The organism is Enterococcus sp. VV15, assembly GCF_005236045.1.
Classification (GTDB): domain Bacteria; phylum Bacillota; class Bacilli; order Lactobacillales; family Enterococcaceae; genus Enterococcus_B; species Enterococcus_B durans.
The window spans coordinates 1-115,343 of the sequence record NZ_QPTY01000005.1 but is presented as its reverse complement, the minus strand read 5'-3'; the positions used below and the strand labels follow the sequence as shown (position 1 = coordinate 115,343).

102 protein-coding genes, 4 pseudogenes, 1 riboswitch and 1 other annotated feature are annotated in these 115,343 nt (G+C 38.6%); of the genes and pseudogenes, 90 read left to right on the top strand and 16 right to left on the bottom strand.

What is annotated here, in order from left to right:
- Positions 1-464: 464 nt before the first annotated feature.
- Positions 465-677: a hypothetical protein gene (locus tag DVW83_RS03680; protein WP_137239042.1), complete on the bottom strand. Its 213-nt coding sequence runs from the start codon at positions 675-677 to the stop codon at positions 465-467.
- Positions 678-805: 128 nt separating this feature from the next.
- On the opposite strand from DVW83_RS03680, the gene DVW83_RS03675 reads away from it, so the two are divergent.
- From DVW83_RS03675 to DVW83_RS03605, 15 genes and pseudogenes are all read left to right on the top strand, one after another.
- A complete protein-coding gene (locus tag DVW83_RS03675; protein ID WP_104662063.1) occupies positions 806-1,396 on the top strand; it encodes an ATP-binding cassette domain-containing protein in 591 nt (196 codons plus the stop codon).
- An 896-nt stretch (positions 1,397-2,292) separates the two neighbouring features.
- Complete coding sequence (locus DVW83_RS03670; RefSeq protein WP_224784417.1) at positions 2,293-2,649, top strand: EsaB/YukD family protein; 357 nt, start codon at positions 2,293-2,295, stop codon at positions 2,647-2,649.
- Positions 2,650-2,681: 32 nt separating this feature from the next.
- Positions 2,682-3,107: a hypothetical protein gene (locus tag DVW83_RS16065; protein ID WP_104662062.1), complete on the top strand. Its 426-nt coding sequence runs from the start codon at positions 2,682-2,684 to the stop codon at positions 3,105-3,107.
- A pseudogene (essC, locus tag DVW83_RS03660) lies at positions 3,107-7,622 on the top strand (type VII secretion protein EssC). The gene DVW83_RS16065 and the pseudogene essC overlap by 1 nt, the downstream one beginning before the upstream one ends.
- Before the next feature lie 822 nt (positions 7,623-8,444).
- Positions 8,445-8,699, top strand: coding sequence for a hypothetical protein (locus DVW83_RS03655; RefSeq protein WP_104662061.1), 255 nt, complete (start codon positions 8,445-8,447; stop codon positions 8,697-8,699).
- Positions 8,700-8,859: 160 nt separating this feature from the next.
- Positions 8,860-9,051 (top strand): hypothetical protein, encoded by a 192-nt coding sequence (locus DVW83_RS03650; RefSeq protein WP_104662060.1) that lies wholly within the window; start codon positions 8,860-8,862, stop codon positions 9,049-9,051.
- A gap of 481 nt (positions 9,052-9,532) precedes the next feature.
- Complete coding sequence (locus DVW83_RS03645; protein ID WP_104662059.1) at positions 9,533-9,913, top strand: hypothetical protein; 381 nt, start codon at positions 9,533-9,535, stop codon at positions 9,911-9,913.
- A gap of 10 nt (positions 9,914-9,923) precedes the next feature.
- Positions 9,924-11,453: a cutinase family protein gene (locus DVW83_RS03640; protein WP_104662058.1), complete on the top strand. Its 1,530-nt coding sequence runs from the start codon at positions 9,924-9,926 to the stop codon at positions 11,451-11,453.
- Positions 11,454-11,474: 21 nt separating this feature from the next.
- A complete protein-coding gene (locus DVW83_RS03635; protein ID WP_104662057.1) occupies positions 11,475-11,768 on the top strand; it encodes a hypothetical protein in 294 nt (97 codons plus the stop codon).
- Between the two features lie 7 nt (positions 11,769-11,775).
- A complete protein-coding gene (locus DVW83_RS03630) occupies positions 11,776-12,087 on the top strand; it encodes a hypothetical protein (RefSeq protein WP_104662056.1) in 312 nt (103 codons plus the stop codon).
- A 256-nt stretch (positions 12,088-12,343) separates the two neighbouring features.
- Positions 12,344-12,514 (top strand): annotated as a pseudogene (locus tag DVW83_RS15375) (MutS-related protein); the annotation flags it as partial.
- 478 nt (positions 12,515-12,992) lie between these two features.
- Entirely contained in the window at positions 12,993-13,928 is a 936-nt protein-coding gene (locus tag DVW83_RS03620; RefSeq protein WP_104662157.1) for an ABC transporter ATP-binding protein, read from the top strand.
- Complete coding sequence (locus tag DVW83_RS03615; RefSeq protein ID WP_104662158.1) at positions 13,921-14,691, top strand: ABC transporter permease; 771 nt, start codon at positions 13,921-13,923, stop codon at positions 14,689-14,691. The genes DVW83_RS03620 and DVW83_RS03615 overlap by 8 nt, the downstream gene beginning before the upstream one ends.
- A gap of 381 nt (positions 14,692-15,072) precedes the next feature.
- Positions 15,073-15,594 (top strand): GNAT family N-acetyltransferase, encoded by a 522-nt coding sequence (locus DVW83_RS03610; protein WP_104660444.1) that lies wholly within the window; start codon positions 15,073-15,075, stop codon positions 15,592-15,594.
- A gap of 107 nt (positions 15,595-15,701) precedes the next feature.
- A complete protein-coding gene (locus tag DVW83_RS03605) occupies positions 15,702-16,670 on the top strand; it encodes a tRNA dihydrouridine synthase (RefSeq protein WP_104660443.1) in 969 nt (322 codons plus the stop codon).
- Between the two features lie 291 nt (positions 16,671-16,961).
- On the opposite strand, the gene DVW83_RS15025 is transcribed toward DVW83_RS03605, so the two are convergent.
- Positions 16,962-17,261, bottom strand: a complete 300-nt coding sequence (locus tag DVW83_RS15025) for a helix-turn-helix domain-containing protein (RefSeq protein WP_161569448.1) — start codon at positions 17,259-17,261, stop codon at positions 16,962-16,964.
- The gene (locus DVW83_RS15020; RefSeq protein ID WP_161569447.1) at positions 17,258-17,824 is read right to left on the bottom strand and encodes an AraC family ligand binding domain-containing protein; all 567 of its coding nucleotides are present in this window, start codon (positions 17,822-17,824) and stop codon (positions 17,258-17,260) included. The genes DVW83_RS15025 and DVW83_RS15020 overlap by 4 nt, the downstream gene beginning before the upstream one ends.
- A gap of 230 nt (positions 17,825-18,054) precedes the next feature.
- Here DVW83_RS15020 and DVW83_RS15810 point away from each other — a divergent pair, with 230 nt between their 5' ends.
- From DVW83_RS15810 to DVW83_RS03560, 10 genes and pseudogenes are all read left to right on the top strand, one after another.
- Entirely contained in the window at positions 18,055-18,690 is a 636-nt protein-coding gene (locus DVW83_RS15810) for an MFS transporter (protein ID WP_258078938.1), read from the top strand.
- Positions 18,617-18,973 carry a hypothetical protein gene (locus DVW83_RS15805; protein WP_258078939.1) on the top strand — a complete coding sequence of 119 codons (357 nt, stop codon included), beginning with the start codon at positions 18,617-18,619 and terminating at the stop codon, positions 18,971-18,973. The genes DVW83_RS15810 and DVW83_RS15805 overlap by 74 nt, the downstream gene beginning before the upstream one ends.
- Positions 18,961-19,362 (top strand): MFS transporter, encoded by a 402-nt coding sequence (locus DVW83_RS15800; RefSeq protein ID WP_258078937.1) that lies wholly within the window; start codon positions 18,961-18,963, stop codon positions 19,360-19,362. The genes DVW83_RS15805 and DVW83_RS15800 overlap by 13 nt, the downstream gene beginning before the upstream one ends.
- Positions 19,359-20,816, top strand: a complete 1,458-nt coding sequence (gene rhaB / locus DVW83_RS03590; RefSeq protein WP_104660442.1) for a rhamnulokinase — start codon at positions 19,359-19,361, stop codon at positions 20,814-20,816. Before DVW83_RS15800 ends, rhaB begins: the two co-directional genes overlap by 4 nt.
- A gap of 57 nt (positions 20,817-20,873) precedes the next feature.
- Positions 20,874-22,136: an L-rhamnose isomerase gene (gene rhaA, locus DVW83_RS03585; protein WP_104660441.1), complete on the top strand. Its 1,263-nt coding sequence runs from the start codon at positions 20,874-20,876 to the stop codon at positions 22,134-22,136.
- Positions 22,137-22,238: 102 nt separating this feature from the next.
- A pseudogene (rhaD, locus tag DVW83_RS03580) lies at positions 22,239-23,026 on the top strand (rhamnulose-1-phosphate aldolase).
- Positions 23,023-23,334: an L-rhamnose mutarotase gene (gene rhaM, locus DVW83_RS03575; RefSeq protein WP_104660440.1), complete on the top strand. Its 312-nt coding sequence runs from the start codon at positions 23,023-23,025 to the stop codon at positions 23,332-23,334. The pseudogene rhaD and the gene rhaM overlap by 4 nt, the downstream one beginning before the upstream one ends.
- Before the next feature lie 225 nt (positions 23,335-23,559).
- Positions 23,560-24,714 carry a lactaldehyde reductase gene (fucO, locus tag DVW83_RS03570; protein WP_104660439.1) on the top strand — a complete coding sequence of 385 codons (1,155 nt, stop codon included), beginning with the start codon at positions 23,560-23,562 and terminating at the stop codon, positions 24,712-24,714.
- Positions 24,715-25,344: 630 nt separating this feature from the next.
- Positions 25,345-26,832 carry a phytoene desaturase family protein gene (locus DVW83_RS03565; protein WP_104660437.1) on the top strand — a complete coding sequence of 496 codons (1,488 nt, stop codon included), beginning with the start codon at positions 25,345-25,347 and terminating at the stop codon, positions 26,830-26,832.
- Positions 26,822-27,712 (top strand): phytoene/squalene synthase family protein, encoded by an 891-nt coding sequence (locus tag DVW83_RS03560; RefSeq protein WP_104660436.1) that lies wholly within the window; start codon positions 26,822-26,824, stop codon positions 27,710-27,712. The genes DVW83_RS03565 and DVW83_RS03560 overlap by 11 nt, the downstream gene beginning before the upstream one ends.
- Positions 27,713-28,086: 374 nt before the next feature.
- Here DVW83_RS03560 and DVW83_RS03555 read toward each other — a convergent pair whose 3' ends face one another.
- From DVW83_RS03555 to DVW83_RS03545, 3 genes are all read right to left on the bottom strand, one after another.
- A complete protein-coding gene (locus DVW83_RS03555) occupies positions 28,087-29,289 on the bottom strand; it encodes an ROK family transcriptional regulator (RefSeq protein ID WP_104662101.1) in 1,203 nt (400 codons plus the stop codon).
- Between the two features lie 223 nt (positions 29,290-29,512).
- Positions 29,513-31,105: a hypothetical protein gene (locus DVW83_RS03550; protein ID WP_104662100.1), complete on the bottom strand. Its 1,593-nt coding sequence runs from the start codon at positions 31,103-31,105 to the stop codon at positions 29,513-29,515.
- Positions 31,106-31,232: 127 nt separating this feature from the next.
- Positions 31,233-31,700: an Rrf2 family transcriptional regulator gene (locus DVW83_RS03545; RefSeq protein ID WP_104662099.1), complete on the bottom strand. Its 468-nt coding sequence runs from the start codon at positions 31,698-31,700 to the stop codon at positions 31,233-31,235.
- Positions 31,701-31,825: 125 nt separating this feature from the next.
- On the opposite strand from DVW83_RS03545, the gene DVW83_RS03540 reads away from it, so the two are divergent.
- The 3 genes from DVW83_RS03540 to DVW83_RS03530 all read left to right on the top strand — a co-directional run bounded on the left by DVW83_RS03540 (position 31,826) and on the right by DVW83_RS03530 (position 35,003).
- Complete coding sequence (locus DVW83_RS03540; protein WP_104662098.1) at positions 31,826-32,671, top strand: SDR family oxidoreductase; 846 nt, start codon at positions 31,826-31,828, stop codon at positions 32,669-32,671.
- 442 nt (positions 32,672-33,113) lie between these two features.
- Positions 33,114-34,373 carry a glycoside hydrolase family 73 protein gene (locus tag DVW83_RS03535; protein WP_104662097.1) on the top strand — a complete coding sequence of 420 codons (1,260 nt, stop codon included), beginning with the start codon at positions 33,114-33,116 and terminating at the stop codon, positions 34,371-34,373.
- A 189-nt stretch (positions 34,374-34,562) separates the two neighbouring features.
- Complete coding sequence (locus tag DVW83_RS03530) at positions 34,563-35,003, top strand: DUF2798 domain-containing protein (RefSeq protein ID WP_104662096.1); 441 nt, start codon at positions 34,563-34,565, stop codon at positions 35,001-35,003.
- A gap of 115 nt (positions 35,004-35,118) precedes the next feature.
- Here the strand turns inward: DVW83_RS03530 and DVW83_RS03525 are convergent, their stop codons facing one another.
- On the bottom strand, positions 35,119-35,634 hold the full coding sequence (locus tag DVW83_RS03525; protein ID WP_081135285.1) for a PadR family transcriptional regulator: 516 nt from the start codon (positions 35,632-35,634) through the stop codon (positions 35,119-35,121).
- 114 nt (positions 35,635-35,748) lie between these two features.
- Between DVW83_RS03525 and DVW83_RS03520 the strand changes: the two genes are divergently transcribed.
- Together DVW83_RS03520 and DVW83_RS03515 are read left to right on the top strand one after the other, a co-directional pair.
- Positions 35,749-36,942: an MFS transporter gene (locus tag DVW83_RS03520; RefSeq protein ID WP_137239040.1), complete on the top strand. Its 1,194-nt coding sequence runs from the start codon at positions 35,749-35,751 to the stop codon at positions 36,940-36,942.
- A gap of 119 nt (positions 36,943-37,061) precedes the next feature.
- Positions 37,062-37,373, top strand: a complete 312-nt coding sequence (locus tag DVW83_RS03515) for a hypothetical protein (RefSeq protein ID WP_104662094.1) — start codon at positions 37,062-37,064, stop codon at positions 37,371-37,373.
- Positions 37,374-37,713: 340 nt separating this feature from the next.
- On the opposite strand, the gene DVW83_RS03505 is transcribed toward DVW83_RS03515, so the two are convergent.
- From DVW83_RS03505 to proB, 3 genes are all read right to left on the bottom strand, one after another.
- Complete coding sequence (locus DVW83_RS03505) at positions 37,714-38,058, bottom strand: hypothetical protein (RefSeq protein ID WP_104661872.1); 345 nt, start codon at positions 38,056-38,058, stop codon at positions 37,714-37,716.
- Between the two features lie 97 nt (positions 38,059-38,155).
- Positions 38,156-39,400 (bottom strand): glutamate-5-semialdehyde dehydrogenase, encoded by a 1,245-nt coding sequence (locus tag DVW83_RS03500; RefSeq protein ID WP_104661873.1) that lies wholly within the window; start codon positions 39,398-39,400, stop codon positions 38,156-38,158.
- The gene (proB, locus tag DVW83_RS03495) at positions 39,397-40,203 is read right to left on the bottom strand and encodes a glutamate 5-kinase (RefSeq protein WP_104661874.1); all 807 of its coding nucleotides are present in this window, start codon (positions 40,201-40,203) and stop codon (positions 39,397-39,399) included. The genes DVW83_RS03500 and proB overlap by 4 nt, the downstream gene beginning before the upstream one ends.
- A gap of 208 nt (positions 40,204-40,411) precedes the next feature.
- Between proB and DVW83_RS03490 the strand changes: the two genes are divergently transcribed.
- From DVW83_RS03490 to DVW83_RS03435, 12 genes and pseudogenes are all read left to right on the top strand, one after another.
- Complete coding sequence (locus DVW83_RS03490; protein ID WP_104661875.1) at positions 40,412-40,945, top strand: dUTP diphosphatase; 534 nt, start codon at positions 40,412-40,414, stop codon at positions 40,943-40,945.
- 47 nt (positions 40,946-40,992) lie between these two features.
- Positions 40,993-42,363 (top strand): DNA repair protein RadA, encoded by a 1,371-nt coding sequence (gene radA, locus DVW83_RS03485; protein ID WP_137239036.1) that lies wholly within the window; start codon positions 40,993-40,995, stop codon positions 42,361-42,363.
- A 36-nt stretch (positions 42,364-42,399) separates the two neighbouring features.
- A complete protein-coding gene (locus DVW83_RS03480; RefSeq protein ID WP_104661877.1) occupies positions 42,400-43,554 on the top strand; it encodes a PIN/TRAM domain-containing protein in 1,155 nt (384 codons plus the stop codon).
- Positions 43,555-43,790: 236 nt separating this feature from the next.
- Positions 43,791-45,251: a glutamate--tRNA ligase gene (gltX, locus tag DVW83_RS03475; protein ID WP_005876899.1), complete on the top strand. Its 1,461-nt coding sequence runs from the start codon at positions 43,791-43,793 to the stop codon at positions 45,249-45,251.
- Positions 45,248-45,490 (top strand) — a binding site (T-box leader). Its footprint overlaps the gene before it by 4 nt.
- Positions 45,491-45,572: 82 nt before the next feature.
- Entirely contained in the window at positions 45,573-46,109 is a 537-nt protein-coding gene (gene epsC, locus DVW83_RS03470; RefSeq protein WP_081135691.1) for a serine O-acetyltransferase EpsC, read from the top strand.
- Positions 46,106-47,518: a cysteine--tRNA ligase gene (gene cysS / locus DVW83_RS03465; protein ID WP_104661878.1), complete on the top strand. Its 1,413-nt coding sequence runs from the start codon at positions 46,106-46,108 to the stop codon at positions 47,516-47,518. Before epsC ends, cysS begins: the two co-directional genes overlap by 4 nt.
- A complete protein-coding gene (locus tag DVW83_RS03460) occupies positions 47,515-47,910 on the top strand; it encodes a Mini-ribonuclease 3 (RefSeq protein ID WP_104661879.1) in 396 nt (131 codons plus the stop codon). The genes cysS and DVW83_RS03460 overlap by 4 nt, the downstream gene beginning before the upstream one ends.
- Positions 47,911-48,022: 112 nt before the next feature.
- Positions 48,023-48,766: pseudogene (rlmB, locus tag DVW83_RS03455) on the top strand (23S rRNA (guanosine(2251)-2'-O)-methyltransferase RlmB); the annotation flags it as partial.
- Positions 48,767-48,769: 3 nt separating this feature from the next.
- Positions 48,770-49,300 carry an NYN domain-containing protein gene (locus tag DVW83_RS03450; RefSeq protein WP_104661881.1) on the top strand — a complete coding sequence of 177 codons (531 nt, stop codon included), beginning with the start codon at positions 48,770-48,772 and terminating at the stop codon, positions 49,298-49,300.
- A 76-nt stretch (positions 49,301-49,376) separates the two neighbouring features.
- A complete protein-coding gene (locus tag DVW83_RS03445) occupies positions 49,377-49,955 on the top strand; it encodes an RNA polymerase sigma factor (RefSeq protein WP_104661882.1) in 579 nt (192 codons plus the stop codon).
- Between the two features lie 113 nt (positions 49,956-50,068).
- Positions 50,069-50,314: a Veg family protein gene (locus tag DVW83_RS03440; protein WP_005875105.1), complete on the top strand. Its 246-nt coding sequence runs from the start codon at positions 50,069-50,071 to the stop codon at positions 50,312-50,314.
- 93 nt (positions 50,315-50,407) lie between these two features.
- Entirely contained in the window at positions 50,408-50,842 is a 435-nt protein-coding gene (locus tag DVW83_RS03435) for a GNAT family N-acetyltransferase (RefSeq protein WP_104661883.1), read from the top strand.
- 123 nt (positions 50,843-50,965) lie between these two features.
- Here DVW83_RS03435 and mscL read toward each other — a convergent pair whose 3' ends face one another.
- Complete coding sequence (gene mscL, locus DVW83_RS03430) at positions 50,966-51,439, bottom strand: large conductance mechanosensitive channel protein MscL (protein ID WP_104661884.1); 474 nt, start codon at positions 51,437-51,439, stop codon at positions 50,966-50,968.
- A gap of 218 nt (positions 51,440-51,657) precedes the next feature.
- Between mscL and yfmF the strand changes: the two genes are divergently transcribed.
- The 7 genes from yfmF to rny all read left to right on the top strand — a co-directional run bounded on the left by yfmF (position 51,658) and on the right by rny (position 61,096).
- Positions 51,658-52,926, top strand: coding sequence for an EF-P 5-aminopentanol modification-associated protein YfmF (gene yfmF, locus DVW83_RS03425; RefSeq protein ID WP_104661885.1), 1,269 nt, complete (start codon positions 51,658-51,660; stop codon positions 52,924-52,926).
- Complete coding sequence (gene yfmH / locus DVW83_RS03420; protein WP_104661886.1) at positions 52,919-54,211, top strand: EF-P 5-aminopentanol modification-associated protein YfmH; 1,293 nt, start codon at positions 52,919-52,921, stop codon at positions 54,209-54,211. Before yfmF ends, yfmH begins: the two co-directional genes overlap by 8 nt.
- A 232-nt stretch (positions 54,212-54,443) precedes the next feature.
- Complete coding sequence (locus tag DVW83_RS03415; protein ID WP_104661887.1) at positions 54,444-55,331, top strand: RodZ domain-containing protein; 888 nt, start codon at positions 54,444-54,446, stop codon at positions 55,329-55,331.
- 545 nt (positions 55,332-55,876) lie between these two features.
- Entirely contained in the window at positions 55,877-56,455 is a 579-nt protein-coding gene (gene pgsA / locus DVW83_RS03410) for a CDP-diacylglycerol--glycerol-3-phosphate 3-phosphatidyltransferase (RefSeq protein ID WP_005875113.1), read from the top strand.
- A 324-nt stretch (positions 56,456-56,779) separates the two neighbouring features.
- Positions 56,780-58,027: a competence/damage-inducible protein A gene (locus DVW83_RS03405; protein ID WP_104661731.1), complete on the top strand. Its 1,248-nt coding sequence runs from the start codon at positions 56,780-56,782 to the stop codon at positions 58,025-58,027.
- A gap of 104 nt (positions 58,028-58,131) precedes the next feature.
- A complete protein-coding gene (gene recA / locus DVW83_RS03400) occupies positions 58,132-59,172 on the top strand; it encodes a recombinase RecA (RefSeq protein ID WP_104661732.1) in 1,041 nt (346 codons plus the stop codon).
- 367 nt (positions 59,173-59,539) lie between these two features.
- Positions 59,540-61,096, top strand: coding sequence for a ribonuclease Y (gene rny / locus DVW83_RS03395; RefSeq protein ID WP_005875117.1), 1,557 nt, complete (start codon positions 59,540-59,542; stop codon positions 61,094-61,096).
- Positions 61,097-61,130: 34 nt separating this feature from the next.
- Here the strand turns inward: rny and proC are convergent, their stop codons facing one another.
- Positions 61,131-61,934, bottom strand: a complete 804-nt coding sequence (proC, locus tag DVW83_RS03390; protein ID WP_104661733.1) for a pyrroline-5-carboxylate reductase — start codon at positions 61,932-61,934, stop codon at positions 61,131-61,133.
- A gap of 176 nt (positions 61,935-62,110) precedes the next feature.
- On the opposite strand from proC, the gene mprF reads away from it, so the two are divergent.
- From mprF to thiT, 9 genes are all read left to right on the top strand, one after another.
- Complete coding sequence (mprF, locus tag DVW83_RS03385) at positions 62,111-64,684, top strand: bifunctional lysylphosphatidylglycerol flippase/synthetase MprF (protein WP_104661734.1); 2,574 nt, start codon at positions 62,111-62,113, stop codon at positions 64,682-64,684.
- Between the two features lie 169 nt (positions 64,685-64,853).
- Positions 64,854-65,702, top strand: a complete 849-nt coding sequence (ispE, locus tag DVW83_RS03380) for a 4-(cytidine 5'-diphospho)-2-C-methyl-D-erythritol kinase (protein ID WP_104661735.1) — start codon at positions 64,854-64,856, stop codon at positions 65,700-65,702.
- A gap of 430 nt (positions 65,703-66,132) precedes the next feature.
- Positions 66,133-67,071 (top strand): metal ABC transporter substrate-binding protein, encoded by a 939-nt coding sequence (locus DVW83_RS03375; RefSeq protein ID WP_104661736.1) that lies wholly within the window; start codon positions 66,133-66,135, stop codon positions 67,069-67,071.
- A gap of 17 nt (positions 67,072-67,088) precedes the next feature.
- Complete coding sequence (locus DVW83_RS03370) at positions 67,089-67,769, top strand: metal ABC transporter ATP-binding protein (RefSeq protein ID WP_104661737.1); 681 nt, start codon at positions 67,089-67,091, stop codon at positions 67,767-67,769.
- Positions 67,742-68,566, top strand: coding sequence for a metal ABC transporter permease (locus DVW83_RS03365; protein WP_104661738.1), 825 nt, complete (start codon positions 67,742-67,744; stop codon positions 68,564-68,566). Before DVW83_RS03370 ends, DVW83_RS03365 begins: the two co-directional genes overlap by 28 nt.
- 166 nt (positions 68,567-68,732) lie before the next feature.
- Positions 68,733-69,551: a pur operon repressor gene (gene purR / locus DVW83_RS03360; protein WP_005875132.1), complete on the top strand. Its 819-nt coding sequence runs from the start codon at positions 68,733-68,735 to the stop codon at positions 69,549-69,551.
- Positions 69,552-69,894: 343 nt separating this feature from the next.
- Positions 69,895-71,268, top strand: coding sequence for a bifunctional UDP-N-acetylglucosamine diphosphorylase/glucosamine-1-phosphate N-acetyltransferase GlmU (gene glmU, locus DVW83_RS03350; RefSeq protein WP_104661739.1), 1,374 nt, complete (start codon positions 69,895-69,897; stop codon positions 71,266-71,268).
- Between the two features lie 93 nt (positions 71,269-71,361).
- Complete coding sequence (locus DVW83_RS03345) at positions 71,362-72,330, top strand: ribose-phosphate diphosphokinase (protein ID WP_005875136.1); 969 nt, start codon at positions 71,362-71,364, stop codon at positions 72,328-72,330.
- Positions 72,331-72,350: 20 nt separating this feature from the next.
- Positions 72,351-72,454, top strand: a riboswitch (TPP riboswitch).
- An 87-nt stretch (positions 72,455-72,541) separates the two neighbouring features.
- Positions 72,542-73,123, top strand: a complete 582-nt coding sequence (gene thiT / locus DVW83_RS03340) for an energy-coupled thiamine transporter ThiT (RefSeq protein WP_104661740.1) — start codon at positions 72,542-72,544, stop codon at positions 73,121-73,123.
- Between the two features lie 209 nt (positions 73,124-73,332).
- Here the strand turns inward: thiT and DVW83_RS03335 are convergent, their stop codons facing one another.
- On the bottom strand, positions 73,333-74,109 hold the full coding sequence (locus DVW83_RS03335) for a hypothetical protein (RefSeq protein ID WP_104660511.1): 777 nt from the start codon (positions 74,107-74,109) through the stop codon (positions 73,333-73,335).
- Positions 74,110-74,395: 286 nt separating this feature from the next.
- Between DVW83_RS03335 and DVW83_RS03330 the strand changes: the two genes are divergently transcribed.
- The 18 genes from DVW83_RS03330 to DVW83_RS03245 all read left to right on the top strand — a co-directional run bounded on the left by DVW83_RS03330 (position 74,396) and on the right by DVW83_RS03245 (position 92,811).
- Positions 74,396-76,108 (top strand): patatin-like phospholipase family protein, encoded by a 1,713-nt coding sequence (locus DVW83_RS03330; protein ID WP_104660510.1) that lies wholly within the window; start codon positions 74,396-74,398, stop codon positions 76,106-76,108.
- Positions 76,078-76,296 carry a YdbC family protein gene (locus DVW83_RS03325; protein WP_016177758.1) on the top strand — a complete coding sequence of 73 codons (219 nt, stop codon included), beginning with the start codon at positions 76,078-76,080 and terminating at the stop codon, positions 76,294-76,296. Before DVW83_RS03330 ends, DVW83_RS03325 begins: the two co-directional genes overlap by 31 nt.
- An 18-nt stretch (positions 76,297-76,314) precedes the next feature.
- Positions 76,315-77,205: a YicC/YloC family endoribonuclease gene (locus DVW83_RS03320; protein WP_104660509.1), complete on the top strand. Its 891-nt coding sequence runs from the start codon at positions 76,315-76,317 to the stop codon at positions 77,203-77,205.
- Between the two features lie 17 nt (positions 77,206-77,222).
- The gene (locus DVW83_RS03315) at positions 77,223-77,507 is read left to right on the top strand and encodes a hypothetical protein (RefSeq protein ID WP_005875141.1); all 285 of its coding nucleotides are present in this window, start codon (positions 77,223-77,225) and stop codon (positions 77,505-77,507) included.
- A 303-nt stretch (positions 77,508-77,810) separates the two neighbouring features.
- Entirely contained in the window at positions 77,811-78,425 is a 615-nt protein-coding gene (gene gmk / locus DVW83_RS03310) for a guanylate kinase (protein WP_104660508.1), read from the top strand.
- Positions 78,426-78,429: 4 nt separating this feature from the next.
- Positions 78,430-78,735, top strand: coding sequence for a DNA-directed RNA polymerase subunit omega (gene rpoZ / locus DVW83_RS03305; RefSeq protein ID WP_005875143.1), 306 nt, complete (start codon positions 78,430-78,432; stop codon positions 78,733-78,735).
- A 308-nt stretch (positions 78,736-79,043) separates the two neighbouring features.
- A complete protein-coding gene (gene priA / locus DVW83_RS03300) occupies positions 79,044-81,452 on the top strand; it encodes a primosomal protein N' (RefSeq protein WP_104660507.1) in 2,409 nt (802 codons plus the stop codon).
- A 13-nt stretch (positions 81,453-81,465) separates the two neighbouring features.
- Complete coding sequence (gene def, locus DVW83_RS03295; protein ID WP_005875145.1) at positions 81,466-81,957, top strand: peptide deformylase; 492 nt, start codon at positions 81,466-81,468, stop codon at positions 81,955-81,957.
- Positions 81,950-82,891 carry a methionyl-tRNA formyltransferase gene (gene fmt, locus DVW83_RS03290; RefSeq protein WP_104660506.1) on the top strand — a complete coding sequence of 314 codons (942 nt, stop codon included), beginning with the start codon at positions 81,950-81,952 and terminating at the stop codon, positions 82,889-82,891. The genes def and fmt overlap by 8 nt, the downstream gene beginning before the upstream one ends.
- Positions 82,891-84,249, top strand: coding sequence for a 16S rRNA (cytosine(967)-C(5))-methyltransferase RsmB (rsmB, locus tag DVW83_RS03285; protein ID WP_104660505.1), 1,359 nt, complete (start codon positions 82,891-82,893; stop codon positions 84,247-84,249). Before fmt ends, rsmB begins: the two co-directional genes overlap by 1 nt.
- A 12-nt stretch (positions 84,250-84,261) precedes the next feature.
- The gene (locus DVW83_RS03280) at positions 84,262-85,002 is read left to right on the top strand and encodes a Stp1/IreP family PP2C-type Ser/Thr phosphatase (RefSeq protein WP_005875151.1); all 741 of its coding nucleotides are present in this window, start codon (positions 84,262-84,264) and stop codon (positions 85,000-85,002) included.
- Positions 84,999-87,050: a Stk1 family PASTA domain-containing Ser/Thr kinase gene (pknB, locus tag DVW83_RS03275; protein ID WP_104660504.1), complete on the top strand. Its 2,052-nt coding sequence runs from the start codon at positions 84,999-85,001 to the stop codon at positions 87,048-87,050. The genes DVW83_RS03280 and pknB overlap by 4 nt, the downstream gene beginning before the upstream one ends.
- A gap of 320 nt (positions 87,051-87,370) precedes the next feature.
- Positions 87,371-88,261, top strand: a complete 891-nt coding sequence (rsgA, locus tag DVW83_RS03270) for a ribosome small subunit-dependent GTPase A (RefSeq protein ID WP_104660503.1) — start codon at positions 87,371-87,373, stop codon at positions 88,259-88,261.
- A gap of 12 nt (positions 88,262-88,273) precedes the next feature.
- Positions 88,274-88,924, top strand: coding sequence for a ribulose-phosphate 3-epimerase (gene rpe / locus DVW83_RS03265; RefSeq protein WP_104660502.1), 651 nt, complete (start codon positions 88,274-88,276; stop codon positions 88,922-88,924).
- 1 nt (position 88,925) lies between these two features.
- Positions 88,926-89,561 (top strand): thiamine diphosphokinase, encoded by a 636-nt coding sequence (locus DVW83_RS03260; RefSeq protein WP_104660501.1) that lies wholly within the window; start codon positions 88,926-88,928, stop codon positions 89,559-89,561.
- A gap of 144 nt (positions 89,562-89,705) precedes the next feature.
- Positions 89,706-90,560: a rod shape-determining protein MreC gene (gene mreC / locus DVW83_RS03255; RefSeq protein ID WP_104660500.1), complete on the top strand. Its 855-nt coding sequence runs from the start codon at positions 89,706-89,708 to the stop codon at positions 90,558-90,560.
- Positions 90,561-90,563: 3 nt separating this feature from the next.
- On the top strand, positions 90,564-91,073 hold the full coding sequence (gene mreD, locus DVW83_RS03250) for a rod shape-determining protein MreD (protein ID WP_123862854.1): 510 nt from the start codon (positions 90,564-90,566) through the stop codon (positions 91,071-91,073).
- A 217-nt stretch (positions 91,074-91,290) separates the two neighbouring features.
- On the top strand, positions 91,291-92,811 hold the full coding sequence (locus tag DVW83_RS03245) for a C40 family peptidase (RefSeq protein ID WP_137239034.1): 1,521 nt from the start codon (positions 91,291-91,293) through the stop codon (positions 92,809-92,811).
- Between the two features lie 244 nt (positions 92,812-93,055).
- Here DVW83_RS03245 and DVW83_RS03240 read toward each other — a convergent pair whose 3' ends face one another.
- On the bottom strand, positions 93,056-94,858 hold the full coding sequence (locus DVW83_RS03240) for a M3 family oligoendopeptidase (protein WP_104660497.1): 1,803 nt from the start codon (positions 94,856-94,858) through the stop codon (positions 93,056-93,058).
- 121 nt (positions 94,859-94,979) lie between these two features.
- Between DVW83_RS03240 and DVW83_RS03235 the strand changes: the two genes are divergently transcribed.
- The gene (locus DVW83_RS03235) at positions 94,980-95,483 is read left to right on the top strand and encodes a VanZ family protein (RefSeq protein ID WP_104660496.1); all 504 of its coding nucleotides are present in this window, start codon (positions 94,980-94,982) and stop codon (positions 95,481-95,483) included.
- A gap of 83 nt (positions 95,484-95,566) precedes the next feature.
- Positions 95,567-96,292 (top strand): YebC/PmpR family DNA-binding transcriptional regulator, encoded by a 726-nt coding sequence (locus tag DVW83_RS03230; protein ID WP_104660495.1) that lies wholly within the window; start codon positions 95,567-95,569, stop codon positions 96,290-96,292.
- 342 nt (positions 96,293-96,634) lie between these two features.
- On the opposite strand, the gene DVW83_RS03225 is transcribed toward DVW83_RS03230, so the two are convergent.
- A complete protein-coding gene (locus DVW83_RS03225; protein ID WP_104660494.1) occupies positions 96,635-98,035 on the bottom strand; it encodes a L,D-transpeptidase family protein in 1,401 nt (466 codons plus the stop codon).
- Positions 98,036-98,207: 172 nt separating this feature from the next.
- Positions 98,208-99,182, bottom strand: a complete 975-nt coding sequence (locus DVW83_RS03220; protein WP_005875171.1) for an L-lactate dehydrogenase — start codon at positions 99,180-99,182, stop codon at positions 98,208-98,210.
- A gap of 350 nt (positions 99,183-99,532) precedes the next feature.
- Between DVW83_RS03220 and pth the strand changes: the two genes are divergently transcribed.
- From pth to lysS, 12 genes are all read left to right on the top strand, one after another.
- On the top strand, positions 99,533-100,093 hold the full coding sequence (gene pth, locus DVW83_RS03215; RefSeq protein ID WP_104660493.1) for an aminoacyl-tRNA hydrolase: 561 nt from the start codon (positions 99,533-99,535) through the stop codon (positions 100,091-100,093).
- Between the two features lie 16 nt (positions 100,094-100,109).
- A complete protein-coding gene (mfd, locus tag DVW83_RS03210) occupies positions 100,110-103,631 on the top strand; it encodes a transcription-repair coupling factor (RefSeq protein WP_137239032.1) in 3,522 nt (1,173 codons plus the stop codon).
- A gap of 15 nt (positions 103,632-103,646) precedes the next feature.
- Complete coding sequence (locus DVW83_RS03205) at positions 103,647-105,242, top strand: putative polysaccharide biosynthesis protein (protein WP_104660491.1); 1,596 nt, start codon at positions 103,647-103,649, stop codon at positions 105,240-105,242.
- Positions 105,243-105,251: 9 nt separating this feature from the next.
- On the top strand, positions 105,252-105,527 hold the full coding sequence (locus tag DVW83_RS03200; RefSeq protein ID WP_081135067.1) for an RNA-binding S4 domain-containing protein: 276 nt from the start codon (positions 105,252-105,254) through the stop codon (positions 105,525-105,527).
- A gap of 62 nt (positions 105,528-105,589) precedes the next feature.
- Complete coding sequence (locus DVW83_RS03195; RefSeq protein WP_104660490.1) at positions 105,590-106,015, top strand: FtsB family cell division protein; 426 nt, start codon at positions 105,590-105,592, stop codon at positions 106,013-106,015.
- Positions 106,016-106,058: 43 nt separating this feature from the next.
- The gene (locus DVW83_RS03190; RefSeq protein ID WP_104660489.1) at positions 106,059-106,547 is read left to right on the top strand and encodes a S1 domain-containing RNA-binding protein; all 489 of its coding nucleotides are present in this window, start codon (positions 106,059-106,061) and stop codon (positions 106,545-106,547) included.
- Positions 106,548-106,646: 99 nt separating this feature from the next.
- Complete coding sequence (tilS, locus tag DVW83_RS03185) at positions 106,647-108,098, top strand: tRNA lysidine(34) synthetase TilS (protein ID WP_137239030.1); 1,452 nt, start codon at positions 106,647-106,649, stop codon at positions 108,096-108,098.
- Positions 108,098-108,643 (top strand): hypoxanthine phosphoribosyltransferase, encoded by a 546-nt coding sequence (gene hpt / locus DVW83_RS03180; protein ID WP_104660487.1) that lies wholly within the window; start codon positions 108,098-108,100, stop codon positions 108,641-108,643. Before tilS ends, hpt begins: the two co-directional genes overlap by 1 nt.
- 90 nt (positions 108,644-108,733) lie before the next feature.
- Complete coding sequence (gene ftsH, locus DVW83_RS03175) at positions 108,734-110,833, top strand: ATP-dependent zinc metalloprotease FtsH (RefSeq protein ID WP_104660486.1); 2,100 nt, start codon at positions 108,734-108,736, stop codon at positions 110,831-110,833.
- 283 nt (positions 110,834-111,116) lie between these two features.
- A complete protein-coding gene (hslO, locus tag DVW83_RS03170) occupies positions 111,117-112,004 on the top strand; it encodes an Hsp33 family molecular chaperone HslO (RefSeq protein ID WP_104660485.1) in 888 nt (295 codons plus the stop codon).
- Positions 112,005-113,000 carry a tRNA dihydrouridine synthase DusB gene (dusB, locus tag DVW83_RS03165; RefSeq protein ID WP_104660484.1) on the top strand — a complete coding sequence of 332 codons (996 nt, stop codon included), beginning with the start codon at positions 112,005-112,007 and terminating at the stop codon, positions 112,998-113,000.
- Positions 113,001-113,118: 118 nt separating this feature from the next.
- Complete coding sequence (gene lysS, locus DVW83_RS03160; RefSeq protein ID WP_005875194.1) at positions 113,119-114,615, top strand: lysine--tRNA ligase; 1,497 nt, start codon at positions 113,119-113,121, stop codon at positions 114,613-114,615.
- The last annotated feature ends 728 nt before the right edge of the window (positions 114,616-115,343 follow it).

The window sequence follows — 115,343 nt, the reverse complement described above, 5'->3', positions numbered from 1 at the left end:
ATTTGTGACAATGCTATTTGAAGGTGATTTGTGCTACACATAGTAAGTAAAGTAGAGTACTAAAACGAATGCGAATGTTTGTGAAGCTTTTTTGTTGTAGAAATTATCATAGTGGATACTTTTTGTTAGTGCTATAGAACCCCAATAGAAAAGGTCTTGATCAGACAACACGAAAACGAGCAAACTACACTCATCTAAATTTTTTCTCCGCCAAATGAGATAAAATAGCGGAGAAAAAGGATGAATGACGGTGAAAGAATATGATTATCAGTAGTTGAAAAATTGTTCTTTTTTTGCATTACGTACGGGAAATTCTAGTAGAATCATTTTTGTAGACTGTATTCAGGCGAAATTTCTATTATTTAACATTGTTGTTCCACCAAACTGTATTGCCAGTAAGTGTAGAGTTTACTTGAGAAAATGCCTGCACTCCAGCAGCTCGAATGTCTCGTTTTCCAGCACCGTTACCATTTTTGGCGGTAGCTGAATGTTTTTTTTGTTAGATGCTGGTAAGCAGAGGAATGTTTGGTGCCGTTAAAACCATAGATCCAAGTGCCGCCCCCGACTTGTTCAGTGATTCTTAATTTCGGGTTATAGTTGTCTATATTGACCATTCCCTCAGTAGGTTCTGTATTCCCAAATTCATCTGTATGGAAATTAAAGATGGAATCGGGCATTTTGTTACTCGGTATCATTGTTTTAGGGTTTGTTGCAATTGTTTTTTGGGACAAAAAGTATGCAACACGCTATTTTGAAAAATTCACAAGAGGAGGTTCCTTATGATAAAGATAGAGAATGTCCATAAATCTTACAAAGTAAAAAAGTAATTGAAAATTTTTCGACTACAATCTCAAAAGGGGAATTTATATGTATATTGGGGGAGAATGGCTCTGGAAAATCTACTTTATTGGGTTTGATGTCTTTGATGATCAAACCGGATGCTGGTAGTATTATTTATAAAGAAAAAAGTAGTCGATCGTCAAGTGAAATTCAAAAAATCAGGAGGAATACTATTGCCTATTTGTTTCAAAATTTTGCACTCTTAGATGATAAATCTGCTAAGTATAATATAGATTTGGGTGCTAAATTAAATCCGTCCTTTGAAAAGGAAGACTTGAGGGGAATGATAGAAAAAGTTGGTTTGACGGAATCGATACTTACTAAAAAAGTTTATGAATTAAGCGGGGGAGAGCAACAAAGGATTGCTTTAGCTAGAGCATTAGCGAAAAAATTCGATGTTCTTTTTGTGGATGAGCCAACTGGAAATTTAGATCATAAAAATACAAGACATGTTTTAAAAATTTTCAAAGACCTATGTAAGAGTGGTAAATCTGTTGTTGTGGTTACACACGATATTGAGATAGCCATATTCGCAGATAAATTGATCTATCTATAAGAGCAACAATAAGAATCATGGTTGGATTTTAAAATCTCGACAGATGTTCAGTCGGGATTTTTTTGATAATTAGTCGAATAGCATTTTTATTATTCGATACTTGAGCACTGACCTGTTTTCCTCAGTATGAGGTTAACGGATCAGTGTTCTTTTTGCATTACCCTCATTCTTCCCCTGATTCACAGGAAACCTAACCCGCTATCTGAAATCAATTTTAGTATGAACGAGTTACTTGTATGGAATGACTTTGACTGTGAAAGTAGTGATTTCGCTTAGCATTCGAATCAGTGAGTGACAGTCGAAAAAGGCTAGATGATCGAGTAATATTTATATTTCTGTAAGTGTATCGGTGGAAGGATTTTGAATGTAGATGGAGAGTTGCTTCCAAAATTTCAAGAGAATTTTTTCGTAAATATCTTCCTCACCGACTTCAATTTTTTCTAGTTCTTTGATCGCAATCAACGCTAATTTGAAATTTTTCATTTCTAATAGGTGGATAGCAATTTTTGTGTCAGCATGCTTCCTATTGATTTTTTGATATCATTTTAGCACTGGCAAAGCTTAGGTAAGATTTCCATGACTATCTTTGTGCAAAGGAAAGCATCGAACAACAGATTCAAGCAATCAATAGTATGGATAATACGATTGCGCAAGATGCTAAATCCTTTGGGTTTAACTAAATACGGAAAGTCAGTACGAAGCTGCTGGCGTTTTTTTATATAGGTTGAAGAAATCAGGAAGGAGAGAACAGGTGAAAACAATCAGTCAGACAAAACAGATGCCCAAAATGTTGTAAATAACCAACAGAAATCCGATTTAAAAGCGTATAAAAATTTGTATGAAGATTTCATTTTACCACTATCATGGAAAATCGACCAAGAGAGGATCATTCATCTATGACGATGCCTAACTGGTTATGGGGTGTATTGATGAGCATAGCAGGTATTGTTGCTATAGGTGCAGGGGTGCTTTTAGGCAAAAAATATGCTGGTTTAGGGGAGGAAACGGTGAAAACAACCATCAATATCAGTCTGCATATCGAAAATCATGAATTGGATTTGCGGATCCCAAATCAAGTTACACTGGCGCGATTAAAAGCATTGTTAGAGCCAATTTTACGAGAAAAACGACTTTTACAGTATGAGGACTTTGAATTAGTCATTGAGAATAAAAAGATAGTAGTAAATGACCAGCAACCATTAGCAGATTATCCATTAAGCGATGGCGATTGTTTTAGAGTGTCATTTCGCTGATCTAATCAGGAAAGAGCGGAGGAAGGTTATTCATGGAGAAGATATCCAATGGAAGTAGTGAAATTGAATGGGAACAAGTAAAAGATCAGTTATCTATTACGTTAGCACCGAATCAATTTGGTCTTATACAAATGAAAACGAGTGAAGCATTATTTGTCCAACAGGGGGTACTTCTAGCAGGGAAAATCCAAGTTTTGGAAGAGGAAAAAGTGGTCATTACCTATGAAATTCCTGCTACGGCAGTTCGTTTAAGCCAACTCACTGATCTTGGTGAAGTGAAACGATTAGAGATTGCTCAAAACATTGGGGATGACCAGTTGATCTTACATGTGTATACAAAATTATATGATGCAACGAAAAATAGTACGATGTCTGGAGCGAAGAAGCAGAAACAGTTGGAAGAATACCAAAAAGCAATTGATACTTACACGGCAAAAGTGGGCGGTGAAAAGAAATGATGTCGACGAATGAAACCACACACTCTTACCCTACAACACCTAATTTTGATGACCAAGTTATCTCAAAAGAAGCCGTTCTCTATGATGTGTTTGTTTTTGGGGATACCTTTCACCATTTTGAAATGGGACCTACGAATGCTGTTTTGCAGTTTGAAGGGATAATGATTGAATTAACGCACGAGAATTTATTTTTCAATCAACAGAAATGGGAAACGCCAATGATTCGGTACAATGGAGAGCGATTTTTTGCGGTTCCTCATGAATCCTTGAATGTGTTCACTACCAATCTTCCTTACGATAAACTGATCATATCTGAAAATAAAGACAGTGATATTGCTTTTCCGACTACAGCTTTTGCGATTATCGGGCCGAAAATGAAAAACAGTCCATCGAAGGAAGAAGATTTTTATCTTTCTTTGTCTGTAGAGCAAGAATGCGTTTATTTGAATGAACAGCCTGTATTCAATGGAACATATACGTTGAAAGTTGGGGATCGCTTAATTATCGGTGGTATAGCGATGGAGTATCGACCAAAGCAATTGAAATTAACTGAAATTTATCAACAAGTGATATTGAATCCTTGGAAGTTACTGCCACAATCCTTTGAGCCAGAAGTACCAATAAATTTTCCTGATTTTCGACGCAGTCCAAGAATCTTGTTACAACAACCAACAGAAAAAATAGTCATTCAACTGCCAGAAAGTTTAATGGATACAGGAAAAAGCGATATCATCCGCACGATTTTACCTCCTTTAGGTATGTTGGTGATCAGTGGTGCGACTAGTTTATTAAGCGGTGGCAATCCTTTGATGATGGTTGGGATGGGCAGTGCGAGTTTATTGACAGCAGCTTTATCTGTTGCTTCTTACTTTACCAATAAGAAAGATTTTGCCCATAAGAAAGTAGAACGAGAAGAGGATTATCAAAGCTATCTATTAGAAAAGACAGCAGAATTAGAACGGCTAGCCCAAAAGCAACAACAAACATTCGACTATCACTTTCCTGATCTAGAAAAACTTTCACAGTTAGTCACTAACTATAGTCCCAGAATTTATGAGAAGACCGTGAATAATGCAGATTACTTGGAATTTTCATTGGGAACAGGGGATTTGACTTCTTCTTATGAAGTCGCTTTTGATGATGAACAAGCAAAAGATCCCTTAGTGTTATTTGCCAAAGAACATATCATTGAACCTTATTCTGTCGCCAAGCAAGCTCCAATCAGCACTAATCTTCAAAAACAAACATTGGGCTTGGTAGGCACTTACCCTGTTTTACGAACAGCGGTTTCCAGTATCTTATTTCAACTTGCAAGTTTTCATTCCTATCATGATTTGGAATTTATTGCCTTACTTTCCGAAGAACTGTACGACAAAGACTGGAAAAAATGGCGGTGGTTGCCACACTTTCAAATCCATAGTTTGAATCTTAGAGGGCTGATCCATAACGCGCAAAGTCGGGATATGGTTTTGAATAGTTTTTATCAGCTGATGAATAAACGGAAACAGGCGCTGAGAGAAGCTGGGAGTAATAATAAGATCCAGTTTTCACCGCATTTTGTTTTTATCATTTTAGATGATAGTTGGTTAGCAGGCCACGGATTGAATGGATTTTTAGCAGAAGATGTGAGTGACTACGGCGTAACAGTTATCTGGGGCAAAAAAGCAGAAGCCATGTTGCCGGAAACTGTTACGACATTTGTGAAGTATACCTCTAACGAAAGTGGTCAATTGGTAAATGAAAAAAATGTCTATCTTGTCAAAGACTTTAAACCTTATCGTTTATCAGAAAAATATCCATTAGATCAAGCTATTCGTCGTTTGGCGAATTTACATCATGTAGAAGTCGAAAAAAATGCAATTCCTGAATCTGTCGGTTTTTTGGAAATGTATCAAGTGAAAGAAGTGGAAGAACTTCAAGCCTCCACCCGATGGCAGTCAGCTAATACCGCAAAATCCTTGGCAGTGCCACTAGGATATCGCGGAAAAGATGATTTAGTGTCACTTAATTTACACGAGCGTGCCCATGGTCCACATGGATTAGTGGCAGGAACGACTGGATCAGGAAAATCGGAAATCGTACAAAGTTATGTATTAAGTCTTGCCATTAATTTTGCGCCAGAGGATGTAGGATTCTTGCCGATTGACTTTAAAGGTGGTGGGATGGCGAACCTATTTGTTAATTTACCCCATTTACTTGGTTCTATTACCAACTTAGACGGTGCCGGCTCTGCTCGGGCCCTAGCAAGTATTCGGGCAGAATTACAAAAACGCCAACGTTATTTTGGAAAATATGGGGTCAATCATATCAATGGCTATACGAAACTCTATAAAGCAGGAAAAGAAATTTATGATTCAGAAGAGAAAAAGAAATACCCTAGTGAATCATTGCCACACTTGTTCTTGATATCAGATGAATTTGCCGAATTAAAAGTAAACGAACCAGAATTTATGGCCGAACTGGTTTCAACTGCTCGGATTGGTCGTTCCTTAGGCGTTCATTTGATTTTAGCTACACAAAAACCAAGTGGCGTAGTAGACGATCAGATTTGGTCGAATTCACGGTTCAAATTAGCATTAAAAGTTCAAGATGCTAGTGATTCCAATGAAATTTTAAAAAACCCGGATGCTGCCAATATTACTTTGCCAGGACGTGCTTATTTACAAGTCGGGAACAATGAAATCTATGAACTTTTTCAATCCGCTTGGAGTGGTGCAACGTATGATCCTGAATCGGTAAATGAAGAAAAAGTAGATGAACGTATCTGGAAAATCAACGATTTGGGACAATATGAATTATTGACGACTGATTTGTCTGAGGATGAAGAAGTTGGTGTTGCGCAAGATGAAGAACAACAGACGGAACTAGAAGCGATTGTAGATTATTTAGCAACAGTGGCAAAAAAAAACACAGGCAACTTTACCAGAAAAACTATGGTTACCACCTTTAGAAACTGAAATTTGTACGCCACCGATTTCCCGAGAAAAAGAGTGGCAAGGGACTCGGGAACTGACTGTACCTTTTGCTTTTATGGATATTCCTTCACGACAAGCACAAGAAACGTTCACTTTTGATTTTAACGAATTTAGCCATACTGCTATTTATGGCAGTGCTGGTTTTGGAAAATCTGTCGCCCTCCAAACGTTTGTGATGAATCTCGTGCGAAAGAACACACCAGAACAGCTTCATGTTTATCTGTTCGACTTTGGGACTAATGGGTTATTGCCGTTAAAAGATCTGCCTCATGTAGCAGACCTTGTTCATCTGGAAGAAAACGAGAAATTAGTGAAATGTGTCAAAAAGATTCGGCAAGAACTGACAAAACGAAAAGATGAATTTTTTTTATATGGTGTTTCTAGTCTTTCTCAATACGAATCAAAATCTGGCAACTCTTTACCAGTTGAAATCATTGTATTAGACAGCTACGACCCACTACGGGAAAGTCCTTTAGAAGAAACGGTAGAAAGTGCGCTGAACCAATTGTTACGAGAAGGTGCAAGCTTGGGCATGTATCTGGTAGCAACCGCTTTAAGAGCAGATTCTTTCAAAATCAGCATGACTAGCAATATTCCAACACGACTTGCCTTGTACCTAGTTGAAGATAATGCTGTAAAAGATATTATCGGTCGTGATGCCTTGATCCCACAAGAAATCACCGGTCGCATTCAAGTGAAGCTAGATGAACCAATCGTGATGCAAGTCTATTTGCCAACAGAAGGAAGCAACGATATTGAACGTCTGACCAACTTAGAAGCTGAAATCAGGGAAATGGACCAAGTATGGTCAGGTGATAGACCGGCGAAGATCCCGATGGCACCCAAACGATTGACGGCTAAAGAGTTTTATTCCTACCTTGAAGTTGAAAAGCACTTGTCAGAAGGAAATCTACCATTTGGTATGAGTTTAGAAACAACTGAAATTGTCGCCTTTTCTCCAGTGGAGGATGGCTATTGTGTCATTGCTAATGATACGCCATCACAGACAGAATTTTTGAATCGAACCATCATAGAAGGATTCAAAGTACTCCAACAACAGTACTATCGTCTTGTCTTTGATTATGGAAATCAGTATGAGACTACTACTGCTTTTGATCAGATCGTTTCTGACAATGAATACAATCAAACAGCCCTTGAGTTATCAGGAGAAATCGACAATCGACTGGAAAATAACGCAGCACCCAGAGAAAAAATGCTGGTGTATATCCCAGAAGTAGTGCCATTTTCCGAGAAGAGTCTGTTGTTTGAAGACCAAGTGAAAAAAATGTTGAAAAATGGTCCTAAAGTGGGTATTTATTTTATTTTCCAATCACCAAAAAGCAAGTTAGATATTGCATTTGATGACGTTAGTAAAATGTTACGAAATAATCCACCGACAGGCCTAGTGGGCTCACGTTTAACGGATCAAGAATATATCAAAGTAAAGTCTAATTTTAGTGAACCAGAACTAGAGTATGACCAGCATAATTTTTATGCCCGACGTAAGGCAGAACGAATCAAATTAATCAGTGAGTGGTGAGACAAATTTCTATATGTGAATAGATTAAATACTAAAATAATCGTAAGGGCGAAATCGACTGCTTTTTTGAATGCTGTAGATCATTTTTGCTTTCTGGTAGCAGATAAATGAATTCTTCAAATTGTACATTTAAGTTTTCAAGCAGGTTTAAAAACTTTGTTAGATCAATCTCCGATTCTTGTATGACAAAGCGATAATATTGGGATTCAGACACCTCATTGTTTCGAACATATTCTTTACTGAACTCTTTTTTTCATCTCTAATTTTGCTAAAAGTTACTCTTAGATTTTCATACATAAAAAACACCCCCATATTTGCGAGTTAATCGTACAGGAAATCATGAAAACTTTAGAATCATTCCTCAAAGGGGATAATTTATATGGTAGGGGTTATTTCAGTTACACCTGGGCAGTTAAAACAACAAGCACAAGTCTATCTTCGCGCAAAAGAAGGCATCGAACAATAGATTCAAGCGGTCAATAGTATGAATAATGCGATTGCGCAAGAATGGAAAGGTCATCTTTTCGATCCTACTTGGAACAATACAATCAATTAAGCTGACCGGTGAAAAAATTTGAAGAGTTACTGGTCTTTATCTTTTAACTGATGCAATTGATCAACTATAAAGGACTCAAAGACTTCTTGCTCATGAATTTAATGGAAAGCATGCTGATGTGTTTGACAGATATTAGGAAGAGAAAGCAAATATCGACTACTAACTTATCCAGAGATTGGTGAAAAAATAGATAGTTAGAGGTTTAATAAAAACGATTTAAAAGCTGAGAGTATTGCCCGAATTAGGTAGAAAAGTAAAAAACAACTATGTATAGAATTTTGGAGGAGGAACATTATGAAAAAAGTGATCACAGCGGGATTACAGAACCTTTGATTGATAAGAGTCACAATGCTGAGGTAACGATGTTGTATGATCAAGCTCAAATGGACTGGGTTATACAGACCCTAGATTTTGAAACATACGTCCAAGATCCTTCGAAGTGGACCAAGCAGCAGAAAATAAAGTTGGAACAGGTAAATGAGGGAACTTGGGATAGTGAGAATCCCACGGGAATCACCTGATAGTGTAGCTAGAAAAGCGACACAAAAAATCTAAACAAGAATGTCAGTGACAAAAGCCATAAATATCGACACTCCTATCAGCTGTGGTTAGTGCAAAAAATTGCGGGATTTTCTAATTCTGGTGAATATCTATTGAATAAATGTAAAAAGGAGATATAAAATGAGTGAAAAGAAGATCCAACGAAAATGGGCATTATTTTTAGCAATTTTAGTAACTATATTATCTATTAGTCAATTGATGAAAGACAAACTAGATATATCAGACCCTTATGATCAAGGGCAGCTCTCAGCACTAATCGCAATTCCTGGATTATTCTATTACCTTGCTTTTAAAAAGAAAAAAGGAAAATGATATGAGGGTGTAAATGTCCATCCTGATTGAATCAATTTTATAGCTACTAGTTAGCTAAGTGTAAGATTTTTGTCAAGATGTCGGAAATCTTGCGCTTTTTTTAATTTTGAAGAGCTCACACGGTGTGTATAAGCTGTAAATACATATCTATCGTGATTTAGAAAAGGAACAGTGTTTATATGGGCAATAGATCATTAACAGATAGTTTAATCTCAAAAAATTCAAGGAGCGTATGAAAAATAGCTTGAATAATTGTCCGAATCTATTTCCAAGCTATCAAAATATGAAAATAGAAAAAGAGTTTGATTTCTTCAAGGGTAAAAAATTAAAGGTAAGTTAATAAGCACTATCTATTTCCAACCAGTGCCTACCGTAAAAATAACCAAAGAAAAAAATTTTTGGTAGATAAAAAATAAAACGCGACTTAAAAACATATATTAAAGTGTATAGCAATGCTTTTATCTATAAAGAGGTGAAAAAAGTGAAAAATAAAAAACAAACAAAGATCGTCATCTTAGTTGTAGTGATAGTAGTAGCCGTACTCGGAACGATAGGAGTGAAAAAAATGAACGAACCAACAGAAAAAGAAAAACAGATTGCTTTTTTGAAGGCACATGAAGAAGAAATGACAGAGTATGTAAAATCTCAGAATTCAAAAATTGTTACTGTTCAATATGATTGGGATAGTGTTGATGAAGTAATTGTTGGAAATGGACTTCCAAAAGGAGCAGGAAGAAAAATACAAATTCTTGGTTTCGTAAACAATCATTCAAATTTAGATTTTCGAATGGATGTATCCGTAGATAAAAATAGCATACCTATTATGTCAACATTACATTTTGGACAATCAATAAATTTATAAGGAGAACATCGTGGCTGATTTAGAAAATCAGTATAATATATATGCAGATATAGCTCAAGGTTCATATAAAGGTAGAGATGATAACTTTCCTTATGAGGAATTAAGCCCTAGTAAAAGAAACAGATTAGATAAAGGTGAATCGGTTAAATTCAATTTTCCCCACGCAAAAGACGCTTATGGAAATGATGCAAGCACCATCTATCTCCAACCCGATCCTATCGTAAAAACAATCAAAGGAAAAAACTTTTTGGGCAGAGAAAAAGAATATCAAAAAGGACTTTTAACAGACGAAAAAGCAGGATATAACTCTTATTTTGTGACAGATACACCTACTTTAAATGAAAAGACGAAGCATACGTATTTTGCAACCCGAGGAAGCGATGCAATTTCTTTGCATACTTTAAATGATTGGGTAGAAAATAATGGTTCGTTTACCTTATTCAATTCGTATATTCCACAAGCAAAACTTGCTACAAAAGCGATGCACCAAAAAATAACAGAAATGACTACTAAAGCACCTAACGCCACCGTGGCTGTTACTGGACATTCTTTAGGAACGATGGTGTCCATTCAAGCAGTTGCGAACCTTCCAGAAAAGGATATTGCCAAAATCGATAAGGTTGTTTTATTCCAAGGTCCTGATGCACGCAAAAGCGTGAATAGAATGTCTGAACAAGCACAAAAGAATATCCAACAATTAGAAGAACAAGGGAAAATCGACTACTATGTGAACGCCTTTGATATTGTTTCAGTGTTGAACCGAAACAAAAAAGGAGTAGATGAAATCGGAAATGTGCATTATTTATTACCAAAATCATTTACTACAATATTTGATACAGAGGATAAGAATGGTTCAAGTCACGATTTTGGACAATATCAGTTAAATCCTGATGGTGTGCCCAAAGAAGCAAATGTAAACGAACATGCGTATATTTTTGCAGCAGGTATCAAGGTCTCTAAACTTATTGATAAATATTTGGTATTGATCGTAAGGAATACAAAGGTGAATATTACTTCAGGTAATTTATTAGCCACACTGATGGGTGGTGGTGTACTTTATTTAAAATTTCAAAAAGAGTATGAAGCGATTATTAGTGAAGCTAAGATTGCTAGCCAATGGCAAGAAAGAGTGACAAGTATACAAAAAAGTTTATCCACTGCATCAGGCAATAAGAAGATTGAACTACGTGCGGATCTTGCACGTGCAGTAGCTCAAAAGGCAAAGAATATTGGTGAAGAATATGAGAATCTAACAAAAAATGTCTTACAAGAAACTGAAGAAGAAATCGATGCTCTAGCTAGGGAAATAAAGGAAAGCGCAATGTCTATTCGTCAATACTTATCCTATGCAGAAGTACAAGAAATGATCGCACCTTATGAAAAAAGCCGCTTATGGGACAACGGACAAGTAGCAAGTGATCATAATCAAGTAAAAAAATATAAAGAGAAAATGATTGATTTTAGTGAAAAACTAATAACAGTGGCTAAAAATATACAGGACTATGATGGACAAGCTGGAAATGTATCGTTCAAAAAATAAGAATGAAAGGTTGTTTTTCTAATGGAAGATAAAGCGGCTAAAGCATTTCAAGAAGAATTAGAACGAGAACAAAAAGCACGAGAAAGGGTGGCCATTCAAGCAGTCATTACAGCTAAAAAAATGCGAATTGGCACAATGAAACAGAGCTCGATGAGAAGAGTTGAAGAAATTTCAGAAGCAATGTTTCAACAAACCAATAGTGTCCTACCTAATGCATTAAAAGGGGTGTTACAGGGGAAAAGTGCAGAATCAGCAGATAAATATTTAAAAGAATATAAGAAACCAGCTTTAAAAACGCCAGTGAAAGAAGGTTGATTTATTGATGGAGAAAAAACAACACAGACAGCAAGAGTTAGAAGAACAATATGATGAAGAAGTACAAAGAATTAGGCAACAGCAAAAAAAGTTAAATGAACAATTCATCCATTTTAGAAGAGAGACAGGTCGATTAGTGGAGAAAGTCATGCATTTCACCAAAAATGATTCATGGAACAACCGACGATTTTATCAAGTCATGGAACAAAACAATCGTGTGATTCGCCAAGCGAAAAATCATTATATGCAACAATTGGAAGAGAAAGCACGAGAATTGACCAAACACCACCAAGAAGAATTAGAAAAATTTCAAGAATAGAAAAAGCGCACTCTTACATAGAAATAGTTGAAATAAAGAAGCATTGTATCGTAAGGATAATAATCAAAAAGGTCTTGATAACCACGCACGGCTCAAGTTGCCAATAGCTCTAATAAACGTCCATTGAGTCAAAGATCATATCCAGCCTTGTTTCTCCGCAAAGTTAATGGCTTCGATTCGCGAACTGGTTGCTGTTTTAAAATCTTAGATAAAAATATAGGAAAAAACAAAAAATATTTTTTGTTATTTTAAACCAGAAAAAGGGATTAGTTTTGATTTCCAATTAAAAGCAGGACCAGCGATAACCAGAAATGCGATCGCGTTATTGAAAGTGTTGGATTACCCTGATAAATTAGTCAAAAATGCGAAAGAAGAAGCTACTTTCTTTGATCATAATCGCACGTGGCGTGTATTGGAGAAAAAATGAGATAAAAAGGAACAACGGGATGACTTCATCTTTTATATCTAAATAAGTAGCGGGAATAGAAATAGCTCCTCTGAAATAAGTTGAAATGAGGTCGAGACAAAAGTCGTTTAGGTTTGAGAATTTGGAGAGAAAAGAGGCTGGGATAGAAGTAAGAAACGCTTCTGTCTCATACTTTAAAAACGAATAAACGGTGGGAGTAGAAGCAACTCCTTCTTAAATAAGCCGAAATTCACAAAAATTTGAACAGCAATTTTCGTGAATTTCTTCTTATTTCTCGGAGTTAAACGCTTCTCTCCCAGCCTCTTTTTTGAAATTTCCGAAAAACCTGACTTTTGGACTTTCGTTTATTCGAGAGTCTGTAGTAAAATTGATTTTTAGATTTATTCCACATTCTCTTTTTTTGGTCTTTTCCACGGATGAAAAAGGAGATTCCGTGGTACAATAGAGAATCAGTTGAACAAAGGAGATCATTAGAAAAATGGCAAATGCTCTTGAAATAAATGGATTAAAAAAAATATATGCAACAGGGGTCGAGGCGTTACGTGGGATCGACTTGACTGTTGAGGCGGGTGATTTTTATGCGTTGTTAGGCCCAAATGGTGCAGGAAAATCAACGACGATCGGTATCATTACGTCTCTAGTCAATAAAACTTCGGGTAAGGTAAAAGTATTTGGGTACGATCTGGATACTGATTTGGTTCGAGCGAAGCAACAGATTGGCTTAGTTCCACAAGAATTCAATTTCAATCCTTTTGAGACGGTACAACAAATCGTAGTGAACCAAGCAGGTTATTATGGGGTTTCACGCCAAGAAGCGCTAAAACGCAGTGAAAAGTACCTAAAACAATCAAATTTGTGGGAAAAGCGAAATGTGCGGGCACGGATGCTTTCTGGCGGGATGAAGCGCCGGTTGATGATTGCTAGGGCACTGATGCACGAACCTAGATTGCTGATTTTAGATGAACCTACTGCGGGTGTAGATATAGAATTGAGACGGGAAATGTGGGAGTTTTTACGTGAATTGAATGAAAGTGGCACAACGATCATTTTGACGACCCATTATTTAGAAGAAGCAGAAATGCTGTGTCGAAACATTGGGATCATCCAATCAGGTGAGTTGATTGAAAATACAAATATGAAATCCTTACTCTCCAAGTTACAGTTTGAAACGTTTATCTTTGATTTGGCACCATATGAGCAAATACCGACGCTTACAGGCTATAATTACTCGTTTGAAGATGAACGGACAATTGCGGTGGAAGTCGAACGTGATCAAGGCGTCAATGGCATCTTCGATCAGTTCAGTCAACAAGGTGTCAAAGTTCTTTCGATGCGGAATAAGTCGAATCGTTTGGAAGAATTATTCTTGAAAATCACGGAAGAAAATGGTCATGTGGAGGAAAAAAATGTTTAGTCTTTATTTTACAGCTTTAAAAAGTTTAGCTATAAAAGAAACCAATCGTTATTTACGTATTTGGGTCCAAACTTTAGTCCCACCTGTTATTACTACGTCCCTTTATTTTGTTATTTTTGGTAAAATGATCGGCGGGCGTATCGGGGATATGGGAGGATTTTCTTATATGCAGTTTATCGTACCTGGACTGATAATGATGTCAGCAATCACTAGCTCTTATGCGAATGTTTCATCGTCCTTCTTCTCGCAGAAGTTCCAAAAAAATATTGAAGAGATCTTGGTTGCTCCAGTGCCTACACATGTGATTATCTGGGGCTTCGTCATTGGTGGATTAGGACGTAGTGTACTGGTAGGATCGTTGGTAACGGTAGTGTCGCTCTTTTTTGTTCCACTACATGTCCATTCGTGGGTGATCATCATCGTGACCTTGTTGATGACGGCGATTTTATTTTCTCTTGCTGGGTTGATCAATGGGATCTTTGCCCAATCCTATGATGATGTATCGATTGTACCGACATTTGTTTTACAACCTTTGACATATTTAGGTGGAGTATTTTATTCGATTTCAATGTTGCCACCTGTTTGGCAAGCTATTTCAAAAGTCAATCCAATCGTGTACATGATATCTGGATTCCGTTATGGTTTTCTTGGGACAAAGGATGTACCGATCGGCGTTTCTCTTACGATTTTAGTCTTGTTTATTATCATCCTATATTCAGCTTGCTGGTATTTGATCAATAAAGGACGCGGGTTGAGAAGCTAATCATTGCTAGAAAGAGGCAGAAGTGCTTAACTTCAAGATATACGAAGAAAGTTACAGAAATTATTTTTGAATTTTTGTGAATATTGACTTATTTTTTGAAGAAGTTGTTTTTGCTTTCACCATTGAGGTGAGAGGTCGAGACAAAAGTCGTTTAGGTTTGAGAAATTGGAGAGAAAAAACGAACAATACTTTTTTGTATTGCTCGTTTTTTTTTTTTTGAAATTTCCGAAAAACCTGACTTTTGGACGCCGTTTATTCGAGGGTCTGTAGCAAAACTGATTTTTAGATTTGTCCTGCACTCTTTTTGTCAAATGTTAAGTTAGAGTTGCTCAAGGATCATTGTTTGTATTAAAATAGAAAATTAAAAAGGAGTGGATGGGAATGAGCCTTGTATTTCGGGAAACAACAGTAGAAGATTTGCCAGCTGTGATGAAAATCATTAATGATGCGAAGGCGTTGTTAGCGGCTGCCGGCAGTCCACAGTGGCAAAATGGCTACCCTAATGAAGAAACGATCAAAAATGATATTGAAGAGGGGATTTCTTATATTCTTCTAGTCGATGGAGTGGTGGCTGGAACACTGGCATTGCAACGGACACCAGACAAAAACTACCAAGAAATCTTTGAAGGAACATGGGAAAATGAAGCAGATCCATATACAACGATCCACCGTATTGCCCTGTCGGAAGAATTTCGTGGGCAAAAATTGGCGTATCGCTTGATTGAATTTGCAGAAGCCGAAACGAAAAAACAAGGAATCCATCAAATTAGAGTGGATACACACAAAAAGAATAAAGGGATGCAGCGTATCATGGAGCATAGTGGGTTTGAGTTGCGAGGCATCGTTTATGTGAGTGACTATACAGATAATGAACGATTGGCTTATCAAAAGCTTGTTTGTTAAAGAAGTGAAGCGCTGATTTTGCTTCTTTTACATATAACTAGTATAATGACCATGTTTTTTAAAGATGAAGATTAATAAAGAGCCAGTAACGAAATGGAGTGTATGATGTGAAAGAAAATTTTTGGGCAGCGTTACCTAAGCCCTTTTTTATATTAGCCCCGATGGAAGATGTCACAGATGTGGTTTTTAGGCATGTTGTGAAAGAAGCAGGCGCACCTGATGTATTTTTTACTGAGTTTACGAATTCAGATAGTTTTTGTCATCCTGATGGTAAAGAAAGTGTTCGAGGCCGATTGACTTTTACAGAGGATGAACAGCCTATGGTAGCCCATATCTGGGGGGATAAGCCAAAATTCTTCAAAGAAATGAGTATCCAACTGGCTGAAATGGGATTTAAAGGAATCGACTTGAATATGGGGTGTCCTGTACCAAATGTCGCTGAACGAGGCAAAGGCAGTGGGTTGATCCTTCGTCCAGAAGTAGCGGCGGAATTGATCCAAGCTGCAAAGGCAGGGGGTCTACCAGTTAGTGTGAAAACACGGATTGGGTTTACGCAACAATCAGAATTAGATGATTGGATCAGCCATCTCTTGAAACAAGATATCGCAAATCTTTCTATCCACTTAAGAACAAGAAAAGAAATGAGTAAAGTAGTTGCCCATTGGGAGTTGATTCCAAGGGTTGTAGAGCTGAGGGATGCACTTGCACCGCAAACATTGATCACTATCAATGGGGATATTCAAGACCGACAAATGGGCTTGGAATTGGCAGAAAAATATGGAGTAGACGGCATTATGATCGGCCGTGGGATTTTCAAAAACCCATTTGCTTTTGAAAAAGAAGCGAGAGAACATTCGTCAGAAGAACTGATTGCACTACTCCGCCTACAATTAGATCTGCAAGATCAATATGCGCAGATCATTCCACGTTCGATCACAGGATTACACCGTTTCTTCAAAATCTATGTCAAAGGTTTTCCTGGTGCAAACGATCTGCGTGTTCAACTAATGGATACCAAAACAACAGATGAAGTGAGAGCAATACTGGACACATTTCAAGCGAACAAAAACAGATAAGGCTGAGATGAAATAATCAAGGCCAAAAATATAAGCCGAAATTCACGGAAATTGCTTTTTTAATTTCTGAGAATTTTGGCTTTTTGAAGAGGTTGTGCCAGTATAAAAAAGAGAATCGAAAAATGGTTGTAATACTAATCAAGTAGGCTAGGATACTCGTTCTTGTGGATGAATGAAACATGCCAAAAAACGCCTAAGAGATCAATCTAAATGAAAAATGAAGAAGCCACGAGAAATTCAGTTGGATTTCTTATGGCTTCTTTATTCTAAGGGGAGTCATTTCAAGTGATGTTATGGTTCCTCAGTCATTTTTCTGAATGCACTCGGTGTTTTGCTATAAATTGCTTCAAATTTTTTGTAAAAATTGGTACGGTTCTTTAGGCCTACCAATTCAATGATTGAACCAATTGAAAGAGTGGAGCTTTCAATCAAAAACTTAGCCTGCTTCATTCGTTGTTCTGTTAACAGGGTTGAAAAATTTTTATTTGTCTTTTGTTTGATGATATTGCTCAAGTAGTTTTTATTATAGCCAAGTTGTTTAGCTGCTTTTTCCAATGAGAGGGTGGCATAATCTTTTTCAATCAGTTTCAAGGTATCGATGACGACTTGATGGTTGGTCTTGTCTTTTTTTCTTCGTAGAAATCATAGGTACAGTTGCCAATCAATTCGGTAAACAGAATTGGGATGTACAAAGAAATGATTTCATTTGCGAAGACGGGTTCAGTAAAATATTTATTGATCATTTGATCTAGAATTATTTGGACATGCTCATTTTCGGAGCAACGAAAAATCAAATATTCTTTTCGTGAACGAGTTGCCATCGTCTGAGCTAAAAAATTAAAGAGTACACTATTTTTAACGTTTAAATTAGACAACCAATCAATATTGACTTTGTCATTTGGAAAAATAATATCGATGAGAATATCTTGTTCCCCATGTACTTCTAAGGAATGGGAAGAACCGCTATCAAGCAATAAAATCTCGCCTTGATTGATCACCTCACGTTTATTGTTGATATACTGAATTGATTTTCCTGAATAAACATAATTCAGTTCTAAAAAGTGATGACTGTGTTTTGGATAAGGCGCAAAACGTGGATGTTTACTTATATAGATATAATTATTTTTCAAGAAGTAATCTTTTAATAAAACCATGTCTTCTTTTGCGGTTTGAAAAGATGTTGAAGGAATATCCATTACGAATTTTTTTTATTTAATTGAGCTTCTTCCACTTACGTATGATGATATAAATAGTCTTCTACGATTTTATTCATATTAATACATCCCTGTAATTTTGATACATTTATTCTATACACACGATATTGAAAACGCAACCATTAATTCCGATAATAAGAATGTAAATAAATTTAAGGAGCGAGTGAACTATGAGTGGTCAAAGCGGTGGAGGAATAAAAGAGACCATTGCGGTTTCTTTAACGAACTATTTGGATTCTGGTTGTATCGTAGCAGGTGCAAGCGGATTGACCTTATGGACGGAGCATTTTGGTTTAAGTAGTTTTTCTGTTGGATTGTTGGGAGCCTTGAGTGCGAACGCTTTTGGTGCGGCGATTGGTGCATTGATTGGTGGACGGTTATCTGATAAGTATGGACGTAAATTCATCTACACCTACAACTTATTGGTTTATATAGTTGGCGCCCTATTTATTATCTTTGCGATGAATTTTCCAATGCTGTTGGCAGGATTTTTGATTATGGGGTTGTCTGTTGGTGCAGGAGTTCCGGCATCGTGGTCATATATTGCTGAAATGGCACACCCTGAATCTCGAGCACATAATATTGGAATTTCTCAACTAGCATGGTCATTAGGACCAGTAATTATTTTCACATTAGGAGTAATTTTAGCACCTTTGGGATTATTTGGTAGTCGTTTTATTGTTTGTTTCATTAGTTGTTGTTGCCATAATTGCTTGGGTTTTACAACGACAATTGGAAGAATCAAAAGATTGGGAAGAAGAAGATACACGCCAAGCAGCGACGGCGGAAAAGGCGCATCCATATAAAGAGCTTTTTTCAAATGTTGTGAACAGAAAATCACTCATGTTTTTAGTAGGTGTGTACCTATTTTGGAACTTAGTAGCAGGAGCGATGGGATTTTTCATGCCGTTTGTATATGAAACAGTTGGTGGTTTGACGAATTCACAAGCAAATATGCTACAGGCAGTACTTTGGATATTGACATCGCTTGCTTCTTATTTTGGCTTTGCGAAACTGGGAGACAAAGTAAATCAATGTAAGTTTTATTTTGTAGGCGCTTTAATGGCGGTGCTTTTATGGTCATTTTGACATTCGTCGGGATGTCTTGGGCAGGATTAGGCGCATTTGTTGTCCTCTGGGGTATCTCTGCAGGGATCGGTGCACAAGCATTCTATGCTTTGTGGGCATCAGAGTTATTTCCTACTAAATTCCGCGGTGGCGCACAAGGAATCATGTTTTTCTTAGTTCGCGGAAGTTGTGGTGTTTGGTCAATCATTTTCCCAATGATCTTAGCAAGTTTAGGTTTCACCATTGCTGGAACAGCTATGATCGGCTTACTGATCGTATCGCTAGTGATTGGAACGGTTTGGACACCGAAAACACAAGGTAAAACATTAGAACAAATTACGGAAGAACGATATGGCGACAGCGTTGAAGCAACAACACATCTGCCCCATGGACAAGAGGTAACGAAATGACAGACACATATATAGCAGTAGATATTGGTGCATCAAGTGGACGTTTGATGCTCTCAGAAAAAAATCCATTCAACAAAATTTCATTAGAAGAGATTCATCGTTTCAAAAATGGGTTTGCTGATAGTAATGGTACAGATTATTGGGATGCAGAACACTTGATTGAAGAGATTTTGATTGGTTTAGAAAAAGTGAAGAAGCGCGGTGTTGAAAAATGCTATGTGGGTATTGATACTTGGGGCGTTGATTACTGCTTGCTTGATGAGCAAGGAGAGGCAATAAGTCAACCTGTTAGTTATCGTGACAACCGAACAGAACAGGATATAGCAGAATTTGATGAATATTTTTCACTACAAATGCTGTATCAAGAGACAGGTATTCAACTACAACCATTCAATACAGTTTTCCAATTATTCAAAGAAAATCGTGAAAAATTAGCGCATGCCAAACAGTTAGTGTTGATGCCTGATTATTTAGGCTATGTCTTGACTGGACAGGCAGTATTGGAAAAAACGAACGCCTCCACGATGCAACTGATGAATTTACAAACACGACAACTTGATGAAGATGTATTGAACGCAATCGATGTCTCCAAAGAATTATTTCCGAATTTAGTGGAACCAGGAACCATTTTAGGGAAGATACGAAAAGAAAAATTTCCGACTTATGATCTTCCAGATGCTACATTCATTACAATTGCCTCTCACGATACAGCTTCAGCAGTTGTAGGCACACCGGGAAAGGGAGAAAATTGGGCATACATCAGTTCAGGTACATGGTCATTAATGGGCGTGGAAATCAACGAAGGTATCGCAACTTCGGAAGCATTTGAGGCAAACTTTACCAATGAGTGGGGAGTTCAAGGAACTATCCGTTTCTTGAAAAATATTATGGGAATGTGGCTGATTCAAGAAGTATCTAGAATGCTGGATTATCAGTATTCGTACCCTGAGTTAGCAGAGCTGGCAAGCCAGAAAGAAGCATTTGTTACATTGATCGATGTCAACGATCCGCGTTTTATGAATCCTAAAAATATGATTACGGAGATCCAAGGTTACTGTCGGGAAATGAATCAAAAGATACCCGAAACGCCTGGGGAACTGGCACGATGTATTTATGATAGTTTGGCACTGTGTTATGCGGTAGAACTTGAAAAATTGGAGAAAATCACGGGGCGCACGATCACACAACTACACATTGTGGGTGGAGGATCAAACAATGATTTCTTGAATCAATTAACTGCAGATGCTTGTGGAATCCCTGTTTTAGCAGGACCTGGAGAAGCAACAGCAATCGGTAATATCATCGTTCAAATGGTTGCGACAAAAGGTTTTGGAACGTTGGCGGAAGGTCGCGAAGGAATAAAAAAATCTTTCCCATTAAAACAATTCCAACCGCATATAGCAAATCAAATTGCCATTGAGAAATACCACGCACTAACAAAATTATTTGTATAAAAACGAAGAATCCGCGTTTTATTGAATAAATTTAAAAGACAAGGGAGCAGAAATAAAATGACAAAAACAGTAGAAGAACGTTATCAAGATGCAAAAGCTCATTATGCAGAAATTGGTGTTGACACAGAAGCTGCACTGAAAAAATTGCAAGATTTAAAAATCTCGATGCATTGCTGGCAAGGAGATGATGTCAAAGGATTCTTGAATCCTGATGGTGAATTAACTGGTGGGATCATGTCGACAGGAAATTATCCTGGTGCTGCCCATACGCCAGATCAATTACGACAAGATGTTGAAAAGGCTTTTTCATTGATTCCAGGAAGCCATAAATTAAACTTACATGCCATTTATTTAGATACAGATGAACCAGTAGACTTAGATGAAATCGAACCAAAACATTTTGCAAAATGGGCTAGTTGGGCGAATGAACAAGGTGTTGGTTTAGACTTCAACCCAACCTTTTTCTCTCACCCAATGATGAAAGATGGAATGACTTTGGCACATCCAGATAAAGAAGTCCGCGACTTTTGGATCGAACATGGTAAACGCAGCCGTAAAGTAGCTGAATATCTAGGAAAAGAAACTGGCCAAACATGTATCAATAATTTCTGGATGCCAGATGGTATGAAAGATAATCCAATCGATCGTTACACTCCACGTAAACGTATGATGGAATCACTAGATGAAATCTTTACAGAGGATTTGAATGAAGAATATACCCAAGAAGCTGTTGAAAGCAAACTATTTGGACTAGGTACAGAAGCTTATACTGTTGGTTCTCATGAATTCTACATGGGTTATGGGCTAACACGTAACAAATTGATCTGTTTAGATGCTGGTCATTTCCATCCAACTGAAGTGATCTCAAACAAATTGAGTTCATTGGCACTATTCTCTAAAGGAATCATGTTGCATGTCTCTCGTCCAGTTCGTTGGGACTCTGACCATGTTGTGATCATGGATGATGAATTGCAAGAAATCGGAAAAGAACTCGTTCGTAATGATCTTTTAGGAAAAACAAACATTGGCTTAGATTTCTTTGATGCAACTATCAACAGGATCGCTGCTTGGGTCGTGGGTACACGTAATACTCAAAAAGCCTTATTAAAAGCAATGTTAGAACCAACTGAAGACTTAAAAGCGATTGAATTGGATTTTGATTATACAAAACGAATAGTCTTGACAGAAGAATTAAAAGACTTTCCGTATGCAGATGTATGGAACTACTTCTGTGCATTAAACAATGTCCCTGTTGGTATGGATTGGTATGAAGAAGTCAAGAATTATGAAAAAGATGTCTTAGCACTACGTAACAAATAATGACAAGCATGAATTGGCGGGGAGTTTGTCCCCGCCTTGATAGATAAACATTTGGGGGAATTAACCGTGAAAAATATTTTAGAAGCACCTTTTGTCAAAGAAATGGTCGATGTTACCAGCAATCTCTACCGTCTGGGTTGGGATGAAAGAAATGGCGGCAATATATCCTATTTATTGGATGAAGCAGATGTTAGCGAGTACTTGGATACTAAAAAGGTAATACGAAATATTCCAATGGATTTTGATGGATCAGCCCTTAAAGGTGATTACTTTATCGTAACTGGTTCAGGTAAATATTTTAAAAATGTAGCACAAGATCCAGCGAATAATCTAGGGGTCTTACGAGTAGCTGACGACGGTCAAAGTGTGGATCTACTTTGGGGCTATACAGACGGTGGCGTACCTACAAGTGAATTACCTGCTCATTTGATGAGCCATATTGCTCGTCTAGAAGTTGATCCAGAAAACCGTATCGTCATGCAAGTCACTTATTAGCAATGACCTTCAGTCATGAGTTGACTTCTAAAGCAATTACACGAACACTTTGGGAAATGTGTACAGAGTGTATGGTTGTTTTCCCTGAAGGCGTTCAAGTATTGCCATGGTTGATTCCAGGTTCTAATGAAATTGGGGAAGCAACGGCAGAAAAAATGAAACAAGCACGTTTAGTCTTATGGTCATTCCATGGTGTTTACGGAGCTGGTCGTACGATGGATGAAACAATTGGTTTGATCGAAACTGCTGAAAAAGCAGCGCAAGTCCATACCTATGTGCAAGCACAAGGTGGTGTTCGTCAAACGATTAGTGATGAAAACTTTATTGCTTTAGCTAACCAATTTGGCATTACACCAAATCCAGAATTTTTTGAAGCTGGAGTGAAGAATGCATGATAAAAAAAGCGGTTCGAATGAAACTTTATCCTGGATTGAAAGAAGAGTATGTGAAGCGTCACAATGATTTATGGCCTGAGATGCGGGAAATGCTAAAAGAACATGGCGCGATAAGCTATTCTATTTTTTTGGATCCTGAAACTGATTTTCTTTTTGGTTATTTGGAAATTGAAGATGAGGAAAAATGGGCACAGACAGCGGACGCAGAAATTAATCGAAAATGGTGGGATTATATGGAAGATGTCATGGATACAAATCCAGATAATTCACCAGTAGCGGTTGATCTGGAACAAGTATTTGAATTATAAAAGAGACTGGCAACAGTTTCTTTTACCTCTTTATGTGAAAAAAAGTACAATCATTGAAAGAGAATGCGACACAAGGAGATAGTAAAAATTCAGGTTTAAAAAGTCAAACAGTGTTGAGTGGTAAACAAAGTATTAGTTTAGGGTAAGAATTACAAACAGAAGTCGTGGCAGCCATTCTAATATAGGAATTATTTGTGAAATGGCATACGAAAAGGAGAGAATATTATGACAGTCAATCGGATGATTCTGAACGAAACATCTTATTTTGGTAAAGGTGCGATCAAAAAATTCGCAAATGAAGCGAAAAAAAGGGGATTCAAAAAAGCTTTAGTGGTCACAGATAAAGACCTATTGAAATTTGAAGTGGCAACGAAGGTTACAGCAATTTTAGATGAGGCAGGATTAAGTTACGACATTTTTGATGGTATCGTACCAAATCCTTCGATTGAAGATGTTAAAGCTGGAGTCAAAGCCTGCCAAACAGCTGGAGCAGATTATATCGTAGTAATTGGGGGCGGTTCGCCTATTGATACAGCAAAAGCAATCGGAATCATTACAACCAATCCTGAGTTTTCAGATGTGATCAGTCTGGAAGGAGTAGCAGATACTAAAAATCCAGCATTACCGATTTTAGCAGTACCGACGACTTCAGGAACTGCTGCCGAAGTAACGATCAATTACGTGATCACAGATAAAGCTAATCAACGTAAATTTGTTTGTGTTGATCCACGTGATATTCCTGTAGCTGCGTTTGTAGATAGCGATATGATGATGGGTATGCCAAAAGGTTTGTGCGCTTCGACAGGTATGGATGCTTTAACCCATGCAATTGAAGGCTACATTACAAAAGATGCTTGGGAAATGACGGATATGCTCCATATCAAAGCAATCGAAATTATCAGCCATACTTTACGCGATTCTGTTGCAGGGAATCAAGCAGCACGAGAAAAAATGGCATTGGGACAATACATTGCCGATATGGGCTTTTCCAATGTTGGGCTAGGCTTGGTTCATGGAATGGCTCATCCATTATCCGCTTGGTACAATACGCCTCATGGAGTGGCTTGTGCAACGCTCTTGCCATTGATCATGGACTTCAATAAAGAATATACTGGTGAAAAATATCGCGATATTGCTGTTGCCATGGGCGTAGAAGGTGCGTATGATATGTCATTGTCAGAAGTTCGTGATGCAGCAGTCCAAGCAGTGAAACAACTTGGTATTGATGTAGGGATCCCACAAAAACTGACTGAGATTGGCATGAAAGAAGCCGATGTATCAAAGGTTTCTGAAGATGCTTTACGCGATGTATGTACACCAGGAAATCCGCGAGATGCTACAGTGGACGAAATCAGTGCATTATATAAATCGATACTGTAAGCAATGAGCGAATTCTCTCATAATAAAACGCAACGGTCGTGCCCAAAAAAAATGATGGAGTAAACTATTCAAGTATGGCGTAAAATTACTAATGAAGACAGAAAATTTCCACTGAATGTGGGACAAATCTAAAAATCAGGTTTGCTACAGACCATAGTTCCGAATAAACGACGTCCAAAAGTCAGGTTTTTCGGAAATTTCAAAAAAACGAGCAATACAAAAAGCGTATTGCTCGTTTTTCTCCAATTTCTCAAACCTAAACGACTTTTGTCTCGACCTCTATCAATGATTGTATCAGCTGGAACTTTTTCCGTTAGGACAAACAATAAAAAACGTGTAAACAAACTCAGCTGCCGATGGCTGTCTCGAGTTTGTTTACACATTTTTTTGTTATTGAGTTGATTTTGAGGGAATGTTCTTTCTCCTCAAAAGTTGCTTCAATTTCATCTATATGTTTTTATGAATATGCCGATATCCTAAAAAAATACGTAGATCTTTCTATAATTCTTGGATCGCTGAAAAATGTTTATTCAATAAAATAGATTTTTGAGCGTATTAGTTTATCGCTTGATAAATTTAATGATATCCTAAAATTGATCGAGTGATAAAGAAAGAGATGTAGGTGATCCCATGAAAAAGATTCTCGTAATAGGCGCAGGAGTCGCCGGTCTAAGTGCCGCAGTTCGGTTACAAAAATTAGGTTATGCAGTAACACTGTACGAAAAGGAAAGTCAACCTGGTGGGAAAATGAACCAAATCAAAAAAGATGGCTTTACTTTTGATTTGGGGCCAACTATCGTGATGATGCCCGAAATCTATAATGAAGTTTTTGAATTTTGTGGAAAAGACCCTGATGACTATATCCCAATGAAAAAAGTTGATCCGATGCTCAAATTATATTTCAACAAGGAGCGTCCTCTTGAATTTTCCAATGATTTAATTGAGTTAATGCGAACGTTAGAAGACATATCATCAGAAGATGCTCAAGGATATATGGCTTTTTTAGCCGATATCTACAAACGTTATACTCTTGCTAAAGAAGCTTTTATAACCAAATCTTTTCGTGGATTTTGGGATTTTTATAATCCTAAATCATTGTGGGCAGGGATTCGCTTGCGCACATTCAGTGACGCATATTCGTCTATTTCAAAATTCGTGAAAGATGAACGATTAAGAAAATCACTGGCATTTCAAACATTATATATTGGTGTTTCTCCTTACCAAGGGCCATCATTATATACGATCATTCCGATGATCGAGTTATTTTATGGTGTTTATTTTATTGAAGGTGGCATGTACACGTTAGCGACTTCTTTGGCTAAGTTATTTGTAGAATTAGGCGGGAAAATAGAATATGGAACGCCTGTCGATGAACTAATCATCGAAAACAAAGTAGCTAAAGGAGTTCGTATTGGAAACGAACAAGTTACAGCTGATGCGATTGTTTGCGGTGCTGATTTCCCTTATGCGATGCAAGAACTGATTCCAGATGAACGTAAAAGAGGAAAATATACGAATAAAAAAATCGAGAACATGGAGTATTCTTGTTCCTGCTTTTTGATGTACTTAGGGTTAGATAAACGCTACCCGGAAGAGCAACTGCATAGTATTTATTTTGCCGATGATTTTAAGCAAAATGTGGAAGATCTATTTGAGATCGGTAAGTTACCGGTGGACCCATCCTTTTATTTATATCGGCCATCATTGATGGATCAAACACTTGCCCCTGAAGGACAGGAAGGGCTATATGTATTGGTCCCTGTTCCGGAGTTATCGATGTACGAGGATTGGTCAGATGAGATCGTTCAGGAGTATCGGCAAAAGGTCTTGACGTTAATCAAAGAGAAGACACTCTTCAAAGATATCGAAGCACACATTGTCTCGGAAACATATATGACACCAAAGGATTTTGAAAAACAGTTCAATGCATACAATGGTGCAACTTTTGGATTGAAGCCGACATTGAAACAAAGCAACTACTACCGTCCGCATAACAAGTTTTCTGCGGCAAAAAATTTATATTTCTGTGGAAGCAGTACCCATCCAGGAGCAGGTGTACCGATCGTGATGCAAAGTGCAAAGCTAGCAGTAGAGGAGGTGTTGAAAGATGACAGGTGACAATGAACGATTGTTTGAGGTCTATCAAGCGGATTTTACTTACTGTGAAGCAGTCATCAAACAACACTCCAAATCATTCTATACCGCTTTTTCTCAACTGCCAAAAAGAAAGGCACAAAGTGTTTATGCTATCTATGCTTTTTGCCGCCAAGCAGATGATCTCATTGACTTGGAAGGAAATGTTGAAGGGTTGGATCAGTTAGAACAGCAGTTAACCGATTTTGAAGCAGGAAAAGTACCCAATGTTCCTATCTGGCGTGCGTTAGCTGTGGTGTTTGCAAATTTTCCGATGGATTTAGCACCCTTTTACGACATGCTCAATGGTCAACGGAAAGATATATCATTTACGCAACCGAAGGATATGAAGGCGCTTGAGGAATATTGTTATTATGTAGCTGGAAGCGTCGGACTAATGTTGCTGCCATTGTTGACGGACCAAGCAACTAAAATAGCTGAACCAGCAAAAAAATTAGGTGAGGCGATGCAACTGACCAATATTTTGCGTGATGTAGGGGAAGATTACCAAATGGGCAGAGTATATTTACCAAAAGAAGAGATGGAAAAATTTCAAGTAACAGAAGAAACGTTGGAAAATAAAGCAGCTACACCAGCTTTTATTGCTTTATGGGAATCTCTGGCTGCGCAAGCAGAAGAACGGTATAAGCAATCTTTTGAAATGCTACCATCGATCCACAAAGATTGTCAGCTAGCACTAACAGCTGCAGCGTTTATTTATCGGGAGCAACTAGAGGCTATTAGAAAAAATCACTATCAAGTATTTACTAGAAAAAATAAAATCAGTCATTTCCGTAAACTTCAATTGCTACGTGAAGTGACAAATTATTTGGAAAAAATCAATCGGACTTCTTCTTTTATCTGAAAAAACGATAAAGGATTCACTCAGAACAATCTGTGAAAAAGGAAGAACAAAAAAGTTATTTGTTTGGATCTAGGCTTATTTTCAAAGAAATTGTCTTTACGCTGTATATTTGAAAAAAGAGGTCGAGATAAAAGTCGTTTAGGTCTGAGAAATTGAAAAAAAACGAGGTTGGGACAGAAGTGTTTAACTCCGAGAAATAAGAAGAAATTCACGAAAATTGCTTTTCAAATTTTTGTGAATTCGGCTTATTTAAGAAGGAGTTGCTTCTGCTCCCACCGTTTATTCGTTTTTAAAGTATGAGACAAAAGTGTTTCTTACTTTTGTCCCACGCTCGTTTTTTTCAATTTCCGGAAAACCTGACTTTTGGACGCTGTTTATTTGGAATTAGAGTCTGTCGCAACCCTGATTTTTAGATTTGTCCCACATTCTTTAAATTTTAATTTGCGGATGTTCAAGAAGTGTTGAGCAATGACAGCTACGCCACCGAAGAGAATTGCTTTTTTCCCCAGAAGTGTATTTCGAACAATGATTTCTTTTGTAAAGCGACTGCTTAGGGCGTTATTGATATAGTCGATCATTATCGGCAATTTACGGTAGAGGGGACTATTGACTACGATGATATCAGGATCATAAATCATACTGATATTATTGATACCAATACTTAACAATTCCGCATTTTTTTTTATTAAATGAAGTGCATCAGGATCTGCTTGATTCACATAAGTCGCAATGATGTCTGAATTCGCATATTCAAGGTTTTTTTTGTGCGCAAATTCTTCATAGATGGCTTTGTTTGAAGCATATTGTTCTAAACAACCATGATTGCCACAGGGACAAGGGAGGCCGTTGGGATACAAAATCGTGTGGCCGATCTCTCCAGACTTGCCATGTTTACCGATTTTTAAAATCCCGTCTTCCACAATGCCACAACCGATGCCACTATGGCTACTGATACTAATCAAATTTTGTAAGGGAGAAGAAAAAGTATATTCACCTAAAGTAGCTAAATTCGCTTCGTTATGGATAAAAACCGGGAATGAGTAGTGATCCATCAATTGCTGTTTCAAATCAATCGTGTCTAAATCATAATAAGGGGTAAAAATTGCTTGTTCATCCAAGATGACTCCGTGGATGCCGATCGTCATACCTACGATATCATACGGCGTGGATGGGTTATGTGTCATCAAGTCAGCAATCGCTGTTTGCAAAAGTGCAACTACGTTTGTTGAATCAACAGAGATTCTCTCTTTTTCGACCGTAGCAATCGGCGTGCCATCAATATAAGACAACATCCCCTCTAGATAGTCATAGCCGACATCAAAAGAAAGAGCAGTAGCAACTTTTCGATTGAATGTCAACATGATAGGCTTTCTGCCACCAGAGATTGATGCATTCCCAATACGAGTTTGGATGATTAATTGATCATCTAACAATTTCTTTGTGATGTCTGAAACAGAAGCTTTGTTCAAACCAGTGGTAGCAGCTAACTCAGCTCTAAAGACTTCTTGTTTGTCGATGATGGCTTTAAGAATGTTCGCTTGGTTACTTTCACGAATGGTATATTTGCTTGAAATCATAAAAATTCCTTTCCTTATCCAGGAGATATAGGTAATATAACAGGATTATCTATAATTATATAGTGAAATAAAAAGTTTAACAAATGAATTTTTTTAAATGGTATCCCTATAAAAACGATCGTTATAAAAAAGATGCTGAAGATGACCTGTCACCTTAAAAGTAAGTAGTACTAAAAAGGGGACAAGCCACCGCTAGATGATATAAGTAGGTAGTCATTCCTCGTTATAGTTTCTTTTCAACTAATTTTAATTCTTCAAGCAGGGCTTTTCGTCGAGGATACTTTTCCTTTAATTCTTTGATCAAGAGTTGAGCGGAAACGATACTATTTGGTAAGCTAGCCATTTCTGTGATTAATCGAGCAATTTTATGATAATGTGGTCGAGTACCGGTTGGCTGGGCCATCTTTCGTAGTTCATATTCATATTTCTGTAAAAGGGCATCTGGCGCATGCTTTTTCAAATAAATGAAATAATGGCTCGCTTCTTCTAGTCCAGGTGCTTTGAGTACATAATCCAGCAGTAAATCATAGCGCTTTTCTTGTGAATAGAATAAGCCCACACCGACATGGTTTCGTAATTTTTCGAATAAGTCAGCACTACGTTTTTCCCATTCTTCGGGTGTACAAACTTTTTTCAATTGATGGATCAAATTCATATCTACTACACTATTTTCAATCAATAAGCGATAGATTTGATTTGCGTATTCCTGTATGTTGCCTAATTTTTGGTAAAGTCGTTTTAGGGAATAACGATGTAGTAAAACCAAATCTGGAGAATGATTATCCATTTCGATGCTTGCTTTCAATACAGTTACAGCTTCAGCATACGCCTTCTTTTTTTTGAGATAGTCCACATATTGCGAACGTGCAGCAGGAGAAGACCAGTTTTCTTTGACCGCATAGTGGATCTGATTGGCCGAATAATTCAGCATTTCCATCTGTTTCACTGAAAGAAACCGTTTTGGGGTTGCTGGATTCTTTTTTTTCTGGGTATTACTAGCGTAACCCGCATCTTCTGAATGACTGCCTATTTTCTCATGCAAGAGTTTATGTATGTATAAATTAGAATCGATTCGTTGCGGATCGCCTACTTGAGCGGTAAGTCTATGGATCAACTCTTCTTCTTCTCTTGCTGTAGCATAACGGAACAGTATTTTTAAAGAGGTATAACAATGGTTCAGCAAGCGATCAATTGCTTGAGCAGAATAACAAATTTCTGAAAAGTCGATTATTTTAATGACTGCATTGACTACTTCAAAACCATGTAAAACTTTCTTCTGTTTAATTGAACGTTTTACTTGTAACTCTGTAAAGAGGATCATCTCTGTTATGAATACGTCAACTCTTTCAGAAGGGGCATCGCCATCAATGTTATTTTTATGAGTCGTGCCAATTGTGTCGGAATGAGCAGGAGCTGCTGAGTCATCTAGTGAAATATGTCGGCAAAAGCGTTGCGCCAACCGCGGATTCTCTTGTAAAACAATAGTCAAAAAACTTTGGATCTGCGTGTCATCTGCATGAGTGATCGATTGTGCTATCTCTCGCTCACATTCTTTGGGGAAATGCGTTTCATATTCGAATAAGAGCGCAACTAAGTGGGGGCATTGTTTTACAGATGGGCACAGGCAATCACAGGTTGTGTGTAAGATCTGATGTGTATCATCTAAAACAATCATGGCATTTTTTTCTGTATCATCCGTGATTTTAGCGGTCATTTGTTGTTTTTCAATCGTAAACTCAAGGACACGCTTTTCTAAAAAATAAGAATAACCTAAGTCTAACGTCTTTTCTAAAAAATAACTTTGCCAATCTTTCAAAGTAAATTCCTCCTTAAAACTTTTTACTTAATAAGTTTAACGGATAATAGAAAGTAAAACAGTATTTTTTTAATAATACTATTGTTATTTAATAGGAAATAAATAAGAACTTTGTCAAGAATTTAACCTACAAAAATTTTTCAATGATTTCTTGATTTTCTGGGCGATGCTCATTTTCTAGTACAGCAATTTTATGGATCAACTCTGCTAAAGTCATTTGTTCCATTTCTCGTTCCACTTTTTCTTGTAATCGAGAATAGCTTTCTGTCAAAGCTTCTTGGATATTGGCGCCCACCACACAATTTGGGTTGGTTTTTGGGTCGACTTGGATCAAGTTTGTATTGCCTTCAATGCTTTGATAAACATCAAGTAGCGTAATTTTTTCTGGTTTTCTTGCTAAAGAAGGAGCTGCTTTGCCATTTTGAGTAATAATCAGTCCAGATTTTTTTAGTTTGCTCATGATTTTTCGGACATTTGCTGCGCTAGTTTCGATACTTTTGGCAATCATTTCACTTGATAATAGATTGCTATTTTGGAAGATTTCAATGTAGGCTAAAATATGAATTGCATCACTGAATTGTAAAGAATATTTCATAGGAATACCTCCTGGTAGTTTTTCTCTTGACTTATCTTAGCATACTCTTTAAGATAATGGTGTAACTTATAAATGTACAGGTTAGAAATTTAAGAAATAGTTAGATAATCAAAGGAGTGGTCAATATGACTTATTTAGTAACAGGAGCAACTGGTGGTTTTGGGAAATACGCTGTAAATTATTTGAAAGAGCTTGTTCCAAATGAAGAAATCTATGTGCTTGCTCGGAGTGAAGAAAAAGGAGCAGGGTTAAAAAATGAAGGGATGAATGTTCGAATTGGTGATTATTCTGATCTTTCATCGATGAAGAAGGCATTGACAGGAATCGATCGTTTGCTTTTTGTTTCTGGTGCACCGGGGAATCGTCAAGAGGAACATGAGAATGTAGTGAAGGCTGCGAAAGAAAGTGGTGTCTCTTATATTGCGTATACTAGCTTTGCAGATGCAGATCATTCAACTAGTATCTTAGCTCCCGACCATCAATTTACAGAGAAAGTAATCAAAGATTCTGGTATTCCCCATACTTTTTTGCGGAATAACTGGTATTTAGAAAATGAATGGCCAATTATCGAGCTTGCTTTAAAGACAGGTCGTTTTGTTTATGCTGCAGGGGACGGAAAAACAGGATGGGCGCTCAAACGCGAATACGCAGAAGTGGCAGCTAAAGCAGTAGCAGGTTCTGCATTTCCAGAAGTACTAGAATTATCAGGAAAACCAGTCACTTATGAAGAACTAGGTCAAACGTTGAAACAAGTGTTAGATCAACCGATTGAAATCATTCAAACTGACAATCAGGGATTTATGAAACACTTGGAAGAAGCAGGCTATCCTGAAGCAGCGGCACAAATGTTTGCAGCTATCCAAGAGGATATCAAAAATGGCCAACTAAATGTTGTGTCTGATGATTTTGACAAAGCATTAGAAAAACCGTTGATTTCTTTAGAAGAAGGCTTAAGAGAATTAGTGAAGTAACACAATAAGAAAAGTGTTCCAGATGGCATAGGAGGCCGAGACAAAAGTATTTTTTACTTCTGTCCCAGCCTCTTTTTTTGAAATTCCCGAAAAAACTGACTTTGGGACGCCGTTTATTCGAGAGTCTGTCGAAAAACTGATTTAGAGAGCATAGAGCATCGATTGGGATGCTTTTTTTAGATTTTTTTTTTATGTTCGAGAAATTTTTCTGCTACTAGTGATACGGTTGATGTTTGTTCACAGATCAAAGAAGAAAGTGAGGTTTTTCCTCTTTCTTCTTTTTTTGAAGTAAACGAAACCATTTTTTCTTTATTTCATGTATACTGACTAATGTATAGGATTTATGAGAATTTTTTTAGAATAGTTACTATTTTAACCATAAAATTCAACATTTAGACTATACAACATTCAGATAATAAGAAGAATCAATAAGGAGAGTGTCATGAAATTTAGAAGTTTTCTACTAAGTACGATTATTTTAGGGAGCCTAGTTGTCACCAATGCAACCGTTCTAGCAGAAGAAATCGGATCATCAAACTCTGAGACTACTGAAGTCAATCAAATGAATGAAGTACAAACAACTGAAACAAGTGCTAGTGTTCTAACACAAACAACGGAGGCTGTAAGTACAACAGATACAGTAACGGATACTTCCGCTACAAATGAAACGTCAACAAATGAAACACCAACAAACGAAAATCCAGAAACAGCAGAAGAAATCACGAATCAATTGACGGATGGACAAACGATCACACATACGCACCAAGCAGATTTATCTGAATTTACAAATGGTGTGATGGCGCGCTCAGCTCGAGTTGCCAACACTTCGCAGCAAGCATTTATCGATAGCATTGCTTCTTCCGCTCAAAGTCTAGCGAATGAAAATGATTTATATGCATCAGTTATGATTGCCCAAGCAATTGTAGAAAGTGGTTGGGGGAAAAGCACACTGTCCGCAGCTCCAAACTATAACTTATTTGGGATCAAAGGGAATTACCAAGGGCAATCTGTCACGATGCCAACTTCTGAATATGTAAATGGACAGTGGATCACTGTCAATGCAGCATTTAGAAAATATCCTTCCTATAAAGAGTCATTACAAGACAATGCCAAAGTATTAAAAACGACTTCTTTCCAATCTGGTGTATATTACTACTCTGGTGCTTGGAAAAGTAATACCAAGTCATACAAAGATGCAACAGCTTGGTTGACTGGTCGCTATGCGACTGCGCCAAATTATGGGGCCACATTGAATAGTGTCATCGAAACCTATAATTTGACCCAATATGATACAGCGAAGGTGTCAACTTCCCCAATGTATCGCCTCTACAATAAACATACAGGTGAACATTTGTATACATTGAATGCTGGAGAAAAAGATTATTTGCCAAAAGTGGGTTGGAAATATGAAGGGATTGCTTGGCAAGCACCGAATAGTGGCCAACCGGTTTATCGGATGTATAACCCTTATAGCGGAGACCATCACTATACAATGGCGCAATCAGAAATCAACTTTCTAAAACCATTGGGCTGGCGTTATGAAGGATTGAGCTTCTATTCTGGGGGTTCCAAACCTATTTATCGCCTGTTTAATCCAAATGAAAAAACTGGAACACATCACTATACTCTAAGCGCTTCTGAAAGAGATTTCCTTACTCCATTAGGTTGGAAATATGAAGGAGTAGGTTTTTACGGGTATTAGTCCACTTTTACTAACTAAATAAAAAGAAGACCCTTTTCGATTGATTTCTTTATTACCAGGTCAGTAGACTGACAGGTAGATGAAGCATAAGTCGTAAAAGGGCTTTTTTTTATTTGAAAAAAAATACTTACACAAAAGTTTTAAATGTGCTACGATAACCTTCGTGACAAAATTAAAGGAGTGGTATAGTTGCCTACAAACAAAAAAGAAGGAATAATTTTTACAACAATGATGTGTTTCTTGATGGTCTTAGGAATGAGTGTGTACAATCTATGGCTTCATGGGGATTTGCAGTTTTCTAGTCTTCTAATCGGTCTAGTACCTGGATTCGTTGTTGCCTTCATTTTAGATGTGTTTATCATTGGAGTTATTGCAAAAAAAATAGCTTTCAAGCTACCTGTTAATCCAGAAAGCAAGTTTCAGATGATCGTGACGATTTCTTGTCTAATGGTCTTAGGAATGGTTACTTGCATGTCTTTATTTGGTATCATCCTTGAACAAGGTATTCCAGATCAATTACTTTCTTCATATTTAAATGCTTGGAAAATGAATGTGATTGCTGCATTGCCGTTGCAATTACTGATCGTTGGTCCAATTTCTAGAAGTATATTAAGTAAAATCCAAAATTAACAAAAGGTATGTAATGATTCAATAGATGTAAAAAAAGCCGACTCTTCATTGGAGCGACTCTCTAAGTTGGACTTCTAACTTACGGGGGCGTTTCAATAGTGAGGGGCTTTTTTATTTAATCGAAAAAGGTTTGCATCATTTCTCGTACTTGTTGGCACCAATCAAGCTCTTGTTGGCAAAGTAAGATTCGACGCTGGATTACGACATAACGACCAAATTCTTCTCGTTTATCAATCGAAAGATCGACCAATTTTGCTTGGTTTTTTTGCATGATTTTGTTCAATTGCTGTTCTCGTGTAAAAAGCAATCCAGTTGCTGTTGTTTTATCTAAGGTTGAGAAGGCGTAGATTTTGGCTAGAAATTCGTCTTTTTGCGTAGGAGCAGGGGTTTCTTCTTTGATCCATTCTTCTACTAAAGAACGTCCTTCATCGGTTAACGTATAAATCTTTTTTTGGGAATGTTCTTCAATTTCTAGAACAGTGATATACCCTTTCTGATCTAACTTTGCCAAGGTAGTATAGATCTGGCTGTGGTGAGCTTCCCAAAAAATCGTAATAAGTTGTTTCAATTCATAACCTGATCGAGGTTTAGACAAAAGAACGCACAATAGGATATAGGCTAAAGTATTCATACGATACCTCCTGACTGATTTCTTTTTATTATAGCACATTCTTTATTCTTAAGCTCACATGTGCATATTGACATGTAAAATAAATCATGTATGATGCTATATAGAAAGAAAGGAATGGAAAACTTGGAGAATCAATTAGAAATAAGTGAACAAACAAAAGGAAAAAATTCAGCACTTGTCGTAGCTACTACATGTATGATTTCATTTATGGGAGTCGGTCTGGTCGATCCAATCTTGAAGACAATAGCTGCGCAATTAGATGCAACACCTGCTCAAACGACGTTATTATTTACTAGTTATATGCTTGTTACTGGAGTAGTTATGCTATTTACGGGCTTTTTATCAAGTCGCATCGGTTTGAAAAAAACGTTGATGGCGGGATTATTTATCATTGTTATATTTGCTGGACTTGGTGGATTATCTAATAATATCAATACGTTGATTGGCTTGCGTGCCGGTTGGGGTGTCGGAAATGCATTATTTGTTTCAACGGCACTAGCATCGATTGTTAGTATGTTAGTGGGGAATACAGAAAAAGCGATCATGATGTATGAAGCTGCTTTGGGTTGCGGAATGGCAGTCGGTCCCTTAGTTGGTGGTATTTTAGGAAGTGGTTCATGGCGTTATCCATTTTATGGAGTAGCAACTTTGATGTTTTTAGGATTTATTGCACTAGCATTTCTTTTACCAGAAGCTGAAAAGCCAAAAACAAAAGTTGGCTTTTGGGAAGGGGTGAAAGCATTAAGCAACCATAAGTTACGCTCCGTTGGTTTGATTGCTTTATTGTACAATTTTGGATTTTTTACGTTATTGGCTTATGCACCTTTCTTATTGGTAGGTTATAGCGAATTAGAAGTCGGTTTTGTTTTCTTTGGCTGGGGTGTGTTATTAGCGATTGCTTCCATTTTCGTTGCACCAGTACTAGAAAAGAAATTCACGACTTACCGCACGATTTTAGTTGCTTTTATTTTCTTCATCATTTGTTTGGAATTATTGGGAGCAGGCGCATCGTTCCAAGTACTTGTACCAATCAGTATTGTTCTTTCTGGTTTTTTCCAAGGGATCATCAATACATTGCTAACAACGATTGCAATGGAAATACCTGGGTTGCAACGAAACGTTGCTTCTTCAAGTTATAGCTTTGTTCGTTTCTTTGGTGGGGCACTGGCTCCGTTTATTGCCGGTGAGATTGGTGAAAAAATGGGAGAAAGCTATGCGTTTTATTTTGCGGCAATCATTGTGGTGATCAGCGTAGTCTGTATCATTTATCATCACAACTATTTTGTCACAAGTGAAGGGGAAGAATAAGTTTGATAGGATCTTGCTTTTTGCGTAACTACGCAAAAAAGGCAAGGTCTTTTTTTTTACTTTACTGGAAAGTCGAGCAGTTATGAGATACAATCCAAGGGAGAAAGGGAGGGGAAAACATGTTAGAAGAGTATTTTAAAGAAGTTGGCCTAACGTATATTGAGCTTCCTATTGAATTGGTAGATGGCCGTCCTGTGTATCAAGGCTATCTAAAAGAACTACCGACACTTAACGCAACTGGCGAGTCGAGAAAAGTGATGCAACATAAATTGGCGAAATTATACCAAGCCTATCGTGAACAATTGCTTGCTGAAGTGGAAGAAGAAAAAGAAAAAACGATGAATTTGTCGATGGATGAACTTTTGCGCTATTACGATGGGGAAACATTTGATGGTTTTGCTATTTTGGATCATGAAGGTGAAAGTTATTAGTAAGAGATTGTAAAAAAATGCTAAGAATATTGGGTAAAGAATATTTCTGAGAAGACTGTAAGAGAAGCTAGAACTAGAACAGAAGTGTTTTGTTTCAAGGGGAAATCTCAAAAAAAAAAAAAAACGAGGCTGGGACAGAAGTGTTTAATTCCGAGAAATAAGAAGAAATTCATTAAAATTGCTTTTCAAATTTTTGTGAATTTCGGCTTATTTAAGAAGGAGTTGCTTCTGCTCCCACCGTTTATTCGTTTTTTCTTCAATTTCTCAAATCTAAACGACTTTTGTCTCAATCTCTTTTCTTAATTGATAAAATGACTGATTTTCTTACTGTTTGTATCCATTATTTGAATCGATTGGTAAGATTACTCTTATTTAATTGGTATTTATATGAAAGATGGAAGATACCTGCAATCAGTAAAGTAATCGTATAAGCAATCGATTGGTTAAAAGCAAAAATGTAATTGAGTATAGCTAGGGCACTTAAAGCGATCATATAACTGAGATATAAGCGCCGAACCATTCCTTTTGGACCAATTCGTTGCAGATAACTACTCCACTTTGCTTGCGCATTTCGCAAGCTTCTTTTTTTAAACTGGAAAAAAAGAGCTAAAAGGCCAACACCTAAAAAAGCAGAGAGATTCAAGGAAACGATATAAACAAAGAAAATTTTTAGAATTTCAAACATAGTGGGACCTTTCTAAATAAAATTTTCAACATACATACTAAAAAGAAGATTTAGCATAGTTTATTTTGAAGCACGTAAATGTTTCGTGTGAAACAATTTAACGGATTTGACCATCTCCATAAATGACATATTTGGTGGAAGTCAATTCATTCAGCCCCATTGGTCCACGCGCATGTAGTTTTTGTGTGGAAATGCCGATTTCTGCACCAAAACCGAAGACAGCGCCATCTGTGAAGCGAGTAGAGGCATTGACATAGACAGCGGCGGCGTCAACTTCATTTAAAAAGCGTTGGCTAGCTTGGTAACTGTCTGTGACGATGGCTTCGGAATGCTTCGTGTTATGCTGATTGATGTGTGTGATTGCATCATCTAAGGAATCAACCACTTTTACTGCTAAAATATAATCCAGATATTCGGTGTCCCAATCATTTTCTTCTGCTAGCGTAGCGGTTTCTAAGTAGTCCATAGCCCGAGCATCTGCGCGCAAGGAAACACCATGTTCAACGAGTTCTTTTTCAATGACTGGTAAAAAGAAAGGTGCAATTTCTGAATGGATCAGTAAGGTTTCTGCTGCATTGCATACCGAAGGACGAGAGGCCTTTGCGTTGACAATGATATCAACCGCCATAGACAATTGGGCATCCTTATCGATATAGACATGGTTGTTTCCTGTGCCTGTTTCAATAATCGGTACTGTTGCTTGTTCTTTAACGCGACGGATCAAGTTTGCACCACCACGAGGAATCAAAACATCCAAGTAGTCGGTTAATTTCATCAATTGTTCTGCTGTTTCATGTGACGTGTCATCAACAAATTGGATGGCATAAGGGGATTGTCCAGCGCTCACTAATGTTTGTTGCAGTAATTGAACCAACAACTGATTTGAGGAGAAGGCTTCTTTTCCACCACGTAGGATGACCGCATTTCCTGATTTAAAAGCTAAGCTGGCTGCATCAGTAGTAACGTTTGGTCTGGATTCATAGATGATCCCGATGACACCAAGTGGCACTCGTTTTTTCCCAATCAAGAGACCATCAGCATTAGTCCACATTTGATCTACTTTTCCAATAGGATCATCTAATTGGGCGACTTTGTTCATTTCTTCTGCCATTGCATGGATTCGTTCCGGTGTTAGACGTAAGCGATCTAGCATCGTTTCATTGATACCATTTTCTTCAGCTTGTGCTAAATCTTTCTGGTTGGCTTCTAATAGTGCGCCTTGATTTTTTTTGAGCGTCAACGCCATTTGTTTCAATAGAGAATTTTTTTGCTCAGTACTCATCAACGCGAGTATATGGGCACTTTTCTTTGCATCTTTTCCAAGTTGGTTTAAATCAGTCATGACTGTTCCTCCTTAAATAGTGTGCCAATTTCTTTTCCAGCTAATAGGTCAAAAATGATCTTAGGATCTTTTCCATTTGCCAAGATCATCGTGCTTTGTGCTTCAAAAATACGTAAGGCGGCTTTTAATTTACTATGCATGCCGCCAGTTCCAAAGGTCGAACCTGCACCACCGGCTTGTTCCATTAGTGTATTATCGATTCCCGTAACAGTTTGGTACATTTTGGCATTGGGATTGACTGTCGGATTATCTGAATAAAAACCATCGATATCGGATAAGACGATCAATAAGTCCGCATTGATCAGTTTTGTAACAATGGCAGACAATTGGTCGTTGTCGCCGAATTTTGTTAAGTGGTCTAATTCATCGACGGCTACAGTATCATTCTCATTAACGATTGGGATCGTGCCCATCGCCAATAACTGCTCCAACGTATTTACAACATTCTTTCTGCTTTCCGGAAAATCGATCACATCTCTAGTAACTAAGATTTGGGCAGTTTGCTGATTGTAGACAGTAAAACGCTGATTGTAGATGTTCATTAATTCAGCTTGACCGATTGCCGCTATGGCTTGTTGTTCAGGAATGGTAGCAGGGCGGGTCGAACGATTCGTTTTATGCATCCCGACACCTACAGCACCAGAAGAGACTAAGACGACCTCTTTTCCACGATTGTGCAGATCAGATAGAACAAATGCAAGTTGATCGATGGCAGCTAGATTGATTGTCCCATTAGGATAGATCAACGTACTTGTTCCGACTTTAATAACAATTCGATTGGCTTTGATAACTTCTTTTCGCATGTGACACCTCTATAATTATTTACACTGATAGATTTCGTTCTATTCTACTTGTTTTGTACCATAAAGTCATGTTAAAAATCTAATTTTTTTTCAGTAGAAATGGTGATTTTCTTCAGCATAACAGAATTTCATGAAGAATTTTTAAAGAAGAGCTTTTGTTCCAATGAATATGTTAAAATAAAAATAGTTTATTCTGGGAGGAAATTCGGTGAAAAAAAGAGGATTTGAAGTTATATCAACTTATGAAAAGCAACAAATAAACTTACCAAAAAGAGCCACACATCATGCTGCAGGCTATGATTTTGAAGCGGCAGAAGAAATTGTGATTCCAAGTGTATGGAAAGCGGGACTAAAGCAAGGAATGGCAACAATGACTGAGGTATTGAAAAATAACATGGTTGCAGACGAAGAGAAAAAAATCAAACCCGTACTCGTGCCAACTGGTATCAAGGCATACATGGGGGAAGAGGAGTTCTTACAGTTAGCGAACCGTTCAAGTAATCCGTTAAAACGCTTTTTGATCTTGACCAATGGTGTGGGTGTGATCGACAGTGACTATTACAACAATGAAGCAAATGAAGGACATATCATGTTCCAGTTCACCAACTTCGGCTTCAAAGATGTAGTCATCAAAAAAGGCGAGCGGATTGGTCAAGGAATCTTCCTACCGTTTTTAAAAGTAGATCAAGATCAGACGGAAAATGCCCGTCAAGGCGGTTTTGGTTCATCCAACCAACATTGATTTAAGGTAGAGTTAAATTTAAAAAGATAATTTAAGGAGGCGAGACGATGGCAAAAAAAGCAAAAGTGCAATTTGTCTGTCAGAACTGTGGGTATGTTTCGCCTAAATTTTTAGGGCGATGCCCGAATTGTGGAAAATGGAATACGATGGTGGAAGAAATTGAGCAGGATACTAGCGACCGCAGAACTAGGACGAGCTTAACTGGTGAAAAAGCGAAGCCAACTAAAATTGCGGAAGTCATCCCCAAAAAAGAATCACGGGTAAAAACGAAACTTGCTGAATTGAATCGAGTATTAGGAGGCGGTGTTGTTCCAGGATCAATGATCTTGATCGGTGGAGATCCAGGTATCGGGAAATCGACGTTGTTATTACAAGTTTCACAACAACTTGCAGACATTGGTGGTAAAGTATTATATGTATCTGGTGAAGAAAGCGCTGAGCAAATCAAGCTACGTGCGGAACGTCTAGGATCGATCGACACGGAATTTTATTTATACGCAGAAACAGATATGAATGAGATCAGCCGAGCAATTGAACAAATCTCTCCTGATTATGTCATTATTGATTCCATCCAAACAATGACACAACCGGATATCACGAGTGTAGCAGGTAGCGTGAGTCAAGTGCGGGAAACGACCGCAGAATTATTAAAAATTGCCAAAACGAACGGTATCGCTATTTTTATCGTTGGACATGTCACAAAAGAAGGGTCGATTGCAGGTCCAAGAATGCTCGAACACATGGTAGATACGGTTCTTTATTTCGAAGGAGAACAACACCACAGTTTCCGTATTTTAAGAGCGGTGAAGAATCGATTTGGTTCGACAAATGAAATTGGTATTTTTGAGATGCACGAGCATGGGTTGGAGGAAGTGGTGAATCCTTCGCAGATTTTCTTAGAAGAGCGCTTAGAAGGCGCAACCGGTTCAGCCATCGTGGTGGCAATGGAAGGCACTCGTCCTATTTTAGTAGAGATCCAAGCGCTTGTGACGCCCACGATGTTCGGAAACGCAAAACGAACAACGACTGGCTTAGATTTTAACCGAGTCTCACTGATCATGGCTGTCCTAGAAAAAAGAGCAGGCTTATTGTTGCAGAATCAAGATGCTTACTTAAAAGCGGCTGGTGGGGTAAAATTAAATGAACCGGCCATTGATTTAGCTATTGCGATCAGTATTGCTTCGAGTTACAAAGAAAAAGGAACACAGCCAACAGAATGCTTTATTGGCGAAATCGGTTTGACTGGTGAGATCAGACGGGTAAGTCATATTGAGCAGAGGGTCAAAGAAGTACAGAAATTAGGATTTACAAAAGTGTATCTGCCAAAAAATAATCTTGGCGGATGGCAACCACCTCAGGGAATCGAAGTAGTGGGCGTAGCCACATTAGCTGAAACATTAAAACGTGTGTTTCGCTAAAATCAAAAATCAAATGAATGAAATGGAGGAACGAATATGCAAAAACGTGTCATCACCTTGTTGATGGTCATTGTCGGCGCAAGCTTAGGGATTTCCTTTTTACCTACGGCTTGGCAGACAGTGGATCAACAATCAAATGGATGGCTAAATAATACATTTACCAATAGCCTGTTAGGCGCACTTATTTTCTTTCTATTATCTTTGCTATTGGCAAAACATATTTCAGCTGTAATCAAACAGATCGAAGAAAAATTAAGTGAAGTGAGTTTGACCTATCTCTTATTTGGAGCGATCGGGGCAATCATCGGGTTAACATTAGGTGTGATTATTTCAACGCCACTGTACAATACGAATATACCAGTTGTTAATAGTGTCTTGCCGATCTTATTGATGGTCATTTTAGGCTATCTAGGATTGAGAATGGGGACGACTCGGATCGACGAGTGGAAAAAAATCTTTGGGCCTCGAAATAAAAAAACGGAACAAGAAACAGCTAGCGAGGTAGAAAGTCAGCTATTAGAACGCAAACAAGGTGAAAACTTCCATAAATACAAAATCTTGGATACTAGCGTGATCATTGATGGGCGAATCTATGACATCACGAAAACGGGCTTTTTAGAAGGCACATTGATGATCCCGAATTTTGTCTTGTATGAATTACAATATATTGCCGATTCAGGAGATAGCTTGAAGCGAGTACGTGGACGTCGTGGGTTAGATATTTTGAATGCTTTGCAAAAAGAAGAAGGAATATCTGTTGAAATGTATGATGGGGACTTCGAAGATATCACAGAAGTGGATAGTAAATTGATCAAATTAGCTAAATTACTAGACGGTGTGATCGTGACAAACGATTACAACTTGAATAAAGTCTCTGAATTTCAAAATGTCCCAGTTTTGAACATCAATGCGTTAGCGAATGCAGTTAAACCTGTTGTGATCCCAGGAGAAAACATGAATGTATTGGTAGTTAAGGCAGGAACTGAACGTCAGCAAGGAGTAGCTTATCTTGATGATGGTACGATGGTCGTTGTTGAAGACGGGCAGCATTATATGAATGAACACATTGAGGTCGTTGTAACGAGTGCGTTGCAAACTGCGGCTGGTCGAATGATTTTTGCTAAGCCAGCTCATGCTGGACGCGGAATCGACAATAAAGACAATAAAAAAGAAACAGAAAAAAGTAAATAAGCTGAAATAATCGATAAAAATAGCCAACTGGTAAGGAATTTCAACCAGTTGGCTTTACTATTTACCTTATAAAAGGTAAAATTTGGCTGAGTGGCTTTTATTTTTTGTCGAAAAGCCTATAAAGAATTATGGAACAATTAAAATGAAATAGCCTCTTGCTAAATCGTTTTGTTCATTTGTTCGTAAATGAATCAGCCCATAGCTCTTAAAGACTAGTTTGAAAGAAGAGGAAGAAAATGACGAAAGTACGCGTACGCTATGCACCAAGTCCAACCGGGCACTTGCATATTGGGAATGCTCGAACAGCATTATTCAATTATTTGTTTGCCCGCCACAATGATGGAGATTTTATTATTCGTATCGAGGATACAGACCAAAAACGAAACATTGAAGACGGTGAAAAAAGCCAGTTGGAAAATCTAGCTTGGTTAGGGATGGATTGGGATGAATCTCCTGAAAATCCTGGAGAATATGGTCCGTATCGTCAATCAGAAAGAAAAGAAATCTATCAGCCTCTAATTGATCAATTACTTGCAAGCAATCGTGCTTACAAGTGCTATTGTACAGAAGAAGAATTAGAAGCAGAACGTGAAGCACAACGCGCACGAGGAGAAATGCCACATTACGCTGGTACTTGTGCCAACCTTACACCTGAAGAACAAGCAAAAAAAGAAGCTCAAGGTTTAGAACCTGTAATTCGTTTCCGTGTTCCTCGTAACACAGAATACAAATTCACGGACATGGTCAAAGGCGATATCTCATTTGAATCAGATAATATCGGTGGCGACTACGTGATCCAAAAACGTGACGGCATGCCTACTTACAACTTCGCTGTAGCGGTAGATGACCATTTGATGAAGATCACACATGTTTTGCGTGGAGACGATCATATTGCGAACACACCAAAACAATTGATGGTCTATGAAGCGTTTGGCTGGACACCACCAACTTTTGGCCACATGACCTTGATCATCAATACAGAAACAGGAAAAAAACTAAGTAAGCGTGATGAATCGATCCTTCAATTCATCGAACAATATCGTGAACTAGGCTACTTACCAGATGCAATGTTCAACTTTATTGCTTTATTGGGGTGGTCACCAGTTGGAGAAGATGAACTATTCAACCAAGCAGATTTGATCAAAATGTTTGATCCAAACCGTTTGAGTAAATCTCCAGCAGCGTTCGATGCTAAGAAACTACAATGGGTCAATAACCATTACATCAAAGAAATGGATTTAGATAAGCTAACAGATATGTGTCTTCCTTATTTGATTGCTGACGGACGTGTTCAAGAAAATCCTGATGAAAAAACAATCGAATGGGTGAAAAAGATCGTTAGTCTGTATCAACCTCAAATGAGTTATGCAGCTGAAATCGTGGATATGTCTGCATTGTTCTTCAATGAACATCCTGTATTGAATGATGCAGCGAAAGAAGTATTGGCTGGCGAAACAGTTCCAACCGTTCTGACAGCTTTCAAAGCGCAATTAGAACAAATGGAAGTAGTGGATGCACCAACAGTCAAAGCTGCAATCAAAGCAGTTCAAAAAGAAACAGGTGTGAAAGGAAAAAATCTATTCATGCCAATTCGTGTCGCTGTTTCTGGACAAATGCATGGTCCAGAATTACCAGAAACGATCGAATTGCTTGGACGTGAAAAATCCTTGGCACATTTAAATCAAGTAATAGATTAAACACGTTGAACAGAAAGAAGTAGGTAATCGTTGATTTCAAGAGAGGCGACGGCTGGTGAAAGTCGCTAATCAATTTTTACTGAAATGCCTCTGGGAGTGGTCTTGACGAACATTGAATCAGAAGAGTTTTTCGCTTCTTTCAGTAAGGTAGTCAGGGACGTAAACGCGAACGTTATCCGTCAAAGGTAATCGTGTTTGATTATAAAGAAAAGTGGAACCACGCAACTAGCGTCTTTTAATAAGGAAACTTATTTAAAGGCGCTTATTTGTTTTTCCAAAAGAAAATACATACACACAAAGTGAAGAAAGGAGTGACAACAGATGGGGTGGTTTACCCGTGCCGTAGAGGCAGCCAAGAAAAATGATCCAGCTGCACGTTCGACTTTAGAAGTCGTATTGACTTATCCAGGCTTCCACGCATTGTTTTGGCACCGAGTCTCTCACTACTTATATGAGCATCGACTTTATTTACTGGCAAAAATCAACGCACAATTCTGGCGTTTCATAACAGGGATCGAAATACATCCTGGTGCAAAAATTGGACGAGGCGTGTTTATTGACCACGGGATGGGCATCGTAATCGGTGAAACAGCAGAAGTGGCTGATGACGTGGTCCTTTTCCATGGGGTCACTTTAGGCGGTACTGGAAAAGAAACAGGAAAGAGACATCCAACCATCAAACAAGGTGCGATGCTTTCTGCGAATGCGCAGATATTGGGGCCGGTCACTATCGGTAAGAATGCCAAAATCGGCGCAGGAGCAGTCGTTTTGAAAGATATTCCAGATGATGCAACAGCTGTTGGTATCCCTGCAAAAGTGGTACGGATCAAAGGTGAAAAAGTGAGGAGATCAGAATGATAAAGATTTATAATACATTAACTAGAAAAAAAGAACTATTTACGCCAATCAACGAAGGGAAGGTGGGGATGTATGTCTGCGGACCGACAGTATATAACTACATCCATATCGGCAATGCACGTAGTACGATTGCTTTTGATACGATCCGTCGTTATTTTGAGTATCGAGGCTATCAAGTCGACTATATCTCCAATTTTACAGATGTCGATGATAAGATCATCCGTGTGGCAAATGAGTTAGGCGTGACAGCACCAGAAGTAGCCGATCGTTTTATCCAGGTGTTTGAAGAAGACACGCAAGCATTGAATGTGGAGCCAGCAACACTCCATCCCCGTGTGATGGACCACATGCCTGATATTATCTCATTCATCCAAACACTTGTTGAAAAAGGATATGGGTACGAAGCAAATGGGGATGTCTATTACCGTACAAGAAAATTCACATCTTACGGAAAATTAAGTGACCAATCCATTGATGAATTAGAGATCGGTGCAAGTCAACGTACTGGAGAAGAGCAAAGTCAAAAAGAAGACCCTCTTGATTTTGCCCTTTGGAAAAAAGCAAAAAATGGAGAGATCTCTTGGGATTCCCCATGGGGCAAAGGACGTCCAGGCTGGCATATCGAGTGCTCTGTCATGGCAACAAAACATCTTGGTGATACAATTGATATCCATGGTGGTGGACAAGATTTAGAATTCCCACATCATGAAAATGAAATTGCACAAAGTGAAGCAAAAACAGGCAAGAAATTTGCCAATTATTGGATGCACAACGGCTTCGTGACAATCGGTGAAGAAGACCAAAAAATGAGTAAGTCGCTAGGCAACTTCATTACAGTACATGAACTGATCCAGACAGTTGATCCGCAAGTAATCCGTTTCTTCATGGCAACTACCCAATATCGTCGACCGATTCGTTACAGTGAGACGACAATGAAAGAAGCAGCGACGAACTTGCAACGGTTAAGAAATACGTTCGATAATGTTCAATTTCGTTTGCCAACGGCTATAGGACATTCAGAAGCAGATGCGCATCTTTTAATGGAATTAGACCAGATCGAGCAACGTTTCATTGAAGAAATGGATGATGACTTCAATTCAGCTAACGGAATCACTGTGGTATATGAATTAGCGAAATGGTTGAATACGTACTTAGAAAAGAGTGAAGTTTCTGCTGCAGTGTTAGAAAAAGGAAAAGCTTTATTTACACAATGGCTATCGATCTTTGGTATTTTATTTACCTCCGTTGAATTATTGGATGAAGAAATCGAACAGCTGATTGAAGAACGGACACAGGCAAGAAAAAATCGTGATTTTGCCCGTAGTGATGAAATCAGAGACTTATTAAAAGAAAAGGGGATCTTGCTTGATGATACACCGCAAGGGACTCGTTGGAGAAGAGAAGCATGAAAGATTATACACAATTAAATGGACTAGCCTTAGCTTATGTAGGCGATGCTATCTATGAAATCTATGTCAGAGATTACTTGGTCGAGCAAGGAGAAACCAAGCCCAATAAACTCCACCGCGCAGCTACAAGCTATGTTTCAGCGAATGCGCAAGCTTATTTGATCAAAAAAATGGTAGAAGAACAGTTGATGACGGCAGAAGAGGAAATCTACTACCGTAGAGGAAGAAATGCTAAAAGTCACACAAGTGCGAAAAATGCAGATATTGCTACTTATCGGATTGCGACAGGTTTTGAAGCGTTGATGGGGTATTTGCATTTAACAAAACAAACAGAACGAATGGAAGAATTGATTCGTTGGTGTATCCAGAAAGTCGGTGAAAAAAATGAGTAGAGAAAAAAACGAGCGTAACTACACAAAACGCAATAAAAAAAGTCAACAAAAGTCACCTAAATTTGTACAGAATAAAGCAAACAGACCTGAGTCAGTGATGAAATCAGCAGAAGAGGAACCACTAGAAGATAATTTTATTTTTGGGCATCATGCGTCGGTTGAAGCTTTGCAACAAGGACGTGGCAACAAGTTGTTCCTTCAAGAAGACGCTCGTGGAGAAAAAATCGATGAGCTAAAAACAATTGCTAGAGAGCAGTCAGTTCCAGTTAAATGGGTACCAAAGCAAAAATTGGATACTTTGAGTGATCATGGCGTACACCAAGGGATCGTTCTAGCCATCACACCTTATGAGTATCTTTCGCTGGATCAATTACTGATACAGGCAAAGGAGAAGACGGAAACACCGTTCTTCTTGATTTTAGATAGTATTGAAGATCCACATAATTTCGGATCTATATTACGAACAGCAGATGCTAGTGGAGTAGATGGAGTAATCATTCCAAAGCATCGTGCAGTAGGAATTACCCCTATCGTAACAAAAACCTCTACAGGGGCTGTCGAACACGTGCTAGTTGCCAGAGTGACAAATCTTGTTCAAACGGTCCAACAGCTCAAAGAAGAAGGATTCTGGGTATTTGGTACCGATATGGATGGAACAAACTTTCAAAAATGGAACGCGCAAGGTTCAATTGCATTAGTCATTGGTAATGAAGGACGTGGCATGAGTCCAGGTCTAAAAAAAGAGATGGACGAGCTATTGACGATCCCAATGATTGGACATGTACAAAGTTTGAATGCCAGTGTCGCAGCAGGTCTTTTGATGTACCAAGCTTTCTCCCAACGACAGGGGGAATAAGCGATGAAAAAACAGTTGTTGATCGTAGATGGATATAACATGATCGGATCTTGGCCTGAGTTAGTGGCACTAAAAAAACAAGATAAAATGGCGGATGCCAGAGAAGCGCTCCTTCACCGATTATCTAATTACGCAAAATATGAAGGAATCGAAGTAATTATTGTTTTTGATGCACAACTAGTTCCAGGTATCCAACAAAACTACAAAAAATATCAGCTAGAGGTAGTATTCACAAAAGAAGATGAAACTGCGGATAGCTATATCGAACGAATCGCAGGAAAACTGAACGATCGATTGACCCAAGTGACAGTTGCTACCAGCGACTTGGCAGAACAATGGATGATTTTTTCGCAAGGCGCTCTACGAACATCTGCATATGAGTTGTATAAAACGATCAAGAAAACGGAAAAAAATATAGCTCAAGACAATATAAATATGCGTTTTGTGGATTTTCGTCGGAACTCTCCTTGGAATGACGAACAATTAGCAAAACTGTCCCAAAAGTTAGACGATTTAATGCGAAAAGATAGATAACATTGTTATATAGCCAATTACTACATGAATTGATGATAAGATTCCTCCATAATCGAATGTATGGAGGAATTATTTTATGTCTGAGGAGTTATTGCATGCCGCACGTAACGGTGATGAGGAAGCATTTGCTACCCTGTATCAAAAATATTTTCCACTTTTATTGCGTTTAAAGAATATGTATTATTTACGGAATTACGTTTATGAAGATTGGGAACAAGAAGCAAGGATAGCTTTGTACCAAGCTTTGAAAACTTATGAAAATAACAAGGGAGTCAGTTTTGGGAGCTATTATAAAAGTATTATCAGCAATCAGATCTATTCATTATTGAGAAAGCAAAATGCGCTGAAACGCAGAGATCAAAAAGATGAGATTTCGATTGATCAAAAAATCGAGACGGAGGGTCCAGATTTTTTAGCTGAGATCACGATGCAAGAACCGTTAGCGGTTCAGCATTTGTTGCTGCATGAAGCGATTGAAGACTGCCACATCAAATTTTCAAAAAAGGAAGCAAAAATATTCTATTACTATATGCAGGGAGCAGATTTTACGGAAATGGCAGAAACGCTTTCTATGGATATCAAACAAGTAAAAAGTGCATATAGTCGAGTGAAATTTAAACTAAAACAACATTTAAGAAAATATAATGAGGAATAATTCATCAAATTATTAATGTTATTTTTATTTGTTTTTATTGCTTTTCTTTTTTTTGTATGGTAAACTTGAAAATTTTTAAAACGTGTGGTATACTGGTAAATGAGGTGAACTGTATGCCAACAACTTTAGCTACAATCAAAAAAGATTTAGAAGGTCGTATCGGCAGCCCAATCATGCTGGTTGCTCAGACAGGAAGAAAGCGTCAAACAGAACGCCGAGGCGTTTTAACAGAAACCTATCCTTCAGTATTCGTTGTTGATTTGGATCCTGAAGAAAATTCTTTTGAACGAGTATCGTATAGTTACTCTGATGTACTTACTCGAACAGTCGAAATCGAATTTTTAACTGAAGCAGTTTAAAAAGCAAGCGAGCCTAATGTCGTATCAGGTTCGTTTGCTTTTTTGTTGATAAATCGGTATGCTGATGAAAAAGCAAAGTCGGAGGTAGATCACATGAAGTATCACGTTAAACCATTTTCTGAGTTAAATACGGAAGAGTTTTATGCCATCGTCAAAGAGCGGATCGCTGTTTTTGTTGTTGAGCAAAACTGTCCATATCAAGAAGTCGATGAGATCGATGAACAAGCATGGCACACCTATTTTAAAGATGATGGTGGCAATATTTCAGCGTATACAAGGGTCTATGAAGCACAAGATGCTATTCATTTTGGGCGGGTATTAGTGAATAAGGAGCATCGTAAAGAAGGCTTGGGGCGAAAAATACTTCAACAAACGATCGCATTTATTCAAGAGAAGTATCCAAATCAGCCGATCGTTATTGGTGCACAAGTATACCTTCGTTCTTTTTATGAATCATTTGGATTCGAAGCAATCTCTGATGTTTACTTAGAAGATGACATCCCCCATATTGACATGAAGCTTGGATGATCGAGCATTTCGCAACCTAAAAAAAGGGGAACAGAAGTGGGTGTTTCTTCTCCCATCATTTATTCATGTTTAGAGACGGAAGCAAAAGTATTCCTTCCTTTTGCTTCCGTCTCTTTTTGTGCATTATACTTCTTTCTTTTCGTTGCTAGTATCTACAGCTGCTTGTGCTGTAGGATGCCCGTTGTTTTCTGCTGTTTGTTGAGCAAGTAAGTCGCGGATATCGCTAAGATAATCTTCCGCTGTTGGTGTTGCAGGAACTTCCTCTTCTTCTTTTGTAGAACGTAGATTTTTCGCATGATTTGCTGCTTTTACAACTAAGAATAAGATGAAGCCGGTAATGATAAATGTAATGATTGCACTGATGACGTCACCAAAAGCGAAGGTAACTCCTTTAGTAGGTGACCAGTCTAAAATAGACAACGCCCCCTCTAAATCAGATGTGCCAGTAATCATTGCTACTACCCAACCAACAAGGGGAGTAATCAATCCTTGCACGATCTGATTGACGATACTGGTAAATGCACTACCAATAACAACCCCGACAGCTAAATCTAATACGTCACCACGCATGATAAACTCTTTGAATTCTTTAATCATAATTTTCCTCCTCTCTTTTAATCTTAGTATAACGAAGAATAAAAAAATATAAAAACAACACGCATTTGTTGTAGAAGTCTTTAGTTAAAACACTTCTATGCTATACTATAAAGTGACTCTTAGGTGCTGAAAAAGAGATTGACAGCAGAGCGTGCATATCAAATAATGCGCTAAATAAATCATGCAGGGGAACGGACTGCAAAAAAGGGGACTTTATTATGACATATCAACTAGCAGAGGGTGTCAACCTCCATGTGCTGCAAACAAAACAATATAAAACGGTTCGTATCTTTGTTCGATTCACAACACGTTTAGCAAAAGAAACCTTGACCAAACGCTCACTTTTGAGTAGCTTATTGGAAACAAACAGTCTGAATTATCCAGATCAAACACAACTCAGTGCCAAACTAGCAGATCTTTATGGAGCTAGCTTTGGATTATCTGTGAGAAAAAAAGGTAATCTTCACTGGCTGAATGCTGGAATCAGTTTCGTCAACGGCAAGTATGTGAATGATTCCGAAATTTTCAATGAAGCAGTGGATTTTCTAAAAGAAGTACTGTTTTATCCAAATATCAAGGAACAAAAATTCGATCAATTGACATTTGATCTGGAAAAAAACAATTTAAAACTTTATCTAGAAAGTCTGAACGAAGACAAACAAACCATGGCCTCACTGGCTCTGCAAGAATTGTACTTTGAACAGTCTGATGCTCAAAAAATCCCGAGTTTTGGGACAATTGAAGATCTAGAAGAATTGTCTGCGGAAAGTTTGGCAACTTATTACCAAGAAATGATAGCAAACGATCAAGTCGATATCTTTGTCGTCGGGGATGTTTCGGAAGAGGAAGTTAAAGTAGCGTTAGATAAATTACCTTTCACAGGTAGAACTTACGCACATCCAGAGATTTATTACACTCAGCCAAAATTAAACATTATCAAGGAACGACAAATCCAAGAGCCTGTCTTACAGGCAAAACTAAATCTTGCTTATCAAACGGACATTTATTACGACCAACCAGAGCGCTTTTCGTTGATGGTGTTCAATGGCTTATTTGGTGGATTTCCCCACTCTAAGCTATTCATGAATGTTCGAGAAAAAGAAAGTTTAGCTTACTATGCTTCAAGCAGTGTCGACACTTTTCGTGGATTTATGAGTGTACAAACAGGGATCGATGGAAAAAACCGCAATCAAGTGTTACGTTTGATCCATGAACAACTAGAAAGTTTACGCAATGGTGAGGTAACGGAGCTTGAATTAGCCCAAACGAAAGCCATGCTAAGAAATCAATACTTATTGTCCCTCGATGCACCACAGGCTACGATCGAAACAGCTTATTTAGATAATTGGTTACCAGAAACACAATTGACAGATGATGAATGGTTGAGCCGAATGGAAGACGTGACAATCCATGATATCCAAAACGTTGCGCAAAAAATCGAATTGCAAGCTATATTCTTTTTGGATGGAGGAATGACAAATGAATAAAACTGAATACTCTAAAATCAATGAAACACTCTATCATGAGGTACTACCTAATGGTTTGACTGTTTATTTATTACCGAAAAAAGAGTACCACAAGACCTATGGCCTATTTAGTACGAATTATGGCTCGATCGACAATGAATTTGTTCCATATGGCAAGTCAGAGAAAATAAAAGTTCCTGATGGGATCGCTCACTTCTTAGAACATAAATTATTTGAAAAAGAAGATGGCGATGTCTTTCAACTATTTGGACAACAAGGAGCTTCTGCGAATGCTTTTACAAGCTTTACAAAAACGAGCTATTTGTTTTCAACGACTGATCAGGTGGAAAAAAATCTCACTACTTTATTAGATTTCGTTCAAGCACCGTATTTTACGGAAGAAACAGTCAATAAAGAAAAAGGGATCATTGGCCAAGAAATCCAAATGTATGAAGATGATCCAAATTGGCGTTTGTTTTTTGGGATTTTGAATAATCTTTATCCTAATCATCCATTGCACATTGATATTGCAGGTACGGTAGAAAGTATCGATAAAATTTCAGCTGATGATCTGTATACTTGTTACCATACATTTTATCAACCAAGTAACATGGTCTTATTTGTTGTGGGAAATTTAGAACCAGAACAGTTGATGTCAGTTATCCGAACGAATCAATCAGCAAAAGATTTCCCACCAGCACAACCGATCCAACGGTATTTTCCTGAGAATACACACGAGATCATTGCAAAAAGTGAGCTAGAAGCAGCTGTGAATCGAAATAAATTTGTTTTAGGAATAAAAGGGTTAGATATTTTGCCACAAGAAGGAAGCAAATTGCTTCGGTATAAAACAGCTATCAACTTGTTATTCCAACTTTTATTAGGAAATACTTCACAAAATTATTTGAAAATGTACAATGAAGGACTGATCGACGACAGCTTTGGTTTTGAATTCACGTTGGATCGCGAATTCCATTTTGCCGATTTTAGCGGAGATACAGATCAACCAGAAGAAGCGGCGAAACAAGTCAAACAACTTATTCTAAACTTCGAGAATGATCCAGAAATTACTACAGAAAACTTAACACTGCTTAAGAAGAAAATGCTGGGACAATATTTCCAATCATTGAATTCAATCGAGTATATTGCCAATCAATTCACGCAAAGTCTATTTGGAGAGCAAACGCTATTTGATCTACCTCAAATCATTGACTCCATTCAATTGGAAGATGTCCTACAGGTTGGTCGAACATTCATCAATAATGAAGCATTTAGTGAGTTTTACATGCAACCAAAGAAAAACTAGGGAAAGTTAAAAAATTTCCCATCTAACTCTTAAATTTCACTATAGAGTTAGGTGAAAGCTACCCTAGAATTGTCTGATTTGTGGTATTCTTTAGATAGATAGCCCAATCAGATGATTTCTATAGGGCAATAAGTCCTTGCTATTCTTTTGTTAGAATGGCAGACAACCAGTTTTTAAGGGACAACTGATTTGTAGAACTGGTTAGAATAAAAAGACTGGAGAAGATGAACGAGTGGCTTTTGAAACCATCGGGGAAAAATTAAGGCAAGCCCGCTTAAATAAAAAAATATCTTTAGATGAATTACAACAAATTACTAAAATCCAAAAACGCTACCTAGAAGCAATCGACAATGATGATTTTGATCAATTGCCTGGGAAGTTTTATGTTCGTGCATTTATTCGACAGTATGCCGAGGCAGTAGGAGAAGACGGGGATCATTTAGTTGATGTATTTGATGGAAAAAGCAAACTATCAGCTGGAACGATCGTCGAGCGTCCAGAACCTGAAACAGTAAATGGATCTAGAAAAGCAATGCATCAAGAAGAATCACACCCTAGTAAATTTTGGACAAGTCTGCCGGTCATTTTATTGGGATTGGTCGCGTTAGCAATCATTGTAGTTGTTGGGTATATGACATGGCAAGATCGCCAAGCAGATCCTATCATTGGAGGAAGTGCTTCTTCTGTGACTGTGGACGGTTCAGTAGAACAAACCGTATCGTCTACGAAAGAAAGTACTCAAGATTCTTCAACAGTTGAATCAACCACTGAGTCAACGGTTGAAGAGAAAAAAATGGCTATTACAGCTGGACAAGATACAGGAAGTGCTATTGCAGTATCCATTACCGATGCTACTAAGCCTGTGACGCTTGAATTCACCGCAGCAAATCGAGTGTGGATTGGCGTGATGGTGGACAATGCGTATGTTTATCAAGGCACACTAGCAGCGAATGAAACGCAAAGCACACAGTTGCCAGAAACGGCCACGAACGTGACGATCACATTAGGGGCAGCAAGTAATGCCACGATCAAAGCTAATGGCGAAATCGTACCTGTCAATCCGGGAGAGAATAACCGGAGTCCAAAAAATGTCACCCTCGCTTTGCAATATAAGGAATAGGTTTCAGAACTGTTCTTGATAGATGGTGGCATGAAAACAGTAAAGTGAACAAAGACTTTAGAAATGAGAGCGATTCACGATAGGTGTTTCTCAAATTTTTGAGAATTCGGTTCATTTTTTCGAAGCAATTGTTTCTACCGCGTACTCAAATTTAGAGGATGAGATAAAAGTGATTTTTACTTTTGTTTCATCCTTTTTTGTCGGATAATCTGAACTGCTTTTTCACAACCTTATCCCCGGTGTTCAAAGACTTGCATCTTCAACAATAAGCCTAAACAGATGAAAAACATGAAAAGCTGTTTTTCTCTGTTCATTCTTATTGCTTGATGCAGATCAGCCTTTTCACAACCTTACCCACGGTGTTCAAAAGCCAACTCCTTGAAATAAGTCTTAATTTTTCAAAACATGGAGAACTTTTTCGAAAAATTCATTCTTATTGTCAGCGGAGCTGAACGGCTTTTTCACAACCTTCTATAAAAACTAAACAATATCGGTGGAAAGTTTAGATAGAGTCACGTAGAATAGGGAGGAAAGGAGTCGATACTGTGAATTTACCAAATAAATTAACTGTAATTAGAATTTGTATGATCCCGATTTTTATTTTAGTTGTCGGATTGCCATTGGATTGGGGGCAATTAACTGTAGGAGATACCACACTTGAGGTGACTCAATTGGTAGGAGCAATTATTTTTGCGATTGCTAGTATCACGGATTGGTTGGATGGTAAAATTGCTCGTGCACGTGGTTTAGTAACGAACTTTGGGAAATTTGCTGATCCTTTAGCTGATAAGATGTTGGTAATGACGGCATTTATCATGTTAGTTGGTCAAGGAAAAGCACCAGGGTGGGTCATCGCGATCATCGTGTGTCGTGAACTGGCTGTAACAGGATTGCGCCTACTATTGGTCGAACATGGGGAAGTCATGGCAGCTGCGTGGCCTGGAAAAGTAAAAACAGCTACACAAATGGTTGCGATTATTTTGTTATTCATCAATAACATTCCATTTAATCTAATCGGTCTTCCAGTTGATCAAATCATGTTATATGCTTGTTTAGTCTTTACCATCTATTCAGGAGTCGACTATTTTGCCAAAAATAGTGGCGTATTTAAAGGATCGATGTAATCGAAAACAGCAGTTAGTTTCCCTGAGAAAACACTGTTTAGCAACAAAAAAACCGAAAATCCTCGAAAAAGCTTACCTCGAGGATTTTCGGTTTTTTTGTTGGTTGGAGAGAGTTAAAGTATAAAAATGATACGCATGATTGAAAGAAAAGACAGAAAATCTTTCTTAGTAAAGAAGAATGAGTCGAAAATTTTTTACTGTATTTGTGAAGGGAGAATGAGCAAATAATCAAAGAACCTTTTGACAAATAGCGTATACTATTTAAGTAGGGATTACTACAAGCGAATAGACATGCAAACAGTTAAAGTTAAGGAAGCGATCAAGATGAAATCAGAAATTATTGCCGTAGGAACAGAGCTTTTATTAGGGAAAGTTGTCAATACCAACGCGACATTTTTATCAGAACAATTAGCAGACCTTGGAATCGACGTCTATTATCAAACAGTTGTGGGAGATAATCCTACACGTTTAGAAGAGTTGATTCAGTTAGCAGAAACGAGAAGTGAATTGATCATTTTGTGTGGTGGATTAGGACCGACAGAAGATGATCTAACAAAAGAAGTGACAGCGAAGCATCTTGGTAGAGAACTAATTCAAAATACAGAAGGATATAAAAAATTATTGACCTTTTTTGAAACAACGAAACGAAAGATGACAGAAAACAATTTGCAACAATCACAAATCATCGAAGGGGGAATCCCATTACCCAATCGTACTGGTCTAGCCTTGGGTACATTTTTCCAAACAGAAGATCATGTGTATATCTTACTACCTGGTCCGCCAAGTGAATTAAAACCAATGTTCATCGAACAAGCGCGTCCGCTATTGGAAGAAAAATTTCCATCAAAAGAAAAATTGATTTCAAAAGTGCTAAGGTTTTATGGTATTGGTGAGTCACGTCTAGTAACAGAATTAAAAGATTTAATCGAAACACAGATCAATCCAACGATCGCACCTTATGCAAAACCTAATGAGGTCACTTTGCGATTAACTGTAAAAACAAAGGATGTACATGCAGGAAATCAAGCATTACTAGCTTTAGAAGAAAGAATCCAAGAACGAGTTGGCGAGTATTTTTATGGCTACGGGGATGACAATTCTCTGCCAAAAGTTGTCGTGGATCTCTTAAAAGAAAGGAACCAAACGATCACTGCGGCGGAAAGTTTGACCGCAGGAGCTTTTCAAGCTGCATTAGGAGATATCCCAGGTGTATCTGCAGTCTTTCCTGGTGGTTTTACGACGTATTCGTTAGAAACAAAAGCAAATTTTTTAACGATTGATCGCCACTTTTTAGAAAAATATGGGACAGTTAGTCAAGAATGTGCGGAGCAAATGGCTCTTCAAGCAAGAAAACTAGCAGGAACAGATTACGGGATTTCTTTCACTGGAGTAGCTGGGCCAGATGAACTCGAAGGACAGCCTGTTGGGACGGTTTGGATTGCATTAGTATATGGGGACGAAGCAGTCATTTCACAGAAATATCGATTCACGAGAGACCGCGCAGCAATCCGACACAGCGCCGTAATGCAAGGATTTGATCTGTTAAGAAGACAAGTATTAAGAAAAAAATAAATGCGAATATTTGTTCGGTTTTTGCTTGCTTTTTGATAATAAAAACGATATGATTAGCTTAATGAATGTTGCACTGATTTGTGAAAATAAGGAGGATTATCGTATTGGCAGATGATCGTAAAGCAGCGTTAGAAGCTGCGTTGAAAAAAATTGAAAAGAACTATGGTAAGGGTTCGATCATGAAGTTAGGCGAAAAGATCGACCAACAGATTTCTACCATCCCAAGTGGTTCACTTGCACTAGATGTTGCATTGGGAGTTGGTGGCTATCCTCGAGGCCGAATCATTGAAGTCTATGGACCAGAAAGTTCAGGTAAGACCACAGTTGCCTTACATGCAATTGCTGAAGTACAAAGAAATGGTGGCACAGCAGCGTTTATTGATGCTGAACATGCCTTAGATCCACAATATGCCCAAAAATTAGGCGTAAATATCGATGAATTACTTCTTTCTCAACCTGATACTGGTGAACAGGGATTAGAAATCGCTGATGCTTTAGTATCAAGTGGTGCGGTTGACATCGTTGTTGTCGATTCTGTAGCAGCTTTGGTTCCTCGTGCAGAAATTGATGGTGAAATGGGTGACTCTCACGTGGGGTTACAAGCTCGTCTAATGTCTCAAGCATTACGTAAATTGTCAGGATCGATCAATAAAACAAAAACAATTGCAATCTTTATCAACCAAATCCGTGAAAAAGTCGGCGTGATGTTTGGTAATCCTGAAATCACACCAGGGGGACGTGCGTTGAAATTCTACGCAACGATCCGTTTAGAAGTCCGTCGTGCGGAACAGTTAAAACAAGGAACAGATATTGTTGGTAACCGTACAAAGATCAAAGTTGTTAAAAACAAAGTTGCGCCACCATTCAAAATCGCTGAAGTGGATGTCATGTACGGTCAAGGTATTTCTCAAGAAGGAGAACTACTGGATATGGCTGTTGAAAAAGACATCGTTGATAAGAGCGGAGCTTGGTACTCTTATAAAGAAGACCGTATCGGGCAAGGACGCGAAAATGCAAAGATCTATATGGCAAATCATCCAGAAATGATGGCAGAAGTTTCTGCATTGGTACGTGTGGCTTATGGTATCGGCGAAGAAGTCGAAGTACCAGAAGAATCACAGGCAGAACTACCATTAGAAGAATAATTGAATCAAGAAACAACAGGTAAACGAGTAGATGACTTGTTTGCCTGTTTTTTTATCTTTAAACCACTAATTTTCGTGTAGCGATGGGTGCAAGCCGAATATTTTTTTAACGTTCCTTATTCTGGATATTTTTGATGACAAGTTTTATAAAAACACTATAATCATATGCAAAACGTCCCTTTAACGAAAAAACAGTGAACCGTTTCCTTACGTATTTAAAGTTGACACTGTGGGGTACAAACATTAGAATAAACTTGTGTACATTTTTGTACACATATGCGAGAAGCATATTGACAAGTTTAGAATACTTTATCATAGAAGTTGTACAGATGATAAAAATGAAAAAGATAGTATGGAGGTGGATTTTATGGTATTCAACATTCTCCTCGCTATCATCGGTTTAATTGTCGGTCTTGGTTTAGGGTTTATGGTTGCGAAGTCACGTCACGAGAAAGAAATTGCTGGTGCACAATCATCAGCAGCTGGAATTATCGATAGTGCAAAGAAAGAAGCAGAAACTCTAAAAAAAGAAGCATTGTTAGAAGCTAAGGAAGAAAATCAGAAATATCGTTCTGAAGTTGAAAGTGAGCTGAGAGAAAGCAAATTAGAATTAAAATCTCAAGAAAATCGATTGATTCAACGCGAACAAACATTGAATCGAAAAGATGACTCGTTGGAAAAACGTGAGAACTCACTTGAAAGTAAAGAAGAAGCACTTAGTTCAAAACAGCAATTAATTGAAGAGCGAGAAAAAGACGTTGAAAAATTGGTTGAAGATCAACAAAAAGAATTAGAAAAAATTGCTGGTTTATCGAAAGAAGATGCAAAAGAAGTCATCATGAAGTCAACCGAAGAAGAGTTGAATCATGAATTAACTCTAATGGTAAAAGAATCTGAACAGCGAGCAAAAGAAGAAGCTGATCGTAAAGCGAAAAATCTTTTGTCATTAGCAATCCAACGCTGTGCAGCAGACCAAGTATCTGAAACGACAGTATCTGTTGTCACATTACCAAACGATGAGATGAAGGGCCGAATCATTGGTCGTGAAGGTCGAAACATTCGAACACTGGAAACATTGACAGGAATCGATTTGATCATCGACGATACCCCAGAAGCAGTTGTACTGTCTGGCTTTGATCCGATCCGTCGCGAAATCGCACGAATGACCTTGGAAAAACTGATCCAAGATGGCCGAATCCATCCAGCACGCATTGAAGAAATGGTCGAAAAATCGCGTAAAGAAATGGATGAACGAATCCGTGAATACGGAGAAGAAGCCGCATTTGAAGTTGGAGCGCATACGTTGCATCCTGATCTGATCAAGATCATGGGACGTCTACATTTCCGAACAAGTTATGGACAGAATGTATTGAAACATTCCGTTGAAGTAGCAAAACTTTCTGGTATCTTAGCTGCTGAACTAGGCGAAGATATCCAATTAGCTAAACGTGCGGGCTTGCTTCATGATATTGGTAAAGCCTTGGATCACGAAATTGAAGGATCACACGTTGAGATCGGTGCTGAATTAGCAGCGAAATACAAAGAAAATCCAGTAGTGATCAATGCGATTGCATCACATCATGGCGACGTTGAAGCAACATCAGTCATCTCTGTATTAGTAGCTGCAGCTGATGCCTTGTCAGCCGCTCGTCCAGGAGCACGCAGTGAATCACTAGAAAACTATATCCGTCGTTTGAGAAGCCTAGAAAACATCTCCAATAGTTTTGCAGGAGTTGAATCAAGCTTTGCTGTCCAAGCAGGACGTGAAGTTCGGGTAATGGTCAAACCGGATGAAATTTCTGATCTAGATGCTGTTCGTTTGGTTCGTGATATCAGAAAACGGATTGAAGATGAACTAGATTATCCGGGACATATTAAAGTAATCGTCATCCGTGAAACACGGGCAACAGATTATGCAAAATAAAAAAGCGATGCAAGTTGAGGCTTGCATCGTTTTTTTATTTATCTAACATTTCAAGGTCTTTTTCGATCGTTGTATTGATGCCTTTGATGATGGCAGGAATAAATCCGGCTTCTTCTAAAGCAACTACACCAGCAACCGTTGTTCCACCTGGTGAGGATACTTGGTCAACTAGTTCCCAAGGATTCTCATCATTAGCGAGAAATTTTTGGCAAGAACCCATAATTGCTTTAGCTGCGATTTCTGTTGCCATTTTTTTTGGTAAGCCATTTAGTACTCCCGCACGTCCCATAGCATCGATCAGCATATAGATAAAGGCAGGGGAACTTCCAGCTAGTCCGATAAATGTGCTGAAATCATCTTCTGCTAATTGATAGACACTACCAATTGCTTCGAAAATATCAGTTGCCTGTTTCAACTCGCTATCTGTCACAGTACGGCTTTTACAAATTGCTGAAACTCCCGCACCAACGCTAACGTTGACATTTGGCATGACCCGGATGATTTTAGCATCAGGGTTATTTAATGATTCTGTTAAATCGCTGATCGCTTTTCCTGAGGCAATCGAAATGAATAAACGTTTTTTACTATAACTTCGCAAATCTTTCAGTACTTGGTCGATGATCTTAGGTTTGACAGCTAGAAGAATCGTTTCGACTTGTTCTGCGACTTCTTGATTGCTTTTACAAGCAGTCACACCTATTTTATCAGCAAAGCGTTTGGCATTTTCGTAATGACCACTAGAAACGAAGATGTTTTCTTTTGCAACAGTCCCTTTTTCGAGCAATCCATTGATGATTGCTTGAGCCATGTTTCCTGTTCCGATAAACCCGATTTTCATGATATCCTCTCCTTTATTTTTAGCATATCTTTCTTTTGGATGAAGGGCAAGTAAAGAATCATGAAAATTATGTTTAGAAATAGAAGAGAGATTCCTATACAAAAGTGGAAAAAATAGGATAAATAGGCTAACATTAATTCATAGAACGAAAGTAATCGAGTTAGGAAGGGTAAAATGTGAAAAATAAACGACACTTGATGCTTCAATGGATCAAAGATCACAGTCTGGTTTTGAAATTGATTTTTTTTGGATCAGTTCTGGTATTTGTAGCAAATCAAGTAGCTAATATTGCGCATGGCATGAGTTGGCAAGATATTTGGCAAACGATGGGACAACAAAATCATTTCACCCTTGCGTTAATGATCCTTATAGGGTTGATTGGGGTTCTTCCAATGCTGCTGTATGATTGGGTGACGATTCGTGTACTTGAAAAGCAAGGAAAGCCCAAAATGAAGCGACAGGATTTTTTCTTGGCTGCTTTTATTACGAATACGATCAATAATCTAGCTGGTTTTGGCGGGATTGTTGGTGCTAGTCTTCGAGCTAGTTTTTATGGGAAAGATACAAATCGTAAGAGGGTACTTGCAACGGTTTCTAAAGTAGCCTTATTCATGCTGACAGGGTTATCTATCTGGTCCTTTATTACTTTTTTTGATGTGTTTGTTCTTCAAGAATCAACTATTTTTAGAGGGTACTGGATCTGGTTATTGGGTGGAAGTTTTGTGGCACCAGCTATTTTTTTCTTTGCCTATTTAAAAAGAAAAACGCTGTTTGCGGAATTTTATCCTAAAGGCTTGTTGGGTTTGTTGATTGCCTCTTTTGGACAATGGACAGGCGCGCTGTTCGTGTTCTTGCTGATTGGTAGACTGATGAAGGTCGACATCTCCCTCTTTTCTATCTATCCAATGTTTATCATCGCCACGTTGATCGGTATGTTGACAATGGTCCCTGGTGGTATGGGAACCTTCGATGTGCTGATGATCCTAGGGATGAGTCAGTTATCTGTACGACAGGATATTGCTGTAGTATGGTTACTTTATTATCGCTTATTTTATTATGTGATCCCTTTTGCAATAGGGATTTTATTGTTCCTTACACAAACCGGGGTCAAAGTAAACCGTTTCTTGGATAATATCCCGCGACTGGTGTTTCAAAAACTGGCGCATCTTGTCTTAGTAAGTGCTGTTTATTTTGCGGGTATCATGATGGTTTTATTGTCCACGATCACGAATCTTTCAACGATTAGTCGGCTATTCCAATTTTTATTGCCATTTTCATTTAACTTTTTAGATCAGATGCTGAATCTGTTAGTGGGTTTCTTATTATTAGGATTGGCACGGGCATTAGCGATGAAAGTAAAGAAGGCATTTTTACCAACGATCGCGTTACTTGTTTTTGGCATTATCAACACGGTGACACGAACATTGTCATGGCAATTGATTGTAGTATATCTCTTGATATTGTTAGTTGTCTGGTTATCCAGAAAAGAATTTTATCGCCAAAAATTTGTCTATTCTTGGGGAGCTATCGTTTTTGATGCTTGTCTATTTGGTTTTTTGTTTATCGTTTATGCGATTGCCGGCTATCATAGTGGCAGTTTCTGGGTAGGGCGGTTGACGGCAAATCACTTTATCCTGTTTCCGTCCGATGATGTTTGGTTTTCTGGATTGATAGGTCTAGGTATCTCTTTGTTGGCACTAGTCGCTTTATATCAGTATTTAGCAACTACGCCGAAGAAATTAGGAGAGAACTTGCAAATCGAGCGATTGGAAAAGCTTTTGACGCGTTATGGTGGGACAGCAGCAAGTCACTATTTGCGATTGCCTGGCTACACTTATTTTTATTACCAAAAACATCATGAAGACCAAGTCGTCTTTGGGTTTCAAATCAAAGGAAACAAATGCTTTATATTAGGCGACCCAATCGGGAATCCTGAGATGTTACGTGAAGCAACAGCAGAATTTATGAAAAAAGCCGATTGTTTAGGGTATCAATTAGCGTTTTATAAAGTATCCGAAAAATATGTCGTGACTCTCCATGAAGTTGGTTTTCATTTTACAAAAGTTGGTGAAGCAGGGATTGCTGATCTAACAGCTGAGGAAGTTCCTTGGATCAACCAACAATTGGAATACCAAAAACTGAATAACGAGGGATATCATTTTACCTGGTATGATCAGTTGCCAGAAGAGTTACTTTTAGCAGTAAGTGAAGTTTCTAGAGAGTGGTTACAGGGAGCACGAGAAAAACATTATTCAGTGGGACGATTTGATACCGCCTATCTTTTATCCAGCGGGGTAGGAATCGTACGCAAAGAGCAGAAGATCGTTGGTTTCATCACAGCACAACCAATAACAAACGAGCAAGCGGGTTATGATTTGTTGCGGACGTTACCAGATGAGCCTGTTGAACTGGCGGATTATTTATTGGCGAATCTATTTGTGGTCTATCAAGAAAAAGGATATTTGGAAGCAAATCTAGGATTGGCACCTCTTGCAAAGGTGGGTGAAACAGATTTTTCTTTTGTACAAGAAAAAGTCATGCACATTGTCTATAATTACGGGAATTTCTTTTATTCCTTTCAATCTGCGTATGAAGAAAAATTGCGTTACGTAACCAGATGGGAAGGACGTTATTTTGCTTACATGAAAGGAAGTAGTTTTGTGTTTGCCACTATGCAATTGTTTATCCTTATCGGTAAAGGAAAAGAAAAAACACCAAGTTTTGCCGAAGAAGTACTCACAGAATTATAGAGCAAGAAAAAGAACTGGGATAAGAAGACAAAAAGCTATTCCAGTTTTTTTCTTTATTATTGAATAAAAGCGATCATGCAAGTCCGTGAATGCATTGGGGGAAGCTATACTTTTATTTTTCCCTGTGATAGAATACTTGCGACTTAGACTTTTTGAACGGGTGAGAGGGATGGAACTGATTGAGAAAGCACCAGCTAAGATAAACTTAGGCTTGGATGTGTTGTATAAGCGCCCTGATGGTTACCATGAACTGGAGATGGTCATGTCGAGTGTTGATTTGGCAGATCATTTGTTCTTTGAAGAAATACCAGAAGATAAGATCATCGTGGAAACAAACAAAGCGTTTTTACCAGTAGACCAGCGTAATAATGTATATCAAGCTGCTTTGTTGTTGAAAAATAAGTATCAGGTAAATAGAGGCGTCAAGATTTTTGTTAAAAAGAATATCCCAGTTGCAGCAGGACTTGGTGGGGGAAGTACTGATTGTGCAGCAACTTTAAGAGGAATCAACAAACTTTGGAATTTAGGCTGCTCTTTGGAAGAGTTGGCGAGTATCGGGCTTGAAGTTGGGACAGATGTTCCATATTGTGTTTATGGGAGCACTTCTTTTGTTAGTGGTAAAGGAGAAAAAATAAACATTTTATCCCCTATGCCACCATGCTGGGTCGTGTTAGTTAAACCAAGAATGAGCGTTTCAACGCGAACAGTCTTCAAAGAGGTGGATGCGCAACAACTCAAACATCAAGATATTGAGGGATTAGTAGAGGCTATCCAACAGCAAGATTATCAAAAGATGATTGCTAAAATGGGCAACAGCTTGGAAGACGTCACAGGCAGACGACATCCAATCATTCATCAAATCAAAGAACGAATGTTGAAATATGGTGCTGATGCAGCTTTGATGAGTGGTAGTGGACCAACTGTTTTTGCATTGTGTCAACATTATTCACGGGCTCAAAGAGTTTATAATGGCTTAAAAGGTTTTTGTGATGAAGTATATTTAGTTCGTACATTATGATCAAGAGTGATGTGTAGGAAAAGGCGTTTAGAATAAGCAATTGAATAAGAGATGCTGTTTATTCGGTGGGATGTAGATGGAATGTGAGGCTCATATTTGCTTCGCATTAAGAATTTCTTTTCTTCAAGGCAGTCTCTTTTTATGGGCAGTTTGGTTATTGAATGGGTATGAATCATTTTGTTTTGGGAAGTTGGAACAGATGGATGTTCCACTTCCACTTTTTTTGTGTTCAAGGAAAAAACGACGCAAAACGTTTCTCTAAGTCACTTGATATGAATGTAGCATCATTTATTTTCCGTTTTGAAAACAAATTTGACCGCTAAATCAGAAATTGGAGTATTTCTATTGACTCAGTTTTTTTATTCTGATAAATTAAATTCCGTCGACAAATCGTAATTTTACGATTTGTTTTTTATGAAAGGAGAATATAATGAAAAAATATCTTTTAGGTGTTGCCTTGGCAACGGGATTATTGTTACTAGCTGCTTGTGGAAATACAGCCCAAGATACTTCGAAAAAAGATGAATTAACAGTTGTCACTACTTTTTACCCAATGTACGATTTTACTAAAGAAGTAGTGGGTGATGAAGGAAACGTGAAATTGTTGATACCAGCAGGGACTGAACCACACGATTTTGAACCGAGTGCAAAGGAGCAGGCAGAGATTTCTGATGCAGATGTTTTTGTCTATAACAGTTCAGATATGGAATTTTTTGTTGATTCATTAAAAGATTCTGTTGATACAGATAAAACATTGATGATCGAGGCAGCAAAAGGAATTGATCGCTTAGACACGAAGGAAGAAGAACATGAGCATGAAGGGGAAACCTCAGATAGTCATTCTCATGAATATGATCCGCATGTTTGGCTAGATCCCGTTTTAGCAATCAAAGAAGTACAAACGATTGCTTCTGACCTAGGGAAAAAGTACCCAGATAAAAAAGAAATATTTGATAAGAATGCAGCTGCGTATATCAAAAAATTAGAAGCATTGGATCAAAAATACAATGATGAATTAAAAGGTGCTGCGAACCGCACGTTCGTCACGCAACATGCTGCATTTGCTTACTTAGCAAACCAATATGGTCTGACACAAGTAGCAATCTCAGGCGTTTCACCAGATCAAGAACCTACGCCAAGCCGTTTAGCTGAACTGAAAGATTTTGTGAAGAAAGAAAATATCAAAGTGATCTACTTTGAAGAAAATGCTTCTTCTAAAGTTGCAGAAACGTTATCTAGTGAAACAGGTGTGAAATTAGAGGTATTGAATCCGCTAGAAAGTTTGACGAATGAGCAAATCAAAGCGGGAGAAAACTATATTTCTGTGATGGAAAAGAATCTAGATGCATTGAAAGAAAGTATAAAATAAGAACGGAGGTATTTCGCGTGCATTATATCGAAATATCCGATTTAACTTTTTACTATGATGATGAGCCAGTGTTAGAAGATGTTTCTTACTACGTCGATGCCGGTGAATTTGTCATTTTAACAGGAGAAAATGGTGCAGCAAAATCAACGCTGATCAAAGCGTCTTTGGGGTTGTTGAAGCCATCAAAAGGAACGATAAAGATCGCTGAAAAGAATCAAGAAGGAAAAAAATTAAGTGTTGGCTATATTCCCCAGCAGGTTGCTTCTTTCAATGCCGGATTTCCTAGTACGGTAATTGAATTAGTGAGGTCTGGCCGCTATCCAAGAGGTCGCTGGTTCAAACGTCTTTCTGAAAAAGACCATCAACATGTCAAAAGAGCTTTGGAATCAGTAGGGATGTGGGACATGCGTCATCGGCGTATCGGCGAATTATCTGGTGGACAAAAACAGCGGATCAGTTTGGCTCGGATCTTTGCGACAGATCCTGATTTGTTCATTTTAGATGAGCCGACAACAGGGATGGATGAAGAGTCTCGGAATGAATTTTATCATTTGCTTCGCCATAGTGCGCATGATCATGGAAAATCTGTTCTGATGATTACGCACGATCATGAAGATATCAAACAGTATGCTGATCGTCAGATCCGTTTGGTAAGAAAGGAGGATTCTCCATGGCGTTGCTTTCATATGAATTCATGAGAAGAGCCTTTTTAGCGGCTATCTTTATTGCTGGAATCGCACCTATGTTGGGGGTATTCCTAGTGATAAGAAGGCAATCGCTAATGGCTGATACACTTTCCCATGTATCACTAGCTGGGGTGGCATTAGGATTCTTTTTGAATATCAATCCAACGATGACTACGATGCTTGTTGTTGTTTTAGCAGCTATCATTTTGGAATACTTGCGTACGATCTACCGCACTTATTCAGAGATATCGATCGCGATACTCATGGCAGGGGGCTTGGCTCTTGCATTGGTACTGATGAATCTCAGTGGTGGAAACTCAGCGACGAGTATCCAGTCCTACTTATTTGGTTCGATCGTAACCATCACATGGGAACAAGTCATTTTCTTAGGGATACTGTTCGTAGTTATCGGAGTATTATTTTTCTTATTCAAACGCCCAATGTACGTTTTGACATTTGACGAAGACACTGCCCATGTCGATGGATTGCCTGTTCACTGGATGTCCATGGTGTTCAATGTGATCACAGGTGTTGCAATCGCCGTGATGATTCCGATTGCGGGGGCGCTGTTGATCTCTGCAATCATGGTATTGCCAGCAGCAATCGGAATGCGATTAGGTAAAAGTTTTAATGTAGTCATCGCGATCAGTATCCTTGTTGGGTTTATCGGGATGCTTTCAGGTCTAACCAGTTCGTTTTATTTAGACACCCCCCCAGGAGCGACAATCACTTTAGTCTTTATCGTTTTATTCCTGCTGGTGAATTTGATCAAACGATTGCTTGTAGCATTTAAACGTAAAAGTAGATAAATATTAAAAAGAAAAGGCAGTGAAAACGAAAAATTTTCATCGCCTTTTCTTTTTTTTAGATAAATACCGAACTATTTTCTTATTTTTTTATAAAATGCTCGAATTTTTGAGTAAAAACTTATATAATGTAAAACGATAAAATTTTTTGAAAAAGGAGCTGGAATATGTGAAAGTACGTCGCAGTGAACGACTTGTTGATATGACTCAGTATTTATTAGAACATCCACACGAATTAATTTCGTTAACAAGTTTTGCCGAACGTTACGAATCTGCTAAATCATCGATTAGTGAAGATCTAGCAATCATTAAGAAGACATTCAGAGAAAGAGGCTATGGTATATTAGAAACCATCCCAGGAGCAGCTGGAGGAGTGTTATTCATACCAGAAATCTCTTATGAGGAAGCCAAAAAATATGTTGAGTCACTAGCTGAACGTTTGTCAGAACAAGATCGTTTATTGCCTGGCGGTTATGTTTATTTATCTGATTTATTAGGTGAACCCGAATTATTGCGCCAAGTGGGTAAAATCATTGCTTCAAAATATTTAGGTGAAAAAATCGATGCAGTGATGACCGTAGCAACGAAAGGCGTGCCGATTGCACAAGCCGTTTCTTATTATTTGAACGCACCGTTTGTCATCGTTCGTCGTGATTCAAAAATCACTGAAGGATCGACTGTCAGCGTCAATTATGTTTCTGGTTCATCTGAAAGAATCGAAAAAATGGAACTTTCAAAAAGAAGTCTTAAGAGAGGTTCACGTGTGCTAGTCGTTGACGATTTCATGAAAGGCGGAGGAACAGTGAATGGGATGAAGAGCTTGATCGAAGAATTCGAATCAGAGCTTGTCGGGATCACAGTCTTTGCTGAATCAAAATTCAATGGACATCGAGCAATCGATGATTACACCTCACTTCTCTATGTCAAAGATGTTGACACTAAGACGAAGAATATTACAGTCGTGCCAGGAAATTATTTTTCAGAATAAGAAAAGTATACGATCGTTTTAGTCCACAAGTGACTACAATAAAGAGGCCGGGTCACAAGAAAGAAGAAGGAATTCACAGAAATTGTTTTCAAAATTTTTGCGAATTTCGGCTTATTTTTTCGAAGAGATTACTTCTGATCCTACCGTTTATTCTGATCAAGAAGGTGAGATAAAAGTGATTTTACTTTTATCTCACCTTCTTTTTTCTGATGGTTGTCAGGAAGGATTTCAGCTAGACTATTGTCAAATGGTCTAGGTTATAATTAATAAATGGTTTGGTTGAAAAAATAGGAATAGTGGGCTAAACTTAAAACCATAATATATACAATTAGGAGTGACGCAATTGGACGCACGTTATGCAATTATTTTGGCTGCGGGAAAAGGTACACGTATGAAGTCAAAATTATATAAAGTTTTACATCCAGTTTCAGGAAAGCCAATGGTTGAGCATATCATCAATCGGGTAAGTGGAACGAACCCTGATCAAATCATCACCATCGTAGGTCATGGTGCAGACCAAGTGAAAGAACAATTAGGTGAAAGAAGTGAGTACGCTTTACAAGCAGAACAATTAGGGACTGGTCATGCTGTGTTACAAGCCGCTTCTTATTTAGAAGGAAAAGAAGGAACAACTTTGGTCATCAGTGGAGATACACCGTTATTGACCACTGAAACATTGAATAATCTTTTTGAATACCACCAAGGAAAAAACGCAAGTGCAACGATTTTGACAGCACAAGCAGATGATCCTACTGGTTATGGACGGATCATCCGAGATCATATCGGGATCGTTGAAAAAATCGTGGAACAAAAAGATACTACTCCAGAAGAAGCATTAGTCCAAGAAATCAATACGGGAACCTACTGCTTTGATAATCGTGCACTGTTTGATGCACTTAGTAAAGTAGGTACAGACAATGCGCAAGGCGAATATTATCTAACAGATATTATCGAGATCCTTAAAGAGGAAGGAAATACGGTAGCTGCTTACCAAACAGACGATTTTGAGGAATCAATGGGGGTCAATGACCGAATTGCATTAGCTAAAGCCAATGAATTGATGCGTCAACGAATCAACAAAATGCATATGGTCAATGGGGTTAGTTTTGTTGACCCTGCAACGACATACATTGATGCTGGTGTAGTGATCGGTACAGATACTATAGTAGAAGCGGGTGTACAACTTCAAGGTAAGACGGTGATCGGGAATGATTGTTTCATTGGTGCGCATTCACGCATCGTTGACAGCACGATCGAAGACCACGTAGTCGTTGAAAACTCTGTGATTGAAAACAGTCTTGTAAAACGTCATGCTGATATCGGTCCATTTGCACACCTTCGTCCGAAAGCGGAAATTGGTGAAGGCGCACATATCGGGAATTTTGTCGAAGTGAAAAATGCGCAAATTGGTAAAAATACCAAAGTCGGCCATCTGACTTATGTGGGTGATGCGACATTAGGTGAAGAAATCAATGTTGGTTGTGGCGTAGTATTTGTAAATTATGATGGCAAAAACAAGCACCATACAACGATTGGCGACCATAGTTTCATTGGTTCAAACACAAATATCATCGCGCCAGTCGAAGTGGCAAAAAATTCGTCCATTGCTGCCGGATCAACAATTACTGATGATATCCCAGAATATGCGATGGCAATTGCGCGTGCAAGACAAGTCAATAAAGAAGGATATGCTAAAAAACTCCCTTATTTAAATTAATACTTTTGCAAAACCCCTTGATTTATTCTGAAAATATGACTAGTATTTAGTAGGTAGAATTCTAGAGTTGTGAAAAAGAAAGTGGAGGTCCCCATGTCAAAACATTACTTTGACCCAAGATTAAAAATTTTTGCGTTAAATTCAAATCGCCCATTAGCAGAAAAAATCGCTGCGGCCGTCGGTGTCGAATTGGGTAAATCATCTGTTACTCAATTTAGTGATGGAGAAATCCAAGTGAATATCGAAGAAAGTATTCGTGGTTCACATGTGTATGTCATCCAATCAACAAGTAGTCCAGTAAATGATAACTTGATGGAATTATTGATTATGATCGATGCATTGAAACGTGCGAGTGCCAAAACGATCAATGTTGTGATGCCTTATTATGGTTATGCTCGCCAAGACCGTAAAGCACGTGCGAGAGAACCGATCACTGCAAAATTGGTTGCAAATATGATTCAAAAAGCTGGAGCAACAAGAATGTTGACCCTTGATTTACATGCTGTCCAAATCCAAGGATTCTTTGATATTCCTGTCGATCACTTAATGGGTGCACCATTGATCGCAAATTATTTCTTAGAAAAAGGCATTAAAGGGGACGATGTAGTCGTTGTTTCACCAGACCATGGTGGTGTAACTCGTGCGCGTAAATTAGCCGAGTTTCTAAAAGCACCGATTGCAATCATTGACAAACGCCGTCCAAAAGCAAATGTGGCAGAAGTAATGAACATCATCGGACAAGTAGAAGGAAAAACATGTGTCTTGATCGATGATATGATCGATACTGCGGGAACTATCACTTTAGCCGCAAATGCATTAAAAGAAGCCGGAGCAGTCAGTGTATATGCTTCATGTACACATCCAGTGTTATCTGGTCCAGCGTTACAACGGATTGAAGATTCAGCAATCGAACGTCTAGTTGTAACAGATTCTATCTACCTTCCCGAAGATCGTAAAATTGATAAGATCGATGAAGTGAGCGTTGGTGGTTTGATGGGTGATGCGATTAAACGTATCCATGAAAACAAGCCAGTTAGTCCTTTATTTGAAACAAAAAAATAAGGAATATCTGAAAATTAAATAGAATCACAAAGGGGAGTCTGTCTGGGCTGAGATTGAATGTTATTTCTAAACCCTTCGTACCTGTTTCGGTCATGCGAACGTAGGAATTGTGACGAGTAGTAGAGACTCATCTTGAAGTATCTACTGGAGTAATGGTTTTGAAATTACTTCCTCCTTTGTGGTTTTTATACTAAAAAGGGGGAATTTTTTTATGGAAAAGAAGTCCAGAGTTTGGATTGAAGGAACAATCGTGGCTGCTCTAGCACTGGTTCTATCATTGATCCCATTGCAAATAGGCAGTAGTTTTTCAATTTCACTAGGTCAGATCCCACTCACATTGTTTGCACTAAGACGAGGTTGGAAAGCCGGTTTACTCTCGGGATTTATTTGGGGGATTCTCCATTTTCCGACCGGACAAGTTTACTATCTTAGTGTTATCCAAGTTCTGATCGAATATCCGATCGCATTTACTTTCGCAGGATTTGCTGGCCTCTTTTCCAAGAGAATGCAAAAAAATGTTATAGAAGAAAATACTCGGGGAATGACCACCACTATTGTATTAGGAACAATTGTTGGTGTGGGGGCAAGATATTTTTGGCACTTCATTGCAGGTGTTGTTTTTTGGGGAAGTTATGCATTATGGGGAATGAATCCATGGATTTTTTCTTTCGTCATGAATGGGGCAAGTGGTCTTGCGACAGGAGTAGTCACTATCGTCGTTTTAATTGGGATTGAACGAACGATGCCGACATTATTTCTAGGACACAGCCAAAGACAAAGAAATAGTTTCTGAAAAATATGAAGTACGATCAGGAGCAGTAATAGATAAATGAAAAAACCCACTTCTGAAAATAGAGATATCTATTTTCAGAAGTGGGTTAATTTTTGTTTGAATAAGGTTCCTTAAAGATGTCCCGTTTATTTTTGGAGTGGACAAAAGAAATGTTTCCCTGTTTTAATGCTTTTACTGAAGGAACGGGAATTACGTCTGTCTTGCCCGTTTTAAATCAATGTATTCGCAGTAAAATCAACTGCTTCACCTTCAAGTTTCCAATGCCGATCAGCGACTTGGTAAACTAAAGTCCCGATTGCTTCTTCTTCACGGTAGCGTGTTCCTTTTAATTTCCAAATATAATCTTCGATCACATAAATAGGAATACGATATTCATCGTTGACCAATCCACCTTGTTCAAATGAAAAAATGATGCCTTCCTGCATTAAATTACGCATATCTTTTAATAGATCGACACTGATGTTCTCAACAGGGATATCACGACGGAAAAAGGATTTTTTCTCGTTGATTTTTTCAAATAAGATCGTGCTTAATTTATTTGCGAAAATCCGGTAAAATTCGTCTAAATAGCGATAATAAATACGTCCTAATTGATCATTTAAATCGAAATAAACAAAATTATTTTGTAACTTATAAAAAAATGGAGAATGAAGATGTGTTTTCATGTGTCCAAAGTAAAGTAACTCAGAAATTTCTAAGGGTGTTAGTTCTTTTAACATCGTTAGATCACTGAAGTCGATCCATTTTAAATCGCCAGAACGATTTCTATTACGCACAGAGGAAAAAAATTGCTGGATATTTTCTGTACCACGGATAACTTTTAGACCGGTATGTGACTCGTACTCACCAGCGGTCGCTGAAGGGTCCAACAATAACAAATTTTGTGGAAAATGCACGATGCCGTTTGAAAAATCACTGATCGTCAGTCCTTTTGTTAAAACTGCATTGCTTGTCGTATCGATATGTACATAAACTGACTCAGTCATCATGCTCCTCCTCTTAGCCTTTATCTCTTTTATTTTACAACATTTATCATAAAAAAGCTTGTTTCTTTTATTTTAAAATTCCATTACAAAACCGCTTGTTATCTGAAAGCCATGCCATTTTTTGGATTACTTAATAAATCCTTTAAAAAGCCATATATACTGATATTTTTGCAGCAACTAATTCATTTTAGTATTTCTCAAAAAATAGTATACTAAAAATAAAAAACAAATTCTCTAACTAGTTTATGTGTGCCACTTGTTATAATTACCGGAAAAGGAGAAGAAAATGAATATTCAACGGGTGTATAGTTCAGAGAGAAAATGGCTCTCTCAATCACTGCATCGTTCGCTACAAGTAGTGCCATTTTACCCTACCCATCAAGAAAGTCGGCAAATGTTTTGGCAGAGTACAAAAAAACGACAGGCTTGGAGATATACTGTTGAAAACCAAACAGTTTATTTTGTAGTGGAGTTCACGGATACACGAATGATCATTTGCAATCTTCTAGCAGAAAAAAGCCCTACTGATTGGTGTTCTTTCTTCATGCAACTGGAAAGCTGTGGACGGTACTTCTTCAAAAAGAGTTGTGAATTACGATTTGAAGAACCACTATCTTCTGAATGGCACGAGCGACTACTCTTGCACCAGTATGAAATGACTACTCACCAAACGGGTCAACATATTTGGCAAAAAAAGCTGAATTATTGCAGTGGGTTAGTATTGGGTGGCGGTGGGGCACATGGAGCCTACCAAATTGGTGTATGGAAAGCATTGAAGGAAAAGAATCTTGCATTTGAAATCATTACCGGTACTTCGGTCGGGGCACTGAATGGTGTATTGATTTTACAAAATGATCTGGACCAAGCTACTTCATTATGGAAAAAACTGACCACAAGCCAAGTGATGGAATTTCCAAAAAGAACAGAAGAAAACGATCTTAGAAAAAGATTTATTCAAGAAACGAGACAGATGGCTAGGTCGGCAATTGTAGAGGGTGGTACCTCGATCGCACCGTTAGAAAATTTATTACGGCGAATGCTTGAACCACAGAAAATATTAGCCACACCGAAGCCTAGATTATTTACAGTAGCGACAAGATTGCCTGATTTTACGGAAGTTGTCACACCGATCCAGCAATTATCTGCGAAAGAAATCGCAGATTGGATACTTGCTTCCGCTGCCTTTTATCCTGCCATGGCTTATCGGAAAATCAGTGGATCAAAATATATCGATGGCGGGTATCGAAATAATTTACCGATAGATGTTGCCATTCAGCATGGGGCGACGGAGTGTTTTGTGGTTGATATCAATGGCCCCGGTATAACTAAAAAAATCACACCACCACCTGGTTTCGTCCAATGGGAATGTGGCTCATTATGGTCCTTAGGTGGCTTTTTGATCTTTGATAGTCAGAGGAATCAGATGAATATCCAGTTAGGTTACTTAGAAACAAAGAAAGTTTTAGGTGATTTCCAAGGAAAATGGTATACATTCTTTACTGTCAAAAAGGCAGAAGATAGTTGGCGTAAATTTTTGAACTATTTGATGAAAGACGTGCAAATCGATCTATCCTTTTGGTCGGACCCAAAATTTTGGCGCGATTTGCGTAAGTTATATAAAGACAGGGTGGTCATTGAGACATGCGGACTGGCAATGCTCGAACTACTAGCCAAAAAAAGAGTTGTTTTACCGAATAAAGTGTATCATTTTAATGAAATGGTGGGGCGGATATGTAAAGAAAACATACTGACAAAGGACAGTCTCCGATCCATCGGACAATTGAATGCGGAAGAGTGGCAAAAATTTCAGATATATCAAAAAAAACAAAAGGTTGAACAAGAAAAGCAAGCCACACTTTTTCGACTGATAAGAAATAAAGAAAACGCTAAGCTGCAATCTTCACTTGACGCACAACCAATTGACACATTATTGATCTTGTATTTATATTATCTTAAGGAGGAACAACAATGGCACAAGAATTTTCTTATGAAATCATAGAAGAGATCGCTGTTTTATCAGAAAACAACAAAGGATGGCGCAAAGAATTGAATCTGGTTAGTTGGAACGGACGTCCACCAAAATTTGATCTACGCGATTGGGCACCAGATCATGAAAAGATGGGTAAGGGACTAACACTGACAAACGAAGAATTTGAAGCGCTCCAAAAAGCTATCGAAAATATGTAATGGAAGGGACCCTGTCGAATGAAAAGTATGACTGGTTTTGGCAAAGCCGTCCGTGAAACGAAGAAATACCAAATCGAAATAGAAATCAAAAGTGTAAATCAACGTTTTTTAGACATTCAGATACGTAGCCCAAAAGTATTGAATTTTATTGAAAATGAGATTCGACAATTGATCAAACAATATCTAAGTCGCGGCCGAGTAGAGGTTTTTATCAACCTTGCCTATGTAGGGAAAAACCAAAAGCAGCTTTTTATTGACTGGGACTTGATTGATGAACTTGTTTCAAAACTTAAAGGCGGATTTGAGCAACGGTATGGCGATCAGGCCCATCTGGAAATCGGTCGGCTGATCGAAAAATTGGCAATGAACGAGGATTTTGTAATGGTGGAAGAAAAAACAGAAGATGACCTGAATGAACTTTCTGGGTTGGTTATTGCTACGGCAAAAGAGGCACTTGCTGAGATCGAAAAAAGTCGTCAATCGGAAGGACTGGCACTTACTAGTGTATTGCAACAAAATAGTGAAGAGTTCAAACAGACACTTGCAAATCTGACTCGTTTTTTCTCATTGTATGAACAGGAATACCAAGAAAAATATCAAAAGAAATTGGAAGAGTTTCTTGGAACAGTTGTTGATGAGCAGAGATTATTGACAGAACTAGCCATTTTATTGGAACGAGGCGATATCCATGAAGAACTCGATCGCTTAGTGATCCACATCCAAAAGCTCGATAGTTTAGTTGCGGCAACATATCCGGTTGGAAGAGAGTTAGACTTTTTGATCCAAGAAATGAATCGTGAAGTCAATACCATCGGTTCGAAATCAAATGTGATCGAAATCAAGACGCAAGTGGTCCAATTAAAGACAACACTAGAAAAAATACGTGAGCAGATCCAAAATATCGAATAGTAAAGGGGAATACAAAAATGAAATATTACGACATTACATTCCACGAATTAAGTGGGAAAACGATCATCAAGAGAAACATCCCATCCGAAAAAGAAGGTTTTGCTGCTTGGGAAGATGCCTGCAGTAAAGTAACCGAAAATGAATTACAACTTTTAGTGAATGACGGTACTTATGTGACGATGAATCGGAAATTTATCGTTCGGATTGATGCGGAAGAAGTTTCAGATCCAACGGAAAAAGCACTGTCCAGAAAAGATGAGATCATGGGCGTAGTGAATACACTATCGAACATGGGATTCTAGAAATACGAGATCATTTAATAATTGAGAGGTGGAGACAAAAGTGTTTCTTATTTTTGTCCCACTCTCGTTTTTTATTCTTCTTTCTATGAAAAAATAGAGAAAAGAAGGCACGAATGATAATTGAAAAATAGAAATTAAGGTTAAAAGAACCTGAAAGATTCAGTGAATCATGAAGTAGTCCATTAGCGGTTTCTCATGCAAACGGTGCTTTTTTTTGCTATAATGAAAGATACCCTTGAAAGTTGTAGAAAAAAAGTGCAAAATAAACGTTAGTATAAAAAGACTAGTTGAAAGGACGTCGTCATGGCAGAGCGTGGATTATTAATCGTATTGTCTGGACCATCTGGTGTAGGAAAAGGCACAGTGCGAAAAGCAATTTTTGAGAGTGAGGATAATGATTTCCAATATTCGATTTCAATGACTACACGTAAGATGCGTGCAGGAGAAGTTGAAGGAGTCGATTATTACTTTAGAACCAGAGAAGAATTTGAAGCAATGATCGAAGCAGGCGAAATGTTAGAGTATGCGGAATATGTGGGAAATTATTATGGAACACCACTGTCTTATGTGAATAAAACATTGGATGAAGGAAAAGATGTATTCTTAGAAATCGAAGTCCAAGGTGCCCAACAGGTCAAAGATAAAGTACCTGATGGTGTCTTTATTTTCTTAACACCGCCCGATTTAGCAGAATTGAAATCGCGAATCGTAGGTCGTGGAACAGATGCGGATGAAGTAATCGAAGAACGAATGAAAGTCGCAAGAGCAGAAATCGAAATGATGGCTCTTTATGACTATGCTGTGGTAAATGATGAAGTGCCCCTCGCAGTAGAACGAATCAAAGATATTATTGCAAGCGAACACTTTCGAGTCGAACGTGTTATCGGTAAATATAGAAAAATGTTAAAGGAGATGTAGTCTTATGATGTTAAAACCTTCAATCGACTCATTATTAGATCGTGTCAATTCAAAATATTCTCTAGTTATTTTGGCAAGCAAACGTGCACACGAATTAGATGCTCAAGTACAACCAACAATGGATTCTTTTGAATCTGTAAAAAGTGTGGGTCAAGCACTAGAAGAAATCGAAGCAGGAAATGTGATCAATGATCCACACCCTGAATTAAAACGTGAACGTTTAAGAATGGAAGACGAAGAACGCAAAGCACAAAAAGATCGTGAACAACAAGAATTAGAATCACGTATCCGTGAAGAACAAAATCTATAAAAGTTAGGTTTTTTAGAAATAAAGAACAACTAGCGAAAGCAGTTCGAACAATCAATTGCATAAGCCGAAATTTCCGAAATTTGATTCTCAAATTTTTGTGGAATTTCGGCTTATTTTTCTCATACCCTGAGTCAAAATCTAGCAAAAAAGGTGGAGATCTAGTATTTATTCGCTTTTCGTTTATACTACTGCCGTTAATTTTTTTTTAGGATTTGCTAGAAAGTAAGACAAACACAGAAATCTCTAGTAAAATAAGCAAGAGCCATTTTGTCTATTTTAGACAAAATCAAAAAAGGAGGAAGGAACCCATGACAGTAACTGCTGAAGTTATCGTTGATGTACCAACGATGCAAACCGATCAACCATTCACTTATCAGGTTCCTTCTGAACTTGAAGAAGCTATCCAAATCGGTATGCGCGTGGAAGTGCCCTTTGGTAATGGGAACCGTCATGTTCAAGGTTTTGTGATGACGGTAAAAAAAATGGATAGGAACAACACGCAGGAATTAAAAAAAATCATCCAGATCCTCGACTTAGCGCCAGTGGTGAATGAAGAATTACTCTTACTCGCGGATTACATGAAGACAATTACGTATGCGTTCAAGATCACTTGTTTGCAAACGATGCTTCCAAGTGTCATGAAAGCGGAGTATGAAAAGCAAATTTATCCGCTTGTAGCACAAAAAGACGTCTTGGATCTTTTTAATGGGCGAGAAGAGATTTCTTGGAAAGAAGCAACTGAACAAGGTATCTTGTCGCAATTGATCCGCTGGCGTCAAGAAAAACTAGTGGATATCAACTATGAAGTCCACACAAAAAACAAAGTGAAAACGATCCGAATGGTCCACTCTGATTTAACGAATGAACAAATCGACAGCGAATGGGGAAAATTGAGACAAAATGCGAAGAAACAAAAAGAATTGTTGCTTTGCTTGGCGGAACAAACACAACCAGAAACGGTTTCTTATTTCAAAGAAAGAGGGATCAGCACAGCTGTTTTGAACCAAGGAAACGAAAAGGGCTGGTTGCACTTTGAAGAAGTGGAGAGCTACCGCGATCCTTACAAACATCGTACCTTTGATCAGACAACTGCTTTAAAACTGAATGAGGAACAACAATATGCGGTGGATCGGATCATTGACGCAGGCAAAAGCACAAGTAGCCCAACTTTTCTGTTAGAAGGCATTACTGGGAGCGGTAAAACAGAAGTGTACTTGCAAGCAATCGCTGAAGTCTTGTCACAAAAGAAAACCGCAATCATGCTTGTGCCTGAGATCGCGTTGACCCCACAGATGGTCGAACGCTTCAAGGGACGGTTTGGTGAATCTGTTGCTGTTTTACATAGCGGGCTTTCTCAAGGAGAGAAGTATGATGAATGGCGTAAGATTGAACGAAATGAAGCACAAGTCGTAGTAGGTGCCCGTTCGGCTATATTTGCTCCGTTAGAAAATATTGGATTGATCATTATCGATGAAGAACATGAATCCAGTTATAAGCAAGACGAGACTCCACGTTACCATGCGAGAGATTTAGCGATCTGGAGAGGAAATTACCATCATTGCCCAGTTGTGCTAGGAAGTGCAACGCCTTCTCTAGAATCACGTGCTCGTGCACAAAAAGGGGTATATGAATTGTTGCGGTTGAACCAACGCGCAAAATCATCTGCGCAATTACCATCGATCGAAATCGTCGATATGCGAAAAGAGATGCAAAAAAATCATGTATCGACATTCTCTAGTCAATTACAAGAAAAAATACAAGATCGATTGGCTAAAAAAGAACAAACGGTGTTATTACTGAACCGTCGCGGCTACTCCTCCTTTGTGATGTGCCGAGATTGTGGGTTTGTCTTACCTTGTCCCAACTGTGATATTTCATTGACTTTGCATATGGACACTCATTCGATGCGTTGCCATTATTGTGGCCATGAAGAACCGATTCCGCACCGCTGTCCAAATTGTGGCGGCAATAAGATCCGTTACTATGGAACAGGAACGCAGAAAGTAGAAGAAGAACTACAAGAACTTTACCCTCACGCCCGTATTTTGCGAATGGATGTAGATACAACAAGGAAAAAAGGGGCACACGAACGAATTCTACAAAAATTCGGACAGAAGGAAGCAGACATTTTGTTGGGAACGCAGATGATTGCGAAAGGATTAGACTTTCCAGATGTGACGTTAGTAGGTGTACTCAATGCCGACACTTCACTCAATCTTCCAGATTTCCGTTCAAGTGAACACACTTTTCAGTTGTTGACGCAGGTTTCTGGTCGAGCAGGTCGAGCAGAAAAAGCGGGTGAAGTGATTATCCAAACGTTCAATCCGCAACATTATGCCATCGAGTTAGCAAAAGAACAAAATTATGAACGATTTTATCAGCAAGAAATGAATGTGCGGCACCGCAGCGGGTATCCACCTTACTACTTTACGGTGAAGATCACGACGAGCCACCAGGAAGAGCAAGCGGCAGCAAAAAAAATATTTGAGATCTTCAACCAGTTGAAACAGACATTAGGACCGAAAAGTTTATTACTAGGCCCAGTACCAAGCACGGTTTCCCGTGTGAAAAACCGCTATTACTATCAATTGATCATTAAGTACAAACACGAACCTAATTTGGAAAATGTGTTAAACCAAATTTTGAATCAAAGCCAAAAAGAACAACGTCAAGGATTATTTGTTGCAATCGATAATGAACCACTACATTTTATTTAAGAGAGGTACAGACATGCGCTATCCTATATTGATCCACCCCAACGATAAATTGAAACGAGTAGCTCAGCCAATCGATGTCATCACAGATGAAACGGTTGCACTATTAGATAATCTTTATGAAACGATGGTCGCCAATGACGGTATCGGTATTGCCGCACCCCAAGTAGGAAAAAACAAACGAATTGCGGTTGTTGAAGTCGATGAAGGGGATAAGTTTGAACTGATCAACCCGGAAATCATCGAAGCAAAAGGTGAAAGTATCGATGTGGAAGGTTGTTTAAGCATTCCACATGTATATGGAACAGTCAAACGCGCTGATGAAGTGACTGTACGCTATTATGATCGTGAAGGCGAAGAAATCGAAGTGACTGCTTTTGGTTACTTAGCACGCGCTTTTCAGCATGAGATCGATCATTTAGATGGTGTACTGTTCGTAGAGAAAATGATCGAACAAATACCAGAAGCAGAATTAGAAGACTATATGGAGGAGCATCTGAATGACTAAACTAGTATTTATGGGTACCCCTGCTTTTTCAGTACCGATCCTTGAAGGATTATTAGCAGAAGGATATGAAGTGGTAGCGGTAGTGACCCAACCAGACAGACCAGTGGGGCGAAAAAAAATAATCACGCCTTCCCCGGTCAAAGAAGCAGCTGTGAAACATGGACTACCTGTTCTTCAACCAGAAAAAATCTCCGGCTCAGCGGAAATGGAAGAAATCATTGCTTTGCGACCAGATGCCATCATTACTGCTGCATTTGGCCAATTCTTACCAGAAAAATTATTGCAAGCACCTATATTTGGCGCTATCAATGTCCATGCCTCATTATTGCCTAAATATCGAGGAGGAGCACCTGTACATTACTCGATTATAAATGGGGAGGAAGAAACAGGTGTCACGATCATGGAAATGATTAAAAAAATGGATGCTGGCGGCATCTATGCCCAAGAAAGTTTGCCAATCACAAAACAAGATGATGTCGGCACGATGTTTGAAAAACTTAGTGTTTTAGGGAAAACATTATTGTTAAAAACGTTGCCTGATATTTTAAACGGCACAATAAAACCGCAGCCTCAAGATGAAGTGAATGTAACTTTTTCACCAAACATTACGCGCGAACAAGAAGCCATTGACTGGAATAAAACAGCGGAAGAAGTGGATAATCAAGTACGAGGCATGCGTCCTTGGCCAGTTGCATTCACGACCTATGAAGGTACACGTTGGAAGCTTTTATCTGTGGAGGTGCTTGATGAGACAACAACTGAAGCACCTGGAACGATCATTCAAAAAGACAAAAAAAATCTTTGGATTGCTTGTGGTGGAGGAACAGTTTTGGCTATCAAGGAGTTACAGCCAGCAGGTAAAGGAAAACAAGCAATTGCTGAATTCTTGAATGGTAGCGGACAGCATGTAGAGATTGGACAGCAGGTGAAATAATGGCAAAGATACCTAAAAAAATGAAAAAATCAGTACGTTACATGGCGCTGATAACACTTGAAAGAGTCAATAAAGGCGGCGCTTATTCCAACTTGTTGCTGAATGAAATGATCAAACAGAGCGACTTGAATTCGAAAGATACCGGCCTTTTTACAGAGCTGGTCTATGGGACTATCAGTCGCCAACGTTTATTAGAATTTTATGTTGCACCTTTTATTGCCAAAGCAAAGAAAGTGGATAACTGGGTCAAGACGTTGCTTTATTTATCTGTCTATCAATTGGAATTTTTAGATAAAGTACCTGCCCACGCCATTTTTAATGAGGCAGTAGAAATCGCTAAGACGAAAGGTAATCCTGGTACAGGAAAATTCGTCAATGGAGTCTTACGAAGCTACCAACGACAAGGAAAACCAGATGTTGAGGCAATAAAAGACCCCGTTGAGCGCTTAGCGACAACGATCAGTTTGCCACTATGGCTGACGAAACGATTGATTGAACAAGTGGGTTATGAGGAAACAGAAAAATTGGGGCATTCTTTGTACCAGCCTAGTCATGCGAGTGGCCGTGTGGATACGAGAAGATATGTAAGGGATCAAGCTATCTTGACGTTACAAGCAGAAGATATCTCTGCTACAGCAAGTATCGTCAGTCCTTACGGAGTAGTCGCTGAAAAAGGGCATCTAGCCTCCAGCTCGCTGTTTCACGATGGCGTCATGACGATCCAAGATGAGAGCTCTATGCTGGTTGCTCCAGCAATGCAAATCGAGCCCGAACATCATGTTTTAGATGCCTGTGCAGCACCTGGCGGGAAAACAACGCATATTGCTACCTTTTTAGATCCGACTTGTGGCGGAGAAGTGACTGCTCTTGATGTCCACGAACATAAAGTAAAATTGATTGAGGAAAATGCTGAACGCTTAGGAGTATCATCTGCGGTGTATGCACAGACAATGGATGCGAGAGAAGTTAAAGAGCAGTTTTCTTCACAAAAATTTGATCGTATCTTAGTAGATGCTCCTTGTTCAGGCCTTGGTTTACTTAGAAGGAAACCCGATATCCGCTACAAAAAAAATGCCAAAGATTTAGCCAATCTTCCGAAAATCCAATTAGAGATTTTGGAAAGTTGTGCAACTGTGTTAAAATCTTCTGGAATATTGACATATAGTACATGCACCATCTTGAAAGAAGAAAACCAAGAAGTAATTGCCGCTTTTCTAGAACGGCATCCAGATTTTGAAAAGATTGATGTTTTAATTGATCCTGTGCTACAATCATCAGTCGAAGATAAAATGTTGACCTTATATCCACATCAATTCTATACAGATGGGTTTTTCATTTGTTGTTTGCGTAAAAAGTAATGAGGTGAAAGAATGCAGATTGAATATCAATCAGATGTAGGAAGACGACGTAATACGAATCAAGACTATGCTAGTGTGTTCACGAATCAAGAAGGAATCAAACTAGCGATATTAGCTGACGGAATGGGCGGTCATCGTGCGGGAGATATTGCTAGTCAGATGGCTGTGCTGAACTTAGGAAATGCTTGGGAAGAACAAGACTTAACGGACGACGAAAAAATCGCTCAGTGGTTCATCCAAGCAATCCAAGAAGAAAATGCACTTATCTATCAAAGAGGACAAGAACAACCTGAGTACAATGGAATGGGAACCACTATAGTGGCTGCAGCTTTATCTGAAGAACGATTTACGATTGCACATGTTGGCGATAGCCGTGCGTATCTCATTCGTGACGGCAAGATCATTCAGCTGACAGAAGACCACTCTTTGGTGAATGAACTCGTAAAATCTGGGGAAATCAGCGAAGAAATGGCTGTCAATCATCCTCGAAAAAATATTTTGACTCGCTCGGTTGGTATGCCGGGAACGGTAGAAGTTGATGTTTCGACATATATTTGGCAATTGAAAGATCGTCTTTTATTGTGTTCAGATGGTCTGACCAATATGTTGTCGGAAGAAATGATCGAGACGATCGTTAATCAAGAAGGAACATTGTCTGATAAAGTGACAGAACTTATCAATCAAGCAAATGAAGCAGGCGGAGCAGATAATATCACCGTTCTTCTAATCGAATTTAAGGAGGACGCAGCATGATCGAACTAGGTAAAAAACTGAACGGTCGATATCAAATCACTGGAAATATCGGTAGCGGAGGCATGGCAAATGTCTTTTTAGCTCATGATTTGATCTTGGATCGTGATGTAGCAGTAAAAGTATTACGATTCGATTTTCAAAATGACCAAACAGCTATTCGTCGCTTTCAGCGTGAAGCACTAGCTGCGACTGAGTTGGTCCATCCGAATATCGTCAGCGTCTATGATGTAGGTGAAGAGGACGATATGCAGTATCTGGTGATGGAATATGTGAAGGGAATGGATCTAAAAAGATATATCCAGACACATTATCCTGTTCCATATGAAACAGTAGTCAACATCATGCAGCAGATTTTATCAGCGATTTCTTTAGCACACAGTCATCAAATCATCCATCGAGATCTAAAGCCACAAAATATATTAATCGATAATGAAGGTGTCGTGAAGATCACCGACTTTGGGATTGCGATTGCTTTATCTGAAACATCGATCACGCAAACGAATACGATGCTTGGATCGGTTCATTATTTATCTCCTGAACAAGCGAGAGGAAGCATGGCCACTAAGCAGTCAGATATTTACGCGTTAGGGATCATTCTCTATGAATTACTGACAGGTAGCGTTCCATTTGATGGTGAGTCAGCGGTAACGATCGCGTTGAAACATTTTCAAGATGAATTGCCATCGATCAAAGCTTTAGATCCTGCAATACCGCAAGCTTTAGAAAATGTGGTGTTGAAGGCGACGGCTAAAGAACCAGCAGATCGCTATAAGACAGCAGAAGAAATGTCAGATGATCTTGCGACAGCATTATCACCGGCACGTGCAAATGAACCAAAATGGCAACCACAAGTCATGGATAATGAAACGAAAATACTCACACCATTGACAGAAGATACACCAATGCCAGAGTCATTCAAATCCATGCCGCTACCAAAAGAAAAAACAGAGGAGCAACTTTCCGTTCCAGAAGATGAAGCTCTTCCAGATGTAAAAACAAAAAAACGAAAAAAATGGTGGATCATTCTACTTGTGATTTTAGCTTTACTAGGGATCGGTACCAGTATTTTCTTTGCTTCAGGCGGACGAGGGGAAGTTGTCATTCCTGATGTCTCTGGATTATCGGAAGCTTCCGCAAGAGAAACATTGACGAAAGCCAAATTAGTAGTAGCTACCAAGACAGAAGAGATCGCTGATGACAAGATCGAAGAAGGCGACATAGTCAAAACAGATCCTGCAGCAGGAACAACCGTCAAACAAAACCGAGAAGTAACTCTTTATGTAAGTAGCGGGAAGAAAAAAATCAAATTAGATGATTATACCGGTATGAGCTACGATGAGGCAAAAGAAAAGCTGACAAAACTTGGTTTTTCTTCTAGCTCGATTGAAAAAGAAGAAGAATTCAGCGATGAAGTCGATAGTGGAGAGATTATTTCTCAAACACCAGATAAAGGCTCAGAAGTAGATCCAGAATCAGATACGATTTCGTTTAAGGTAAGTAAAGGGCCAGAAACAGTGTCGCTACGCAGTTATGTAGGCGAGCCTTATGAATCTGCCTTCAATTCACTTCTTGCAGCTGGATTTGATGCCAACAATATTGGTACTAGTTATGAGCCTAGTGATACTGTGCCAAGTGGGGCAATTATCAGTCAAACCCCAGAATCAGGTGAAGTCGTACCAGGCCAAACATATATTAGCTTTAGGATCAGCCAAGGACCTGATACAAAGACGTTGAATGATATTTCAGGCTATACGAAAAGCGATGCACAAAGCTATTTAGCAGGGATTGGTGCAGAGTATATCGGACATGAAACGTATGAATATTCTCCTACAGTGGAAAAGGACAAAGTGATCCGGACTGTTCCTGGTGTAGGGGCGAAAGTCGCTAAGGGAACAATTGTCAATGTGGTATATTCAAAAGGACCTGATCCTGCATCTTCAAGTTCTAAAGAAGAATCATCTGAAAGTAGTTCAAGCAGCTCAAGTTCAAGCAGTTCAAGTTCCTCAACGGAAAACAGTACAAGCAGTAGTGAAAGTAGCGATAGTTAGAGCCATCTGCAAAAGTTAATAATTAACAATCTAGTTTTAGAGGCTGAGACATCTCCATATCTCAGCCTCTTTTTTAGCTATAAAGAAAGTAAAAAACCACAAGGAAAAAGTTGTCATCTTCACGTTGATGATAGCGAACTTCACGGACCAGCTCTTTTTGGCAATAAGAAAAATGTGAAAATCAATTTCTTTCAATTTTTGTCTTGTTGTAGAGCTGAACATGTTCGTGAAGCTTTTCTAATTTACAGAAGTTTATAAAAGGAACCCCACATGACTTTTCTTTCCTGTGGTAAAATAAGGAAAAATGGAGGTGGCATAACATCAAAGGACAAATCAGAAAAGCAATCAGCGGATTTTACTATGTCTATGCTGACGGCGAAACCTATCAAACAAGGGGAAGAGGGAATTTTCGTAATCGGAAGATCACCCCATTAGTTGGCGACCAAGTGATATTTGAAAGTGAAAACAAAACAGATGGGTATTTACTAGAAGTGATGCCTCGTAAAAATCAATTGGTGCGCCCCCCAGTAACCAACGTCGATCTAGGAATCGTTGTCACTAGTTTAGTCGAACCTAATTTTTCTTATAATTTATTGGATCGTTTTTTAGTATTATTGGAATATGAGTCAATTGAGCCCATCATTTATCTGACTAAAACAGACTTGTCACCCAATGATCCTAAAATTGCTGACATCAAGCGAGTCTACGAAAAAATCGGGTATCCGGTGATTGTGCCAAAACACCCAAATGACACAGCTGAATTGGTGCGCTATTTCCCAGAACGGTTATCTGTTTTTATGGGACAATCTGGTGTCGGAAAATCGACATTGCTAAATCAGATTTCACCAGAATTGAATTTGGAAACTGGTGAGATCTCTGACTCATTAGGTCGAGGAAAGCATACGACAAGGCACGTCGAACTTTTGCCTTTATATGATGGTCTCGTAGCGGATACACCAGGATTCAGTTCAATCGATTTTTTGACCATTGAAGCGACGGAACTACCGAAACAATTTCCTGAGTTTGTAGAAGCAGCGCACCATTGTCGTTTTAGAGAATGTATGCATGCCAAAGAACCAGGGTGTGAAGTCAAGAAACGTGTAGAATCAGGCGAGATTGCGCAAACACGTTATGATGATTATTTGCAGTTCTTGCAAGAAGTAGAAAATCGTAAACCAATGTATTCAAAAAAAGAAGGTAAACGAAAATAGGAGGGAATCTTGATGAAAATAGCACCATCTATCTTAAGCGCGGACTTTGCTAATTTACAAAGGGATATCGAATTAGTTGAAAAAGGAGGAGCAGATTATATCCATGTGGATGTCATGGACGGACAATTTGTTCCTAATATCACATTTGGACCGAATATCGTCCAAGCGATTCGTCCAATCACAAAATTGCCATTAGATGTCCATTTGATGATCGTTGATCCGGAAAATTATATCCCGGCATTTGCTAAATCAGGTGCAGACATCATCACAGTGCATGTCGAAGCAACACATCATATCCATCGTGCCTTGCAAATGACGAAGGACCTAGGAGTCAAAGCAGGAGTGGTCATCAATCCAGGAACACCTGTATCAATGATCAAACACGTTTTATCCATTGCAGACCAAGTTTTGGTTATGACGGTGAACCCAGGTTTTGGCGGACAAAGCTTTATTGAGGAAACGGTAGAGAAGATTTCGGAATTAGCCGAGTTACGCCAACAAAACGATTGGCATTATACCATTGAAGTAGATGGCGGGATCGTACCAGAAACGGCTAAGATCTGTCGAGATGCAGGTGCGGAGATTTTTGTTGCAGGTTCATATGTGTATAATTCTGAAAATCCAGTAGGACAGATCGAGCAATTAAAAGAGGCGTTGAAATAAGATGGACATCTTGTTGGTAGCAGGAGGATCACCTAAAGAGTGGCCAGCATTAAAAGAAAAATATGATCAGTATATTGGGATTGATCGAGGGGCTCTTTATCTTATCCAACATGATTTTCCTTTGGATCTTGCAATCGGCGATTTTGATTCGTTGGATCTACAAGAAAAAGAGTATGTAAAGAAGGCGGCCGTAGAACTGATCCAAGCTCCTGCGGAAAAGGATGATACAGATACGCAATTAGGTTTGTCGAAAACGTTGATGCTTTACCCTGAGGCAACGATCACGCTGATTGGGGCAACTGGCGGTCGGATCGATCATTTGTTAGCCAATCTTTGGTTGCCTTTAGAGCCACGTTTCAAGTCCCATGCGCAACAATTGGTCATAAGCGACAGGCAAAATCATCTGACTTTTTATTTGCCAGGTGAGCACAGCATTACACAACTTCCTGAAATGAAATATCTTGCATACTGTTGTTTGACACCTGTTACGCAGTTAGCAATCAGAAAGAGTAAGTATGAGTTGGAACCGACCGATGTTTCACAGCCGACTTCCTATGCCAGTAATGAATTCATCTCAGATACGGCTGAATTCTCCTTTTTAGAGGGAGTTGTAGCAGTTATTCAAAGTAGAGATTGAGGCTAGTTCAAGTCGCTGTGATTGGAAAAATGACAGGGTAAATTAATTGCTAAAAAAAAGCTTAAGAGAGGTGTCTTACCTTTTGTTTCGCCTCGATTAGTGATAAAATTGAGCGTAAGAGTCTAATTAATTCGAGGTGTCTTTGTGAAGAAGTTCAATCCTAATAAAAATATTATAATTACCTTAGTTATTGTTATCATTGTTGTAACGATAATAAGTGTGACCGCTGCCCAACGAGCGAATGAAGGAAAGCCTAATTTCTTCCAGTCCGTCGTGAATGACAGTGTATCATTCGTTGATCGTGCAATCTCAGCGCCTGTAAGATGGGTGGAAAATGGGGTTGATTCTGTCCATAACCTGTTTACTACTTATTCTGAAAATGAGCGTCTTAAAGAAAAGATCGACAGCTATGACGAAGTAGCACTAAAAAACAAAAATTACCAAAAGGAAATCGAAGCACTGAAAAAAGAACTTGAATTGAACCAGACATTGGCTAGCTACGAAAAAGTAACAGCAAATGTCATTACACGTTCACCGGATACTTGGCAAGATATGCTGATCGTGGATAAAGGATCAAAAGACGGCATTGAAGTCGATATGGCGGTCATGTCCCAAAAAGGACTGATCGGTCGTGTGATCGAAGTGAACAATGCTTCTTCTAAAATTGAGTTGCTGACTTCATCCAATGAAAGCTCTAATCATTTTCCAGTACGTGTCTCTTCTTCTAGTGGCGAGGCGTTTGGGTTGTTGAAGAATTATGATGAGAAGACACAAGCTTTAGTAGTCACTCAGCTGACTGGCGATACAAATATCAAAGAGGGTGACGTAGTACAGACTTCTGGACTAGGCGGAAACTCACCAGCGAATCTGCCGATCGGTACAGTGGTCAAAACGAAACCGGACAGTTTTGGATTGGATCGAGAAGTATACGTTAAACCTTATGCCGGTATGTATGATATATCAGTGGTGACGATCGTACAAAGGCTAGTGGAGGAATAACCGATGCTAAAAAAAGAGACAATGAAATACTACCTGCCTATCGTATTGTTCCTATTGATGTTGATTGATGGGCATTTGACACGAATGTTCGTTGAGTGGTCAAAAGGGGATTATATGGCTAGTGCGCATTTTCTGATTTTAGCTTTATTGTTTTGCAGTCAAAAATTCCCGAAACGCTATCTACTGATCACGACGATCATCATAGGAGCCATATTTGATGCGTATTATATAGGGGTGATCGGGATCTATGCAGTTGCTCTCCCTTTAATGGTATTTATCATGTATGGAATGAGTTCGGCGATCCACTTCAATATCTTTACAGAATTTTTTAGTATGATCATCTTTGTTACCAGCTATGAATTGTTTACTTTAGCTGTCCAATTGATCTTCAAATTAGTTTCTGTAAATAACACCTATTTTATCACGAGATACTTAGGGCCGACTTTATTGTTGAATATGATCATTTTTGCTATCTTTGTTTTTCCTTTTAAGAAATTATTCAGTGATGAATAATTTCTTTTTTTATACTTGTTTTTTGAAATATTCTGATATTTTTTAAGATAACACTTGTAACTTACAGTTTTGTCATGTTAATAGTTTGTTTTGAAATGTTTTTGTAACATAACTATTATCTCCTTGACATACTGCTATGGTACAATTTTGTTATCGTTAAGAAAGACTTAAATATATTTAGATATTTATTAAATTAAGCCAGTCGGAGGAATGAAGAGTGAAAAAAAGTTTAATATCAGCAGTAATGCTAAGTTCAATCGCTTTAACTGCCGTAGGATCACCGATCGCTGCCGCGGCGGACGATTTTGATTCACAGATACAACAACAAGATCAAAAAATTGCGGATTTACAAAACCAACAAGCAAGTGCACAATCACAAATCGAAGCATTAGAAGGACAAATTTCTTCTATTAACGAAAAAGCACAAGATCTATTAACTAAACAAGACACATTACGTAAAGAATCTTCTCAATTAGAAAAAGAAATTGCAGATTTACAAGAACGTATTGAAAAACGTGAAGCAACAATCCAAAAGCAAGCACGTGAAACACAAGTTAAAAATACAAGTTCAAACTACATCGACGCTGTATTGAATGCTGATTCATTAGCTGATGCTGTTGGTCGTATCCAAGCGATGACATCTATCGTCCAAGCGAACCAAGACTTAGTAGACCAACAAAAACAAGATAAACAAGCTGTAGAAGATAAAAAAGCTGAAAATGAAGCAAAACAAAAAGAATTATCAGCAAACCAAGCTACTTTAGAATCACAAAAAGGTGATCTATTAGCTAAACAAGCTGATTTAAATGTATTGAAAACTTCATTAGCTGCTGAACAAGCAAATGCAGAAGATAAAAAAGCTGATTTGAACCGTAAGAAAGCAGAAGCTGAAGCAGAGCAAGCACGTATCCGTGAACAAGCTCGTTTAGCAGAACAAGCGCGTCAACAAGCTGCACAAGAAAAAGCTGAAAAAGAAGCACGTGAACAAGCTGCTGCACAAGCTGCACAATCACAAGCTGCATCTTCTGCTTCATCAACTGTTCAATCTTCAACAACTGAAAACTCATCATCATCTGCACAATCTTCAAGCTCAAGTGCAGTAGTGACTCCTGGGTTTTCATCAACAACTGAAGAATCAACAGTTCCAGAATCTTCAACTTCAACAACTGAAAATTCATCAACTGAATCTTCTACTACTGATTCATCAGTAACAGAAAGTACAACAGTTCCTGAATCTTCAACACAAGAAACAACACCAGCTACACCATCAACACCGGCAACATCTGGAAATGGTTCAACTGGCAATGGCGGTACAACAAACAACAATAATAACCCAGGTACTGTTGTTACACCTCCTACAACACCATCAACACCTTCTGGTAGTGTAAATGGTTCTGCTATCGTAGCAGAAGCTTACAAATACATCGGTGTTCCTTATGTTTGGGGCGGTAAAGATCCAAGCGGTTTTGACTGTTCTGGTTTTACAAGCTATGTTTACAAACAAGTAACTGGCCGTGACATCGGTGGTTGGACAGTTCCTCAAGAATCTGCTGGAGTTAAAATCTCAGTTTCTCAAGCAAAAGCTGGAGACTTACTATTCTGGGGTTCACCTGGTGGAACTTACCACGTAGCGATTGCTTTAGGTGGCGGACAATACATCCACGCACCTCAACCAGGTGAAAGTGTTAAAGTTGGCTCAGTTCAATGGTTTGCACCTGATTTTGCAGTAAGTATGTAAGAATTGATAAAGAGTTAGTCTATGAAAATAGATTAACTCTTTTTTGTTGTAGATTTTATACATCAAAAAGAGCATGAGATAAAGGTTGCTGATTTATCTCATGTTCTAAGTTTAAAACAACGATAGCAATAGAAGAAACCTCTTTGGGAAAATAAGTCATCCTCTTAAAGATTACAGATGTTTTTTTAAGAGTGGGTTCTTATCTCTAGGGAGTTACTATTGCTAAGCTTTTTTGAAAGGGTCTTTATTTTGTAAACTCTTCTGATAGGTCCATAAATTCTTGGATATCTTCTAGGACCATATCGATTCCTGCTTGCCAGAAATCTGGTTTTGTTAGATCGACATCTAAATGTTTTTGTGCTAGTTCTTCCGTTGTCATAGAAGCAGTATCACGTAGCAAGTTAATGTACTCTTGTTCAAAACTTGTTCCTTTTTTATTTGCATAGGCATAGATACCTAAACTAAACAAGTAACCAAAAGTATAAGGGAAGTTGTAGAAAGGTACATCATCAATGAAGAAATGTAATTTAGCTGCCCAGAAATAAGGATGATAAGTAGCTAATGCATCTTGATAGCCTTCTTTTTGTGCTTCCACCATCATTTTTGTGATTTCATCTTCTGAAACTAATCCAGCTTGACGGGCAGTATAGAAGTGATTTTCAAAAATGAAGCGAGAATGGATATTCATGAACATAGCTAGGGCATTTTGCAATTTCGTATCAAGCAGATTGATTTTTTCTTCTTTTGTTTTCGCTGCTTTTAAAGTTGCGTCAGCTACGATCAATTCAGCAAATGTACTAGCTGTTTCAGCAACGTTCATTGCATAATCGCGATTCAACGTTGGTAGATCCCACATAACGCTGCTATGGAAAGCATGGCCTAATTCATGTGCCAGTGTTGAAACTTCATTGATTGAATTACTGTAAGTCATAAAGATTCTAGATTCTTGTGTTTCAGGAAGTTCGGTACAGTACCCTCCTGGGCGCTTGCCGGGACGATCTTCTGCTTCGATCCAACTCTTTTCAAAAGCTGATTTAGCAAAAACGGCCATCTTAGGACTGAATTTTTCAAAGTTTTCAATGATGAATGCAGCTGCTTCGTCAAAAGAAAAAGTTTTTTCCTCTAGATCACCCAAAATGATTGGAGCATCTTGGTCTTGCCATTCCATTTTTTCTTTACCGAAAAGGTTCGCTTTTCTTGTTAGATAGTCCGCAAGTGGTTGTTTGTTCTTTTCAATTGTTGCCCACATCACATCAAGTGTTTCTTTTTTCAGGCGATTGTACTCCAATGGTTTTTGTAAGTAATCCGTCATATCATGAAGTTTGTAAGTCGATAAGCGGAAGCCATCTAAATGGTTCAAAGTATCTGTTAGTAATGGTGCTTTTTCCTGCCAAGCTTCTTCCCATGCGATGAATAATTTTTCGCGGACAAGAGGATCAGGATCACCCATCATTTTGTTAAAGGCTTGTCCAGCAGATAGTTGTGTTATCTTGCCATCTTCTTCAAATGGGATCGCAACTGTTCCAACGATTGTATCGTAATGGCTGCTCCAAGCATTCAAGCCGTCTAATGAGAGTGTATTGATGATTGTTTCTTCAGATTCAGAAAGTAAACGTTCGCCATCTCTTCTAATTTCGTTCATTCGAAAGGCAATAGGAGCAATTTCAACTGATTGTAGCAATTCTTGCCAGTTATTGTCAGATATTTCTGCAAATTTATTCGATAAAATAGTTTCAGCAGATTGCCAACGAGGTAAAAATGAGTATAATTTTGCTGATAAAATTTTTGCTTTAGAATCTTTGACGTTTGCAGACAGTAAAGCGGTGATGTAGCTATTACATTGAGAAAAACCATTTGTCACAGTCTCTTGCAATTTTAATAGTGCCACTAATCCATTGTTAGAATTTGCGGAAAAATGCCATTGGCTGGTTTGTGTGTAAAATTCTTGAATCTGTGCTTCTAGTTGTTCCAATCGTGCGTTTAGTGCCTCGGAATCGCTGCCTCCAGCAAAAATCGAGTCTAAATCCCAGTTTAGTGAATAAGTCATGAAAAAACTCCCTTCATTTTATAATACAATCATTAGTATATCATTATTTTACTGTTTAAGTCTTTAGAAAAAAATTGTTGTTTGTAAAAAAAAGAGCTATGATAAATGACAGAGGTGACTTATGAATTCAATCAAAAAGCAAATGAAGAATGGCAACTTTTATCTGGTGATTGCACTGTTGATCGTGCTTGTCCTGTTTTATAGCTCCTCACAGACTTATGGACAACAGTCACAAGTTTCAAGAATTGATGAATGGTTGCCAAATCAACCGTTTAAAGCTGCATGGAGTGGGATAAGCTTTACTTACGGTGGAAGTATCGTTAGCATCGATCATTTAGGGTACAGTAAATTTGTTGAATTTTTTATTCGAAAGGGGGCACACTTTGGCACTTATTTTATTTTAGGTGGTAGTTTGTTTTTAGGCGTATATCCTAAATTGAAGTTATGGGGATTGACAGCTATTTTAGCTTGGCTTTCAGCAACCGGCTATGCAGGTCTAGATGAATTCCATCAAATGATTACTGGTGGCCGCTCTCCAATGTTCCAAGATGTGATGCTTGATTCTATGGGAGTCTTAACTGCAATTGTGATCTGTCTTGTTATTGGCTTTTTTAGGAAAAAATAAGCAGAACTTGTTGCTTAGACTTTGAATTTACAGGGAGAAAGACTAGAATAAGAGTACATGACTAGTAAGAAGGAGGAGTCAACATGTCAGGACATAGTAAATGGCATAACATCCAAGGAAGAAAGAATGCCCAAGATGCGAAGCGAGGAAAAATATTTCAAAAAATTTCTCGAGAAATTTATATGGCAGCTAAAGCAGGTGGACCTGACCCGGCGATGAATCCAGCTTTACGTTTAGTTGTGGACAAGGCGAAAGCCGCAAACATGCCAAATGACAATGTCGATCGGGCCATTAAAAAAGCAACAACTACCGCTGATGAAGCAAATTATGATGAAGTGACATATGAAGGCTATGGGCCGGGTGGCGTAGCGATTTTAGTCCATGCTTTGACGGATAATCGAAACCGAACAGCGACACATGTGCGAGTAGCTTTCACCCGTAATGGTGGTTCACTGGGAGAAACAGGCTCTGTGGGCTATTTATTCGATCGTAAGGGGTATCTTGCTATTGAACGCGCCGGACTGACGATTGATGAAGATGCTATGTTAGAGAAGGTCTTGGAAGTTGGTGGAGAGGATTTGCAGATCTCACCAGAAGTTTTTGAGATCTATACAGCGCCTGAAGATTTTGCCAGTGTACGAGATCAACTAGAAGAAACATTTACGCTTGCTCAGGCGGAACTAACAATGATCCCTAAAACTACAGTTGTTTTGACTGAAGAACAACGTCAAAAGTTAGAGAATCTAGTCGAAAAATTAGAGGATGACGATGATGTATCTGAGGTGTTTACTTCTGTTGAAGATGAATAAAAAGCGATGAAGCATTAGCTGTAATCAGTATTTCTTTGATAGTTAGAGGTTAGGATAGAAGTGTTTAACTCCGCCATAAATATACCCCTCCTAATAACATAGTAAAAGAGTAACATGGGTTGAATAGAGTGAGGTTCCATAAATTTCTGGCTGAAAAATTTTTTGTACCTATAACGTATTTAATAAATGATCCGCTACAAAAAATGAGAAGAGGCCGATTATTTTTCATCCAAAGAATAATAAAGTCAAAAAAAGTCACGTAACACAGATTCTGTGACGTGACTTTAGGAGTTGAAATTTATTTTTTTCTATCGCCAAACTGCTAAACTAAAAGCAAGTTGTCTAGAAGATCACGACAGGGGTACCTTTTTCTACCATACCAAATAGTTGACTCATAACATTTGGCGGTGTGTTTATACAGCCGTGAGATCCGCGGGTTTTCCATAGTTCTCCACCATAGGCAGGTTGCCAATCGGAATCGTGGATTCCCACACCAGTCCAATCTACGGGCATCCAATAACTTACTGGACTAGCGTAAGGTGTGCCATCGTCATTCGTTCCTTTTAGTGTGGCATTTTTTTCTTTATTCCAAACATAGAAGACCCCGGTTGGCGTAGGTGTGATTGGTTTACCGGAAACGATATCAGTTTCAAGAGCAACTTTTCCATCTTTGTAGTACCACATATGTTGGTTCTGTAAATCAACTTCGATATATGTGTTATCAACTAACTTATGGTCAGCCGTCGTACTTCCTTGAACAAGTGGTGAGCGAGTGAAATCCTTCCCAGCCAAAATTGCTTTTTCAAGAGCTTCAGTTTCAGCATCGGTTGTGATCGTCCAACTATAGCTTCCAGCTGGTACAGTCACTTCACCACGTTTCGTACTTTTGAACTTCGTATCATTGGTGCTTGTGTTATATTTTGTTCCTAAATCTGTTACATATTGTCTGACTTGAGCTGTATCAAGACCGATTTTCCCATCTGTATAAGTCAACCAACTAGCGATGTCAGTAGTTGGGATCTGGAACGTGTCACCGTTGATCGTATAGGTTCCTTTGACAGCAGCGATTTTATTCATCTCATTTAGCTGATCCGCCAAGCTTTGGTCTTTAGCTGTTACTTTTGGCTTTGCGTGGAAATCGGCTAAATTGATTTCATTTTTTCCAGTATTCACAGCATTTTTGATTTCTTTGACAGCAGCTTCTACATCGATTGTGTCACCGTTGACTTCCGGTTTGATCGTGAACGTATCGCCTGATTTTTCGATCGTCGCGTCCTGAGTAGGTTTGCGGTCTTTATTTAAGTTCGTCAATTCAGAAGTTAACTGTTCGATCGTTGCATCTAATTTTTGGTGATTTGTATCTAATGGATCGATTTCTTGATTGTCAGCAGCGGAGACATAAGTCATTCCCCAAGACCAAGCATTTTGTTTTTCTAAAAGAGGAGTCAACTCAGAAGAAAAGTCATCTTTGTAGCCGAGTTCTGATTTTGCAACTTCTTGCCAAACTTTGCCATTCTCTTCAATAGCAAGCTTTTTATTAGAATAAGAATCCTTCAATTTGTCATTTGCTTCGTCAACAGTAAGATTACTTACGTTGATCGAATTGATCTCAGTATTAGGCAAAAAATGTTTTGTATAATATGTACTGCGATAGGTATAAAAGCTGATCAATACGAGGATCACACCGAGAGCAGACAATAAGCCAATGTGCGTTGTTTTTTTACGATGAGAAGATCTTGTCATGGTGACAACTCCTTATTTTTTTAATTTAGGGTGTAACGAGCTAATCATAGCATATTTTACATGAAAAGACGAAGAGAAGAGATGATTTAGTGGAAATTTAATGAAGTATTGCTGTAAAAAAATAAGGTAGAATTTTTTGGAATTCTACCTTATTTCTATTATTTATTTAAAATTATTCAGCGTCTAATTTTGAGAAAGCTTCGTCCAAGATTTCTTTTAATTGTTTAGCTGAAGCAGCCATACGGTCTTGTTCGCTGTCGCTTAGAGGGATTTCGATAACTTTTTGGATACCTTGACGGTTGATAACGGCAGGAGCACCAATGTAGATATCGTTCAATCCATATTCACCGTTCATAAATACGGACAATGGAAGAACAGCATTTTCATCATCAAGGATAGCACGAGTGATACGAGCTAATGCTACTGCGATACCGTAGAAAGTAGCACCTTTCTTCTCAATGATTGTGTAAGCAGCATCACGTACTCCGAAGAATAAGTTAACCATTGCTTCTTCATCAACGTCTGGATTGTTTTTAACCCATTCGTAAATTTGTAAACCAGCAACGTTGGCATGTGACCAAACTGGGAATTCAGAATCTCCATGTTCACCTAAGATATAAGCATGGACGTTACGTGCATCAACGTCAACTAATTCAGCAAGTGCTTGACGGAAGCGAGCTGAGTCAAGTGAAGTACCAGAACCGATAACGCGTTCTTTAGGGAAACCTGAGAATTTCCAAGTTGAGTAAGTTAAAATATCTACTGGGTTAGCAGCAACTAAGAAAATACCATTGAAACCTGATTCAACGATTTGTGTTACTACGTCACGGTTGATTTTTAAGTTTTTGTTTACTAAATCTAAACGAGTTTCGCCTGGTTTTTGAGGTGCACCAGCTGTGATAACAACTAAGTCAGCATCATGTGCATCTGCATAAGTTGCAGAGTAGATTTTTTTAGGTGAAGTAAATGCTAATGCGTGTGATAGATCAATTGCATCTCCTTCAGTTTTTGCTGTGTTGATATCTACGATACCAACTTCTTGTGCGATATTTTGAGTAACTAATGCAAATGCATAGCTAGAACCTACGGCACCGTCTCCGACAAGAATTACTTTTTGATGATCTTTTTTTTCTGCAGCTGCAGTCATTGTATATCAATCCTTCCATTGATTTTGTCTTTTCCCATGACTATGCTAACATTTCTCAAGCCTGCTGTCACGCTATTTGGCTACAAAATATAACAGATAACACGGTTGTATTATATGTAAAAGCTTACATGTGCGTTATTTCACTATTTTCTAAAAGCAATGATTTCATTAAACTTTGAAGAGTTCTTTAATTATTTTATCATTTTTTAAGAATTCTCTTTTAGTTGAAACACGGTTATATGTGTTATACTATAGTAGAAAGTAAAAATAGAAAATTGCGTCAAGGACTGGATTGCTTTATTTGCGCTCCAGCCTTTTGTGTTGCTTTTTTAGATTAGGTGGAATGAACAATGAAAATGATCGTTGGGCTTGGAAACCCTGGAACGAAATATGAACAAACAAAACATAATATTGGCTTCATGGTCGTTGATCGTATGGCGAAAGAACATCAAGCAATGTTTAAAAAAAATACATTTGAAGCAGAGGTCGCTGAATTTTTCTACAATGGCGAAAAAATCCTTTTAGTCAAACCACAAACATTTATGAATGAGTCAGGACGTGCTGTAGGGCCGTTGATGACTTATTTTGGCATCTATCCAGAAGAGTTAGTCGTTGTGTACGATGATTTGGATCTTGCCCTAGGAAAAATCAGATTGCGTCAAAAAGGAAGCGCTGGTGGTCATAATGGCATAAAAAGCATCATCTCGCATTTGAATACGAATGTATTTGATCGGATCAAAGTTGGGATCGGTAGACCTGAAGGAAAGAAAACCGTGGTGCAGCATGTGTTGAGCCCATTTAGTAAAGAGGCAAAGCCTTTGATCGAAGCAAGTATTGACCAATCCGTTAAAGCGTTAGGATTCATGCTCGAAGGACATTCGTTTATCGATACGATGAATCAATTCAATTAAGGAAGGAGAAAAAGTAATGGATATCATCCAAATGATTGGGAAAGATTCGCAAGTCAAAGAATGGATCAACCAATTAGAAGAGAAGACACCAAGACAACTAGTTACAGGATTAGCGGGCTCAGCAAAAACATTGTTGTTCGCACGCGCATTCAAAAAAACAAAGAAAAATCTGATTGTCTTGATGCCTAATCTTTATTATGCAAATCAGTTGGCTGAAGATCTTCAGCATGTTTTGCCAGCAGAACAGATCCATTCATTTCCAGTAGATGAAGTACTGTCTGCAGAAATGGCGTTCTCCTCTCCAGAAGCACGAGGAGAACGAGTGGCTACTCTAAATGCACTACAACAAAAGCAACCAGGTATTTACCTTTTGCCAGTAGCGGCTCTTCATAAACGATTACCTCAACCAAAAACTTGGCAACAAGCACAACTGAACTGGCAAGTCGGTGAAGGGATTGATCTCGCAAATCTTCCGCAGCATTTTGCATTGATGGGCTATGAGCGGGTAGAAATGGTGGCAAAACCTGGAGAATACAGCATCCGTGGAAGTATTATCGACATCTATCCACTAACCATTGACTATCCTGTCCGCGTTGAACTGTTCGATGTCGAAATTGATTCCATGCGCTATTTTGAACCAGATACACAGCGTTCGATCGAAAAAATAAACGAGATCTGGATCGCCCCTATGAGTGAACAAGTATATGGGCAAGAGGATTTGCTTCACGGAATCAATCAGGTTGAAACATTATTGGAAAAGAAATTAGCAACTACTTCTGAAAAAACAGATCGTGCCTTTTTAGAAGATTACTTTGGCCAATTGGTTTCACAGTGGCAAGCGGGAAACCCTACGGAAGAAGCTAAATTTTATGCAGATCTGCTTTACCAAACAGAAACGACGATCCTTGATTATTTCCCAACTAACAGCTTGTTGATCGTAGATGATTATCAACGAATCATGGAAACAAATCGAGAAATGGAACGTGAAGCCGCAGAATGGCAAACTCAAAAGATCAGTGAACTCCGTGTATTTTCTGAACAGTTACTAGTCAGTGATGTGCATAAACTTGTTCAAAAAGAAAAATTTATTACTACTTTTTTTGCACTTTTTCAAAAAGGAATGGGCAATTTACGTTTTCAAGCTATCCATAATTTCCAATATCGCACGATGCAGCAATTTTTCGGACAGATGCCCTTATTAAAAACCGAAATGGATCGTTGGCGAAAACAGGGGCAAACGGTTGTTATCTTTATCCCGACAAAAGAGCGGATAAAAAAAGCAGAACAGATGCTTCGGGATGAGGAGATATTAGTAGTAGAAACGGAACAAGACAAATTGATCCGCGGACAAGTTCAATTAGTAGAAGGTGCCTTACAAACTGGATTTGAGTTGCCACAAGAAAAAATCGTTGCGATCACGGAAAAAGAGATTTTCCAAAAAACAACGAAAAAACAAACTCGGCGACAAACAGTAACCAATGCAGAACGCCTAAAAAGTTACAATGAACTTAAAGCTGGAGATTATGTCGTCCATGCGAATCACGGGATCGGTAAATATATCGGTATGGAAACGTTGGAAGTGGATGGGGTCCATCAAGATTACATGACGATTCTTTATCAAAATGATGATAAGCTATTTATACCAGTCACACAATTGAACCTTATTCAAAAATATGTTGCTTCTGAATCGAAAGCACCGCGTATCAATAAATTAGGTGGAAGTGAATGGACGAAGACAAAACGAAAAGTGTCTTCTAAAATCGAAGATATCGCAGATGATCTGATCAAACTTTATGCAGCCAGAGAATCTGAAAAAGGGTATGCTTTTGGACCGGATGATGGGTACCAGAAAGAATTCGAGAATGCTTTTCCATATTCTGAAACAGATGACCAATTAAGAAGTGCAGCTGAGATCAAGCGTGATATGGAGAAAGAAAAACCGATGGATCGATTGCTTGTAGGGGATGTGGGCTATGGGAAAACCGAAGTTGCCTTACGGGCAGCTTTCAAGGCCATCAAGGAAAGTAAGCAAGTAGCCTTTCTAGTCCCTACTACGATTTTGGCACAGCAACATTACGAGACCATGCTTGAACGTTTTGAAGGATTTCCTGTCAACATTGGCTTATTAAGTCGATTTAGAACAAGGAAACAACAGAAAGAAACGATCGAACAATTACGCACAGGTCAGATCGATATTGTCGTTGGTACGCATCGAATTCTTTCGAAAGATATAGAATTTAGTGATTTAGGCCTATTGATTATTGACGAAGAGCAACGTTTTGGTGTAAAACATAAAGAACGATTGAAACAATTGCGTGCGCAAGTGGATGTATTGACATTGACAGCAACACCGATTCCGCGAACATTGCATATGTCGATGTTGGGTGTTCGGGACTTGTCAGTGATCGAAACTCCACCAGCGAACCGTTATCCGATCCAAACCTATGTTATGGAGAAAAATCCCGGCGCAATCAGAGAAGCGATCCATCGAGAAATGGGAAGAGGCGGACAAGTTTTCTATCTATATAATCGTGTCGAAACGATCGAACGTAAAGTAGAAGAAATACAAGCATTGGTATCAGAAGCCCGCATTGGATTTGCTCACGGGCAGATGACAGAAGCACAATTAGAAAATACGCTGTTTGATTTTATCGAAGGACAGTATGATGTGCTAGTCACGACTACGATCATCGAAACAGGTGTCGATATCCCGAATGCCAATACATTATTTGTGGAAAATGCCGATTATATGGGCTTGTCTACGCTTTATCAGTTACGAGGACGTGTCGGGCGTAGCAATCGTGTCGCCTACGCTTATTTCATGTATGAACAGCAAAAAATTCTTAATGAAGTGAGCGAAAAAAGGTTACAAGCAATCAAAGATTTTACGGAATTAGGTTCAGGGTTCAAAATCGCGATGCGTGATTTATCGATCCGAGGAGCAGGAAATCTTTTAGGTGCCCAACAACATGGCTTTATCGATGCTGTTGGTTTTGATATGTATTCTCAAATGTTGAGTGAGGCAGTTTCACGAAAACAAGGGAAAAATAATCAAGTCGAAAAAACATCAGTTGAGATCGATCTTGGTGTCGATGCCTACTTACCAGAGGAATACGTCTCAGATCAACGACAAAAAATCGAGATCTATAAACGTATCAGAGAACTTGACTCACAAGAAATGCTTGATGAGCTGGAAGATGATTTGTTGGACCGTTTTGGTGAATATCCTGAAGAGGTCGCTCATTTATTGACGATCGGTCAGATCAAAATGGATGGTGATCGTGCATTGATCGAAACGATTCGCAAACAAGAGCAAAAACTAGTCTTTACGTTAAGCAAGGTTGGAACAAAACGTTATACGGTGGAACAACTTTTTGAAGCACTGACAGCAACAAAATTAAAGGCCAGTCTAGGTGTTGAAAAGGAAAAAATGGTGATCCGATTAACGATTCCCAAAGCGACAGATACTGCGAGCTGGATGCAAGAGATCCAACGTTTTGTGAAAGCATTACGTGAACAAAAATATGCTGTAGCATAGGAAGGAGCAGACGCTTTGGACCATAAAGAAATGCGTAAAGTGATGCAAGGCGCATTTGTACTCACGCTTGCTTCTTTTATAGCGAAAGTATTAAGTGCCTTGTACCGCATCCCACTGCAAAACTTAGTCGGCGATGAAGGATTTTATGTTTACCAACAAGTTTATCCTATTTATGGAATTGCCATGACCTTAGCACTGTCTGGTCTTCCTCAGTTTATCTCTAAATATATTGCAGAAAGAAAAGATCCATTACAGCGTAAAGCGGCATTGCAAAAACTATATCCTTTAGTCTTTTGGACCGGTGTTTTATTGTGGCTATTCACCTTTTCCTTTAGTCGGTGGATTGCTTTTATGATGGGGGATCTACAGTTGAAGCCGTTGATCCAGATCGTTTCCTTCACCTTTTTGCTGATGCCAGGACTTTCTTTTTATCGAGGGAATTTTCAAGGACGCTTCTTGATGGAACCCACTGCGGTTTCTCAAGTCATCGAACAGTTCGTTCGCGTGTCGATCATCGTTTGTAGTGCGCTTGCTTTCCGGATGTTAGGCTGGAATGTCTATCAAACGGGAACAGCAGCGATGAGCGGAGCGGTTCTTGGTGGGTTTTGTGCCTATGGTGTTTTACACTATTATGAACAAAAAATACATGGTGGTGCATTAAGCTTTCGACATTTTTCTATCTTTAATCGGCCACCAAAACCACTGATACGCCGCTTTTTTGTCGAAGGCGGATTGGTGTCGATTTATAGTGGTCTATTGATCTTCTTTCAGTTGATCGATTCGTTTTTTGTCAAAAATGCACTGGAAGTCTATGGATTGACTGAACAAAGTGCGAAAATCGCTAAAGGAGTGTATGATCGAGGGCAGCCTTTGGTCCAATTAGGTCTAGTTATTGCAACTGCATTAAGTGCCACATTTTTACCAGCATTAACACGTTATCTAATGAGCACCGTTCCCAGTCAATTTCTAAAGACAGCGAAAATCTATTTACGGCTGACTACGGCGTTAGCTTTAGCTGCTTCAGTAGGTTTGGCGATGTTGCTTCCCTACATCAACTATGCACTATTCAAAGATTATGCGGGAAATGCTGCCCTTGTGTTGTTTGTATTTTCGATTGCACTTACAGCAGTTATTCAAGCGTATCAAAGCATTGCTCAAAGTAAAAATTCTTTCCGACCTTCATTGAAGGGAGCGGGCTGGGGGCTTCTAGCAAAAGCATTAGCTACGCCTTTATTGACAGGACGTTTGGGAACGGTGGGCGCTAGTCTATCTACGCTACTAGGGTTAGCTGTAACATTGTGGTATTTTGTCCACACTGAAAAAGCAGACATCAACAGCTTTTGGAAAGAACGTAAATTCGGTAAAAAATTGATTCAGTGTTTAGGCTGGATGATCCTATCCTTATTTTTATACTATGGTCTATTGATGCTGTTTTTTGGTCCAATCCAACACCGCTCAACGGCTTTCTTAGTCAGTCTAGTCGGTGTGATCATCGGCGCATTTGTTTTTGTGAATGCGGTGATCTGGACGAGACTGTTTACGATCAGAGAATGGCTGATGTTGCCTTTTGGTAAAAAAATATTAAGGATAAACAAACAATTTAAAAAGTGAGGGAAAACCATGCGATTAGACAAATTTCTTAAAATCTCTCGAATCATCAAACGTCGCTCAGTAGCAAAAGAAGTGGCAGATAAAGGGAGAATCCAAATAAATGGCAAGCTAGCGAAGTCTTCTAGTGATGTCAAAGTCGGAGATATAATGAAGATCCAATTTGGGAACAAAACAATGGAAGTAAAAGTGGTAGAATTACACGAGTCAACGAAAAAAGAAGATGCACAGAAGATGTATGAACTATTAACTGAGACCCGCACGAAAAACAGTGAAGAAATTGATTAGACAAGCCATCTTGATGTTGGTATAATGAGAAGGACAATCAAAAAAGATTGGAGCGAAGTGCAGTGACGAAAAAAAGCAACAAAATTGCTGCTTTAGACACAGAGTATGCAAAGAAAAAGTATGCTGAATTTCAACAACAACAACGCCAATTGATTTTTCGAAGACGTAGGTTAGCAGCCATTTTCATCGGCGCTTTGGTCATTTTCGCAGTGTTAGGATTTCAAATTTTTCGTGATATGCAAAGAATGGATCGATTAAACGATTTAAGAGTTGAAGCGAATACGGAGATGAGTCAAGTCAATACGGAGGTTGATCAACTCAAAGAAGACGTTTCATTATTAAAAGATGATGATTATGTGGCGAAACTTGCGAGAAGTAAATTCTTTTATTCCAAAGAAGGCGAGAAAGTTTACCCAATATTAGAACCGGCTACCGATAGTTCAACGGCTGAAACAAATCAATCAACTAGTTCAACAACTGCAAAATAAGCAGTATATAAATAGGTTAATAATTAGGAGGAACATTTTTTTTATGTCAATCGAGGTAGGAGCAAAACTGCAAGGAAAAGTATCAGGAATCACAAATTTTGGGGCATTTATTGATTTAGGAGCTGGTAAAACGGGTTTAGTTCATATCAGTGAAGTATCAAATGGGTATATCAAAGATATTCACGACGTTTTAAGTGTTGGAGATGAAGTAACAGTCAAAGTTATTTCTGTAAATGATGATGGTAAGATTGGGCTATCTATCCGTAAAGCGCAAGAGCAACCAGCTGAATCGAATGAAGAACAACGTCCAAAACGATATCAAAAAGATACACGGGATACACGTGACACACGAGATAATCGTGGCCGTGCAACACAGAAAAAATCTTTTTCTCGCAGTCAATCTTCTAACAATCACAAAGAAGATTTTGATTCATTAATGAGTTCATTTTTAAAAGATAGTGATGATCGATTGACTTCCTTGAAACGTAACACTGAAGGCAAGCGTGGTGGTCGCGGCGGACGTCGCAGCTAAAACAAATGAAAATGAAGGGGCAGGCAATTGTTTCAGACTATTGTCCGCTCTTTTTTTCTTTTGCAACCATTATCGAAAAAGTGTAAGTGAAAGGAAGTGATGGGTGTGTCGATCAAAAACCAAGTATCAGCAGAGATGCAACGAATGTTTATCGAACAAGGTAAAGTAAAAGGGTATCTAGCCAAAGGAAATCATGTACTGTTGGCGATTTCTGGGGGAGTTGATTCCATGGTGTTGCTTGATTTAATGATTGCAGCTAAAAAAGAAGTAGCCTTTTCTTTGGGTGTAGTACACATCAACCACCAATTAAGACCAGAATCTGCAGATGAAGCAGCCTACTTAAAAGCCTATTGTCAGGAACGAAAGATCCCATTTATCCTTGAAGCATGGAAAGAACCGGCAACAAAGGGCATCGAAGCTGCTGCAAGAGCCTTTCGTTATCACACGTTTGCAAAAATCATGCACACAGATGGTTATCAAGTAGTGATGACTGCGCATCATGGAAACGATCAAATGGAAACGATTTTAATGAAGATAGTGCGTGGGGGACAGTTAGGAACTTTTGCAGGGATCAAAGAAAGCCAGCGTTTTTCAAATGGCCAGCTGATCCGCCCACTTCTAAGTTTTGGTAAAGAGCAATTGTATGAATATGCTGCAGAAAAAAAGCTTGTTTATTTTGAGGATCAGACCAATCAGGAACTGAATATCCAAAGAAATCGGATCAGGCATTTAGTGATTCCCCAATTAAAACAAGAAAATCCACAAGTTTTGGCACATTTTCAACGTTTTGCGCAACAAATTACTTGGGCAGATCAATTAATCAAGAAACAAATGAAAAAAGTGATCGAAGAACAGGTCAAAGAAATGCATGATGGATTTGTTTTTCCATGGAGAGTAGTACAAGAGATGTCCCTAGAAGAGCGGTACTATTTTTTGTATACGCTATTCGATTGGGCGAACAGAAAAACAAACCTCTTTATCAATGAACAGCAAATCGACCAACTATTAGAGCAAGTTGAACGACCGAAAGGGCAATGGCAACTAACTCTTGATCGTTCATGGGTATTCCAACGGGTCTATGAAGAAGTTGCTTTGGTAAGAAAGAACGATGTGGAGAATGAACCTGTGGAAATAATCGATCAATTTATCGAAATAGAACCACATAAGCAGATCATATTAAATGAGAAGGCATGGGTAGGTCTATTCACGCCTGATGAAGTGGCAGAATTTAGATGTATCGACGATTGGGGAGAATTTTCTCATGATGTCTGGCTGGAACCTCAGCAAACCCTGTTCATCGGAAAAAGACAAGCGGGCGATCGCATACAGCTAAATGAAAAATTGACAAAGAAAGTATCTAGGTATTTTATTGACAAGAAAATACCTGATCTGCAAAGAAAAGATGCGTGGGTGATTAAAGATGAGCAAAAAAAAATAATTAGTTTGCTTCCTTTTACATATTCCCATTTGAGTATTGGTGTAGAAACTGATAAAATACACTACATACTTCTTTACAAATATCAAAAAGAAGCAACTGGAAGGAGAACCTGATGTTAGAAAAGGATATTGAGAAAGTTTTGATTACAAAAGAAGAGATACAAGTTCGTTGTGAAGAACTAGGCAAAGAATTGACAGAAGCTTATAAGGATTCAAATCCATTAGTAGTTGGTGTCTTAAAAGGTGCAGTCCCATTCATGGCAGATATCATACGTTCAATCGATGCGTATTTAGAATTAGATTTCATGGATGTTTCAAGTTATGGTAATGCCACTGTTTCATCTGGTGAAGTTAAGATTGTGAAGGACTTAGATACAAATGTCGAAGGTCGCGATCTGTTGATTGTTGAAGATATCATTGACAGCGGACGAACACTTGCTTATCTAGTCGATCTTTTTAAATATCGTAAAGCAAACTCAGTGAAAATCGTGACATTGCTTGATAAACCAGAAGGAAGAGTCGTAGATATTGAAGCAGACTACGTTGGATTCAATGTGCCAAACGAATTTGTGGTAGGATATGGCTTAGATTATGCAGAAGCTTATCGCAATCTACCTTATATCGGAGTATTGAAACCAAGCGTTTATCAATCAAATTAATGCTGTATCTGTTGTGATTTGTGTTACAATAGAATGGTCAGGATTGATAAAAAAAATGCTAATTTAAAATAACGCATAGGGAGGGCAACTATGAACAAAAAGAACAATGGCATGATGAAAAATGCCTTGTATTATGTCCTCGTAATCTTAGCGATGGTAATGGTCGTATACTTTATTTTTGGTAACAATGGCCAACGATCGTCAGATATCGAGTACTCAAAATTCACAGAACAATTGCAAGCAGGTAAAATCAAGAACTTTGAAGTGCAACCTGCAAATGGTGTATATAAAATCACTGGTGAATACAAAGAGCAACAGAAAGTCGCTAATAGCGGCGGTCTATCTATCTTAGGTTCAACAGATACTACAACTACCCATTTTACAACGATCATTTTACCGAATGATACAACACTGAGTCAGGTAACTGATTTAGCGAAAGAAAAGAATGTCGCGACGACAGTCAAAGAAGAGTCAAGTAGTGGCGTATGGGTCTCCTTGTTGCTTAGCTTCTTGCCGATTGTGATCATCATTTTCTTCTTCTATATGATGATGGGCCAACAAGGCGGCGGTGGCGGCGGTGGCGGCCGTGTCATGAACTTTGGTAAATCAAAAGCCAAAGAAGCAGACAAAAAAGCCAACCGTGTACGTTTTTCTGATGTCGCAGGTGCAGAAGAAGAAAAACAAGAACTTGTCGAAGTCGTTGAGTTCTTAAAAGATCCACGACGATTCGTTGAGCTAGGTGCGCGTATCCCAGCAGGTGTTCTTTTAGAAGGACCTCCAGGGACTGGTAAGACATTACTTGCCAAAGCAGTAGCCGGAGAAGCCGGTGTACCATTCTATTCTATTTCTGGTTCAGACTTCGTTGAAATGTTTGTCGGTGTCGGTGCAAGCCGTGTACGTGATTTATTTGAAACAGCGAAGAAAAATGCTCCGGCAATCATCTTTATCGATGAAATCGATGCTGTAGGTCGTCAACGTGGTGCAGGTATGGGTGGCGGACATGATGAACGCGAACAAACCTTGAACCAATTGCTTGTTGAAATGGATGGATTTGATGGGAATGAAGGAGTTATCGTCATTGCCGCAACCAACCGTTCTGATGTATTGGACCCAGCATTGTTACGTCCAGGACGTTTTGACCGTCAAATTTTAGTTGGTCGTCCAGATGTGAAAGGTCGTGAAGCGATTTTACGTGTTCACGCAAGAAATAAGCCTTTAGCAGATGATGTTGATCTAAAAGTTGTTGCACAACAAACACCAGGATTTGCTGGTGCTGATTTAGAAAACGTCTTGAACGAAGCTGCTTTAGTAGCGGCACGTCGTAACAAGAAAAAAATCGATGCTTCAGATGTCGATGAAGCAGAAGATCGCGTGATTGCAGGTCCAGCTAAGAAAGACCGCGTAATCAGCAAAAAAGAACGCGAAATGGTGGCATACCATGAAGCAGGTCACACTATCGTTGGGTTAGTCTTAAGTCGTGCACGTGTCGTTCATAAAGTAACGATCATTCCACGTGGGCGTGCAGGCGGTTATATGATCGCATTGCCAAAAGAAGACCAATTCTTGATGACAAAAGAAGACATGTTTGAACAAATCGTTGGTTTGCTAGGTGGACGAACAGCAGAAGAAATCATCTTCAATGTTCAATCGACAGGCGCTTCAAATGACTTTGAACAAGCAACAGCGTTAGCAAGAAGTATGGTCACTGAATATGGGATGAGCGATCGCTTAGGTCCAGTTCAATATGAAGGAAACCATCAAGTGTTTGTAGGTCGTGATTACGGTCAAACAAAAGCTTACTCTGAACAAGTTGCATTTGAGATCGATCAAGAAGTACGCAAGATTTTGATGGAAGCACATCAAAAAGCGCATGAAATCATCGAAGCACACCGTGCGCAACACAAATTGATTGCTGAAAAACTTCTAGAATTCGAAACATTGGATGCGAAAGCAATCAAATCTTTATTTGAAAGAGGCGTAATGCCAGAAGGTTCAGAATCGGATAACTATCCAAGCGAAAAAGAAGCACAAACTTTTGAAGAAGCAAAACGCGCTTTAGAAGAAAAAGATGCTGAAAAACAAGCGGAAGAAAAAGAAAATTTTGAACATGATAAAGAAGAATTGAACGAAGAAGCTAAAGAAGAACAGGATGCTACTTTACCAAACGATTCTGACGATCATAACAAATAATACGAAAGAGCTGTGACGAAAGTCATAGCTCTTTTTTTAATTAAAATAGTAGTTAAAAGTCCCTGCTTCTGTGAACAGGATAAAATCCTCCTAACAAGTTAAGCAGCGATTTCTAACTATTCTTTTTTGAAACTGGCTATTTTTGTCATACGTTTCTTTCTTATGCTTTTATGAAAGCAGATTTGATTAATCATAGGTTAAGTTCAATTCCATCAGTTGAAAAAAATGAGCGTAACTAGTATGATTCACTATGAGTTTAAAATCGGGAAATGAGGTACATAAAATGGAAGATTATTTAGTTAAAGCTTTAGCACATAATAGATTTGTGCGAGCATATGCTGTTCAAGCAACCAATACTGTAGCGGAAGCACAAAGACGTCATGATACATGGCATACTTCTTCTGCCGCATTAGGTCGGACATTAGTGGGCGGTTTGCTACTAGGCGCAACTGTAAAGGGCGATGATAAGTTGACGATCCGCATTCAAGGAGACGGACCAGCGAAGGGCATCGTAGTCGATGCGAACGGAAAAGGGGAAGTAAAAGGCTACATTCAAAATCCGCATTTAAGTTTGCCTTTAAATGAAGTAGGGAAAATCGATGTACGTGGCGCAGTAGGAACACAAGGGATGTTCAGTGTCACGAAAGATTTGGGACTGAAAGAACCTTTTTCTGGTCAAACACCTATCGTTTCCGGAGAAATAGCAGAAGACTTTACTTATTATTTAGCTATTTCAGAACAAATTCCTTCTGCTGTCGGTTTGAGTGTTCTAGTCAACACAGATGATAGTATCAAAACGGCTGGTGGCTTCATGATCCAGATCATGCCTGGTGCAGATGAAGAAACCATCACTCAAATCGAAGAACAATTAAAAAAAACACCGAGAATCTCTACATTGCTAGATGAGGGATTAACGCCAGAAGAAATCTTAAAAGGGTTGCTAGGAACAGAAGAGTTGAATATCTTAGAAAAGCTACCTGTTCAATTCAAGTGTGATTGCTCCAAAGAAAAATTTGGTGAAGCAATCATTGCATTAGGGCCAGATGAAATTCAAGCGATGATCGACGAAGACCATGGCGCAGAAGCAGTCTGCTCGTTCTGTAACAATAAGTATGAATACAGTGAGGATGAATTAACAGCACTCAAAGAAGAAGCATTAGGAGGAAACTAAGTGGAACATACATGGAAAATAGGCAATGTAGAAATTCCCAATCGTGTAGTCGTTGCACCAATGGCTGGAATCACCAACTCCGCTTTTCGAGTAACTGTAAAAGAATTCGGCGCTGGATTAGTTGTCTGCGAGATGATCAGCGATCAAGGCATCCATTTTAGGAATAAGAAAACCTTAGAGATGCTGCATATAGAAGAAGGAGAGCATCCTTTAAGTTTACAGATATTCGGTGGAAATAAAGATACATTAGTCGAAGCAGCACAATTCGTTCAAGAAAATACCGCTGCTGATATCATCGATATCAACATGGGCTGCCCAGTCAATAAAGTCATCAAAGCGGAAGCAGGTGCGAAGTGGTTGTTAGATCCAGATAAAGTTTATGAAATGGTCCATGCGGTTTCTTCGGCTGTCGATATACCTGTAACTGTAAAAATGCGGATCGGTTGGGATGAACAACATGTATTTGCTGTTCAAAATGCATTAGCTGCTGAGTCAGCTGGTGCAAGTGCGATCGCAATGCATGGACGTACACGGGTACAAATGTATGAAGGAAAAGCAGATTGGGAAGTCTTGAAAGAAGTCAAAAGCCAGTTGACGATCCCTTTTATGGGGAATGGAGATGTCAAAACACCTGAAGATGCAAAAAGAATGTTGGAATATGTGGGGGCAGACGGAGTAATGATCGGCCGTGCCGCATTAGGGAACCCTTGGATGATCCATCGTACCCAGCACTATTTAGAGACAGGTGAATTGATTCCAGAACCCACGCCTCGTGAAAAAATAGAGACAGCAAAACTCCACTTGAAACGTTTAGTTGATCTAAAAGGGGAAGTTATTGCTTGCCGTGAATTTCGGACCCATGCTTCTTATTATTTGAAGGGAGTCTCTCGAGCGGCGAAAGTCAAAGTTGCAATCAACCACTCTGAAAAACAAACAGAAATCAATGATTTATTGGATGGCTTTTTAGAGAAAACAGAAAAAATATCTATGAGTTGATGACATGTTTTTCTGAGTTTTTCGTTAATTTCAAGTCGAAAATTTAAGTTCGGCTTGCTTTTTTTGTGTTTCATTGGCATTATAGGGAAGAGAATAACATGAGAATGGAGGAACTTTTGTGACACAGGAACAACAACATCAAGTAGAAGATTTAAATGATCAAATGCTTGTTCGTCGTCAAAAAATGGAGCAATTGAGAGAAAATGGGATTGATCCTTTCGGCAAGCGATTTGAACGTACACACAATTCAGCAGAACTACATGAACTATTTGATCCAAGAACAAAAGAAGAATTAGCAGAGATGGGATTAACTGCTAGCGTAGCAGGACGTATGATGACAAGACGCGGCAAAGGTAAAGCAGGTTTTGCACATTTACAAGATCGTGAAGGTCAAATCCAAATCTATGTACGGAAAGACCAAGTAGGAGACGAAGCTTACGATGTATTCAAACACGCTGATCTAGGTGACTTTTTTGGTGTGACGGGTGAAATCATGAAGACGGACACTGGAGAAGTTTCCATCAAAGCTTCAGAGATCGTCATTTTATCAAAAGCACTACGTCCGTTACCAGATAAATACCATGGGTTGACGAACATCGAACAACGTTACCGCCAACGTTATTTAGATTTGATCAGTAATCGTGAAAGTTTTGACCGCTTCATGAAACGCAGTCAAATCATCAGCGAGATCCGTCGCTACTTAGATGGCAATGGATATATAGAAGTAGAAACTCCTGTATTGCATAATGAAGCTGGTGGTGCTGCAGCACGTCCATTTATTACACATCATAATGCATTGGATATTGACTTGTACCTCCGTATTGCCCTAGAACTTCATTTGAAACGACTAATTGTCGGTGGTATGGAAAAAGTCTATGAAATCAGTCGTGTATTCCGTAATGAAGGGATCGATACAACACACAATCCAGAATTTACAATGCTAGAAGCTTATACAGCTTATACAGATTTCCAAGATGTGATGAATTTGACAGAAGGTATTATTCGTAATGCAGCTCAGAAAGTACTTGGTACAGCTAAGATCACCTATGACGGGCAAGATGTCGATTTAGAGAGTGACTTTAAACGTATCCACATGGTAGATGCGATCAAAGAAAAAACTGGTGTCGACTTCTGGAAAGAAATGACGCTGGAAGAAGCATTAGCTATTGCTAAAGAACATGATGTAGAAGTAACAGAAGCAATGGGTGTTGGTCATGTCATCAATGAGTTTTTCGAGACTTTCGTTGAAGAAACATTGACACAACCTACTTTTGTTTATGGTCATCCAGTAGAAGTTTCTCCGTTAGCGAAGAAAAATCCAGAAGACCCACGTTTTACAGATCGTTTTGAATTATTTATCGTTGGGCGAGAATTTGCGAATGCCTTTACTGAATTAAATGACCCAATCGATCAAAGAGAACGTTTTGAAGCACAAGAAAAAGAACGTGAATTAGGAAATGACGAAGCACATGGTGTAGATGAAGACTTCTTAGAAGCGTTAGAATATGGTATGCCACCTACTGGCGGTCTGGGAATCGGAATCGACCGTCTAGTGATGCTTTTGACAGATGCTCAATCGATTCGAGACGTTTTATTATTCCCAACAATGCGTTAACGATAAGATAGGAGGAGAGACCTAATGGGTTTTCTCCTTCTTTTTTGTAGGTAAGAGGAATAAAAAAGTATAAGATATTTATTTGCATTTTTACGCTTAAATATGAATAGTCGTAAAAAGATTTTTGGAATACGCTTTATAAAATAAAAAATAGCGGGAAAAATTTGAATAAAAAGGAAATTCCAACTTTCAGGCCATAAATAATAACGAATGATATTATAAGTGAAGCGAACAGTAATCGAAAGATATCACCTTAAATACGAACAATTAATGGAAAGGAATAATGATTGATCGGTTGTTGAAAAAAACTTGAAAAAATACAAGAAAGTCGTTGACCGATACGGGTTTAGTTGGTATATTATTATTTGTTCAAAAGTTACCGAGAATAACTTCTGAAAATAACTTAAAAAATTCTTGACGTGTGGATGGTCACATGATAAGATAACTAAGTCATTTGAAAAGAACCTGTTGAAAAGCTTGATCTAATCAAGGAAAACTTCAAAAAAATTCTTGACAAATAACAAGAGATAAGTTATGATATACGAGTTGCTGAAAGATTTCTAAAAACGAAATCGAAAATAACTTTTAAGAAAACAGTTGACATTCACTTGTCACTCTGATATGATATAAAAGTTGCTACGGCAATTCAAGTAGACCTTTGAAAACTGAACAAAGTAAGACAAACCAAATGTGTAGGGCGTCTTGATTGATTCAAGACAACAAACATT

What these genes read in the sequence shown, in the direction of transcription:
- DVW83_RS03335 (WP_104660511.1), bottom strand. Translation starts at nt 74,109, where the DNA reads ATGACTGAGTCAGTTTATGTACATATCGATACGACAAGCAATGCAGTT.
- DVW83_RS03450 (WP_104661881.1), top strand. Translation starts at nt 48,770, where the DNA reads ATGAAAAAACAGTTGTTGATCGTAGATGGATATAACATGATCGGATCT.
- DVW83_RS03540 (WP_104662098.1), top strand. Translation starts at nt 31,826, where the DNA reads ATGACTTATTTAGTAACAGGAGCAACTGGTGGTTTTGGGAAATACGCT.
- mscL (WP_104661884.1), bottom strand. Translation starts at nt 51,439, where the DNA reads ATGATTAAAGAATTCAAAGAGTTTATCATGCGTGGTGACGTATTAGAT.
- DVW83_RS03445 (WP_104661882.1), top strand. Translation starts at nt 49,377, where the DNA reads ATGTCTGAGGAGTTATTGCATGCCGCACGTAACGGTGATGAGGAAGCA.
- DVW83_RS15020 (WP_161569447.1), bottom strand. Translation starts at nt 17,824, where the DNA reads ATGGTTTTATTAAAAGATTACTTCTTGAAAAATAATTATATCTATATA.
- fucO (WP_104660439.1), top strand. Translation starts at nt 23,560, where the DNA reads ATGACAGTCAATCGGATGATTCTGAACGAAACATCTTATTTTGGTAAA.
- DVW83_RS03620 (WP_104662157.1), top strand. Translation starts at nt 12,993, where the DNA reads ATGGCAAATGCTCTTGAAATAAATGGATTAAAAAAAATATATGCAACA.
- DVW83_RS03630 (WP_104662056.1), top strand. Translation starts at nt 11,776, where the DNA reads ATGGAGAAAAAACAACACAGACAGCAAGAGTTAGAAGAACAATATGAT.
- def (WP_005875145.1), top strand. Translation starts at nt 81,466, where the DNA reads ATGCGCTATCCTATATTGATCCACCCCAACGATAAATTGAAACGAGTA.
- yfmF (WP_104661885.1), top strand. Translation starts at nt 51,658, where the DNA reads ATGACATATCAACTAGCAGAGGGTGTCAACCTCCATGTGCTGCAAACA.
- DVW83_RS03655 (WP_104662061.1), top strand. Translation starts at nt 8,445, where the DNA reads ATGTATAGAATTTTGGAGGAGGAACATTATGAAAAAAGTGATCACAGC.
- DVW83_RS03440 (WP_005875105.1), top strand. Translation starts at nt 50,069, where the DNA reads ATGCCAACAACTTTAGCTACAATCAAAAAAGATTTAGAAGGTCGTATC.
- DVW83_RS15810 (WP_258078938.1), top strand. Translation starts at nt 18,055, where the DNA reads ATGAGTGGTCAAAGCGGTGGAGGAATAAAAGAGACCATTGCGGTTTCT.
- DVW83_RS16065 (WP_104662062.1), top strand. Translation starts at nt 2,682, where the DNA reads ATGGAGAAGATATCCAATGGAAGTAGTGAAATTGAATGGGAACAAGTA.
- hpt (WP_104660487.1), top strand. Translation starts at nt 108,098, where the DNA reads ATGTTAGAAAAGGATATTGAGAAAGTTTTGATTACAAAAGAAGAGATA.
- DVW83_RS03325 (WP_016177758.1), top strand. Translation starts at nt 76,078, where the DNA reads ATGGCACAAGAATTTTCTTATGAAATCATAGAAGAGATCGCTGTTTTA.
- pth (WP_104660493.1), top strand. Translation starts at nt 99,533, where the DNA reads ATGAAAATGATCGTTGGGCTTGGAAACCCTGGAACGAAATATGAACAA.
- DVW83_RS03405 (WP_104661731.1), top strand. Translation starts at nt 56,780, where the DNA reads ATGAAATCAGAAATTATTGCCGTAGGAACAGAGCTTTTATTAGGGAAA.
- proC (WP_104661733.1), bottom strand. Translation starts at nt 61,934, where the DNA reads ATGAAAATCGGGTTTATCGGAACAGGAAACATGGCTCAAGCAATCATC.
- DVW83_RS03515 (WP_104662094.1), top strand. Translation starts at nt 37,062, where the DNA reads ATGTTAGAAGAGTATTTTAAAGAAGTTGGCCTAACGTATATTGAGCTT.
- DVW83_RS03435 (WP_104661883.1), top strand. Translation starts at nt 50,408, where the DNA reads ATGAAGTATCACGTTAAACCATTTTCTGAGTTAAATACGGAAGAGTTT.
- gltX (WP_005876899.1), top strand. Translation starts at nt 43,791, where the DNA reads ATGACGAAAGTACGCGTACGCTATGCACCAAGTCCAACCGGGCACTTG.
- priA (WP_104660507.1), top strand. Translation starts at nt 79,044, where the DNA reads ATGACAGTAACTGCTGAAGTTATCGTTGATGTACCAACGATGCAAACC.
- ispE (WP_104661735.1), top strand. Translation starts at nt 64,854, where the DNA reads ATGGAACTGATTGAGAAAGCACCAGCTAAGATAAACTTAGGCTTGGAT.
- DVW83_RS03565 (WP_104660437.1), top strand. Translation starts at nt 25,345, where the DNA reads ATGAAAAAGATTCTCGTAATAGGCGCAGGAGTCGCCGGTCTAAGTGCC.
- DVW83_RS03610 (WP_104660444.1), top strand. Translation starts at nt 15,073, where the DNA reads ATGAGCCTTGTATTTCGGGAAACAACAGTAGAAGATTTGCCAGCTGTG.
- DVW83_RS03635 (WP_104662057.1), top strand. Translation starts at nt 11,475, where the DNA reads ATGGAAGATAAAGCGGCTAAAGCATTTCAAGAAGAATTAGAACGAGAA.
- DVW83_RS03225 (WP_104660494.1), bottom strand. Translation starts at nt 98,035, where the DNA reads ATGACAAGATCTTCTCATCGTAAAAAAACAACGCACATTGGCTTATTG.
- rhaB (WP_104660442.1), top strand. Translation starts at nt 19,359, where the DNA reads ATGACAGACACATATATAGCAGTAGATATTGGTGCATCAAGTGGACGT.
- DVW83_RS03535 (WP_104662097.1), top strand. Translation starts at nt 33,114, where the DNA reads ATGAAATTTAGAAGTTTTCTACTAAGTACGATTATTTTAGGGAGCCTA.
- DVW83_RS03460 (WP_104661879.1), top strand. Translation starts at nt 47,515, where the DNA reads ATGAAAGATTATACACAATTAAATGGACTAGCCTTAGCTTATGTAGGC.
- hslO (WP_104660485.1), top strand. Translation starts at nt 111,117, where the DNA reads ATGGAAGATTATTTAGTTAAAGCTTTAGCACATAATAGATTTGTGCGA.
- DVW83_RS03280 (WP_005875151.1), top strand. Translation starts at nt 84,262, where the DNA reads ATGCAGATTGAATATCAATCAGATGTAGGAAGACGACGTAATACGAAT.
- DVW83_RS03240 (WP_104660497.1), bottom strand. Translation starts at nt 94,858, where the DNA reads ATGACTTATTCACTAAACTGGGATTTAGACTCGATTTTTGCTGGAGGC.
- DVW83_RS03525 (WP_081135285.1), bottom strand. Translation starts at nt 35,634, where the DNA reads ATGAATACTTTAGCCTATATCCTATTGTGCGTTCTTTTGTCTAAACCT.
- thiT (WP_104661740.1), top strand. Translation starts at nt 72,542, where the DNA reads ATGGAAAAGAAGTCCAGAGTTTGGATTGAAGGAACAATCGTGGCTGCT.
- DVW83_RS15800 (WP_258078937.1), top strand. Translation starts at nt 18,961, where the DNA reads ATGGTCATTTTGACATTCGTCGGGATGTCTTGGGCAGGATTAGGCGCA.
- DVW83_RS03680 (WP_137239042.1), bottom strand. Translation starts at nt 677, where the DNA reads ATGCCCGATTCCATCTTTAATTTCCATACAGATGAATTTGGGAATACA.
- DVW83_RS03345 (WP_005875136.1), top strand. Translation starts at nt 71,362, where the DNA reads ATGTCAAAACATTACTTTGACCCAAGATTAAAAATTTTTGCGTTAAAT.
- DVW83_RS03190 (WP_104660489.1), top strand. Translation starts at nt 106,059, where the DNA reads ATGTCAATCGAGGTAGGAGCAAAACTGCAAGGAAAAGTATCAGGAATC.
- DVW83_RS03230 (WP_104660495.1), top strand. Translation starts at nt 95,567, where the DNA reads ATGTCAGGACATAGTAAATGGCATAACATCCAAGGAAGAAAGAATGCC.
- rny (WP_005875117.1), top strand. Translation starts at nt 59,540, where the DNA reads ATGGTATTCAACATTCTCCTCGCTATCATCGGTTTAATTGTCGGTCTT.
- DVW83_RS03260 (WP_104660501.1), top strand. Translation starts at nt 88,926, where the DNA reads ATGGACATCTTGTTGGTAGCAGGAGGATCACCTAAAGAGTGGCCAGCA.
- DVW83_RS03670 (WP_224784417.1), top strand. Translation starts at nt 2,293, where the DNA reads ATGACGATGCCTAACTGGTTATGGGGTGTATTGATGAGCATAGCAGGT.
- DVW83_RS03375 (WP_104661736.1), top strand. Translation starts at nt 66,133, where the DNA reads ATGAAAAAATATCTTTTAGGTGTTGCCTTGGCAACGGGATTATTGTTA.
- mreD (WP_123862854.1), top strand. Translation starts at nt 90,564, where the DNA reads ATGCTAAAAAAAGAGACAATGAAATACTACCTGCCTATCGTATTGTTC.
- rsmB (WP_104660505.1), top strand. Translation starts at nt 82,891, where the DNA reads ATGGCAAAGATACCTAAAAAAATGAAAAAATCAGTACGTTACATGGCG.
- ftsH (WP_104660486.1), top strand. Translation starts at nt 108,734, where the DNA reads ATGAACAAAAAGAACAATGGCATGATGAAAAATGCCTTGTATTATGTC.
- mfd (WP_137239032.1), top strand. Translation starts at nt 100,110, where the DNA reads ATGGATATCATCCAAATGATTGGGAAAGATTCGCAAGTCAAAGAATGG.
- DVW83_RS03505 (WP_104661872.1), bottom strand. Translation starts at nt 38,058, where the DNA reads ATGTTTGAAATTCTAAAAATTTTCTTTGTTTATATCGTTTCCTTGAAT.
- DVW83_RS03555 (WP_104662101.1), bottom strand. Translation starts at nt 29,289, where the DNA reads ATGATTTCAAGCAAATATACCATTCGTGAAAGTAACCAAGCGAACATT.
- DVW83_RS03560 (WP_104660436.1), top strand. Translation starts at nt 26,822, where the DNA reads ATGACAGGTGACAATGAACGATTGTTTGAGGTCTATCAAGCGGATTTT.
- epsC (WP_081135691.1), top strand. Translation starts at nt 45,573, where the DNA reads ATGGGGTGGTTTACCCGTGCCGTAGAGGCAGCCAAGAAAAATGATCCA.
- DVW83_RS03315 (WP_005875141.1), top strand. Translation starts at nt 77,223, where the DNA reads ATGAAATATTACGACATTACATTCCACGAATTAAGTGGGAAAACGATC.
- rhaM (WP_104660440.1), top strand. Translation starts at nt 23,023, where the DNA reads ATGATAAAAAAAGCGGTTCGAATGAAACTTTATCCTGGATTGAAAGAA.
- DVW83_RS03480 (WP_104661877.1), top strand. Translation starts at nt 42,400, where the DNA reads ATGCAAAAACGTGTCATCACCTTGTTGATGGTCATTGTCGGCGCAAGC.
- rpoZ (WP_005875143.1), top strand. Translation starts at nt 78,430, where the DNA reads ATGATGTTAAAACCTTCAATCGACTCATTATTAGATCGTGTCAATTCA.
- radA (WP_137239036.1), top strand. Translation starts at nt 40,993, where the DNA reads ATGGCAAAAAAAGCAAAAGTGCAATTTGTCTGTCAGAACTGTGGGTAT.
- DVW83_RS03520 (WP_137239040.1), top strand. Translation starts at nt 35,749, where the DNA reads ATGGAAAACTTGGAGAATCAATTAGAAATAAGTGAACAAACAAAAGGA.
- DVW83_RS03320 (WP_104660509.1), top strand. Translation starts at nt 76,315, where the DNA reads ATGAAAAGTATGACTGGTTTTGGCAAAGCCGTCCGTGAAACGAAGAAA.
- DVW83_RS03650 (WP_104662060.1), top strand. Translation starts at nt 8,860, where the DNA reads ATGAGTGAAAAGAAGATCCAACGAAAATGGGCATTATTTTTAGCAATT.
- DVW83_RS03545 (WP_104662099.1), bottom strand. Translation starts at nt 31,700, where the DNA reads ATGAAATATTCTTTACAATTCAGTGATGCAATTCATATTTTAGCCTAC.
- rpe (WP_104660502.1), top strand. Translation starts at nt 88,274, where the DNA reads ATGAAAATAGCACCATCTATCTTAAGCGCGGACTTTGCTAATTTACAA.
- DVW83_RS03200 (WP_081135067.1), top strand. Translation starts at nt 105,252, where the DNA reads ATGCGATTAGACAAATTTCTTAAAATCTCTCGAATCATCAAACGTCGC.
- tilS (WP_137239030.1), top strand. Translation starts at nt 106,647, where the DNA reads ATGGGTGTGTCGATCAAAAACCAAGTATCAGCAGAGATGCAACGAATG.
- rhaA (WP_104660441.1), top strand. Translation starts at nt 20,874, where the DNA reads ATGACAAAAACAGTAGAAGAACGTTATCAAGATGCAAAAGCTCATTAT.
- DVW83_RS03330 (WP_104660510.1), top strand. Translation starts at nt 74,396, where the DNA reads ATGAATATTCAACGGGTGTATAGTTCAGAGAGAAAATGGCTCTCTCAA.
- proB (WP_104661874.1), bottom strand. Translation starts at nt 40,203, where the DNA reads ATGCGAAAAGAAGTTATCAAAGCCAATCGAATTGTTATTAAAGTCGGA.
- gmk (WP_104660508.1), top strand. Translation starts at nt 77,811, where the DNA reads ATGGCAGAGCGTGGATTATTAATCGTATTGTCTGGACCATCTGGTGTA.
- DVW83_RS03220 (WP_005875171.1), bottom strand. Translation starts at nt 99,182, where the DNA reads ATGACTGCAGCTGCAGAAAAAAAAGATCATCAAAAAGTAATTCTTGTC.
- yfmH (WP_104661886.1), top strand. Translation starts at nt 52,919, where the DNA reads ATGAATAAAACTGAATACTCTAAAATCAATGAAACACTCTATCATGAG.
- fmt (WP_104660506.1), top strand. Translation starts at nt 81,950, where the DNA reads ATGACTAAACTAGTATTTATGGGTACCCCTGCTTTTTCAGTACCGATC.
- cysS (WP_104661878.1), top strand. Translation starts at nt 46,106, where the DNA reads ATGATAAAGATTTATAATACATTAACTAGAAAAAAAGAACTATTTACG.
- DVW83_RS03615 (WP_104662158.1), top strand. Translation starts at nt 13,921, where the DNA reads ATGTTTAGTCTTTATTTTACAGCTTTAAAAAGTTTAGCTATAAAAGAA.
- pknB (WP_104660504.1), top strand. Translation starts at nt 84,999, where the DNA reads ATGATCGAACTAGGTAAAAAACTGAACGGTCGATATCAAATCACTGGA.
- DVW83_RS03500 (WP_104661873.1), bottom strand. Translation starts at nt 39,400, where the DNA reads ATGACTGATTTAAACCAACTTGGAAAAGATGCAAAGAAAAGTGCCCAT.
- DVW83_RS03365 (WP_104661738.1), top strand. Translation starts at nt 67,742, where the DNA reads ATGGCGTTGCTTTCATATGAATTCATGAGAAGAGCCTTTTTAGCGGCT.
- DVW83_RS03235 (WP_104660496.1), top strand. Translation starts at nt 94,980, where the DNA reads ATGAATTCAATCAAAAAGCAAATGAAGAATGGCAACTTTTATCTGGTG.